Origin of the sequence: Paracoccus maritimus, assembly GCF_025195095.1 — a bacterium.
GTDB classification, from domain to species: Bacteria; Pseudomonadota; Alphaproteobacteria; order Rhodobacterales; family Rhodobacteraceae; genus Paracoccus; species Paracoccus maritimus.
On sequence record NZ_JANAVZ010000002.1, the window covers coordinates 113,112 to 226,468 of the forward strand.

Here is a 113,357-nt window from a genome sequence, read left to right on the forward strand (position 1 = left end):
CCATCGGATGACACCACTTCATGGCCGTCAAACAGCATGTGCCAATAGGTCACGCCATGATCGGGTCGCATGACCTCGATGCCGGGCAGGCCGACAAGATGCTTGGCAGCGACCAGGATTTCGTGCTCGCCGAACAAACGCCGCGCGATGGACGAGCGTACCAGGATCCGATGCTGCGGAGACACGATCAGGTTTCGCGCCGGAACCCCTTGCGCCAAGGCGCCCGCCCTGATCCGGATCGGACGCAGATTGGGCTGCTGGTCAAGCGTCCCAACGTCGACATAGGTGGATCCGATCCAGGACAACCATCGCATGCCGTTGTCGCGGGTGCGGATCATGTCACCTACGGAAAGGCTGTCGATGGCGCGCGGCCCGAACATCGTGTCGATCATCGTGCCCGAGGCGAAGCAGGGCACCGCGGCAGCAGGCGCATAGCTGGGCGCCCCCGCGTCACCGGATTGCAATGGCACGGTGCGGACATAGCCAAAATTCGCATTCGGATCGAAGCTGGGATAGCTGCTTTCTCCGCTCACCGGATCGATCCGTTCCACCGGAATGATCAGCACCGAGTATCTGCCGCCAAGTTCTGTCCCGATCGAACCGTTGAAGTCGCACGGGAACAGGGCGTGGAATTCATTCCCGTCCTGATCGCGGATCAGCGATGCGGTGAAGTTGCTGATCTTCGTGCCCGCCAAGACGGTTTGCGCCCCGGCGCCATAGCCGAAGGTCGTATCCTCGGCCAGGAATTGTTGGGTCTCGCCGGGGGAATAGTAGCGCGAATTCAGCACCGGGTCGTCATCGGTGATCGTGATGGTGCTAAGCGTCGGGTTTGAAAGACTGATCGAGGAATACTGATTGTACCAGGGCGCGTAGCGGGCGTTTCCAGAGCTTCCGGACGGGATGACCTGACTGACCGTCAGCATCGTGACCTGATAGTCCATCTTCGCCCGTCGCCTTGTGCTGACCCATGCCCCAAAGTTTCCGGTTCGGCCGGAAATCTCTTGTCGCGGACATGTTTCGCGGCCCGCGAAAAGCGGAGTATCAACAGAAGGTTAACGATGCGTTAACGGGGAAGGGAATGCGGCCCGTTTCCGCGGTTCGCGATCAGACTTGTCCGGCTTTCGACGCCGAACCGGTGCCGCGTTCGCGATAGGGCGTGCTGCCGTAAAGCGCCCGATAGCATTTCGAGAAATGCGAAGGACTTGAGAACCCCGAGGCCAGCGCCACCTCGATGATCGACATCTCGGTCTGCATCAGCAGGTTGCGGGCGCGGGCAAGCCTGGTTTCCATGTAGTACCGCTTGGGGCTGCGGTTCAGATATCGGCGGAACAGGCGTTCCAGCTGACGTGCCGACATTCCAGCATCAGATGCAAGCTGCGCAGGGCTGATCGGCTCTTCCAGATTGGCTTCCATCCGGGCGATCACGGTGGAAAGGCGCGGGTGGCGCACGCCGATGCGGGTTGGGATCGACAGGCGCTGGCGGTCTTGGTCGCTGCGGATCGTGGTATGCAGCAACTGATCGGCCACTTCTGCCGTCAAGGCGTCACCCAGCGTTTCCGAGATCAGGTGCAGCATCAGATCCACCGACGCGGTTCCACCCGCCGCCGTCATTCGGTTGCCGTCATGGACGAAGACCGAACGAAACAGATCGACCTCGGGAAATGCTTCGGCGAAGCCGTCATGGTTTTCCCAGTGGATCGTGGCCTTGCGCCCGTCCAGCAGACCGGCTTCGGCCAGAATCCACGCGCCCGTGCAGACCGCGCCCATCGCTGCGCCACCCCGTGCCTGCCGGCGCAGCCAGTTCAGCACCGGCTTGGTGGCTTCGCGGGCTATTTCGGTGCCGCCGCAGACGATCACCACATCCCCGCGCCCGACCGGGGCTTCGCTGTCCAGCCCCGCATCCAGTCTTACGCTTGTGCCGTTGGAACAGGTCGCCACATCGCCAGCCGGCCCTACCAGCCGCCACGAGAAATGCGCCACCCCGGAAGCTCGATTCGCAAGCCTCAGCGGTTCGATCGCCGCGGCAAACGGCATCAGCGTGAAGCGGTTGAGCAGCAGGAATGTAAAGCGGCGCGGTGTCTCGGATGGCATGGTGCTGTCTCGGCGCGGTTGGATTCCCACCTCTCATCAGGGAATGGGAAACGCTGCAAGGGGGTAAACGTGGCCTGCACCCGAAGTCGCATGACGGTTTCGCGAGCCGTCTGCCCTTTCCCCTGCGGCGCTGACCGATTATATCAACCCGAATGAATTCCCCAAGGAGTGCGTGCCATGACGCAGGAGACCCGCAAGACCGCCACCCAAAACTGGGACAAGGCCGGCTGGCGTGCCCGTCCGCGCGTTCAGATGCCGGACTATACCGATCCCGACGCGCTGAACGCGGTCGAGGCGCAGCTTCGCCGATATCCGCCGCTGGTTTTCGCAGGCGAGGCGCGGCGCCTCCGCGAACAACTGGCCGATGTTGCGGCCGGTCGCAGCTTTCTGCTGCAGGGCGGTGACTGCGCCGAGAGCTTTGGTGAATTCAGCGCCGACAATATCCGCGATACGTTCAAGCTGCTGCTGCAGATGGCGGTCGTTCTGACTTGGGGCGCGCAATTGCCGGTGGTCAAGGTCGGCAGGATGGCGGGTCAGTTCGCCAAGCCGCGCAGCGCGCCGACCGAAACCGTCGATGGCGTAGAACTGCCCAGCTATCGCGGTGACATCATCAACGGTTTCGACTTCACGCCGGAAGCGCGTATTCCCGATCCGAACCGCATGCTGGCGGCCTATACGCAGGCGGCGGCGTCGCTGAACCTTCTTCGCGCGTTCTCGACCGGCGGTTTCGCGGACATGCACCGCGTTCAAAGCTGGATCGCCGATTTCGTGGGCGGCCCCGAGGCGGCGAAGTATCGCGACATCGCCGACCGCATCCGCGATGCGATGGCCTTCATGCAGGCAGCCGGCGTCAACTCCGAGACGGCGCATCAGTTGGGCAAGGTCGATTTCTATACCAGTCACGAGGCGCTGCTGCTGGAATACGAAGAGGCGCTGGCCCGGATCGACACCACGACCGGCCTGCCGGTGGCAGGGTCCGGCCACATGATCTGGATCGGTGACCGGACGCGCCAACCGGACGGCGCTCATGTCGAGTTCTGCCGCGGCGTGCAGAACCCCATCGGGCTGAAATGCGGCCCGACCACGACGGCCGAGGATCTGAAGGTTCTGATGGAAAAGCTGAACCCGGCGAACGAGGCGGGTCGGCTGACACTGATCGCGCGGTTCGGTGCGGGCAAGGTGGGCGACCATCTGCCGCGGCTGATCAAGGCGGTGCAGGACGAGGGCGCGAATGCCGTTTGGTCCTGCGACCCGATGCACGGCAACGTCATCAAGTCCTCGACCGGTTACAAGACGCGGGCCTTCGATTCGATCCTGCGCGAGGTGCGCGAGTTCTTCGCGATCCACAACGCCGAAGGCACCATCCCCGGCGGCGTGCATTTCGAGATGACCGGCAAGGATGTGACCGAATGCACCGGCGGCGTTCGCGCCGTGACCGACGAGGATCTGTCAGACCGCTATCACACCGCCTGCGATCCGCGCCTGAACGCCAGCCAGTCGCTGGAACTGGCGTTCCTTGTGGCCGAGGAACTGCGCGCCCGCCGCGAAGCCTCGGCGCCGCTGCGCGGTGCGAAGGTCGGCTGATCTGAAGGCAATCTGCAAGATAGGAACGGCCGCCAAAGCACTGGCGGCCGTTTTTTGTTTGGACCTGCACGATGCGCGTCGATGCGGCGTGCCGGGCGCGTTTCAGCGCCAGCCCAGGGCAGGGGCGACATGTCTCAGGATGCTGTCGATGACATGCAGGTTGTAATCGACACCCAGCATGTTCGGGACCGTCAACAACAGCGTATCCGCCTCGGCGATCGCCTCGTCCGCATGCAGGTCTTCGATCAGCCGGTCTGGCTCGTCTGCGTAGCCACGACCGAAGACGGCCCGGAAATTGTCGATCTGGCCGATCTGGTCGCTGTCATTGCCGCGTCCGAAATACATCCGGTCCGTGTCGTTCATCAGCGGAAAGATCGAACGGCTGACCGAAACGCGCGGCGTGCGGTCATGCCCTGCCTCGGCCCAGGCCGCGCGATAGGCGCGGATCTGGCGGGCCTGCTGCAGATGGAAAGCCTCTCCGGTCTCATCGACCTTGAGGGTCGAGCTTTGCAGGTTCATCCCCATCCGTGCCGCCCAGATCGCTGTCTCGTTCGAGGCAGAGCCCCACCAGATCCGCTCGCGCAGCCCCTCGGAATGCGGCTCCAGACGCAGAAGTCCGGGCGGATTGGGAAACATCGGCCGCGGGTTGGGCCGGGCAAAACCCTTTCCTTCCAGCCGTTCCAGGAACAGTTCGGTATGGCGCCGTGCCATGTCTTGATCGGTTTCGCCCTCGGCAGGCTCATGGCCGAAATGACGCCAGCCCTCGATCACCTGTTCGGGGCTGCCGCGGCTGATGCCAAGCTGCAGCCGTCCGCCCGAAATCAGATCCGCCGAACCCGCATCCTCGATCATGTAGTGAGGGTTTTCATACCGCATGTCGATGACGCCGGTCCCGATCTCGATCCGGTCGGTGCGCGCACCGACGGCGGCAAGCAGAGGAAAGGGCGAGGCAAGTTGCCGGGCGAAGTGATGGACGCGGAAATAGGCGCCATCCAGGCCCAGGTCTTCAGCCCCAACCGCGAGGTCGATAGATTGCAGCAGGACATCGCTGGCCGAGCGGACCTTCGATCCGCGGTCAGGCGACCAGTGGCCGAATGACAGGAAACCGATCTTCTTCATGGGATATCCCCTTTCGTCACGTCATGGGCCGGAACGCCCTTGGACGGGATGTAGGGTCGCGGGTGGCGGCATGACAATGACAGGCAACGCACACTGGCTGTGCGGCAGCGCGCGCCGCGGCTGTCTATTTCCAGCGGCGATGCACCCAGAACCACTGGTCCATGTGCTGTCTGACCAGCGCCTCGAGATCGTCGTTCAGGTCCTGCATCATCTGTTGCGGATCGCCATGAGCCAGCGGTTTTCCGACATGGACACGGAAGCTTACGCCGTCGGGCTGGCGGATCGCGTGGATCGGCAGGATCAGCGCGTCGTACCTGATCGCCAACTCGGCCGGGGTCAGGACGGTTCTGGCAGGAAGGTCGAAGAACCGCAGTTCAGGCGCATGACGGTCGTGCTGATCGAATCCCAGGGCCAGCCAGCCGCCACCCTTCAGAAACCGCAGCATCGAGGCCAGCCCGGCGCGCCCGCGCGGGAACAGCGGCTCGGCGATGGCGGTGATTGCCGGAATGTAGTGGCGGTTGAATGCCTCGTTGTTCATCGGCCGATACAGTGCGCCGACCGGCCAGCCCCGGGCCGAAAGCGCCGCCCGCATTGCGTCATAATTGCCGAAATGCGCGCAGGCGATGATGACCGGGCGATGCGCATCAAACGCCTGTTCAAGCGCGGCCAAGCCTGGCCCCTCCAGCGGATCGGCGGCGCGGATCCGGGCGGTGAATTCGTCCCCCGAATAGATCTCGGCGACCGAACGGCCCGCGTTGGCCGGAACTGCGCGGGTCAGCCGCCGCACGTCCTGCGCGGATATGTCCGGCCGCGCCAGTGCCAGGTTTTCGCGGATCCGCCGACGCCAGCCGGCCACCGGGGCCAGCAGATGCGCGAAGATCCAGCCGACTGCCGGGATGCGACGTTCATAGGGCAGCAGCCGTGCCAGCGTCATCACAGCCAGAAACGCGCCGCTGGCCAATCGGTCGGTCGGCGATGTCCGGTCCTCGTCGCTCATCTGTCCTGCCGTGCGGTACGTGTCTCGCGATACCATACGTAAAGCCCTGCGCCGACGATAATCACCGCCCCGAGAATGGTCCAGTGATCGGGCAGTTCTCCAAAGAACAGCCACCCCCAAAGACCTGCCCACACCAGGCCAGTATAGGCGAACGGTGCCAGCACGCCCGCTTCGGCGATGGCGAATGCCCGGATCAGCAATGTCTGGCTGATCGTACCGAACAGGCCCAAGGCTGCGAAAGCCCAAAGGTCTGCTGCCGCAATGGGTTGCCAGAAGAACGGCACCGCGACCGAGGTCAGAGACGCCCCGACCAAGGCCGACCACAAGACCGATGTTGCGGTCGAATCACCGCGCACGACGCGTGTCAGCAACGCCCCTACAGCATAGGTGAAGGCACCGATCAACGGCAGCAGCGCCGCGGACTGGAAGACCCCCATTCCCGGTCGGATGATAATCATCGCCCCGACCAAAGCGGCGGCAATGCCCATCACGCGGCGAAGCCCGATACGCTCGCCCAGAAACAGTGCCGCGCCGAGTGTGATCAGCACAGGGTTGGTGTCCATGATCGCTGTCGCCTCGGCCAGTCCGATGAATTGCAGCGAGGTGAAGAACAAGCCCACGGATGCAAGCTGTGTCAGGGCCCGCGCGAATTGCAGCCCGGGCTGTCGGGTCCGCAACAATGCGGGGATGCGGGAACGGAACAGCAAGACCAGGATCGCGACATTTACGATGAACCGCGCCCAGACCACCTGCCCGGGGTGATAGCTTTGCGTCAGATGTTTCGCGGTTGCATCCATCATGGTGAAGCACAGGACCGCGCCACAGATCAGAAGGATGCCAAGACCTTGCTGATCGCCGGACGGATGACGAAGCCCCGCCCGTTCCAGTCCCATCAGCGCGAAGCCCCGCGGCAGAACCCGCATCAGCCAGTCGCGGTGATACCGGTCGGACAGATGCCCGACCGTTGCATCAAGGTGCGATCAACTCCGCCGATGGCAGAGATGTTCGTCACAGCAATGCCTTGGCGCGCGTGACGACAGCCTCGGCGGTGATCCCGAATTCCTGATACAGCGCCGGGGCCGGGGCAGAGGCGCCGAACCCGGTCATGCCGATGAAATCCGATTTTTCCTCGCGGCCGCGCTCACCCAGAAGCAGCCAGTCCCAGGGTTGCCGCACCGCGGCCTCGATGGCGATCCGGACGGTTCCGCCGGGAAGGATCTCTTCGCGATAGGTCGAGGGCTGTTCGCGGAACAGCTCCATCGATGGAACCGACACGACGCGCGTCGGCGTGCCATCGGCCTCCAGCGTCTCGCGTGCCGCAACGGCGATCTCGACCTCGGAGCCCGTGGCCATCAACACGACCTCGGGCTTGCCGCCGGTCGCCTCGCGCAGCACATAGGCGCCCTTGGCGGACAGGTTGTCGTCCTTATGCGTGGTCCGCAGCGTCGGCAGTCCCTGCCGCGACAGCGCCATAATTGTCGGGCGGTCGCTTTGCGACAGTGCCAGTTCCCACGCTTCGGCGGTCTCGACCTGGTCGCAGGGGCGCAGGGTCAGGATATTCGGCGTCGCGCGCGCAATCGCCAGATGTTCGACCGGCTGGTGGGTCGGGCCGTCCTCTCCCAGCCCGATACTGTCATGGGTCATGACATAGATCACCGGCAGCCCCATCAGCGCCGACAGGCGGATCGCTCCTCGGGCATAGTCGGTGAAGGTCAGGAACGTCCCGCCATAGGGCCGGAACCCGCCATGCAGCCAGATGCCGTTCATCGCGGCCGACATGCCGTGCTCCCGGATGCCATAATGGACATAGCGCCCCAGCCGGTTCTCGGCCGAGAAGATCTTCATGTCGGCGGTCCGGGTGTTGTTCGATCCGGTCAGGTCTGCCGAGCCGCCCAGGTTCTCGGGCATGTGCGGGTTCAGCACCTCAAGCACGTTCTCGCTTGCCTTGCGGGTCGCGACCTTCGGCTTGCCTTCCGAGGTCTGGGTCTTCAGAGCACGGATCGTGCCGGTCAACGCCGGGCTTGCGCCGTTGTCGATGCGGCGCCTGAATTCCTCGCGGCTGTCGGTGCTCAGCGCCTCGACGCGAGCCTCCCACGCGGTGCGGTCGTCGCTGCCGCGGGCGCCGATCTTGCGCCAGTCGGACAGGATCTGATCGGGGATCTCGAAGGCAGGAGCGTCCCAGCCAAAGGCGCGGCGCACCGCGTCGATTTCTTCGGCGCCCAAGGGCGAGCCATGCGCCTTGGCGCTGTCCGACTTGGTCGGCGCACCGAAGCCGATGATCGTCTTGCAATCGACCAGCACGGGACGGCCGTCATCCTGTGCCGCCTCTTTCAGCGCGCGTTCGATGTCGGCGGCGTCATGCCCGTCGCAGGACAGAACCCGCCAGCCGGATGCCTCGAACCGGGCGCGCTGGTCGGTCTTGTCCGACAGGCTGACCCGACCGTCGATGGTGATGTCGTTGTTGTCCCACAGCACCACCAGACGGCCCAGCCTCTGCGCGCCGGCAAGCGCGATCGCCTCGTGGCTGATACCCTCCATCAGGCAGCCGTCGCCGGCGATGACCCAGGTGCGGTGATCGCACAACTCGGAGCCGAACTCTGCCCGCATCGCCTCTTCGGCCATCGCCATGCCGACGGCGGTCGACAGGCCCTGACCCAGCGGCCCGGTCGTCGTCTCGATGCCGGTGGCGTGGCCGTATTCGGGGTGCCCCGCGGTGATCGAGCCAAGCTGACGGAAGTTGCGGATCTGATCCATCGTCATGTCGGCATAGCCGGTCAGATGCAGCAGCGCGTAGATCAGCATCGAACCATGACCTGCGGACAGCACGAACCGGTCACGATCGAACCAATGCGGTGCGCTGGCATCGAATTTGAGGTGATTGCGGAACAGCACCGTGGCGACGTCGGCCATGCCCATCGGCATGCCCGGATGACCGGAATTGGCGGTTTCGACGGCGTCCATCGCCAGGACGCGGATGGCGCTGGCCAGTTTCCAGTGCTCGGGGTCGGCTTTGCGGCGGGCGTCGATGTCCATTGCGGTCCCTTCTTCGGGCTGAGATACGTTGCGGTTTTTGTTAGGGGCGATGCGTGCCGGTTGCAAGCCGTTGCCCCGCGGTACCGCCCCGCGAGGCCGTTCAAGTCGCAGCAATTGCGAAACGACCCCCTGCCGTTGCCGAAAGCAACGCGGGCGGCTTTTCCCGATTACCGGATCGTGCGCGGTCGTGTTCGCCATGCGATACGAAGGCAGGACTTGGCGCAACGGCTTCGGGAAACGATCGGCGCCTAGCTGTCGTCCGCCACAGGGGCCAGGGATCTGATCCTGAGCCGGGTGATGCGGTTCTCGCGCCGTGCCGCCACCTCGAAGCGATAGCCGTGGAACGAAAAGACCTGACCCTGTTCCGGGATCGATTGTGCCATGTGAATCACCAGGCCCGCGACGGTATTCGCCTCGTCATCCGGCAGGTTCCAGTCCAGTTGCCGGTTCAGATCGCGGATCGTCATACCGCCATCCACGGTATAGTCGCCCTGCGCGTTGGGGGTCAGTGTCGGGTCGGCCTCGGTGTCGTGTTCGTCCGCGATCTCGCCGACGATCTCTTCGATGATGTCTTCCAGCGTGATCAGCCCGCGCAGCGTGCCGTATTCGTCGACGACCAGCGCAAAATGCGTGCGCCGTTTCAGGAACTCGCGCATCTGTTCGTCCAGCGCGGTGGTTTCGGGCACGAAATAGGGCTTCATCGCGACCGCCATCACATCGAAACGCGACAACGCGGTGGGATCACCACTGTCTCGGATGGCCTTGTTGACGGCGCGCAGCAGATCTTTGGCATGGATGACGCCGACGACATTCTCGCGTTCGTCGCGATAGACGGGCAGTCTTGTATGCGGGCTGGCCAGGACCGCGTCGAGGATTTCGGCTGGCGGGCGGGCGGCGTCGATCATCTGGATGCCCGAGCGGTGACGCATGATCTCATCGACGGTGCGGTTGCCCAGATCCAGCGCCCCCAGCAGTCTGTCGCGATCCTCTTTCTGGACAGCCCCCGCAGCATGGCCGATCGACAGCGCGCCCTCGATTTCCTCTTGCAGAGAGAACATGTGAGAGCCAGGGTCGGTCTTCAGCCCGAACAGGCTCAGAATGCCGCGCACGATCAGACGGACGACCATCACGACCGGCGAGAGGATCAGCGTCACCCAGCGGATCGGTCGGGCAACACGGCTGGCGACGGTTTCGGGTGCCGAGATGGCATAGGTCTTTGGCATCACCTCGGAAAAGATCAGCACCAGGACCGTCATCACCAGCGTGGCCATGGCGACGCCGCTTGAACCCAGAAGCCGCGTGAACAGCGCCGTGGCAAGGCTTGCGGACAGGATGTTGACGACGTTGTTGCCCAGAAGGATGGCGCCGATCAGGCGTTCGCTGTCCTCGGTCACGTCCAGCGCGGCGCGTGCGCCCTCATCGCCACGGTCCGCGCGCGAATGCAGTTTCGCACGGCTGGCTGCCGTAAGTGCCGTTTCCGAGCCTGAAAAGAAGCCCGACAGCATCAGCAGGATCATGATGGAAAAGCCGGTCAGCCAGAAGGCTGCGTCTAGGATGCTGGATGCGTCGTCCATGTGCCCTTATCGGTTCTAGAGTTAGGTCTGCCCGGTAACGCCGGCCAGAGGATGATGGTTCAGGACCAGATCGCGCATCCGCGCGTCCAGAACATGGGTGTAGATCTCGGTCGTGCCAAGATCGGCGTGACCCAGAAGCGTCTGGATGCTGCGCAGATCCGCGCCGCCTTCCAGAAGATGCGTGGCGAAGGCGTGCCGGATGACATGCGGTGTGACGCGCGCCGGATCAACCCCCGCGCGCACCGCGATATCGTTTAGAAGCCGTCCAAAACTTTGACGCGGCATGTGTCCCGCCGCGCCGGGGGCGGGAAACAGCCACCGCCCGGCCTTCCCCCCGACAAGACGGCCCAACGCACTGTCCGGGGGCGCGGTATCGCGCAGCTCAAGCCAACCGGCCATCGCCATGCGCGCGGGCGATGTCAGCGGCACCATCCTGTCCTTGCCGCCCTTTCCCCGGATCAGCAGCAGTTCGGGATTGCCGCGACAGGCGGCGACCGGCAGCGTCACCAATTCGCTGACGCGCATCCCGGTGGCGTAAAGCATCTCGATCAGGCACAGGTTGCGGGCGCGTTCGGGCGGGCCGCGACCGGTCTGCGGCGCGGCTGACAGCAGCGCGTCCACCTCGGCGCGATCAAGCGTCTTGGGCAGGCGCTTGGCACGACCCGGCCCGGTGATGCGAATGGCGGGATCATCCTCGCGCCAGCCTTCCTCAAGCGCGAAGCGGGTGAACTGGCGGATCGATGACAGCCGCCTTGCCCGGGTCGCGCGTGACAGGCCTTGGGCGTCGCAATGGGTCAGGTAATCCTCGACCGCTTCGCGTGACAGTTCCGCCAGCGACAGGCCGCGCCTATCCAGCCAGTCCGAGACATCGCGCAGGTCCCGTCCATAGGCCAGCAGCGTGTTCTGCGCAGCGCCCGCCTCGGCGGCCTGAGCGTCAAGAAAGGCGGAGATCGCGCGATGATCGCCGGGGGTCTGGGTCATGGGGCCGCTGCCATGTGCGGGCGCAGGGCAAGCTGGCTGGTTGCCAGCCCTGCGTCCTCGGTCAGGCCCAGTGCGCGCAGGGTCGCCAGACCGCGCGCCGCGCGCGGCAGATCGCCGTCGATGCCGGCATCGATATCGGCCATCGCGGACAGCAGCCCCTCGCCCTTGCGCTCGGGTGTCGGCTGTGTCGGCGGTGCCTGTAGTTCTTGCGGAATATCTTCGGGCTGGTCAACCGGCAGGCCCTGCCACTGACGCAACCAGCCGGAGATTTGCGCGGCGTCCGCGTTCGCGTCCGGGGCAGGGGTTTGCGGCAAATCCCCGGCGATCATGCCTGCTAGCACATCGGCCATGTCCGCGGCACGGAACTGGTCGAAGGCACGCGGCAGTGCGGTCAGCGGATCACCTGCCGCAATCGCTGCCTCCATCGTGCGCATCGCGCCTGCGCGTTCCCAGACACCGCCCGAGGCCGCCGGCTTCTGTTCGGCATAGATGTCGCGCAGGCGCTGCGGAGAGATGGCGCCGGCCCGTGCAAGACGTTCCGCCGCCTCCAGCCGGGCCTTCCAGCCGTTGTTCAGGCGCAGGTCCGACTGCGCGAAGGCAAGGGGCAGGGGGACCGTTGGCAGGGGCTGACCGATCGCCTCGTGGATACGGAATTCCAGTGGTGTCAGCCGGTCAGAGGGCGGCACCGTCTCGGCTGCGTCGACGAAACCATCGTCAAGGAAATGTGTCAGCAACAGCGCCTGCTGCGGTTGGATCAGGTCAAGCGCCTCGGCGCCGCGCAGGCTGATCGCCGCCGCCGCCCAGTCGCCGGTCTGGGCAAGGCAGAAGATGCGCGCCGAAAAGCTGGGCGCGACGCCGGGCGTGGTGTTCATGATCCGGCAGGCACGCGCCTCGTCGCCCTGCAACAAGGCGATATCGAACAGGCGGCGAAACACCTGCGCATCGCCTGGGCCCGCGGTCATCAGCAGCGCCTGGGCCTGATCCAGCGCGCCCATGTCCAGAAGCCGGTCTGCGCGTGCCAGGAACAACTGTCCTGATTGACGCGGCTGGTCCGGGCCGGTCTCGGGCGGGGTCAGTTGGGTCAGCAGCACCCGGCGCAGCAACGCGTTCATCGCGGGCAGTCTGGCGGGGGTCTGCTGGATCATGGGCGACAGGGTGGCAGCCGTGCTGCCGCGCCAGAGATCGTTGGGCAGGCCTGCCTTCCGTGCGGTGATGGTTCCGGCGGAATCGGGGTTTCCGCCATCCAGGCGGGTAACCTGAACCGCACCGACCGCGCCGGTTTCGGCGACCGGGCGCGACCTGTCGCGTGCGGGCGGCGGTCGCTGGCCGGGCCGCCAGGCGGAACTTTCCCTCGCCGGGCCGCGGACACTGCCTGACAGCCAGTCACTTGCCGATAACGGCCTTCCCTGTTGCGCGAAGACTGGACCTGCGCCGAAGACCCCGATCAAAGCCGAGATCGCGACGGCGCGGCATATGCGATGGGTTGTGTCACTCACCCGCGCCCCCGGCCGTCACCGGCGTCCGCATCTCTTGCCGCACCGGATCCATGTCACCCAGATAGGCATAACCGACCAATCCGACCATCGCCGCAAGAATCAGCACCACCAGAAGTTTCAGCAACCGCATCGAATTTCGCCTCGCTCGCCCTGCGTTTCATGGCTTTCCGACGCTTTGTGCGCCGGTTAGGCCCGAATATATATGGCAATTCCGGAAAGATCACGCCATTCAGTCACGCGATGGAAGGGGCAGGTATGAGACAGGTTCTCGGGCGGCATATCGTGTTGATCGGCATGATGGGGGCGGGCAAGACTGCCATCGGCAGCGAACTTGCCCGACGTCTGCAGGTGCCCTTCACCGATTCCGACACCGAGATCGAGGCCGCCGCCGCCATGTCGATCAGCGAAATCTTCGCCCGCGACGGCGAGGCGTTCTTTCGTGACCGTGAGACACAGGTTCTGGCACGCATCCTGGATGGCACGCCCGGAATCGTCTCGACCGGCGGCGGCGCCTGGATGCGGGAGAGGAATCGCGATCTGATTGCCTCGCGCGGATTGTCGATCTGGCTGAACTGCGATCTGGAAACGCTGTGGCACAGGGTCCGTCAGCGCAGCACGCGCCCGTTGCTGAAAACCGCCGACCCCAAGGGGACGCTGGCCGCGCTGATCGCCGAACGCTACCCGGTATATGCAAGCGCGGACCTGACGTTCGACGCCCGTCCGGGCGACACGGTCGAGGCGGCTACCCTGCGGCTGCTGGACCAGGTCGGCACCGCCCATCCCGAATTGCTGGAGACGAAATGACCGAGACCGTTACCGTCCATGTGCCGCTGGGTGCGCGCGCCTATGATGTTCGTATCGGCGCCGGGCTGATCGACAGGGCCGGTGCCGAGATCGCGCCTTTCCTGCGTCGTCCGCGCGTGGCGATCGTGACCGACGAATCCGTGGCAGCGCTGCATCTTGACCGGCTGCAATCCGCGCTGAACGCCCAGGGCATCGCCTCGGACGTGCTGCGCCTGCCGTCCGGCGAGGCCACGAAAAGCTGGACGTTTCTGACCCGCACGGTCGAATGGCTGCTGGAGCGGAAGATCGAGCGGCGCGATGTCGTGATTGCCTTCGGCGGCGGCGTGATCGGCGATCTGGTCGGCTTCGCAGCCGCGATCCTGCGGCGTGGCGTGCGCTTCGTTCAGATCCCGACGACGCTGCTGGCGCAGGTGGACAGCAGCGTGGGCGGCAAGACGGGCATCAACAGCCCGCATGGCAAGAATCTGATCGGCGCCTTCCACCAGCCGACCCTTGTGCTGGCAGACATCGCCATTCTTGAGACGCTGCCACGGCGCGATTTTCTGGCGGGCTATGGCGAGGTGGTGAAATACGGCCTGCTGGGGGACATGGATTTCTTTGCCTGGCTGGAAGAAAACGGTCCGCGTCTGCAGCGGGATACGACGCTGCGCCAGCGCGCCGTGGCGCATTCGGTCGCGATGAAGGCTGGCATCGTGACCCGCGACGAGACCGAGCAGGGCGAACGCGCGCTGCTGAATCTGGGCCATACTTTCGGCCACGCACTGGAGGCTGCAACGGGATATTCCGACCGGTTGCTACACGGCGAGGGCGTGGCAATCGGCTGTGCACTGGCGTTCGATCTGTCCGCACGGATGGGGTTGTGCAGCCAGGAGGCGCCAAGCCGTGTTCTGGCGCACTTGGCAACGATGGGAATGCCTGCTCGTCTGTCCGACATTCCCGGCGATCTGCCGGATGACGCCGCGCTGATAGATCTGATGGCACAGGACAAGAAGGTCGTGGATGGACGCCTGCGCTTTGTTCTGGCGCGCGGGATCGGCGAGGCCTTCGTCAGCGACGATGTGCAGGCCGAACAGCTTTCTTCGGTCCTGCGCGACGCACGCTAGTCACGGGTCAGACACGCCGCACATCGCGGCGTGTCGCAAGGTTTCCGGACATCAGCCGTCGAAATTGACTTCCTCGATCAGTGTCAGTGCCTCGGGACGCAGCTTCGAGACTTCCGTCAGGGGCAGGTCGTCCGGGGTGAATTCGCCCCAGCTTTGCACCAGTTCGGACCGCTCGACCCCCTCGACGACCGGGAATTCGTGATTCGTCTCGGCATAGATGCGCTGTGCCTCGTCGCTGACAAGGAAATCCATCAGCTGCATCGCGGCCTCCTTGTTCGGCGCGGATTTCGTCATCGCCACACCCGAGACGTTCACATGCGTGCCGCCATCCTCGAAGGTCGGGAACACGATGCGCACGGCATCCGCCCATTCCTTCTGTTCCTCATCGGCCAGCATCTGGCCCATGTAGTAGGTGTTGCCCAAGCTGATGTCGCATTCGCCGGCCCAGATCGACTTGACCTGACCGCGATCGTTCCCTTCGGGCTGCTTGGCAAGGTTGGCCTTGACGCCTTCCAGCCAGGCTTTCGTTTCCTCGGCGCCGTGATGGGCCAGGAATGCGGCGGTCAGTGCGACGTTGTAATCATTGGTGAAGGGGCGGGTGCAGATGCGGCCCTTCCACTTGGGATCGGCCAGATCCTCGTAGGTGGTCACCTCACCGTCGGCGACGCGATCCTTGTGCGCATAGACGATCCGCGCGCGCGTCGTCAGCCCGAACCATTGGTTGTCCGCGTCGTGCAGCGTGTCGGGAATCGCGTCCAGCGCCTCGTCCTCGACGGCTTGGGTCACGCCGGCATCCTTGACCTCGCCCAGGCGTGCGACGTCGACGGTCATGATCAGATCGGCGGGCGAGCGGTCACCTTCGGCCTGCAGACGCTCGACCATGCCCTTGTCCACAAATGCCGTGTTGACCGTGATCCCGGTCGATTCGGTAAAGGCGTCGGTCAAGGGTTTCAGCAATTCAGGCTGGCGATGTGAATAGATGTTCACCTCTTGGGCCAGCGCGGGCATGGCTGCGGTGCCGGTCAGCAAGGCCATCGTCATCAAGCGCATCATTGTCTCCTTCAGGACATTGGATGCCGGTGTTTATCGTTGTTAGGTGATCGGATCGCAATAGTTAACAAAAATAATCGGAAAATCGCCTCGATTGACCGCGGCAGCCGGTCGCGATACGGGCCGCAGCATGGCACGCGCACCCCTTCTGCAACTTACCGATATCTCGCTGACCTTCGGCGGCGATCCCGTTTTCGATACGCTTTCGCTGACCGTCCAGCAGGGCGACCGGGTCGCGCTGGTCGGCCGCAACGGGTCGGGAAAATCGACGCTGATGAAGGTCATGGCCGGGCTGGTCGAACCGGATCGGGGCGCTGTCGTTCTGAATGGCGGGGCCAAGGCCGGATATATGGAACAGGATCCCGACCTGTCCGGCTTCGCCACGCTTGGCGAATTCGCCAGCGATGGCCTTGAAGAGGCCGAGACTTACCGGGTCGAGATGGCCGCCGAAGGGCTGAAATTCGACGCCGCGCGCCCGGTTGCCACCGCCTCCGGCGGTGAGCGGCGGCGTGCCGCGCTGGCCCGGCTGCTGGCCCAGGCGCCGGAACTGATGCTGCTGGACGAGCCGACCAACCATCTGGACATCGAGGCGATCGGCTGGCTGGAAGATCAGTTGAACCAGACCCGCGCGGCCTATGTCATCATCAGCCACGACCGTGCCTTCCTGCGGCGATTGACGCGCGCGACACTGTGGATCGACCGGGGCGAGATGCGCCGGCAGGAACGCGGCTTCGAATATTTCGAGGATTGGCGCGAGGCGGTCTGGTCGGCCGAAGACGACGCCCGGCACAAGCTGGATCGCAAGATCAAGGCCGAGGCGCGTTGGGCGGTCGAAGGCATCAGCGCGCGCCGCAAGCGCAATCAGGGCCGGGTGCGCGCGCTGGCCGCGCTGCGCGCAGAGCGTGGCGCCCAGATCCGCCGTCAGGGCGCTGCCGCCATGGCGCTGGAGGCGGGGCCGCAATCGGGCAAGCGCGTGATCGAGGCGAAGGGCATCACCAAGACCTTCGCCGATCGCACGATTCTGAAGCCGTTTGATCTGCGTGTGCAGCGCGGTGACCGGGTCGCGTTTGTCGGCCCGAACGGTGCCGGCAAGACGACGCTGATCAAGATGCTGACGGGTGAGATCGCGCCCGATGACGGCACGGTCACTTTGGGCACCAATCTGGACATCGCGGTGTTCGATCAGGCACGCGCCGCGCTGAACCCCGACCAGACCTTGTGGGAATCGCTGACGGGCGACCCGGACATGCGGGTTTCGGGGCGCGCGGATCAGGTCATGGTCCGGGGCCAGCCGAAGCATGTCGTAGGGTATCTGAAGGATTTCCTGTTCGACGAGGCGCAGGCCCGGGCGCCCGTTCGCAGTCTTTCGGGGGGTGAAAAGGCCCGGCTTTTGCTGGCCCGGCTGATGGCGCGTCCCTCGAACCTGCTGGTGCTGGACGAACCGACCAACGATCTTGATGTCGAGACGCTGGATCTGTTGCAGGATCTGCTTGGCGACTACGACGGGACGGTGCTGCTGGTCAGCCATGATCGTGATTTCATCGATCGCGTCGCCGACACCACGATCGCCATGGAAGGCGATGGCCGCGCTGTCGTCTATGCCGGTGGGTGGAGCGACTATCGCGCCCAACGCGGCGCCGATGCACCTGACGCCGCGGTTCCGACTCCCGCCGGCGGCGCCCGTCCCGCCGTGCCGTCCGCACCAGCCGTCGCAAAGCCCGCGAGATCGGCCAAGCCCGCGCTCAGCTTCACCGAACGGCACCGGTTGGAGGAATTGCCGTCGATCATCGAACGGCTAGAGGCCGAGATCGCAAAGCTGTCCGAATTTCTGTCCGCGCAGCCAGATCTGTATCAGACCTCGCCAGTCCGGTTCAGGAAGGCGACCGAGGCGATGGCCGAGCGCCAGGCCGCGCTGGAGGCCGCCGAAGAAGAATGGCTGACGCTGGAAGAAAAAGCCGACTGAACCTCTGGTCGGGGCGGCGGTTCACGCCCCCCGCGCTGCATGATTCATCAGCCAGTCATGGGCGAATATCATCTTCTCACGGATCTTCGGCGTCAGGATGAAAGGATAGAGATCGCCTTTGTCCAAGGCGCGATTGATGTCGTTGATCGCGATGACGATGGCCGTCGCAAGTGTCAGCAGGCGGTTTGCGTCGGCGTCTTTATACGCTGAATATTCGGCGGGAATCCCCGGCATTGTCAGCCCGGCATGCACAAAGCTGTCGGTGATATCGACAAGGTGCAGAAGATGAGCCACTGTTTCCGCCCAGTCCTCATGCGGATGCGCGGTCGCATAAGCCGTGATGTGGCTCTGTCCCGGCGCCGACGGCGTGGCATAGTGACGTTCCAGGGCAGCGGCATAGTCGGCGCGTTCGTCACCGAACAGAGCGCGGAAGGCGGCCAAGAAGCCATTTGCCTGTGAAAGCCTGTCAAACAGGAAATGCGCCATTTCATGCCGGAAATGTCCGATCATCGCGCGATAGTCCTCGCCCAGGCTTTGCTGGCGTTGCAGGCGGGTCAGGGTGTCGGCTTCGGTCACGTTTATGGTGATGTCGCCATTGGCGTGACCCATCACGATCTGTTCGGTCCGCGCCCCCCCGGCGTCTTCGGACAGCATCAGAAAGCGCGGCCTTGGCCCGCGATCCGCGTCGGTGAACCAGTTCCAGTTCGACAGATTGGCCAGCATCCTTCGCTTCGCGCCTTCGGCCCGTGTCAGAAGGTCGCGGTTGTCACCTACGTTCAGCGCCGGCACCACATCGGACATCGCGCAGGACCGGCAAAGCGGTTCGTTCGGGATCGCCACCCAGTTGCAGCCGATCGTGTGGCGATTTGCGCAAGCCGCCGCGACGTTCCACATCGCGCGCGCCTCAGGCTCGTAGAACAACGCCTCACCGCAATTGCAGACAAGATTGTCGAAATAGACGGGTGCCTTGCAGGCTGGGCAGAAAAAGCTTCTCATGTTCCTCGTCTCCGGATCTTGCAGCAGGAAATGTTCTGATCTGTCGCAAGGTTCCCTGCGGTGCCGCACTGAGGTCGGTCCGATCGGTCCGGTCGCTTGACTTGCGGCGGCTGATCGGCCATATGCACGCGACCGGTCGGGCGACTGCCTGTGATCGGTCATTGTTTTTGAAATGACATCCCGATGCGCGGGATGCGCTGTCCGAAGGCGGGATCATCCCATGACGCCGGTCCGCACCGGGGCCGAAGGACGCGGAGAACGAAGGAAACGAAGCGATGTTCGCGGTTCTGAAGACGGGCGGCAAGCAATACAAGGTGCAGGCGGGCGACGTCCTGCGCGTTGAAAAGCTGAATGCTGCCGCTGGTGAAAAAGTCCAGTTCAATGAAATTCTGATGGTAGGTTCGTCCCTGGGCGCGCCGCTGGTCGAGGGTGCTTGCGTGCAGGCGGAAGTGATCGACCAGATCAAGGCTGACAAGGTCATCACCTACGTCAAGCGCCGCCGCAAGCACAGCTCGCAGCGTACGCGTGGTCATCGTCAGCAGCTGACCCTGCTGCGCGTCACGGACGTGCTGGACAAGGGGGCGGACAAGACCGGTGTGAAGACCGCCGTTGGCGCCCGCACCAAGGATGAGGCCGCGGCCAAGCCCGCCAAGGCCAAGAAACCGGCGAAAGACGCCGTCGAAGCGTAAGGAGACTGACCCATGGCACACAAGAAAGCAGGCGGTTCGTCCCGCAACGGTCGCGATTCGGCTGGTCGCCGTCTCGGCGTCAAACTGTATGGCGGTCAGGAAGCGACCGCCGGTAACATCATCGTGCGTCAGCGCGGCACCAAGTGGTGGCCGGGCGACAATGTCGGCATGGGCAAGGATCATACCCTGTTCGCGCTGACCGACGGTCATGTGACCTTCAAGAAGGGCCTGAAAGGGCGCACCTTCATTTCGGTGATTCCCGCGAGTCTCGAAGCCGCCGAGTAACCCGAATTTAACATTTCGATGTTAGGGGGATCGGCGAAAGCCGGTCCCCCGACCTGTTTTCAGGTCCTGTTTTCCGGGGGAGGGAAAATGGTTATGTCTGCACCGATGCGGGAGGGCACGCGATTGGATGATCTGAAGCCCGATGTCATCACCCTGAACCAGCCCGTCATCGAGACCGAGCGTTTCGTGTTGCGGCCCCTGCGGCCCTCGGATGCCGGGATGATCGCACATTATACCTCGGACCGCCGCGTGGCCGAGGGAACGCGGGCCATTCCGCATCCCCTGCCGCCGGGCGCGGCGGAAGGATTTGTCGCTCGTTCGCTGGCCGCGGATCGCAGCGAGGATGTGTGGGCGATCGACGGGTCGGCGCATCGTCTCGCCGAACTGCTGGGTGTCGTCTCGCTGACGCGGATGGAGGGCGACCAGTCCGAACTCGGCTTCTGGATCGGCGCGGGATTCTGGAACACCGGATTCGCGACCGAGGCGGTCGAGGCGCTGGTTGCGGCCAACCCGCACGGATCGCGCACCTTGTTCGCCGAGGCATTCCAGGACAATCCCGGCTCGGCGCGCGTGCTGACCAATTGTGGATTCGTCTATCTGGGCGATGCCGAAAGCTGGTCGGTCGCACGAGGCGCGCGGGTGGCGACCTGGACTTATCTGCGGAAAATGGACTGAAAAATCCGGGGCGTGCAGGCGCTGATCCGGCAAGATCTGGGCCGGATGCGTCGCGTGATGCAGAAACTGCAATTCCGGTGATTGCATTTCGTCGCGCGACACCTAACTCGGTTTCATGAGCATTCCGTATTCCCTTCTCGATCTGGCGCCGGTCCCCGAAGGATTTGACGCCGGTGACGCGATCAGCAACACCCTTGATCTGGCGCGCAAGGCCGAAGGCTGGGGCTATCACCGCTTCTGGATGGCCGAGCATCACAACATGCCGGGTATTGCCAGTTCGGCGACCGCTGTCCTGATCGGGCTTGTCGCGCAGGCGACGCGCACGATGCGGGTGGGTGCAGGCGGGATCATGCTGCCAAACCATGCGCCATTGACCGTGGCCGAGGCGTTCGGGACCTTGGCCACGGTGTTTCCGGATCGCATCGATCTTGGACTGGGCCGTGCCCCCGGCGGTGACGGCGCGGTGATCCGGGCGCTGCGCCGTGATCCGATGGCTGACAGTTTTCCCAATGATGTCGTCGAATTGCTGGACTACCTTGGACCCGAGCGTGACGGTGCCGCGGTGCGTGCGCTGCCGGGTGAGGGGACGCAGGTTCCCGTCTGGATCCTTGGCAGCAGCCTTTTCGGCGCGCAGCTAGCCGCCCATCTGGGCCTGCCCTATGCCTTCGCCAGCCATTTCGCGCCGGATGATCTGGAACAGGCGCTGGCAATCTATCGCGATCGGTTCCGTCCCTCGCCATGGGGCGAAAAGCCGCATGCGATGATCGCGATCAATGTTTTCGCGGCCGACGACGCAGACGAGGCGCATCATCTGCGCACCACGATGCAGCTTGCCTTCGCGCGGCTGCGCACCGGCTTGCCCGGCAAGCTGCCACGTCCGACGCGTGATCTGGACGGCGAGATCGGGCCGCAGATGCGCCGCGCCGTGGATCAGGCGCTGCGGATCAGCGCGGTGGGGGACAAGGCGCAGGTCAGGGATCAGCTAGCCGCCCTGATTGATGCGCATAATCCTGACGAGGTGATCCTGACGGGGCAGATCCACGATCACGCCGCGCGGTTGCGCAGCTTTCAGATCGCAGCCGAGGTGATGCAATCGCTGCCCGCCTAGGGCAGCATCAGCCGTGTCAGCCCGGGAAACGCCGCGATCAGGATCAGGCCGATGACACTGGTCACCAGGAAGGGCAAGGCCCCCCGCGCGACCTTTTCCAGAGGCAACCGGGTGATGTTCGCCGCGACGTAAAGATTGATCCCCACCGGAGGTGTGATCAGTCCGATCGCCAGATTGACCATGATCAGCACTCCGAACCAGACCGGATCCCAGGCCAGTTCGCGCATGACCGGCAGGAAAATCGGCAGGCAGATGAACATGATCGTGACCGCGTCCATGAACATGCCGGCGATCAGTACTACCAGCATGATCACCGCAAGGATCACCCACTGGTTCGACGACAGTCCCAGCAGCGCACCAGAGTAGCGGCCGATCAGGTCGTCCACGGTTACGACCCAGCCGAAAAGCCCGGCATAGGCGACGACCAGCATCACCACCGACGATCCTGCCGCGCTGTCTGCCAGGCATTCATACAGGCCACGGATCGTCAGCGTGCGATAGATCAGGCCACCCACTGCCAGCGCATAGACCGAGGCGACGATGGCGGCCTCGGTCGGCGTGAATATGCCCGAATAGATCCCGCCAAGGATGACGACAGGCGTCATCAGCCCCCAGAAACTATCGATGAAGGATCGCCCCAGTGCCTGCGCATAGGACATGCCCGGATAGGGATTGGGGCTAAGCGCGCGGGTCGCGGTCGCATCCTGCACGCGCCCGAAGGGCAGGGCGCACAGCATCAGTGCTCCGCACAGGATGCCGGGCAGAATCGCGGCGATGAACAGGTCCGCGATCGAGGTTTCGGCCAAAACCCCATAGATCACCAACCCGATCGAGGGCGGAATCACGATCGACATGGCCGCGCCGGTGCTGACCAGACCCGCGGCAAAGCCCCGTGAATACCCGTCCTCTTCCATCGAACGGACGATCATCGGACCGATGGCTGCGACCGACGCCGGACCCGATCCGCTGACCGCGCCCCAAAACAGGCAGACCACCGTTCCGACCAGTCCCATGCCGCCCGGCAGCCCGCCGACCAGCACCCGGAAGAAGCGGATCATCCGGTCGGCAATCCCCAGCCGTCCCATCAGGTTGCCGGCCAGAATGAAGAACGGGATCGCCAGCAGTGAGAATTTCCCGATCCCCGCCGTCAGCAGGTCGCCCACAAGATCAAGGCCGAAGCCCAGTTGCCACATCGCGGCAAGCGCCGAAAGGCCAAGCGCGAAGGCAACCGGCACGCGCAGCACCAGCAGCAGGAAGAACAGCCCGACCATCATGCTGCCGGCACCGATCTCAGGCATCCGGGCCCCGCAACGCAGCCTGAACGAAACGGATCAGCACCAGCGCAAAGCCAAGCGGCAGCGCGGCAGAATACCACCACAGCGGCAGCCCCAGCCCATAGCTGCGCATCCCCGTTCCCATCTGGTTCAGCACAAGTTGCCAGCAGAACCAGACGGACGCCGCCAACAGCGCGACTGACAGCAGCGTGGCCAGCACGATGACTGCCCGCCGCAGCGCGGCAGGCAGCAGATCGGTGATCAGTTCGACGGCAAGATGCTGACCGCGACGTGCCGCGATCGCCGCGCCGAACACGGTCAGCAACACGAACCCGCCGGTCAGCAGTTCCTCGGTCGCGGCCAGCGAATGGTTGGTGCCATAGCGTACAACGACATTGGCAAAGCCCAGCCCCGTCATCGCCAGCAGCAACACCGCGCAGACGGCCTTTTCGAACTGATCCAGCAGGCGCATCTACTGCGCGTTCGCTTCGTCTGTGAACAGTTTCACGATGTCAGCGCCGATCTGGTTCGACCATTTGTCGAAGCTGGGCTTGGTCGCCTCGCGGAACGCGGCCAGTTCGTCGGCGGTCGGCTCGTGCACTTCCATGCCCTGTTCCTTCAGGAACTCCAGCCCGCTTGCTGTGGCTTCGCGGCTGATCTGGATCTGATAGGCCATCGCCTCGTCCGCAGCCTTCTGGAACTTGGCCTTGGTCTCGTCGTCCAGCGAATCCCATTTTTCCTTGCTGATGCCTAGGAACAGCGGATCATAGCTGTAGTGCCACGGCGTGATGTATTTCTGGACCTCGTAGACCCGCTGCGGAATGATCACCGCGCCGATCGGATTTTCCTGTCCGTCCACGACGCCCTGCTGAAGCGCGGGGAACGTCTCGGACCACTGCATCTGCTGCGGATTGGCCCCCAGATCATTCATGACGTCGATATACATCGGCCCGGCGACGCGCATCTTCAGGCCCTTCATGTCATCGGGCGAGGTGATCGGATGCTTCGAATTGGTGACTTCGCGGAACCCGTTCTCGCCCCAGGCCAGGACGTGGATGCCATGGCCCGCCATGATTTCTTCCATCTTATCGCCAGCCGCACCCTGCGTGGTGCGATCCACCGCATCATAGTCCGGATACAGATAGGGCAGCGAAAACGCAGCCATTTCGGGCGCCAGCGGGGTGACGTTGATCGCCGATGTCAGCACCAGGTCGATGGCCCCGCGGCCAGTCATCTCGGCCTGCTTCATCTGGTCGCCACCGGAAAGCTGGGCGTTGGGAAAGACCCGAATATCATAATCGCCGCCGGTTTCCTGTTCCAGAAGTTCGCCGAACTTGTCGGCACCCTTCTGCCAGGTGGTCGTGTCACCCGTATTGTGCGACAGACGCAGGGTTTCAGCCGAGGCGGGCAGGCACAGCGCAAGCGCGGTAGTCAGCCCAAGGGCCAGCTTCATGAACATGGTTTCTCCTCCCGTTCCACAATGCGGCACGCTGGCCGCTTTTGTCGTTGGCATGTTTACGGATGAAGAATAGCCATGCAATAAGAATCGGCGGCTTTCTGAGGGCGGCGGGAGAATTCGATTCCACATGATGGAAAGCATCATCGAACAAGGCACGCAAAGCATCGGACGCGCGGTGGCGGTCTGGCGCCGGATCGGTCGCGCAACCGAAACCGGGTTGTCCCTGGCTGACCTGGCCGACGCGACCGGCCTTGCCAAGCCCACACTGCGACGGATCCTGGTCGCCCTGATCCGCGAGGGATTGGTGGAACAGGATCTTGCCACGCGCCGATACTTTCCCGGGCCCGAAACCTATGTGACCGGAATGCTGGCCGCGCCGCGCTTTGGCCTGTTGCGCATAGCGCAGCCCGCGTTGATCCGCCTTGCGCGGCTTAGTGGCGACACCTGCTTCCTGACCGTCCGACGAGGTCTGCACGCGGTCTGCCTGCTGCGCGAGGAGGGCAGCTACCCTGTTCGGACGCATGCGCTGCAACCCGGCGACGAACATCCGCTGGGGATCGGGGCGGGATCGCTGGCCATCCTTGCGGGATTGCCTGACGACGAAATCGGAGGACTTCTTGACGATCTGGCACCACTTCTGTCCGCGCCGCGCTATGATGCCTATGACCCGCAGGTGCTGCTGACGGCCATCACGAACGCCCGCACCCAAGGCTACGCGCTGAACCCCGGTCTGATCGTCGCGGGCAGTTGGGGGGTGGGGGTGCCGATCCGTCACCCGCTGGGGACAATCGCTGGCGCGCTGTCGCTGGCCGCGATCGACCAGCGCCTGACGCCGCCACGCCAAGCCGAGATGGCGGCCCTGTTACGGGCCGAGGCGTCCCGGATCGAAACCGAACTGACCCACCTGCTTGCGAGGAAGACATGACGGATCTGCCCCCCGCGCCGGAAGGCCGCATCATTGGCTGGGCGCATACGCGCTTTGGCAAATCGGACGCGCCCGACGTCGAATCCTTGATGGCCGAGGTGACCGGCACTGCGCTGGATCATGCGGGCATCCCTGCTGATCAGGTCGAGGGCATTTTCGTCGGCGTTTACAACGGCGGCTTCCAGAAGCAGGGCTTCGAGGGCGCATTGGTCGCACTGGGCCATGATGGCTTGCACCATGTGCCTGCGGTGCGTCTGGAAAACGCCTGCGCCACCGGATCGGCCGCGATCGCCGCCGCACTGGATTTCATCGGGTCGGGACGCGGGCGCATTGCACTGGTCGTCGGGGCCGAGAAGATGACCGCGACCCCCGGCGCCGAGATCGGCGACATTCTTCTGGGTGCAAGTTACCGCGCCGAGGAAGGCGATACGCCGGGCGGGTTCGCGGGCGTGTTCGGGGGAATCGCCAACAGCTATTTCCAGCGTCATGGCGACGCGTCGCGCGAACTGGCGATGATCGCGGCCAAGAACCACGCAAACGGCGCGTTGAATCCCTTCGCGCATATGCAGAAGGATGTGGGTTACGATTTCTGCAATACCGTCAGCGACAGGAACCCGATTGCGGCGGGACCGCTGCGGCGGACCGATTGCTCGCTGGTCTCGGACGGGGCGGCGGCACTGGTCATCGCGCATCCCGATATCGAAAGCCCGCGTGCCATCACGTTTCGGGCGCAGCGTCAGGCAAATGATTATCTGCCCCTGTCGCGACGCGACATTCTGGAGTTCGCCGGTGCGCGAAAGGCCTGGGCGCAGGGGTTGAAGCAGGCTGGTATCACGCTGGACGATCTGTCGCTGGTGGAAACTCATGACTGTTTCACCATCGCGGAACTGCTTGAATACGAGGCAATGGGGCTGGCCGAACAGGGGCAGGGGGGCAGGATCATCGCGGACGGGATCAGCGCGCGCGGCGGCCGGTTGCCGGTGAACCCGTCGGGCGGGCTGAAATCGCGCGGACATCCGATCGGCGCGACCGGTGTCTCGCAGCATGTCATGGCGGCGATGCAGTTGACAGGCGAGGCCGGCGGCATGCAGATCCCCGGTGCCGCTCTGGCCGGGGTCTTCAACATGGGCGGTGCCGCGGTCGCGAACTATGTCTCGATCCTTGAGAGGGTGAAATGACGCCCTGTTCGACCCGCACGATGAATCTGGGACATCTGCTGGATCAGACGGCCCGGCGGCTGCCGGACAATCCTGCGATGATCTGGGGCGACGCGCGCTGGACATGGGCGCGGATGCGGGCGCGGGTGGATGCGATGGCGCGTCTGCTGGCCCGGGACCATGGCATCGGCAAGGGCGACCGGGTTCTGGTGCAGTCGGCCAACAACAACCAGATGTGGGAAAGCCTGTGGGCCTGCCTGAAGCTGGGCGCGATCTGGGTGCCCGCGAATTTTCGCGGCTCGCCGGACGATCTGCGCTGGATGGCAGAATTGTCGCAGCCGAAGCTGCTGATCTGCGAGGCTGAATTCCCCGATCACGCCGCGATCTGCGGTCTGCCGACGCTGGCGATCGGCAAGACGGATTTCGGACCCGACATCGAGACGCTATTGTCAGTGCAGGACGACACGCCCCTGCGCGCGGTCGATGTGGACAGGGACGATCCGGCCTGGCTGTTCTTCACCTCTGGCTCGACAGGCAGGCCAAAGGCCGCGGTGCTGACCCATGGGCAGATGGGGTTCGTGATCGCCAATCATCTCGCCGACCTGATCCCCGGCACCACCGAGGATGACGCCTCGCTGGTCGTCGCGCCGCTCAGCCACGGTGCAGGGATCCATCAGATGCTGCAGGTGGCGCGGGGCGTGCCTACGATCCTGCCCAATGGCCCTTTTGATCCGGCGGAAATCTGGCGTCTGGTGGCACAATATCGGGTCAGCAACATGTTCACCGTGCCGACCATCGTGAAGCTGCTGACCGAACATCCCGCCGTCGATCATCACGATCATTCCAGCCTGCGCCACGTCATCTATGCGGGTGCGCCGATGTATCGCGTCGATCAGGTTCGCGCCCTGGAAAAGCTGGGCCCCGTGCTGGTCCAGTATTTCGGGCTGGGCGAAGTCACGGGCTGCATCACCGTGCTGCCGGCGCGTCTTCATGACGCCGCCGATGGCTGGGCGTTGCAGGGCAGCTGCGGATATCCCCGCACCGGCATACAGATCGAAATTCAGGATGAGACCGGCCAGCCCTTGCCTGCAGGCCAGACGGGCGAACTTTGCGTGACCGGGGGCGCGGTCTTCGCAGGCTACTGGAACGATCCTGGGGCGAACGCCAAGGCCTTCCGCGATGGCTGGTTCCGAACCGGCGATCTGGGTCACATGGATCAGCGCGGCTTCTTCTACCTGACCGGGCGCGAAAGCGACATGTTCATTTCGGGTGGCTCCAACATTCATCCGCGCGAGATCGAGGAAAAGCTGTTGCTGCATCCCGAGGTCGCCGAATGTGCCGTGATCGGCATGCCCGACCCGACATGGGGCGAGGTCGGTGTGGCGATCTGCGTCACCCGCGCCGGAACACGGCCCGATCTTGCGGCATGGCTTGGTCCCAGAATCGCGCGCTACAAGCTGCCCAGACGCATCCTGTTCTGGGATGGCCTGCCGAAGTCGGGTTACGGCAAGATCACCAAGAAGCTGGTGCGCGAGGAACTGATACGGCGCGAGGGATTGACCGAAAATGGCTGAAACGCTGTGCCATCCCGGTGCCGCCGACGGGCCGCGCCTGATGCTGGCACCCACTCGCGTCGAACGGCGTCGGATCGCGTTGGCGGCGGATATGCCGATCCATGACGCGATCCTTGGCGCGCTCGACGGCGCCGAAAGCGCGTGGATCACCCTTCATGGCGGGCGCGGCGATCTGCGCTTCGTGCTGCCCGACCGATCCCGCGACGGGGTGCACGGGGCGTGGTATTCCGCGCCGCATGATCTGAAGGATGCGATCATCCATCGCGCAGGGATTGCCTGGGGGGGCCGCGATGGTCGCGCCTTTGGCCATTGTCATGGGCTGTGGGACACGGCGATGGGTCATCTGCTGCTGGAAGACACCGTCCTGACCCATCCTGTTCAGGCCGAGGCATGGTTGTTCGATGATGCGGTTTTCGAGGCACGGCCCGACGCCGAGACCGCGTTCACCCTGTTCAAGCCGCGGGGCATGCCGGTGGAGCGGCCCGACGCGGCGTTGTTGCGCATCGCACCCCATGTCGAACTGGCCGAAGGGCTGCGCGACGCGATGGGTCGGCTTGGCTGGGAACATGCCCGGCTGGCCGGTTTGGGAAGCCTGAACACGGCGCGATTCGACAACGGCGAAGTTCTTGACAGCCACGCGACCGAATTTTTGGTCCGCGACGCCTGGATCGACCGGTGCGATGCACGGGCAGAGATCGATATCGTGGGCATCGGCGGCGCAAGGGCGGGCGGCAAGCTGTCGCTGACGCAAAACCCGGTCTGCGTGACCGCCGAACTGATCCTGCTGAAGTCCTGACAGGTCCGAAGACGGGAACGGCCGGCAGGGCTTTCGCGCTGCCGGCCGTTGCAGGAATTCGGGCGTCGGTCAGATCAGCTTGCCCATCGCCACCGCGGTATCCGCCATCCGGTTCGAGAAGCCCCATTCATTGTCATACCAGGTCAGGATGCGGCACAGCTTGCCCTCCATCACCTTGGTCTGGTCCATGTGGAAGATCGACGAATGCGGGTCGTGGTTGAAATCGGTCGAGACCAGCTGTTCCTCGGTATAGCCAAGGATGCCTTTCAGCGTGCCGTCAGCGGCGGTCTTGATCGCTGCGTTGATTTCCTCGACCGAGGTGTCGCGCTTGGCTTCGAAGGTCAGATCGACGACCGACACATTTGGCGTCGGGACGCGGATCGCGACGCCGTCCAGACGACCCTTCAGTTCGGGAAGCACCAGGCCGACCGCCTTCGCCGCACCGGTCGAGGTCGGAATCATCGACAGGGCTGCGGCGCGGGCGCGATACAGGTCCTTGTGCATCGTATCCAGCGTCGGCTGGTCGCCGGTATAGCTGTGGATGGTGGTCATGAAGCCGCGATCAATCCCGATGGCGTCGTTCAGAACCTTGGCCACTGGCGACAGGCAGTTCGTGGTGCAGCTTGCATTCGACACGACCAGGTCATCCGCGGTCAGCGTGTCGTCGTTGACGCCGAACACGATGGTCTTGTCGGCTCCGTCCCCGGGTGCCGAGATCAGCACGCGCTTGGCGCCGGTCTGCAGATGCGGCTGGCATTTCTCCTTCGAGGTGAAGATGCCGGTGCATTCCATGATGACATCGACATCGCCCCAGGGCAGGTCGGCGGGATTGCGGATCGCCGTGACCTTGATCGGACCGCGACCGACATCGATCGTGTCGCCATTCACTGTCACCGTTGCGGGAAAGCGTCCATGCACGCTGTCATAGCGCAGCAGATGGGCGTTGGTTTCGACCGGGCCCAGATCATTGATCGCGACCACCTCGATATCGGTGCGTCCCGATTCGATGATACCGCGCAGCACGTTGCGCCCGATGCGACCGAAACCGTTGATGGCGACTTTGACAGCCATGGTTCTCTCTCCCGACCTGATGACGTTGCGCCATGCTCTAGCGTGGCTGCCGGGCCGATGCAAATACCCGTTGACCGGCACGCCGCGAAAAGCGGGTCATGCCCCGCGGACATGCCTGGCGCTGCGATATGTGTCAGCCCCGGTCCTGACCACCACTAACGACTGGTGCGTGCAGAGTGGTGGAACCGATTTGGTTCAGCGCCAGAAGCTGAGATAATCGACCGACTCTACCAGCATCCTGCCCGCCAGAACCGGCAGGTCCAGATGCAGCCACAGCCGATCGGCCAGCAACAGCGCGACGATCAGAACCGCCAGGGCGATAGCGATGCGATTGGTCATGAACACCTCATGGCGACGCTTATCAGCCGGGTTGGGCGTGCTGACAAGGGATCAGGATCGCCGTCAGGCGTCGTCATCCTCGTCCAGCGGAAGGATCAGGGTCAGGTCGCCTTGTTCTTCAAGGCGGCGGATCGCCGCGATCACCTCGGTCTTGGCGTCCTCGATATCGCGGGCGCGGACCTTGCCCATCTCTTCCATTTCCTCGCGCAGGCCATCGGCCATCCGCTGGGACAGGTTCGACAGGATGAATTCGGCGGCCGCGGCATCGGCCGGATCGGGTGCGGACAGTGCCCGAAGAAGCACGGGCTGTTCAACCTCGCGCAGGATCCGCGCGACATCGCGGCCTTCGATACGTTCAGGAATATGGCTGAAGATGAAGATCGCCTTCCTTACCCCCACGGCAAAGCCCGAATCCTCGCGTTCCAGCGACTGCAACACATCGTCGCGCAGATCGGCCGTGGCAAAGTTCAGAATCGCGCCGACCCGGTCTGCTGCCGGTGTGTCGATGGCCGGGCGGGGCAGCGCGTCGGCGGTCCGCAGCAGGATCAGCCCGACACGTTGCAGCGCCTGTGGCGTGACCCCCGACGTCAGCGACATGGCACGCGCCACGGCGCGTGCACGATCGCGGGGCAGTGCCGTGAACACGTCCGAGGCCCGTCCGACCGGCAGTTTGGACAGCATCAGTGCCACGATCTCGATCGCTTCGGAATTCGCCAGCGCGAGGATGTCGTCCTTTGGCAGGCCCGCGACGCGAAGCCAAGGGTCGCCCTTGCCGGACATCGCGGCCATGCGGCGCAGCCTGTCCGTGCTGTCCTCGGACAGTCTGCTGCCCAGCATTGCCAGGGTGCCATCCAGATCGCCGGGAAAGGTCAGGCCGACGGATTCCAGCCGGTCGCAGAATTCGGTGATGACCGCATCGCGGGTCTGGCGGTCGACTAGCTCCATCCCCGACATTTCTTCCGCGAGTAGGGTCTGGGAACCGATGTCCAGCCGCGACAGGCTGACCGCGTCCTCGTCGTCCAGCAGAAGCCGCACGATCACCGCCGCTTTCTGCCGCTGGCTGAGCCCGGTCTGCGTGTTCATCGTGATCCCCCGATCCTGCGTTGCGTCGCGTGATATCGGGGCAATCTGGCAGAAGAACCCTAACGCGGGATTACCCTGTGCGGAAAATTACAGGGGATTTGAATCGAACACCCGCGAAAAGATCCGATCGACGTTCTTGGTGTGATAGCCAAGGTCGAATTTTTCTTCGATCTGGGCGGGCGACAATGCCGCCGTCACTTCGGCGTCGGCCAGCAATTCTTCTTTGAAATCCTTGCCTTGTTCCCACACCTTCATGGCGTTTCGTTGAACCAGCCGATAGGCGTCCTCGCGCGAGACGCCAACCTGCGTCAGCGCCAGCAGCACGCGCTGCGACATCACTAGGCCTTTGAACTTGTTCATGTTGGCCAGCATCGTGTCGGGATAGACGACCAGCTTGTCGATCACGCCGGCCAGCCGGTTCAGTGCGAAATCCAGCGTGATCGTCGCATCCGGCGCAATCCCGCGTTCGACCGAGGAATGGCTGATATCGCGTTCGTGCCACAGCGTCACGTTTTCCATCGCTGGCACCACCGCCATTCGCACAAGCCGCGCAAGCCCTGTCAGGTTCTCGGTCAGGACCGGGTTGCGCTTGTGCGGCATCGCCGACGAACCCTTCTGGCCCGGGCTGAAAAATTCCTCGGCCTCAAGCACTTCTGTCCGTTGCATGTGTCGGATTTCGGTGGCGATGTTTTCCATCGACGAGGCGATCACGCCAAGCGTGGCAAAGAACATCGCGTGCCGGTCGCGCGGAATGACCTGGGTGCTGATCGGTTCCGGGCGCAGTCCCATCCTGGCGCAGACATGTTCCTCGACCGCCGGGTCGATATTCGCGAAGGTTCCCACGGCGCCGCTGATCGCGCCGGTGGCGACCTCATCGCGCGCTCGTTCCAGGCGCGCCTTGCCGCGTGCCATTTCGGCGTAAAAGCGGGCGAATGTCAGGCCCATCGTCGTGGGTTCGGCATGGATGCCGTGACTGCGGCCGATCCGGACGGTGTCCTTGTGTTCGTAGGCGCGACGTTTCAGTGCGTCCAGAACCTTGTCCATGTCGGCCAGCAGGATGTCGGCGGCGCGGACAAGCTGGACATTCAGGGTCGTGTCCAGCACGTCGCTGCTGGTCATCCCCTGATGCACGAAACGTGCCTCGTCGCTGCCGATATGTTCGGCCAGATGGGTCAGGAAGGCGATGACGTCATGCTTGGTCACCGCTTCGATCTCGTCGATACGGGCGACGTCGAATTCGACATCCTTGGCACGCCAGACCGCATCCGCATTTTCGCGCGGGATCACGCCCAGATCGGCCTGAGCATCGCAGGCATGGGCCTCGATCTCGTACCAGATGCGAAACTTGGTCTCGGGTGACCAGATCGCGGTCATTTCCGGGCGGGCATAGCGAGGGATCATGGCTGGCTCCTTGGTCGTCGGCAGGGGCATAGCCCCGCCGCGCCGCAGGGGCAAGATTTCTTGCAGGGAAAGCGGGTTGATCAGGGAACATTCCGTGGCGCTGGCGGTTTTGTAAACAACCGAACGCCAATTTCCGGAGGCGATACGAATGCATTCCCGCGACGATGATGTCCATGGCCTGACAGAGGCAGACCGCACCAGCCAGACCCGTTTCGGTCCGCGCCCGGTGCCGAAGGGTCACAAGACCGCAAGTCCATATCCGCACCGGCCGATGCGCTCCAGCCGGGTAATTCCGTCTGCGCCGATGTCGCTTGACGGTCGCGCGGCCTATCCCGCGCCGTCGCTGGCCAGCCGCATGATCGTCTGGGGCGGTGTTGCAGTCGGCGTGGCCGGGCTGACGGCTGGTGCGGTCCTTGCCGCTCGGCGGATTGCGGGGACCGACAAACCCTCGAAAGCCGAATTGATGCATCAACAGCGCATGCAGCCTGCAGTCGCGCCGCGCTTTGCAGAAATGGACGAGGCCGAACAGGAGCGGATGCGGCAGCGTGTCCGAGCCCGTGCGCGGGACGACCAGAAGATCGCCGCAAGACAGCGTGCAAAGGCTGCGCGAAGCCGGGGCAACATCGCCCAAGACCTGACGGACACCGCAGACAACCTTTCGGGCAGTCTGGACGGGGTGGTCAGTTCCCTGATCGGTGCGTTCCACGGTTTCCGCAGCGTCGCGGGGCAGGCCAGCGGCATCGTCGGCGATTTCGCGGCGGCCGCCGATCAGATTTCGGGCCTTCTGCGTCGCGATCGGCCAAACGATCCGCGTGATGCCGCCGCGCCACGGACCTCTGCCCAGGATCGGACCCACCGCTTGTGAGCCAGGTTCCAGCCGCGCTAGATTAGCGCAACAACCGACGCGAAAGCCCAATGCATGACTGAATACGATCGGCCTGGTGTCTATGACGCGCTTTTCGGGCCGCTGGACGACAAGACCAGACGCCGCTTCGGACTTCCTCGCAGCGACGCGGAAGCCATTGGTCACGCCGATCCTCGCGTTGATCGTCCGCGCCAAGAGATGACCTTGTGGAAACTACGTTTCAGAGATGTCGTGGCCATCACCAAGGCGACATTTCGGCAGATCGGCGATGACAGGGTAACAGCGGTCGCCGGAGGCGTAACCTTCTTCGGCCTTCTTTCGCTGTTTCCCGCCATCACCGCCTTCGTTTCGATCTACGGCCTGATTGCGGATCCTGCGACAATCACGCGACATCTGGATGTGCTGGAAAGCTTCTTGCCCACAGGTGCGCTGGACATCATCCGCACTCAGGTCGAATCGATCGCGGCCTCGCCCTCTTCGGCGCTGTCGCTGGCAGGGATCATGGGGCTTCTGGTCGCGTTCTATTCGGCGAATGGCGGCATGAAGGCGTTGTTGTCGGCGTTGAACGTGGCGTTCTATCAGAAGGAAACGCGTGGATTTCTGCAACTGAACCTTGTCGCGATGGGATTCACGTTGTGCGGATTGCTGCTGCTGGCCCTGATGCTGGGCGTGGTCGCGGTCATCCCCATTCTGCTGCAGTGGATACCGTTGCCCGGAGACAGCGCCATGACGATATCGCTGCTGCGTTGGCCAGTGCTGTTCATGGTTCTGGTCTTGGCACTTGCCGCCATCTATCGCTGGGGACCTGCGGCGCCGGACGCACGCTGGCGCTGGATTTCCCCCGGCGCCGTGTTCGCATCGGTCGCCCTTGTCGGCGCGTCGATGCTGTTCAGTTGGTATGCCGCGAATTTCGCCAACTATAACGAAACATATGGTTCGCTGGGGGCCGCGATCGGCCTGATGATGTGGCTGTGGCTAAGCGCGACGATCGTGCTGGTCGGCGCCGAAATCAACTCCGAGGTTCAGCGCCGGATGCGGCAGATCGCGGGCGAGCCCCTGGCCGGGTCGGGCGACATCAGATGATCGCATCCCCCTATCTTGCGCTGGTTCTGGCCATCGGACTGGAAGTTGTCGGCACCTCCTTCCTGCAGCGTTCGGCGCAATTCACGCGGCTATGGCCCACCGTGGGGATGGCGCTGTGCTATCTTGTCAGCTTCTACCTGCTGTCTCTCAGCCTGCGCGTACTGCCGCTGGGGGTCGCCTATGCGATCTGGAGCGCGCTTGGGATCGTTCTTGTGGCGGTGATCGGGTTGCTGGTCTTCGGTCAAAGACTGGATCTGCCTGCGGTGATCGGTCTGGGCCTGATCGTGGCAGGCGTCATTGTGGTCAACCTGTTCTCGAACACGATCGGGCATTAGCGCTCGGTCAGTTTCAACTCGATCCTGCGGTTCTGGGCACGTCCCTCGGGCGTGTCGCCATTCGCGACCGGGCGGGTATCGGCAAAGCCGGCCGCAGCAAGACGATTGGCGGGAAAGCCAAGATCATCGATCAGGTAGCGCACCACGGCCAGCGCGCGCGCCTGGCTAAGTTCCCAGTTGTCGCGATAGCGACCCGTTCCCGACAGCGGCGTGCTGTCGGTGTGGCCGTCCACCCGGATGATCCAGTCGATTTCGGATGGGATGTCGTCCGAAATATCAGACAGCATCTGCGCCACCCCGGCGATCTGGTCGCGTCCCGGAGGTGACAGCGTCGCCTCGCCGGGCGCGAACAGCACTTCGGACTGGAATACAAAGCGGTCCCCGACGATCTGTACGCCTTCGCGCCCCGCAAGGATCTGTGACAACCGGCCGAAGAACTCGGATCGATAGCGAGCCAGATCGCGCGCTTCCTCCTCGGCCTTTTTGCGCGCTTCTTCCTCCAGTTCAAGGCGCCGATCCTTTTCTTCGGCGGCGCGCAGCAGGGCGGCATTCAGCTGTTGGCCCAGATTCTCGACCCGAAGCTCGGCCTCGCGCTGATCTTCGCCCGCAGTTTCCAGCAAAGCCTGCAGCGATCCAAGCTGCGCGGTCAGGGATGAGACCTGTTCGTTCAGCAATGCCACGCGACGCTGGCTTTCGGCGGACATGTCTTCCTGTTCGTCAAGCTGCTGCCGCGCCGTGGCCAGCAACGCCTGCTGGCGTTCCGCTTCGGATGCGTTTTCCGCCGCTTCCTGGGACATCTGGTCGCGCGCGCTTTCGGCGGCGGCCAGAAGGGTCAGTGTCTCTTCTGCCTTCTTGCGGCTTTCTTCCAGCGACAGGGTCATCGCGGTCAGTTCACTGTCGGCGCGCTCCAGGCGCGCGCGCAAGGTGGCGGCTGCCTCGGCCTCGGCCAGTCGTGCGGCCTCGGCCTCGCTCAGTTCCGACTGCGCCGCTGTCAGGTCCGATTGCAACGCGGCGCTACGTTCCTCGGCGCCGGCGTTGCGGCGGCGCAGATCCGCGATCAGGGCCTGCAACGCTTCGCGTCGTGCGGCTGCCAGACGCGCCTGTTCCTGCTGCGCGTCGATTTCCTCGCGCGCTGCCGCCACGGCCAGTTCGGCGGCCGACGCCCGGTCCTGTTGCGCATCCAGTTCCGACTGCAATGCCTGCGCCTGCGCGTCCGCACGCGCCTGGTCGTCGGCTCGCGCGGCCATCAGCGCGGCCACCTCGGCCTCGAAATCAGTCAGGCGCGACCGCGCCTGATCCAGTTCAGCACGGCTGGCTTCAAGCTGATTGCCAAGTCTGGTGATGCGGGCGGCGCGGTCGCGTGCTTCGGCCTGTGCCTGTGCCAATGCCTCCTCGGCGCTCAGGGCGCGGCTGGTCTGATCCTCGACCTGGCCCTGCAAGGTCTGCTCGCGCGTCTCGGACGCCGTCAGTGCATCACCCAGGGCCGATACCTGCCGCCCCAGATCGTTCAACCGCTGTTCCTGACGCGAGATGACCGCGCCCTGATCCGAAATCGTCTCGTCCTTCGTGGTGATCTGTTCGCGCAGCACGGACTGGACGATCATGAAGATCGTCAGCACGAACATCAGCACCATCAGCAGTGCCGTCATCGCATCCACGAAGCCGGGCCAGATGGTGGCCGAGAACCGGTTCCCCGAAGATGCGCGACGCAGGGACATTCGCCTAGGACCTGTCGCGCCGGATCAGGGGATCATCGCGCAGGTCGTCCGGAAAGGGATCGCCGAACCGCGCGGCGCGAACCGCCCGCGTCAGGACCAGCAGATCGGACCGCAATTCGGCGACCATCTCTTCGCGGCCCGCATTCAGATCCGCGACAAGCCGCGACAAGGCATCCTCGACGCCCGACAGATCGGGGGCGGCGGCGCCTGTCGGCTGATCGGTCCGCTGCCGCGCGATCTCCAGCATCCTGTCCTGGCCGTCAGCCACCCGGTTCATCGCCTCGCTGAGGCTTGCGGCACGTGCAAGCGTGGCTTCGCGTTCGGCCTCGGCGCGGTGGGCAAGCGCCTCGATCGCTTGGGCCATCACCACGACCCGCTCATCGGCCATGGCCGCCGCATCTTCGCGTGCCGCGTCGCGTTCGGCATGAAACTGATGCAGGCGGTCCATCTGTGCGCCGATCTGTTCCAGGAATCCGACCAGCGCGGTCTGGTCCACACCTTCGCCGTCCGATCCGGCCAGGCTGACGCGGGTAAAGCCCGACATCCATTCCTCGAGCTCGCGGTAAAAGCGGTTCTGGCCATGGGTCACGAACAGTTCCAGCAACCCCACGACCAGCGATCCCGCCAGTCCCAGCAGCGACGACGAGAACGCCGTGGCCATGCCGCCAAGCTGCGCCTCGAGCCCGTTCATCAGCTTGTCGAACACGTCGATGCCAGACTCGCCATTCTGCGGCGCCAGAGCGCGGATCGTCTCGACCACCGCTGGAACGGTCGTCGCAAGACCGTAGAACGTTCCCAGAAGGCCAAGGAAGATCAAGAGATTGGCAAGGTATTTCGTGATGTCGCGCAGTTCTTCGATGCGCGTGCCGACCGAATCCAGGATCGATCGCGCCGACCCGGTCGAGATCACGCCACCGACCGGGCCGCGCGTGCCCAGCAACGCGGCCAGCGGTGCAAGCAGTCGCGGCGGGATATCCCCGTCCGATGCGCCCCGTGCAGCCACGCCCTTGTCGACGGCATTGCGGCGGCGTTCGGCAAATCGTTCGATCCAGCTGACCGACCGGACAAGCTGGGCCACCTGCCAGAAACAGGCCAGGATCCCAAGCGCAAATACCGCAAGGATCAGGCCGTTCAGCCAGCGATTGGCCATGAAGATCGGCAGGATACGACCATAGGCTATGAAACCGCCGGCCATGACCAGCGCAAGCAGCGTCAGCATCATCAGGATCTGGCGCACCGGCTGCGAGAATTGCGGGGCGGCGGGCGTTATGGCATCGCCGCCACGGGTTGCGGTGATGCGGCGGTTCGGCAGATGCAGCCTGCTGCGATCCTGCGGGGGCACGCCGGGATCGTCCGGTCCGTCAAAATTGTCTGGATCGCTCAAAAGGTCCCGGTCCCGTCTATCGTTGCCGACATTGTGATTGGGCCAAGTGTAGGATGCGCCCCGCCACTTGCCAAGCGATCCGAAAGTCAGGTCGCAGCGTCGCGGTCGCGTCGTGCCATCAGCAAACGCCGGACATCGTCGGACAACTGATCCAGTGCCGCATCGGCCAGCCCGATTTCGGCCAGATGACGCGCAGTATTGAACAGATAATCCGCGTTCGGGCCTCGCCCGCCCTCAGCACCCGCAATGATCCGCGCCTGTTCGCGGACGCACAACCCGCCCGCATATTGCCAGTGGTCGCGCTTCATCACATAAGCCAGCGCCTGGACGCGACGCCCGTCCTGCAGTGTCAGCGGCAGCACCATCTCGTCATAGGCGCCGGTATCCAGCTCGCGCTCGCGCAGATAGGCCAGCGTTTCGGCGTGACGGTCCTCGGGGATGCGCAGGGCAAGCCCCGCGCAGCTCGCGCCAGGTTCGGCGTCCAGCCCCAGAACAAGGCCCGGCGCCTCTTCGGTGCCGCGATAGCGGGTGGAACGCAGGCAGAAGCTGCGGGAATATCCCTCAAGTCGGGCCTTGACGGTTTCGACCGGCCCGAAGCCCGGATCCCACATCAACGATCCGTAACCGAATACCCAGAAGACATCGTTCATCGTCGCACACCCTTTCCCGTGCCCGGAAACTAGGTCACGATGCAGCGCGATGAAAGCCCTGCGGCCCGGACCGCCACTATGCCGGGCTTAAAATGCTGTGGCATTGGGCAGGTAACGGATGCGCATTCTTTCAGGGTTGATTCTGCTTCTTCTTCTGGCGGTCGCGGGATTGTGGATCGGCGGTGAGACCTGGCTTGCCAACAGGATCATGCGCGAGGCAGAGGCGGATCCCGGGCTGCAGGTGGCCGCGACCGAGCCCATGCGCAGGATCGACCGAATCGGTGTACGGCTGGACGAGGCAAGCTATCAGGACCCCCGCTTCTCGCTGGCCCTTCCTTGGCTGGAACTGTGGATCGCGCCGTTGTCGCTGACGACGGCGCAGGCCGGGCTGCCGGATCAGGCGATGCTGCGGCATGCTGGGCGCGATCATGCGCTGGGGATCACGAACGGGGGGCTAAGCCTTCGTGTCGCGCCGCTGCATGGCGGCGCCGTGGCGCGCGCGAGCGTGGACAGCGGGCCGGTCACGCTGGACGCGCAGGGTCTGGCGGACCGGATCGTGCTGTCGGCCGCGATGACCGGGCTCGGCCCGTTTGCCCCCGCCAAAGCCCGATCGGCCTATGACATGCAGCTTGGGTTGCAAGGGATTGAGCCTGACGCGCTGGTTGCGCTGGGAATGCCGTCGCTGGCACTGCCTGGCAAGGTTACCATCGAGGGACCGGCGACGATCTGGCTGAACGGGATCGTCGGACCTCGCAGCCTTGGCGCGCCTGCGCAATCGGTCTGGCCAGTCGGAATACGCAGCACCGGCCTGGATCTGCGGATCGGAGCGCTTAGGGCACGCCTTGCCGGGTTCCTCTGGCGCGGCGATCATGGGCACATCGAGGGTCGGTTGGCGATCTATACCGAGGATGCATCCGAGTTGCTGCGCCAGGCCAGCGACGCTGGCTTGATCGCGTCCGATGCTGAGATGCTGGTCTCGGCGCTGCTGAACGGGATCGGACGGATGCCGTTTCCGGAGGGGGGCCGCGATGACGGGCTGAGCCTGCCCGAACCTGCCGCAGGTGAATTGCGGCTGCCGGTAACGATGAAGGACGGCAAGCTGTTTCTGGGCGATATCGAGATCGGCGCCGCGCCAGTCTTCCCGTTGCCGCAATAGGCGGCGGCGGGTCAGGCTTTGGGTGTTGTTGCCACGCGTCCGAAATCGGGCGCTTCGGTGTCCTGACCGGCCTCGATGATGCCGCGGCGGATCGCACGCGTACGCGAAAAATAGTCGAACAACTGCTGCCCGTCGCCCATGCGGATCGCGCGTTGCAGCACGAAAAGCTCCTCGGTGAAGCGGCCGAGAATATCCAGCGTCGCCTCGCGATTATGCAGGAACACGTCCCGCCACATGGTCGGGTCGCTGGCCGCGATGCGCGTGAAATCGCGGAACCCGGCGGCGGAATACTGAATCACTTCCTCATCGGTCACACGGCGCAGATGGTCGGCCACGCCGACCATCGTATAGGCGATCAGGTGCGGGGCGTGGCTTGTCACGGCAAGGACCAGATCGTGATGTCCGGCTTCCATGTTGTCGGTCTTGGCACCCATCGCCCGGACCAGATCCGACAAGCGGGCGACCGCGTCGGGGTCGCTGTCGGGCAGGGGGGTCAAAAGCCACCAGCGGTTGCGGAACAACGTGGCAAAACCAGACCGCGGGCCCGAATGTTCGGTTCCGGCCAGCGGATGGCCGGGAATGAAGTGCACGCCTGCGGGCAGATGCGGGTCCACCGCGTCGATGACGGATTGCTTGACCGATCCAACATCGGTGATCGTCGCGCCGGGCTTCAGGTGCGGCGCGATTTCGGCCGCGACATCGCCCATGGCGCCGACCGGCACAGCCAGAACGACCAGATCCGCATCCCTGACGGCGGCAGCGGCGCTGTCCTCGACCCGGTCGCACAGACCGATCTCGCGGGCGATGTCGCGAGTCTCGGCGCTGCGGGCGTAACCCACGATCTCGCCGGCCAGACCGCCATCGCGCATCGCGTGTGCCATCGATCCGGCGATCAGGCCCAGCCCGATCAGCGCCACCCGGTCATAGATCACACTCATGCGTCCCTCCGGTCCGCCATGAAACGGCCGAGACAGTCCAGAACCCGGTTGCAGCCCTGCTCATCCCCTACGGTGATGCGCAGGGCCGCAGGCAGGCCATAACCGCCGACCCGCCGCACCAGTATTCCGTCCGCGCGAAGCGCCGCGTCGGCGGCCTCGGCTTGATCCGGGTCCGAAAACCGCGCCAGCACGAAATTCGCGAAGCTGTGGTCGCAGCCGATTCCCATCTGGATCAGGGAATCCCGCATCCGCGCGCGCATCCGGTCGTTCAGATCGGCGCAATGTGCGGTGAATTCGGTGTCGCGGATTGCAGCCTCGGCCGCGGCCATCTGCGCGTTCGACAGATTGAACGGTTGGCGGATGCGGTTCAGCACGTCGATGATATCCCGCTGCGCGTAGCCCCAGCCGATCCGCAACCCGCCCAAACCGTGGATCTTCGAGAAGGTGCGCGTCATGATCACGTTCGGATGCCGGTCGACCAGCGACACGCCGCCATCGAATCCGCCTGCGAATTCGGTATAGGCACCGTCATGAACCAGGATGACATGGTTGGGCAGGCTATCCACCAGGCGCTGCAATTCGTCTTCACCCAGCATCGTTCCGGTCGGGTTGGCTGGATTGGCGATGAAGACGATGCGTGTCCGGTCGGTGACGGCGGCCAGAATTGCCTCGACGTCGATCCGGCGTTCGGTCTCGGGAACGGTCACGGGCTGCGCGCCGACCATGCGCGCAAGAATCGGATACATCGAAAAACCGTGCTGGGTCGTGATGATCTGATCGCCGACCCCGGCATAGGACTGGGTGATGAATTGCAGCACCTCGTCCGATCCCACCCCGCAGATGATCCGATCGGGGTCCAGCCCGTGCACCTCGCCGATGGCGCCGCGCAATCCGGCATGATCGGTCGAGGGGTAGCGGTGCAGATCTGCACCAGCAGCGGCAAATGCCACACGGGCTTTGTCGCTGCATCCCAGCGGATTTTCGTTCGATGAAAGTTTCAGCACCCGATCGTGCCCTGCCAGACTGCTTTCGCCGCTGACATAAAGCGCGATATCCATGATGCCGGGCTGCGGGGTGATCTGGGTCATGGGTCTATCCTTCGGTCCGCGCCGGTCTAATCGGCGTGGCCCTGCATTGGAAGTGGCGAAATTCTTTGCCCTCGGGCGTCTGCTGGTCGATAAAGGCCGCGTCACGAGTAACAGTGAAGTGCAATGCCTGATCCCGGACTTCCCAAGGTGCTGATCGTCGCACCCAATGCCTCGGCCCGTTTCGGCGGCGAGGCGTTTCTGCCATTGAACTATTTCCGCATCCTGTCACGGCGCGGCCACCCGGTGCAGTTGATCGCCCATAACCGAAACGCCCAGGAACTGCTGGCGCTGCCGGACTGCGATCCCGAAAACATGCATTTCGTGCCAGACACGCGCTGGCACCGGATGATCTGGCGCGCGTTCGGCCGCATGCCTGAACGGGTGCGCGACCTGATCGGCGGCGGGCTGATGACATGGCTGAACGAGTTGTATCAGGCCCGGCTCATCCGACAGCTGATCGCACGCGGCGAGGTGGACCTGATCCACCAGCCGATCCCTGTCTCGCCACTGATGCCGTCGAACCTGCACCGGTTCGGCGTGCCGCTGGTGATCGGTCCCATGAATGGCGGGATGGATTATCCCTCAGGATACGAAGACTACGAGGGTGGCGCGACGCGCGCTTCGATCGCGCTGGGGCGCCGCGTCGCGTTGTTGTTCAACCGGATCAATCCCGGCAAGCACAAGGCGGCGGCGCTGCTGGTCGCGAATGAACGCACGCGCCGCGCGCTGCCGAACCCCCGCCATCCGCATGTCGAGACCCTGATCGAGAACGGCATCGACTTCACCCGCTGGCGCGCGCCCCAGCAACAGCGCCCCGATCCGCGGCCCGATTGCCTTCGACTGGTCTATCTGGGCCGGTTCGTCGGCTGGAAGGCCATCGACATCACGCTGCGGGCCGTCGCCATCGCCCGCGAGTCCGGATCGGACGTGACGCTGGACCTGCTGGGGGACGGCGAGGGACGCGCGGAACTGGAAACGCTGGCCGACGAATTGGGCATCGCGGATCATGTCACCTTTCATGGCTTCCAGCCGCAGGAACGCTGTGCGCAGGTTCTGGCAATGTCGGATGCGCTGGTGCTGAACTCTTTGCGCGAATGTGGTGGTGCGGTGGTGCTGGAGGCGATGGCGATGGGCCTGCCGGTCGTGGCCAGCGCGTGGGGCGGCCCGTTGGACTATCTGAACGCCGAAAGCGGCATTCTGGTCCATCCGGTCCCCCGCCATGACTTCCCGCAGCGTTTGGCGGGCGCCTTCGCGACGCTGGCGCATGACCCTGACCTGCGTGCGCGTATGGGGCAGGCGGGCCAGAAGATCGTGCGGCGCGACTTTGACTGGGAAGCCAAGGTCGATCGAATGGTGCAGATCTATCGAGAGGCAATGCAGAACCGCTAGTGGCCCCGGTCACAGCGCCTTTCTGGCTTGTTGTCCGCCAGCCATGAAGATCACTTTGATCATGATCGCCTGAGCTTAAGATCTTTTGCCAGCCGCTCTGATCAGCACATTATTGGTTTCCGGTTGGACGCGTGACGTTCGGCCATCTTGCGGCCTTGGCGACCCTTGACCAGCGGGCGCGCCGGGCGACGTTTGAAGTCACGAGCAACGATCTCCGGAAACAACATCGCTATTTCGCGCCGCGCGGCCGGGCCAACGGCCTTCAAGGCCTCGGGGCCGGTGAAAAGGCTTTCGGTCCAGGCGCCATTGGACCTGACGATCTCGTGCCGCTCGAACAGGAAGTGGAAATACTCCACCTGCTCCCAATCCTCATCCTCGACCACCTCGACCCCTTCAAGCGCCAATAACTGCTTGGCTGCAACCAGGACCTCGGCAGTGCCGAACATGCGCTGCGCGATGCTCGAAGATACAAGGATCCGGTGCTGTGGCGAGACAACAAGATCGGTCTGCGGCATCGCGGGGCCGAGAGAATTGGCGCCAATGCGTATGGGTCGAAGGTTCGGGTTCTGCCGCAATTCCTCGGACCCCAGGCTGCGGGCTCCAATCCACCTGATCTGCTGAGCGCCGCTATCCCGTGTCACCACCTCGTCTCCACAACGTAGGCGCTCGACCGCAATGGGTCCTGCCGGTGTGTCAATCATGGTGCCGCGCGCAAAGCAGAACGTAATCGTGGCGTTGATCTGCGCATCATCGACATAGATCGTCCCACCGGCCGAACCGCTGCGGCCGCCGATTCCGAAATCCCAGCCGCTCTGATCCGCCGTCGCCCATTGGTTGCCCGGAATTGTGCCCGAGACTGTAAAGCTGCCGAATGACGCGGACACCGATCCGGTATCCGACACCGAAATGTTGAAATCGGACTCGGCCTGACGTACGGAAAGGCTGTCGCGGCTGCCAGAACCTGTGAAGTTGGTCGTGCCGATGACGTTGCCGTTCCAGGTGATCTGCATCGACCCGCGACCCGTCGCTGACCCCGAATAGGGGATGATCCGCACACTCAGCCCCTCGGACACGCCCTGTTCATAGTCCAGGCGTCCGCCTGTCGGAATGACGTTGGGGCGGTAGGTGCCGAGATCGCCATAGCTGAACGACATTCCGTCAGGTTGATAGTTGCCTGAGGGGCCAAGCACGGAGTCGCCAATCTCGGACATGTCGAGGCGCATCGACGCGGTAAAGCTCGACACATACTCGTTGCCGGTCAGGTTCGGGTCGGTGCTCAGCAATGCGCCTTCATATGTGGCAGAATTGGTAGGAGTGCCTTGGACCGACACGAACACCAGTTCGTTATCGGTGCCGGCCGACAGGGGAGAGTTGGTTATTCCAACGCCAGTGCCGATCGTTGTCAGGGTGGCGCCGTCAAGGTTGTCGCCATCGCCATCGGTATTGTCGAAATTATTGTCGTATGTATAAGTTCTCGGCATAGTGGGGGCGCCTTCGAAAAACGAGTTATATGGGCGGCAATCCTCGACTGGCCTGCTGCCGGAGATCAGGATTGACTGACGTCTCTATGCGATCAAGTCTTTTTCGTTTCAAACGGGATGTGACGTTGCGCCGCGAAAAAGGCCGCAGCGATAGCGAGCGGTAGAATATCCTCACCAATGCGCGCGCTAGGTTACTGTTTGGCTCAGATCCAAGGCAAGAAATGCCGAAGTGGCCCCGAACGATTGTGTTGACAGAACAGCTAATGGGTTTGGACAGATATCCCGCCTCCGCGTCTCTTCGGAGTGAAGCGCCACAGCAAAGCATCGGTTTATTGGTGACACATTTGTGTTCAGGGACTTGTCTGCTTGATGGCCCCGCCGTGGCAGGTGCGGCTGACTTAACGTCCCACACGCATGGCAGTGATACGACAGCCGCGTTACGGTGGGCTATGGGTCTGGTCTCCTGTGGAGATGATACAGGATGTGCGCTGTACTCTCGATGCGCTAGGATCCGTCGGGCATAGTATCGCCCCAAACAGCCTGCACCACAAATTCCTGGATCAATAGGCTGTTGCCTATCCTGATGCACGCGTTCACGCGGCGCCCGGTCTGACGACGCAAGTTGCACGAACGGAAATTCATGCGACACTTGACGACGAACCGGATCGCGCTTGGGCCGAAGTCCTGGATCGGGTGATCGTGCGAGGAAACCGGATCACGACCGTGGTGGTGTTCCTTCACCGTGCATCTGCAACAGGGCTGGTGACGGACCTTGTGCAGCAGATGGCTCATGGATGGTATGGCGGAAGGCACGCATGTGTCGCCCGGCTTGATCTTATGACAGCTGCAATCCCGTCCGTGTCGCGCAAGTTCCGCGTTTCGATGACGAATAGAGCGGCGGCCCGAGACAGGATGCGTCGTATTCCGGACTGGCCCGCGGACGGCCTTGTGACGGCGCATGAAGCCGCGAAGACCCTTAGTGTCGTTTCCTCGGAATCTGCGTTGCGGCGCGAAGCCGAAGGGGAATGGTGCGCTGACCGAATGATATCTGTGTAAGTGCCGCAAGGAAGGTTGTCCCAGCGCAAGATTGTGAAAATACAACTAAAGCAATGTATTGGAAGCTGAATGGTAGGCCCGGAGGGACTTGAACCCCCAACCAAGGCGTTATGAGCGCCCTGCTCTGACCAATTGAGCTACAGGCCCATGCAGCGAGGTCTGACTACTGCCGGGTCATTGGGCGGTCAAGCGCAACCTCTGCGTTGGCCGTTGCCGAACAGGGCGGCATCCGTTATCGGAGGCGCAGATTTCAGCCCGGGGGTGGTGATGACGAAAAACGGGATCAGCTATCGCGATGCGGGCGTCGATATCGACGCGGGCAATGCGCTGGTCGACAGGATAAAGCCTGCGGCTGCGGCCACCGCGCGGCCCGGCGTCATGGATGCGCTTGGCGGGTTTGGTGCGTTGTTCGATCCGCGTGCGGCAGGCTATGATGATCCCGTTCTGGTGGCAGCCACCGACGGGGTGGGTACGAAGTTGCGTATCGCAATCGACACCGGGCATCTGGACGGCATTGGTCAGGATCTTGTCGCGATGTGCGTCAACGATCTGGTCTGTCAGGGCGCAGAGCCCCTGTTTTTCCTTGATTACTTCGCGACCGGCAAGCTGTCCGTCGACGAGGGCGCGCGTGTCGTCGAAAGCATCGCGCGCGGCTGCGGAATTGCCGGCTGTGCTCTGATCGGCGGCGAAACCGCCGAGATGCCGGGCATGTATCACGACGGCGACTTCGACCTTGCGGGATTTGCGGTGGGGGCGATGCAGCGCGGCACTGCGCTGCCGCGTGATGTGAAGGCGGGCGATGTGCTGTTGGGGCTGGCCTCGGACGGGGTGCATTCCAACGGATATTCGCTGGTCCGCAAGGTCGCCGAACATGCGGGCTTGGGCTGGAACGACGCCGCGCCCTTCGCCGAGGCAAGCCTGGGCGAAGCATTGCTGGTTCCGACGCGGCTGTATGTCCGACCGGCGCTGGCCGCGATCCGTGCCGGTGGCGTGCATGCCTTGGCCCATATCACCGGCGGCGGTCTGACCGAGAACCTGCCGCGCGTTCTGCCCAACGATCTTGGGGCCGACATCGATCTGGGGGCCTGGCCTCTGCCTTCGGTCTTTGCGTGGCTGGCTGAGGCTGGCGGCATAGAACAGGCCGAGATGCTGAAGACCTTCAACAGCGGCATCGGCATGGTTCTGGTCGTTGAGGCTGACCGGGCCGATGCGCTGTCGGGGCTGCTGACCGACGAAGGTGAAACCGTTCACCGGATTGGTCAGGTCAGTGCCGATGCGGGCATCCGCTACAGCGGGACGCTTGCGTGAAACGCGTCGCGATCCTGATTTCCGGCGGCGGCTCGAACATGCTGCGGCTGGTCGAGGACATGACAGGCGATCATCCCGCGCGACCGGTTCTGGTTGCCTCGAACGACCCGAGCGCCGCGGGGCTGGCGCGCGCCGAACGGCTGGGAATTCCCACCGCTTCGGTCGATCATCGCGACTTTCCGCGCGACAGGGCCGGTTTCGAGGCCGCGCTGCTGAAACCGCTGCTGGATGCGCAACCGGACATCATCTGTCTTGCGGGTTTCATGCGGATCCTGACGCCTGAATTCGTGACGCGCTTCGCAGGGCGCATGCTGAATATCCACCCGTCGCTGCTGCCCAGCTATCCTGGGCTCAACACGCATGCCCGCGCCATCGCTGCGGGCGATCGGGAAGCCGGGGTGACCGTTCACGAGGTCACGCCGGAACTTGATGCCGGCCCGATCCTGGGTCAGGCACGCGTGCCTATCCTGCCCGACGACACGCCCGAGGTGCTGGCCAGCCGTGTGCTGGTGCACGAACATCTTCTGTATCCGGCCGTCCTGCGCCGGTTCGCGGCAGGCGATCGCAGCCCGGTCATGCTCTAGCAGCAGTCAGGTTGCCGAGGGGCGAACCTATCCCCACAACGCGGTCAGCGCCGACAGTGGGTCATCCTCGGACCAGATTTCGGGGCCGATGGCGATGAAGTCGCAGGCAGACGACATCTGGGTGATCAGTTCGCGGGTCACCGCGCCTTCTGCCACCACCGGCAGTTCGATCATTTCCGACCACCACTCGAACAGTTCCAACGGCGCCGGTCCGCCGCGCCCCAGCGCGCTGTCGCCGACAGGGCCAAAACTGACATAGTCAGCGCCAGCCTCGCCCGCGGTGATTCCCTCGTGGCGTGACGATCCGCAGAATGCGCCGACCACAGCATCGGCGCCCAGTTCCTTGCGGGCCAGACGAACCCCGCGCGCGCCATCGGTCAGATGAACGCCGTCAAGGCCGTGACGCTGCGCCAGCTTCACATGGTCGTCGATCACCACCGCCACGTCGCGGGCGTGGGCGATCTCGCGCGCCAGGTCTGCAAGCCGGGACAACTCATCCTCCTCGGCGCCGCCGCGAATCCTGAGACATGCGACCTGAAACCGGTCCATCACCTCGGTCAGCATGGGTCCCAGCGCGGATGCCTGGGCGCCTGCGGGGGTCATCAGATACAGCTGCGGGCCTTCGGACATCATGTTCTCCTTCGTATCGCACGCAGATAGCGCAGCTTGCCGCTGGCTTCCAGACGGACTATGCGAACCGCCATGCAAGACAGCCGCCAACCCGTCATGATCCTGGTCCGCCCGCAGATGGGCGAAAACATCGGTGCCGCTGCGCGTGCCATGCTGAATTTCGGCCTGACCGAAATGCGGCTGGTCGATCCGCGCGACGGCTGGCCGAATCCGAAGGCGGTCGCGATGGCCTCGGGCGCGGCGGGCAGGGTGCTGGACCACGCCCGGGTCTTCCCGACGCTGGCCGAGGCGATGCAGGGCATCGACTATGCCTTCGCCACGACCGCGCGCGGACGTGAACTGTCAAAGCCGGTCTTCACGCCCGCCACCGCGATGGAAAAGGCCCGCGCCCATGACGGCCGCTGCGCGATCATCTTCGGCCCCGAACGCGCGGGACTGGAAAATGATGATGTCGCGCGCGCGAATGCCATCGTGACAGTACCGGTCAATCCTGATTTTCCCTCTTTGAACCTTGCCCAGGCTGTCTTGCTGATGGGGTATGAATGGGGCCGCGACACTTTGCCGCCCGAACCCGCGCCGCATGCCCGCAAGGCGGATGCAGAGCTGCTGGCCGATCGGGTCGAGATCGAGCGTCTGGGCGATCACTATCAGGAAAAGCTGACCGAGGCGGGGTTTTTCTTCCCCGAAACCAAGGCCGAATCCATGCGCCTTAACCTGCGCAACATGTGGTCGCGCCTGACGCTGACACGCGGCGATGTCCGCATCCTGCATGGCGTCTTGCGGCAATTGACCCGCCGATAGACGCAACCTAACCTCCGCCCGACGTCAAAGGAGCCGAAAATGGCCAAGCGCCCCGTTTTCGAGGAAGTCTCGGACCAGACCGCCCCGCGCCAGACGGTGCAGACCGGCATGATCGACGCCGCGCCCAAGGGCGCGCGCCGCGCGATCCGGGTCTGGCTGGTGATCCTGTTTGCCATGGTTGCCGCGATGATCGCCTTGGGTGGGGCGACACGGCTGACGGGATCGGGCCTGTCGATCACCGAATGGGCGCCGGTCACGGGCGCGCTGCCGCCGATGTCTCAGGCGGATTGGCAAGCGGAATTCGACGCTTATCAGCAGATCCCACAATTCTCGGAGGTCAATCCCGACATGGATCTGGCGGGGTTCAAGTGGATCTATTGGTGGGAATGGTCGCATCGGTTGCTTGGGCGATTGGTCGGCCTTGTCTGGGCCGCGGGCTTTCTTGGCTTTCTTGCGACGCGCAGAATTCCGACCGGCTGGACACCGCGCCTGTTCGGGATCGGCGTGCTGGGCGGCGTTCAGGGGGCGATCGGCTGGTGGATGGTCAGTTCCGGGCTGGTCGACGGGATGACGCGGGTCGCGTCGTACCGGCTTGCCACACATCTGGGCATCGCCTTCCTGATCCTTGGCCTGATCGCTTGGTATGTGCTGCTTCTGGGCCGACCCGAGGCAGCATTGATGCGCGCCCGCCGCGCGGGCGAACAGAAACTGTTCTCGATGACCACGGGCCTGATGCATTTGGCCTTTCTTCAGATCCTGATCGGCGCGCTTGTCGCGGGCATCGATGCGGGGCGGACATATACCGGGTGGCCGACGATGGGCGGGGAATGGATCCCCGCAGCCATCTGGGACGATACGCTTGGTTGGCGGAACTTCTTTGAGAACCCGGCACTTGTTCAGTTCATTCACCGCATGGCGGGCTATCTGCTGGCGATCTTCGCGCTGGTGGTCTGGCTGCGGTCGCGCCGTTCGCCCCATCCCGTCACGCGCGGTGCGTTCACGGCGATGCTCGTGATGGTGGTGGTGCAGGTCGGTCTTGGCATCATGAACGTCATGCATGCCTCGCCGCTGCCGCTGGCATTGACCCATCAGCTTGGCGCGGTTGCGCTGTTCACGCTGATCCTACGCGCCCGCGCACATGCGCGATATCCGCGCGAAACCTCGGTGAGGGGGACCATCAAATGAGTGCTTTCGACGATCTGCTTGCCTTCCAGCGCCAAACCGAGGCGCTGTCCTCGATCGCGGAACGTCTTGGCTGGGACCAGGAAACCGTCATGCCGCGCGGCGCGACCGAACAGCGCGCCGAAGAAATGGCCGCCATCGAAGAGGTGCTGCACGACCGGCGAACCGACCCGCGCCTGGGCGAATGGCTGGCCGCCGCCGAGCCTCGGGACGAGGTCGAGACGCGGATCGTCGAACTGATCGGCCGCGATTTCACCCGCGCCAGCCGCGTTCCGGCGCGTCTGGCCAGCGAACTTGCCAAGACCACCTCGCTGGCGCAGGGCATCTGGGCCGAGGCCCGCGCGAATGAAGCGCCCGAGGATTTTCTGCCGACGCTGGATCAGGTGCTGATGCTGAAGCGCGAGGAAGCCGCGGCACTGGCCGATGGCGGCGATCCTTATGATGCGCTGCTGGAGGATTACGAACCCGACACCACCGCGACCGAGATCGCGCAGGTCTTCGACGCGATGCGCCCACGTCTGGTGGCCCTGCGCGAGGATGTGCTGGGGGCAGAATTCCAGCCGCAATCCCTGGCCGGTCACTTCCCGCAGGAAACCCAGCTGCGGCTGGCGCGCACCTGCGCGACCGCTTTCGGCTATGACTGGACGCGCGGGCGGATGGACATGGCGGTGCATCCCTTCAGTTCCGGGCGCTGGCAGGATAGCCGCATCACCACACGGGTGTTTGAGACAGACCCCTTCAACTGCATCTATTCGACCATCCACGAGGTCGGCCATTCCAGCTATGAGTTGGGCATCGACCCCGATTATGCCTTCACGCCGCTGGGGCGCGGCGTGTCGATGGGGGTTCATGAAAGCCAAAGCCGGATCTACGAAAATCAGATGGGCCGGGGCAGGGCGTTCACCGGCTGGCTTTTCAATCGCATGTCGGACGCGTTCGATGGCCTGAACATCACCGACGCAGATGCCTTCTATGCAACCGTGAACCGCGTGACGCCCGGTTACATCCGCACAGAATCGGACGAGGTGCAGTATAATCTGCACATCATGCTGCGCTTCGATCTGGAACGCGACCTCATCTCGGGCAAGCTGGACACCAGCGATCTGGTCGAGGCATGGAACGCCCGGTTCCTCAAGGATTTCGGCGTTGCCGTGGATCGCCCCGCCAATGGAGTGCTGCAGGATGTCCACTGGTCCGTCGGCCTGTTCGGTTATTTCCCGACCTATGCGCTGGGGAATGTCTATGCCGGCTGCCTGAACGCCGCGATGCGCGAGGCGGTGCCTGATCTGGACGACGCGCTTGGCCAAGGCGACGGCGGACCGGGCGTCGAATGGCTGCGCGAGAACATCCAGCGGCACGGCGGCCTGAAACGGCCGCGCCGGCTGATCGAAGAGGCGACCGGTTCGCCGATTTCGCCGGATCCGCTGCTGGACTATCTGGAAGAAAAATTCGCCCGGATCTATCGGCTCTGATCTCTTTTCGCGCCTGGTGCCGACGCGCCGTCCGTCCGTTGTTTGCACCGGGCGGCGTGATCTGTCACGATTTCGAGATCGAATGGCGCGAATAAGAAGGAAGAAATTATGGCAACCGGAGTCTGGATCAGTCTGATCCTCTATTTCCTGCTGATGCTTGCCATCGGCATTTATGCGTGGCGCAAGTCCACATCCAATTCAGAAGAATACATGCTTGGCGGCCGCAACCTGCCGCCGGCCGTCGCCGCATTGTCCGCCGGTGCCTCGGACATGAGCGGCTGGTTGCTGCTGGGTCTGCCGGGCGCGCTGTATGCGGCCGGGCTTGTCGAGGCGTGGATCGGGATCGGTCTGTTCGTGGGCGCGCTGGCCAACTGGATCATCGTCGCACCCAGACTGCGCGAGCAGACCGAGCGTTATGACAACTCTCTGACGATTCCGGGCTTTCTGGCCAATCGCTTTCCGACGCAGGCGTTGCCGCTGCGGGTCATTTCGGCGGTGGTGATCGTGGTGTTTTTCGCGGTCTATACCGCCTCGGGGCTGGTCGGCGGCGGCAAGCTGTTCGCCAGCGCCTTTGATGGCAGCTATCAGGTCGGTGTCTGGCTGACCCTTGGCGTCGTGCTGGCCTATACGGTGGTTGGTGGCTTTCTGGCCGTCAGCCTGACCGACTTCGTGCAGGGCTGCATCATGATGCTGGCGCTGGTCATCATGCCGCTGGTCGTGCTGATGGGGCCGGGCGGCGGCGGTTTCGCGCAGGCGCAGGAAACCCTGGCCGGCGTCGATCCGAACTTCATGTCTCTGACGCAGGGTCTGACCGTGGTGGGCTTCCTGTCGGCGGTGACCTGGGGACTTGGCTATTTCGGCCAGCCGCATATCATCGTCCGCTTCATGGCCGTGCGCAGCGTCAGCGAAGTCTCGACAGCGCGCAATATCGGCATGGGCTGGATGGCCGTGTCGCTGCTGGGTGCGATCGGTCTGGGGATCTTTGGCCGCGCCTATGTGGTGCGCAACGGGCTGACGATCGACGACCCCGAAACGATCTTCATCGTGCTGGCCGAATTGCTGTTCCACCCATTGGTCACGGGCTTCCTGTTCGCCGCCCTTCTTGCCGCGATCATGAGTACCGTCAGCAGCCAGCTTCTGGTGTCGTCGTCATCGCTGACCGAGGATTTCTATCGTTTGTTCCTCAATCGCGACGCGGATGAGAAGACCCTGGTCCTTGTGGGCCGAGTCGCCGTTCTGGCGGTCGGCATCGTGGCCGCGATCATCGCGCGCGATCCCGATTCCAACGTGCTGTCGCTGGTCGCGCATGCGTGGGCGGGCTTTGGTGCCGCGTTCGGGCCGCTGATCATCCTGTCGCTGACTTGGTCCCGGATGACCGGACGCGGGGCGGTTGCGGGCCTGATCGTCGGTGCGGTGACGGTGATGGTGTGGACCTGGCTGGGGCTGAACTCCAGCTTCATGGGCGGGCCCGGCGTCTATGAGATCATTCCCGGCTTCATCCTTGCGATGGCCGCGATCATCGTCGTCAGCCTGATGTCCGAGGCGAAGGGAGAGTTTCGTCCGCTGGCAAAAAGCTGAGGACAGGCTTCGCATTCGGTCCCGCGCAGGGCCGGGGACAGTCCCCGGCCATCACGGGACGCACAAGGCGGCCGAGGTTCCCTCGGCCGCTTTTTTGCATTGTGGACCTGCCTCCTCAAGACGTCCGGGCGCATCTACAGGCGGTGGTTCGAGACGTCGGGGCGCCAAGCTACATGATCGCGCGCCAGTGGCGCTGGAACGCGGACCGCGATCTTCCAAGAAACATATTGCGATTCTGTGTTATGTTCGAATGGCGAACAGGGCGGAGGGGGCATCGATGAATCGCAGCTTCAGGCGAGCACGACATATGCGGGTGGTCGCGACGGCCATCATGCTGGCGACGGCGGCGACGCAAGGCCGGTCGGACCACCAGCAAGGGGCGGTTCCGATCGGCGATGCCGAAGCCGGCGCCGCGGTCTTTGCCGAGGATTGCGCCGCCTGCCATCAGATCGGCAAGGGTGCCACGTATCAGGTCGGGCCACAGCTGACCGGCATCTTCGACCGCCCTGCGGGTGCAATCGAGGGGTTCGACTATTCGCCCGCGCTTCAGCGGATGGGGGCTGACGGTCTGATCTGGCAGCTTGAGACGCTGGACGCCTTTCTGGCAAATCCCGTCGCGATGGTCAGCGATACAGCGATGATCTTTGATGGTATCGCCGATGCCCCTCGCAGACAGGATCTGCTGGCCTTCCTGCGCGCCCACTCGGCGCAGCCCGGCGATATTCCCGAATCGGCCCCGACGGCCAAGGCGATCCTGTTCGAATTGCCACCCGAAACCGCAGCGCTGGTTGGCGACCCGGAATATGGGGAATACCTGGCCCAGGAATGCGCCACCTGCCATCAGGGCGATGGCAGCGCCGAGGGTATTCCGGCGATCACCGGCTGGCCCGCCCATGATTTCATGGCGGCGATGCACGCCTACAAGGTCAAGCTGCGCCCCCATCCGGTGATGCAGATGATGGCCGGGCGGCTGGATGATGAACAGATCGCCGCGCTTGCAGCCTATTACGAACAGATCGGTGAGTGAGTTTCCCGTCCCCGGCGGACGCTAAATTCGGGTGCGGGACAGATTGACGGCAGCAAGCCGTCCGCAAGGCCGCAAAAGCCGGCCGCTAAAACAGGGAGGAAGACGATGAGTTGGAACAGAAGGCATTTTCTGGCGATGACCGGAATGGTAACCGGAACGGCCCTGCTGCCGGCGCCGATGGTCATGGCGCAGGCGCGACCCCGTGTCGTGGTGATCGGCGGCGGCACCGGCGGCGCAACGGTCGCGCGCTATCTGGCCAAGGACAGCGAGGGCGCCCTTGATGTGCTGCTGATCGAGCCGACGCGGCGCTATTACACCTGCTATTTCTCGAATCTCTACCTTGGCGGGTTCTGGGATTATGACGCGCTTGGCCACGGCTATGCCAACCTGGCCTCGGACAACGGCGTAAACGTCGTCCATGACTGGGCGATCGGGGTGGATCGTGACGCGCGGACGGTTCGCCTGGGCGGCGGCGGCAGCGTCGGCTATGACCGACTGGTGGTCGCGCCGGGTATCGACTTCGTCGAGGGTTCGGTGCCGGGCTGGGATGTGTCCAGTCAGCACATCATGCCTCATGCTTACAAGGCTGGCAGCCAGACCCAACTGCTGAAGGCGCAGATCGAAGCCATGCCCGAGGGGGGCACCTTTGCCATGGTGGCACCGCCGAACCCCTATCGCTGCCCGCCGGGACCCTATGAACGGGTGTCGATGGTCGCCCACCTGCTGAAACAGTCGAACCCCACCGCCAAGATCCTGATTCTCGATCCGAAGGAGAGCTTTTCCAAACAGGCTCTGTTCGAGGAAGGCTGGCAAAAGCACTATTCAGGAATGATCACCCGGATCGGCCCCGATTTCGGAGGCAACAATGTCGAGGTGCGCCCCCAGACGATGGAGATCGTCATCGATGGCGAGGCCGAAAGGGCCGATGTCTGCAACGTCATTCCCGCACAGAAGGCGGGATTGATCGCGGCGGATGCGGGGCTGACCGATGACACGGGCTGGGCGCCGGTCACGCCCCAGGACATGCGGTCGCGGCTGGACCAGAATGTGTTCGTGCTGGGCGACAGTTCTGCGCAGGGCGACATGCCGAAATCGGGATTCTCGGCCAACAGCCAGGCCAAGGTCGCAGCCAATGTCATCCGCGCCGACCTGACCGGCAGCAGGGCGTTCCCGGCGCGCTACAGCAATACCTGCTGGTCGCTGATCGCCGATGGTGACGGGGTCAAGGTCGGCGCCTCTTACGAGCCGTCAGAGGACAAAATCTCGTCGGTCGAAAGTTTCGTTTCGAAGACCGGCGAGGACACGGATCTGCGCCGCCAGACCTATGAGGAAAGCATCGGCTGGTACAAGGGCATCACCGCGGATGTCTTTGGCGCGCCGACGGCCTGACCCGGCAGTTCACCCGGAAAGACAGACAGGGCCGGATGGCGGCAGGTCATCCGGCCCTGTCCGACAGCGGACGGGCAGGGCCTATTCCGCAGCCTTGGACATCGGGTTGTTCGGATGCGTCGTCCAGTTGGCATAGCCGCCGCGCGGGATGCCGGTGCGCAGATCCGTCTCGTCCGGGGCCAGTTCGCGCATCGTGATGCAGTCCTCGACCGGGCAGACATCGACGCACAGATTGCACGCGACGCATTCCTCTTCGATGACCTCGAAGACCCGTCCCGGCCGCATCGCGATGGCCTGGTGGCTGGTATCTTCGCATGCGGCATAGCAGCGGCCGCACTTGATGCAGGCATCCTGATCGATCACCGCTTTGGTGACATAGTTCAGGTTCAGCTGGTTCCAGTCGGTGACATTCGGCACCGCGCGACCGATCAGGTCCGACAGCGCCATGTCGTGCGTATCCAGATAGTCGCGCAGGCCCGAGATCATTTCCTGCACGATCTTGAACCCGTAAGTCATCGCGGCGGTGCAGACCTGCACGTTGCCGGCACCCAGAGCCATGAATTCGGCTGCATCGCGCCATGTGGTGATGCCGCCGATGCCACTGATCGGCAGGCCGCGCGTCTCTGGGTGTCTGGCGATCTCGGCCACCATGTTCAGTGCGATGGGCTTGACCGCGGGGCCGCAATAGCCGCCATGGGCGCCTTTTCCGTCGATGGTCGGCTGCGGAGCGAACAGGTCCAGATCGACCGAGGTGATCGAATTGATCGTGTTGATCAGGCTGACCGCGTCCGCGCCGCCGCGTTTCGCGGCCTCGGCGGGCTTGCGGACATCGGTGATGTTGGGCGTCAGCTTCACGATGCAGGGCATGCGGGAATACTGCTTCACCCAACGGGTCACCATTTCGATGTATTCCGGCACCTGACCGACTGCGCTGCCCATGCCGCGCTCGCTCATCCCGTGGGGGCAGCCGAAATTCAGTTCGACCCCATCAGCGCCGGTATCCTCGATCCTTTTCAGGATGTCGCGCCAACTGTCCTCGTCGCAAGGCACCATCAGGCTGATGATCAGCGCCCGGTCGGGATAGTCCCGCTTGACCGACTTTATCTCGCGCAGGTTCACCTCCAGCGGGCGGTCGGTGATCAGTTCGATATTGTTCAGCCCCAGCACCCGCCGGTCGGGGCCGTGTATCACCCCGTAGCGCGGACCGTTGACGTTGACGACCGGCGGACCTTCGGATCCCAGGGTCTTCCAGACCACGCCGCCCCAGCCGGCCTGAAAGGCGCGCCGGACATTGTATTCCTTGTCGGTCGGCGGCGCCGAGGCCAGCCAGAACGGGTTCGGGGACTTGATCCCCACGAAGTCGCTGCGCAGATCGGTCATGTTCCTGCCCTTTCTCAGCCGGGGATTTCCACGGGGCGGCCCATCAGCCGGGCGTCGATGTCCTCGGCCGCGTCACGGCCCTCTGCCACCGCCGTCACGGTCAGGTCATCGCCACCCGCCGCGCAGTCGCCGCCAGCCCAGACACGTTCGATGCTGGTTCTGCCGGGCCCCGTAACCGCGATCTTGCCGCTGCCCGTTAGCTTCAGCGCGTCCAGAGGTTTTTCCAGCCGCTGTCCGATCGCCTTGAAAACCTGATCCGCCTTCAGCCGGAACCGGTTCTCGGTCAGGTGGACCTGGCCTTCGACCACGGCGGTATAGGCGAACTCGACCGCTTCGGCATGATCATCGTCGCCGATCACTGCGACGGGCGCCGCGCCGGTGATGATGCGCACGCCCTTGCTGGCGGCATGATCCTGTTCGTGCTGCGAAGCCCCCATCTGGTCGCGCGTGCGGCGATAGACCATGGTGACGTTCTCGGCCCCCAGCAGCCGTGCCTGCACGGCGGCATCGACGGCGGTCATGCCGCCACCGATCACCACCACGTCACGTCCGATGGGCAGCGACAGAAGATCGCCGCATTGCCGCAGATCGCCGATGAAATCCACGGCATCCTGGACGTTCCGAAAACCCTCGCCTTCCGCCCGCAAGGCGTTCACCGCGCCCAAGCCGATGCCCAGAAAGACCGCATCGAAATCATTCTGCAGGCTTTCCAGCGTCAGATCGCGTCCCAGCGCCTTGCGTGTCTCGATCGTGATCCCGCCAATGCCCATCAACCATTCGACCTCTGCCTGCGCAAAGCCGTCGACCGTCTTGTAGCTGGCGATGCCGTATTCGTTCAGTCCGCCCGGCTTGCCGCGCGCATCGAAGATTGTCACATCGTGCCCTTTCGCCGCCAGACGATGTGCGCAGGACAGGCCGGCCGGTCCTGCGCCCACGACGGCGATGCGCTTGCCGGTCGGGTCGGCGCGACGGAAGGGATGACCCTGCTGCGCCATCAGCCCGTCTGTCGCATAGCGCTGCAGGGCACCGATCCGGACCGGTTCCGCCTCCGCATCCATCCGCACGCAGGCACCTTCGCAAAGGTTTTCGGTCGGGCACACACGGGCGCACATGCCGCCAAGAATATTGGCGTGAAAGATGGTCATCGCCGCCGCGTCGGGCGTGCCCGTGGCGATCTGGCGGATGAACAGAGGGATATCGATTCCGGTCGGACAAGCCGTGATGCAGGGGGCGTCGTGGCAGAAATAGCAGCGATCTGCCGCAACCCGTGCCTCGTGAGGGGCCAAGGGGGGCGCGACATCCGTGAAATTCGCGGCCAATTCATCGGGTGTCAGCCGACCGGAAACAATTCCGGGCGACAGTCTGGTTTGGGACATTTGCGTCTCCTGGCTCACCTGTTGGTACGAATCAGGCTGGCACAGGTCTGAAATTTTATCAAATGGTAAAATCGGGACCGGCGGGCTTTGCACAAATTTCAGGCTGGCAGGGTCAGGATTGCCGAAAGCCCGCCAAGCGCGCTACGTTCAAGGCGCAGATCTCCGCCATGCAACGCGGCAAGATCGGCCACGATGGCAAGCCCCAATCCCGACCCCGAGGCACCGTGTTCGTCCAGCCGTCCGCCACGGATCAACGCCCTTGGTGCGTCGGTCCGGGCCATGCCGGGGCCGTCATCCTCGATCCTCAGCGTCAGCGTTCTGGCGTCCGTCGTCACCGCGATGCGCAGACTGTGCCGACCCCATTTCACCGCGTTGTCGGCCAGATTGCCGATCATTTCCTCAAGATCCTGACGTTCTCCGGCGAAGGCCGCATCTTCGGGGCAGTCGGTCCGGGCAGTGATATGCTTGTCCTGCATCGGCCAGCGCAGCACCAGAAGGATGTCGTCGATCACCGCCTTCACCGGGGTTCGCTGTCCCAGCACCCTTGGTCCGGCCGATCTTGCCCGCCGCAGATGCCAGCCGATCAGCCGGTCCATCCGCGTGATCAGCGACTGTCCCTTGTGATCGGGTGGCAATTCATTGGCCAGCGCCGCCAGCGGGGTTTTCAGCGAATGGGCAAGGTTGCCCAAATGCTGCCGGGATCGGGCCAGCAGGGTGGCATTCTGATCCAGTGCCGCGTTGATCTCGGCGGTCAGGGGCCGTAATTCGCTGACATCGGGCATGGGCAGGCGATCCGCCTGACCGGCGCGAACGCGGCGCAGATCGGCCCCGACGCGGGTCAAGCTGCGCAGGCCGACCTGCACCTGAATGATGCTGGCCGCAGCCAGTCCCGCGCCCAGAACGATCAGCGCGATAGCCAGCGGGCGCCGGATCTGGCGCAGGCTGTCGCGGATCTGGGCCTGGGGCGCGGTGACGGTGACAGCGACCAGCGCGTCGCTTTCCGGCACGGTGACTTCGCGTCGCATCACCCGCAAGGCAGCGCCATCGGCGCCGCTGCCGCGACCTCCCACAAAATTTCCACCGGGTCCGTTCAGGCGCCCGTCCAGCAAGGAATTCGACCGTGCCACCACCCGATCCTCGGCAGCGACCTGCCAGTACCAGCCGCTAAGCGGCAGGCCGAAACGGGCGTCGGGTGGCAAACCCTCGACCGCGATCCGGCCATCCCGGCCCACCTCGACCGTGGCGATCAGCGTGTCGGCGACAGCCTCGGCCTCGGCGTCGAAACGCCCGGTCACGAAATCATCAAGTAGCCCCGAGATGAAGATGAACGCCGCCAGCAGAGCAGCAGTCAGCCAGACCGCCCCCAACACCAGAAGCCGCGCGCGGATCGAACGCATCAGCCCTGCGCCCGCAGCACATATCCCGCGCCGCGCCGGGTCTGGATCAACCCGTCGCCGATCTTGCGGCGCAGCCGTCCGATGACCACTTCGATCGACTTGAAATCGCGGTCGGTTTCAGCCTCGTACAGATGTTCGGACAGCTCCGTGCGGCTGACGACCCGATCCTGGTGATGGATCAGATAGGACAGGATGCGGGTCTCGAACGCGGTCAGCTTCAGAGCGATGCCGTCGCGGGTTATGACACCCAGCTGGCTGTCCAGTTGCAGCGGTCCAGCGGCAATCACCGGACGCGCATGGCCTGCGGCCCGACGGATCAGGGTCTGGGCCCGCAGCACGACCTCGTCCAGGCGGAACGGCTTGACGGCATAGTCATCTGCGCCCGCGCGGAACCCTGCGACCTTGTCGGTCCAGTCGCCCCGCGCGGTCAGGATTAGCACCGGAATGGCGATCCCCTGATCGCGCCAGCGGGTCAGAACCTCGATCCCCGGCATGCCTGGCAGGCCCAGATCAAGGATCGCCACGTCATAGGCTTCTGTCGCCCCCAGAAATTCGCCCTCGGCCCCGTCTGCTGCGCGGTCGGTCACGAAACCCGCATCCTGAAACGCTGTGACCAGCTGTTCGGACAGCAATGGATCATCTTCGACAATCAGGGCGCGCATTCAGTCCTCGTCGAAATCGTTGTCGTCATCGTCGTCATCGTCGTCCAGCGGTTCGCGGCGCAGGGCCGCGATCTGGCCCCGACCCGCGACCTCCAGAAAGCGACCGTTGCGGGCGTCCATGCGGATCAACAACAGGTGCCGCTGCGGCGTCATCAGCCGAAATTCATAGACCAGTGCCGCGCCCAGTTCGCGTTCCTTCGGGGTCGGTGGCGCGATGTCCGCACCGATCAGCCGACCCCGGTATCGCCGATCTACCCGTTCGGCAAGTTCGTGGAACGGCAGGGGGCGGAAATCCTGCGCGGCGACGCGAAGGGTCAGCGGATTGCCCTGCCAGAACCCACCATGGGAATGGGGGCCGTCGCCGCGGCCGGCGCCGACAAAAACGACAAGTGTCATCAGGGACAGGAACAGCAGGCCGCGATACATGGTGCCAGTTATGCCGATCAAATCCCAAATGGAAACCAAACCGGACATTGCCGTTTCATTCGGCATTGCCGCGCTAGAAGAGATTCGTGGGGCGGGGTCAACGGACCTTGTCCGGACGAAGAAAAAGGAAGTCGATATGAGCAGACATATTATGAAACTATCCGCCGCGACCTTTGCTCTGATCGCAGGGCTGGGTGGCGCAACACTGGCTCAAGAGGCTGCACCCGCCGCCGGAAACGACCTGCCAGAGGTGCTGCGGGCGCTGAACCTGACCGATCTCGAGGTGAAGGATGGTCCGCGCGGCGGCCGCAAGGTGGAAGGCGATCTGCCCGGAGGAGGCGAGATCGAGGCGTTCATCGACCGCGACGGAAATCTGGTGATGGTCGAGGCGGACGATGTGGCGATGCCATCATCGCTGATCGATACTCTGCTACCGCAAACCGTGCGGGACGGCGAAGTCCTGTCGCAGTTCGCCCGGATCGAGCGGATCGGCGGACGTGACGGGCGTGTCATGATCAGCGGCGAGGACAGCGAGGGCGAGGATGTTCGCGCAGGCTTCGACCGCGAAGGCCGTTTGCTGGGGTTCGGTCGTGGCGACGATGACGATGGCAAGGGGCGGCGCGGTCCGAAACACGGATGGGGCGATCATGACCACCGCAAGGGCAAGCACTGGATGCACGGTGACAAGGATCATGCCCGCCATGGCGGCAAGGAAGGGCGCGGTGCTCGTCCCATGCCGCAGGTCGATGATGCGGCCCTGAACCGGACCCTGGACGGGGCCGGCTACAGCGATATCGGCGCGGCGCGTCCCGCCGGACCCCGGCTGGTCCTGGATGCCGTGAATGCGGCGGGCGAACCGGTCACACTGGAAATCGCCCCGGATGGCGAGGTGATCCGCGAGACGGCACGAGCAGCCGCCGCCCAGTGATCGCCCGATGTGGTCGCGCCGGTCAGATGGCGGCGCGACCACGCCCGAAGCGGCAGTGCCGGTCGTAGCCTGTGTGCGGCGTTCATCGTTGCGATGTCGGAACAGCCCGGCAAGCGAAATTTCTCGATGGTCTTCTGGGCCATCGCACCAACCGCCAGACAGGTCACCGCTTTCAACTAACTCAGCGAACCGGCGTCGTGCCGAGAAACGTCCGCAATTCCGCGACCGGGCGCCCGTATTGCGCGCGCCCGGTCTTGCCAGTCTCAGTCGAAGGCCCGGTCGGTGATGACATGCGAGAATGCGCCCTCGGGCGCGGCCGAGATCACCGGATCCGAACCGCCGGCCATCAGGATATCGACCGTGCGCTGATAATCGGCCTCGTCCAGCGTGCCGTCAGAACCCTCGGTCAGCTTGGCGACCTCGCTCATCATCCGGGTCTGATGCTCGATGGTCTGGGCGCCGGTCTCGTCGTTTTCCAGCACGATCTCTGCGGCTTCCTCGGGATTCTCCTCAGCGTATTTCCAGCCCTTCATGCTGGCCCGTACAAAACGGACCAGTGCGGTGACCTTGTCGGGATCCTCCAGGGTCGAATCCAGCGTATAAAGCCCGTCTTCCAGCGTCGCGACATCCTGATCGGAATACTTGAACGTCACCAGCTCTTCGGCGGGGATGCCGGCGTCGATGATCTGCCAGTATTCGTTGTAGGTCATGGTCGAAATGCAGGCGGCCTGTTTCTGCAGCAGCGGGTCCACGTTGAAGCCCTGCTTCAGAACCGTCACGCCGTCCGGTCCGCCTTCGGTCGACAGGCCAAGCGTGCTCATCCAGCTGAGAAAGGGATATTCGTTGCCGGCGAACCAGACACCAAGTGTCTTGCCTGCGAAATCGGTCTGCGGATCGCTGATCCCGGATTCCTTGAGGCATGTCAGCATCATCCCCGAGGATTTGAACGGTTGCGCGATATTGACCAGCGGCAGCCCCTTTTCGCGCGCGGCCAGTGCGGCGGGCATCCACTCGACGACCACATCGGCGCCGCCCCCGGCCAGCACCTGCGTCGGTGCGATATCGGGGCCGCCGGGCTTGATGGTGACGTTCAGCCCTTCCTCCTCGTAGAAGCCCTTGTCCTTGGCGACGTAATAGCCCGCGAACTGGGCCTGCGTGACCCATTTCAGTTGCAGCGTCAGGTCATATTCGGCATCTGCCCAGGCCGTACCCGCGACCAGTGTCGCGGCGACCGCGCCCAGCAAGGTTCTTTTCATGGCTCACTCTCCTGTTGGTGGGGTCTAGCCCCGTTGATTGCGCTGCGACGGGTGCCAGAACGTCACCTTCTTCTCGATCAGCGCGACGATGCCATAAAACAGCGATCCGGCGATCGCCGCCACAAGGATTTCCGCCCAGACCAGCGGCAGGTCCAGGCGCCCGACGGCGGTCGAGATCCTAAACCCCATCCCCTTGGTGGGGCTGCCGAAAAACTCGGCCACGATCGCGCCGATCAGGGCAAGCGTCGTGGTGATCTTCAGGCCGTTGAACAGGAACGGCATCGCCGCCGGCAGCCGCATCCTCATCAGTGACGCACGATAGGGTGCCGCCCATGTCGCCATCAGGTCGCGCTGCATGGGATCGGTGGCCGCAAGGCCCGCGACCATGTTCACAAGGATTGGGAAGAACACCATCACCACCACCACGGCGGCCTTGGACTGCCAGTCGAACCCGAACCACATCACCAGGATCGGGGCGATACCCACGATCGGCAGCGCGGCGACGAAGTTCCCGATCGGCAGCAGGCCGCGTTGCAGAAACGGGCTGCGATCAATGGCGATGGCGGTCAGGATCGCGGCCGATCCGCCGATCAGCCAGCCGGTCAGCGCGCCCCTCAGAATCGTCTGGACAAAATCGGTCCACAGAATGCCGGTATTGGCCGCGAAGCTGGCAGCGATCTGGCTGGGCGCGGGCAGGATGACCGACGGGACCTGATAGATTCGCACAATCATTTCCCACAACAGGATCAATGTAGTGCCGAAGATGACCGCGACCAGAAACCGTGTCAGTCGTGTGTCGAAACGGGCCAGCCACGCATTCAACGCCCAGCCAGCGATCCAGACAGCAAGGATCGGGATCGCGTTCATCGGGCCAATCCCATGCGCTGCAAGGTCAGCTTCTCTATCAGCCCGATCACTGTGACCAGCAGCGCCGCCAGCGCGGCCGCGGTGAACAGCGCGGACCAGATCTGGACCGTCTGGCCGTAATAGCTGCCCGACAACAGGCGCGCGCCAAGCCCCGAGCTGGCACCGGCAGGCAATTCACCCACGATGGTGCCCACCAGCGCGGCGGCGACCGCCACCTTGAGGCTGGCGAAAAGATAGGGCATCGACGATGGCAGGCGCAGCCGCCAGAACTGCTGGCTCTGGCTGGCGCTCCAGGATCGCATCAGGTCAAGCTGCATCGCGTCGGGGGTCCGCAGGCCTTTCACCATGCCGACAAGCACCGGAAAGAACGACAGCCAAGCGGCGATGACGGCCTTTGGCAGCAGGCCGGTGACGCCGGCGCTGGCGAAGACCACGATCACCATGGGGGCGATGGCAAGGATCGGCACGGTCTGGCTGGCGACCGCCCAGGGCATCACCGACTGGTCCATGGCGCGGTTATGCACGATGCCGACGGCCAGCAGGATGCCCGCAAGACTGCCGATGGCAAACCCCGCCAGCGTGGCCGACAAGGTGACCCAGCCATGATAGATCAGGCTGCGTTTCGAGGTGACCTTCTGTCCCGCGATCCCGTCCCACAACCCAACCGCGACCTGATGTGGCGCAGGCAGCACGGGGCGGTCCAGCGTCAGGGTCTGGCCGACGAATTGCGTCGTTGTCAGCACCGTATCGCTGCGCGCCGCCTGATCGCGCACCCATTGCGCGTTCATGCCGATGGCCGCGAAATACCAGATCGCGACGATGGCCAGCAGCACGGTCAGGACCGGGAACGTGCGACCCTGCGCGCCACGCCGCATCAGCCCCCCGACGCCGCCTGGCGCGGCCGCCTCAGTCATAGCTGTGTCCTTCGCGCAGCCCTTCGCGGACCTCGTGGGCCAGCGCGATGAATTCGGGCGTGTCGCGGATGTCCAGCGGGCGTTCGCGGGGAAGGGGGCTTTCGATGATCCGCGTGATGCGGCCGGGCCGCGGGCTCATCACCACGATCCGGGTGGACAGATAGACCGCTTCGGGGATCGAGTGGGTGACGAAGCCGATGGTCTTGCCTGTCTTGGCCCACAGCGCCAGCAGCGCCTCGTTCAACCGGTCGCGGACGATCTCGTCCAGCGCGCCGAAGGGTTCGTCCATCAGCAGGATGTCGGCGTCGAAGGCCAGCGCGCGGGCGATGCTGGCGCGCTGCTGCATTCCCCCCGAAAGCTGCCACGGAAACTTGCCCCCGAAGCCCGCCAGATCGACCAGATCCAGAACTCGCTGGATCCGCTGTTTCCGGTCGGCGCGCTGAAATCCCATGATCTCCAGCGGCAGGCTGATATTGCCGGCAATCGTCCGCCACGGATACAGCCCCGGCGCTTGGAACACATAGCCATAGGCCCGAGCCTTGCGCGCCGCGTCCGGGGTCATCCCGTTCACGCTCAGGCGCCCGGCGGTCGGTGTCTCCAGCGCGGCGATGGCCCGCAGCAAGGTCGTCTTGCCGCATCCCGACGGTCCGATGAAGCTGACGAAATCGCCCTGTCCAATGGTCAGGTCCACATCCTTCAGCGCGTGGACCGGACCATCCGCCGTCTGGAATGTCAGGCCGACGCGGCTTGCCTCGATCACCGATGCGGCCAAGTTCAGACCCCCGTCGCCGGAATGCCCGACCGTTCCACCGGCCGTGGCGCGGTCAACTCCTTCCACTGCGACAGCGCCCGGTTCACCGTGCCGCGCGGTTCACGGGCGACGAACTCGCCGTGTCCATCGCGGCTGTCCACCTTGCCCTCGGTCACGGCGACGACGCCCCGCGTGATGGTAAAGCGCGGCAGGCCCTTGACCTTCTGACCTTCGAAGACATTGTAATCGATGGCCGATTGCTGGCTGCCGGCCGAGATGGTCTTTTCCGCCTCGGGATCCCAGACGACCAGATCGGCATCGCTGCCGACCAGCACCGCGCCTTTCTTTGGATACATGCCCAGGATCTTGGCGCTGTTGGTCGAGGTGGCTGCGACGAACTCGTTCGGTGTCAGGCGCCCGGTGCCGACGCCATGCGTCCACAGCATCGGCATTCGATCCTCAAGCCCGCCGGTGCCGTTCGGGATCTTGGTGAAATCACCGACGCCAGTCCGTTTTTGTTCGGTGGTGAAGGCGCAATGATCGGTGGCCACGACCGACAGGCTGCCCGATTGCAGACCGGCCCACAGGCTGTCCTGATGCTTCTTGTCGCGGAAGGGCGGAGACATGACGCGCCGCGCGGCGTGGTCCCAGTCCTTGTCGAAATATTCGCTTTCATCCAGCGTCAGGTGCTGGATCAGCGGTTCGCCCCAGACACGCTTGCCCTGCTGTCGGGCGCGGCGGATCGCCTCGTGGCTGTCCTCGCAACTGACATGCACCACGTACAAAGGCACGCCGGCCATGTCGGCCACCATGATGGCGCGGTTGGTGGCTTCGCCCTCGACCTGGGGCGGGCGGGAATAGGCGTGCGCCTCGGGGCCGGTATTGCCCTCCGCCAGCAGGCGCGCAGACAATTCGGCCACCACGTCGCCGTTTTCTGCATGGCACATCGCGATGCCACCCAGATCGCCGACGCGGCGGAAGGACGCGAACAATTCGTCGTCATTCACCATCAAGGCACCCTTGTAGGCCATGAAATGCTTGAAGCTGGTGATGCCGCGATCGACGACTGCCTGCATTTCGTCAAAGACCTGTTCGCCCCACCAGGTGACCGCCATGTGATAGCTGAAGTCGCAATGCGCGCGCCCAGATTTGTTGTCCCACATCTGCAACGCGTCCAGCAGTCCCTGTCCGGGCGAGGGCAGGGCGAAGTCGACCACCATGGTCGTGCCCCCCGCCAGCGCCGCGCGGGTGCCGCTTTCGAAATCATCGGCGGAGTAGGTTCCCATGAAGGGCATCTCCAGATGCGTATGCGGGTCGATCCCGCCCGGCATGACATAGCAGCCGGTCGCATCAAGGGTCTGATCGCCCACCAGCCCATCGCCGATCGCCGCGATCTTGCCGCCCTCGATCAGCACATCCGCCTTGTAGGTCAGATCCGCCGTCACGATGGTTCCGTTCCTGATGATCGTGCTCATCGCCAACCTCTTCTTCTTTGTTCAATTACCCCAGGGTTCCGGGGCGGTGCCCCCGGCACACATCCGCGTCAGCGGACAGTCTCGGCGGCGTCCAGAACGGCATGCAGCAGCACATCGGCGCCCGCCTTGGCCCATTCAGGACTGATCTCCTCGGCCTCATTGTGGCTCAGGCCGTCCACGCAGGGGCACATGATCATCACCGTCGGTGCGATGCGGTTGATCCAGCAGGCGTCGTGACCGGCGCCGCTGACGATATCCATATGGCTGTATCCCAGCCGGTCGGCGGCGCTGCGCAGCTTTTGCGCAAGTTCCGGATCGAAGGTCACCGGGTCGAAATGACCGACCGGCTCGATCTCGATGCCAAGGCCAAGATCGCGCGCGATTTCAAAGGCGTCGGCCTCCAATCTCGACCGCATCGAGGTCAGCTTGTCCAGATCCGGGCTGCGGAAGTCGATCGTGAACACCGCGCGGCCCGGGATCACGTTGCGGCTGTTGGGATAGACATTGGCCTGGCCGACCGCACCGACGGCATTTGGCTGATGATCCATCGCGATCCGGTGGACGGCCTCGGTGATGCGCGCCATGCCCAGCCCCGCGTTGACCCGCATGGTCATGGGCGTGCTTCCCGTATGCGCGTCCTTACCGGTCAGCGTGACCTGCAGCCACCACAAGCCCTGGCCATGGGTGACGACACCGATCTCCTTTCCCTCAGCCTCGAGAATCGGACCCTGTTCAATGTGATATTCGAACATCGCGTGGATGGGGCGCTTGCCGGGTTCCTCGTCCCCGCGCCAGCCGATCCGGTCAAGTTCGGCGCCGAACGTCTTGCCGTCGGCGTCCTCGCGGCCGTTGGCATAGTCTTCGCTGTGCATCCCGGCAAACACGCCCGAGGCCAGCATCGCGGGCGCGAAACGGGTGCCTTCCTCATTGGTCCAGTTCACCACGACGATCGGCCGGCGCGTGCGGATGCCCATGTCGCGGATCGAACGGATCACCTCCAGCCCGGCCAGCACACCCAGCACCCCGTCGTATTTTCCCCCGGTGGGCTGGGTGTCCAGATGGCTGCCGATATAGACGGGATCCAGATCCGGTTCAGTCCCCTCGTGGCGCATGAACATGTTGCCCATCCGGTCAAGGCCCATCGTCATCCCGGCATCTTCCGACCACATGCGGAACAGCGCACGCCCCTCGGCGTCGGCATCTGTCAGGGTCTGGCGATTATTGCCGCCCGCAATGCCGGGTCCGATCTTCGCCATCTCCATCAGGCTGTCCCACAACCTGTCGCCATCGACTTTCATGTTCGCGGCGGGGCCCGCCGCAGCGGTGTCTGTCATGTCGTGTCCTTCCTGTCTGGCCGTCCCGTCTTTGTGCGGGATCGGCGTGATCGGTGGGGGCGGGGCGACGCGGAACGCCGCGTGCTCCGGATTGGCGATCTCAGCCCGCCTGTCTCAGAACCTCCGCCAGCGTGCCGACCAGTTCGTCGATCTGTTCCTTGCTGATGATCAGCGGGGGCGACATCGCGATGATATCGCCGGTGATGCGGATCATGATTCCGGCCTCGAACGCCTTCACGAACACGTCGAAGGCGCGCTTGCCCGGCTGGCCCTCCATCGGGGCCAGCTCGACCGCGCCGATCAGGCCCATGTTGCGGATGTCAACGACATGCGGCAGCCCCTTCAGGCCGTGCAGCGCCTCTTGCCAGTAGGTTTCCAGATCGGCGGCGCGGGTCAGCAGGCCGTCTTCGGCATAGGTATCCAGCGTCGCAAGACCGGCGGCGCAGGCGACCGGATTTCCGGAATAGGTATAGCCGTGGAACAGCTCGATCACATGTTCGGGGCCCTGCATGAAGGCGTCGTGGATCTGGGCCGTGGTCAGGACCGCGCCCATCGGGATGACGCCGTTGGTCAGTCCCTTGGCGCAGGTGATCATGTCGGGTATGACATCGAAATGCTGGGCGGCGAAGGGGCTGCCCAGACGGCCAAAGCCGGTGATGACCTCATCGAAGATCAGCAGAATGCCGTGCTTTTGCGTGATCTCGCGAAGACGTTTCAGATATCCCTTGGGCGGCAACAGCACGCCGGTCGAGCCCGCCATGGGTTCGACGATCACGGCGGCAATCGTTTCCGCCCCATGCAGCGCGATGATCCGCTCCAGCTCGTCGGCTAGATTGGCGCCGTGTTCGGGCTGGCCCTTGGTGAAGGCGTTTTCGGGCAGGTGCGTATGGGGCAGGTGGTCCACGCCGGTCAGCAGGCTGCCGAAGAAGCGACGGTTGTTGACGATCCCGCCGACCGAGATGCCGCCGAATCCGACGCCGTGATAGCCGCGTTCGCGCCCGATCAGGCGTGTGCGCGCCGAATCACCGCGCGCGCGGTGATAGGCCAGCGCGATCTTCAACGCGGTATCCACGGCCTCGCTGCCGGAGTTGCAGTAGAAGACATGCTCGATCCCGTCAGGCGCGATATCGACAATCCGATTGGCCAGTTCGAAGGCCAGCGGATGACCCATCTGAAACGCAGGCGCATAGTCCATTTCGGCCACCTGCGCCTGAACGGCCTCGGTGATCTTCGGGCGGCAATGGCCGGCGTTGCAGCACCAAAGCCCGGCCGTGCCATCCAGGATCTGCCGCCCGTCCGATGTCGTGTAGTGCATGTCCTTGGCCGCCACCAGCATCCGCGGTGCGGATTTGAACTGACGATTCGCGGTGAAGGGCATCCAGAAGGCGCGCAGGTCATTGGGCGCGGATTTGCGGTCAAGCGGCATCTGATGAACCTCGAGAATTATTGACCATACGGTCAGGATCAGGCTAGCACGGGGCCTTGGCCAGTCAAGCACACAGAACGAGTGCGTGACAAATCGCATTCCCCTGCCCAAAAAAGGATCATGCCAGAGCGGGATGGACGATGACAGATCAGAATGAACCCCAACTGACCCGGATCCAGCAGATCAACCGCGAACGAATCCTGGAGGGCGCGTTGACCGCGTTTTCAGCCAACGGGTTCAGGGGGGCGACCATCGACCAGATCGCCGAGGCCGCCGGGTTGTCGAAACCGAACGTGCTGTATTACTTCGGCTCGAAGGACGAGATCCACAAGACGCTGCTGACCGCGCTGCTGGACATGTGGCTTGCCCCGATGCTGAACCTGAACCCCGACGGCGATCCGCTGGACGAGGTGCTGCGCTATGTCCGAACCAAACTGCATATGTCACGTGATTTTCCGCGCGAAAGCAGGCTTTTCGCCTATGAGATCCTGCAAGGCGCCCCCCATCTCAGCGAGATCCTGGGAGGCAGGCTTCGGCTGCTGGTCGAGGACGCCGTCGGCATACTTGCTGGCTGGATCGGATCGGGGCGGCTGGCGTCTGTAGATCCGCACCACCTGATCTTCTCGATCTGGGCACTGACCCAGCATTATGCGGACTTCGAGGTGCAGGTGCGCGCTGTTCTGGGGCCTGGCCACGACCCCTTTGCCGAGGCAGAGATCTATCTTGAGAACATGTTCCGGCGCATGCTGGAGGTCTAGCTGCGCCCGGCGTCCGCCGACCCTCGGTCCAGCATACGCGCGGCGGGCAGGATCAGGGCAAGATTGTCACGGGCCGTGGCGATGAAATCGTCCCTTTCACCCGACAGCCATTGCTTGGTCGCCGCATTTGTCGCCGCCACGATCGCGGCCGCGAGAATCTCGATCATCTGCGGGTCAGCGCCGCGAATTCGGCGGCTCAGCAATTCGCGCATCTGCGCACGGCGCGCCAGAATCGCGCTGTTGCGCAGCGCTCCAAGCTTTGGGTCGGTATCGGCCAGACGAAACAGATGGGCCAGCATCTCGCGCTCATCCAGAAAGCGCAGCAGATGCGCCTCGATCAGCCGGTCCAGGTCGTCGATCAAACGGCCCGTCCCAGCCACGAATCGTTCCACGGCGTCTGCGGGATAGTCCGGCGGCGGTCCGACCAGCGCGGCTTCCTTGTAGGGATAGTAGTTGAAGAATGTCCGCGTGCTGATACCCGAATGTCGGGCAATCGCCTCGGTCGTGACATTCGCAAGGCCGTCGCGAACCGCCAGATCGATGGCGGCGGCCTGAATTTTCTTGGCAGTGCGATAGCGGCGGGTTGTCTGTGGGCTCATCTGAGGGGGGTGCATCCGTCTGTGCGCTGGCGAGGTTGGACCAGCGTTCAGGAAGAAAACAGACCCGTCAAGCGATTAGCTCATCAACTTGCAAGAAGGCGTTGCGCGCACCGTATCTAACGCGCTGCGCCGCCCGCGCATGACATGGCGGACGGCGGTGCAGAAAGGCGATCCGGGGTCCCGTAAGGTCAGGAACCCCAGCTGCGGATCGGGCCGCAATCCATATGCACGAAGTTCGAACGCGAATACTTGCCGACGCCGCCAGCCTTGCAGGCCATCGCGGCTTGGTACATCTGGTTGACGGAGCGCGATTTCAGACGCAGATCCGCGGCCTTGCCGGACATGTGCAACGAATTCTTCGCCACGCCACCCGATCTGCGGCGCAGCATCGCGTTGGTCTGCGGAGAGCGATAGCCCGATAGCATCATGTAGGGTTCATTTGTCTGCAGCAGCCGGTGCGACGCCGCCGCCACATCGATCGTGCGCGGGTCGATGCCGATCGCCGTCCCCGTCCGCCAGTCGCGCATGAAGATATTGATTTCATTCAGGGCTTCGCGAACATACTTGCCGTTCACCCAGTACACGGTATCAAGGCTTTCGCCGGTCCTGCCATTATACATCCGAACGCGCCGCATGTCGCCTGCACCGCGAAGAAATCCGAACGCGTTGGCCATCACCGGGGCTGCCGCCACGCTGGTTGCTGCGAACACCCCAAGAATGCCGCGGCGCGAGATAAGGTCCATTGTCATGTCAGATCGCCTGTCCTGCTTCGTATTTCGCCGCGTTGGATCGCGGCTTCGCCGAGGTTTATCCCCAACTTCCTAACAATATGTCAAAAGAACGTGCGTTCAGGAACTGTTTCCTCGCAGCACGCCAAGATTTTTCACGCGATAGGCGAAAAATTGCCAATCGATGCTGAGTGCCAAAACCGCCGCAGGTATGTGCCTTTTTGGCAACTATCGACTTGCCGAAGTCGTAATCGCGTGAACAGGCACTGGTTCGAATCCGGTCCGAATGGCAGGATAGATTGGGTGTTTTCCGGGTGCTGTGATGCGATCGCGTAGATTTCTGCCCGTCATCGGCCTTCTGATGGCGACCGTGGCTGTGCAACCGGCGATTGCACAGTCCGGACTGGTTCCGGGGCGTGCGGCGGGCGTTGCTCTGGCGCCACAGCTGCATTTCACCTCTGACGAAATGGCGCTGGCAAACGCTGTTGCCGACCGTCCTCAGTTGGCCGCGTTCTATGGCAGTCATGGATTGCGACCGATTTTCCAAGGCGAAGACGGCGACAGATTGCGCAAGGCGCTGCATCAGGCGATCCGGTCGGCGCCCCGCCATGGCCTACCGGTCGAGCGCTATCGTCCCGAAATGCTTGCCGGCGTAGGGCAGGGTCTGCAGTCCGAGGTGATCCATGCCAGCGTATTGCTGCGGTATCTGCGCGACATGACGGGAGGGGTCATCCGACCGTCCGATGCGGATCCTCAGATCAGGCGGCAGGTGCGGCGTGCGGACATTTCCGGACTGATCCGCGCATTTGTCGATGCCGCTGATCCGGCATCCTATCTTGCGTCTGTCGCGCCGGACCATCCGGCATATCTTGCCCTGCAGGACGCGCTTGCAGGCGCGCCCGATCTGACCGTTCCCGACCATCTTCCGTCTGTGCCGCCCGCGATCTGGCGCGTCGGCATGCGCGGCGACGGGGTCCTGCCGCTGAGGGTGCGACTGGAAAGCATCGGATTCTCGGCGCAGTCGCAAGACCCGCGGCTATATGACGCCGCATTGTCGGATGCGGTCGCGCGATATCAGGGCGCGGCGGGACTGCCCGCGGACGGGGTTGCCGGTCCGCAGACCATCGCTGCGCTGAATGGCGATCCCGCAGCCCGAAGCGACCGGCGCAGCCGCAGGCTGATGGTCGCGTTGGAGCGGATGCGCTGGATGGCGGGCGAGGATCTGGATGCGCGTCATGTGTGGGTCAATATTCCTGAATACACCGCCCGGATCATGGATGGCGGGCACGAGGTCTTCCGGACCCGCGTGGTGGTCGGCAAGACCGAGCATGATATGCGCACGCCGGAATTTTCTGACCAAATGGAGTATGTCGTCGTCAATCCGCGCTGGAACGTGCCACGCTCGATCACCGTCAAGGAATATCTGCCCCGGCTGAAGGCGAATCGCTATGCCGTGTCGCATCTGGACGTGATTGACGGGCGCGGCAATGTCGTGGCCCGCGACCGGGTCGATTTTGCCCGCTACACGGCGTCGAACTTTCCCTACCGGATGCGCCAGAAACCCAGCGATGATAATGCGCTGGGGTTGGTGAAGTTCATCTTCCCCAACCCTTGGAACATCTATCTTCACGACACGCCGACCAAGCATCTTTTCAGCCAAAGCAGGCGCGCCTATTCGCATGGCTGCGTCCGCGTGGGCGATCCGTTCGATCTGGCGACGCAGCTGCTGTCACAGCAAAGCCAGGATCCGCGCGGGATGTTCGACCGCGCCCTGGCGCGTGACCGCGAGGTGTGGTTGCAACTGACGCCGAACGTCCCTGTGCATCTGGTCTATTTCACGGCATTCCCGGATGAGACCGGCCAGATTCGCTTCTTCGACGATATTTACGGGCGCGATGCCGCCATTTGGGATCGCCTGCAAGCTGCCGGACTGGATTTGAACAGCGAAAGCGATTAAATCGCCCTCTGAAAGAAGGGTGCGATGACAAGATCGGTGACAATCGGAGAATTGGCCCGCGCATTGGATGCGCGAAGCTGGGGTGACGCGGCGCTGCCTGTGATCGGCGCGGCCGAGCCCGCGGCGACATCGCCGGTGGGGCCAGATGGCGGTGTGATCGCGCTGGCCATGGCTCCGAAATACGCCGAGGCGTTGAAGCCCGGCAGCATGGCGATCCTTGCCGAAGGGATGGACCCCGAGGCTTATGGGCTGAAGGCGGCGATCTTCGCGCCACGGCCTCGATTGCTGATGGCCGGGCTGACGCGCGCCTTCGATGCCGGGCCGGACATCGCGCCCGGTATTCATCCGACCGCGGTCGTCGATGCGTCGGCCGTGATCGGGGCGGACACGGCGATCGGGCCTTTTGTGGTCATCGGCCCGGGGGTTCGGATCGGTGCGGGCGCCCGGATCGGGCCCCATGTGTCGGTCGGACGCAATGCAAGGATCGGCGATCAGGCATTGATCCATGCCGGTGCGCGGATCGCGCATGGCGTGCACGCGGGCGACCGGCTGATCGTCCAGTCGGGGGCGGTCATCGGCGGGGACGGATTTTCATTCGTTACGCCCGAGGAATCCGGGATCGAGGAAATCCGGCGAACCCTTGGTGCGCGCGAAGATATTCGGCAGCAGCACTGGACGCGCATCCATTCCCTGGGCGGGGTCGAGCTGGGACACGATGTCGAGATCGGGGCGAACGCGACGATCGACCGTGGAACGATCCGGGCGACCCGCGTCGGCGACGGCACGAAGATCGACAATCTTGTCATGCTTGGACATAATGTCGTTGTCGGTCGCGATTGCCTGCTGTGTTCGCAGGTGGGTGTCGCGGGATCGTCGCGCATCGGCGATAGGGTGGTGCTTGCCGGTCAGGTTGGCGTGAACGACAATATCGAGATAGGCGACGATGTGATCGCTGGTGGCGCGACGAAGATTTTCACCCGTGTTCCGTCCGGCCGCGTCATCCTGGGCAATCCGGCGGTGAAAATGGAGACCCAGATGGAAATCCAGAAAGCCATGCGCCGTCTGCCACGTTTCGCACAACAGCTAGCAAAGCTTCAGGAAACTGTTACACGACTGTTGGAAAAGGCCTGAGCAGGAGGCTCCATGACCGGCACGATCAAATCCCGTATCAAATCCATCATCGCGGAACAGGCGATGCTTGAACCTGATCAGATCAGCGACGATTCGACGCCCGAGGATCTGGGCATAGACAGCCTGGGCCTGGTCGAATCGATCTTTGCGCTGGAAGAGGAATTCGACATCTCGATTCCGTTCAACGCGAACGAACCGGACAAGTCTGATTTCGACATCTCGAACATGGGCACGATCATCGCGGCGGTTCAGCGCCTCGTGGCGCAAAAAGCTGCATGAGTCCGAAGAAAACCGGCAAGAAGACCGCCCGAGAACAATCTGTCGGCGCTGGCGACAGGTCCGCATCTCCCCATGGGGACGGGCTGCGGCGTGTGGTCATCACCGGTGCCGGCACGATCAATGCGCTTGGCCATGATGTCGAGACAACTCTGGCCGCGTTCCGCGAGGGGCGCAGCGGCATCACCGCGCTGAACTTCCGTGATGTGGACCGGCTGTCCATCCAGATCGGCGCGCAGATCCACGACTGGCGCCCGGAAGACTATTTCAACCGCCAGCAGATCCTGCTGTATGACAAGTTCACCCAATTCACGCTGTTGGCGGCCAAGCAGGCGGTCGCGCAGTCCGGCCTGGCCTTTCACGGGGCGTTGGGGCTGCGATCCGGTGTCATCCTGGGCACCGCCGGCGGCGGGCTGAACACCTGGGACGACAATTACCGGGCGGTCTATGAAGAGGGCAAGAACCGGGTTCATCCCTTTGTCGTTCCGAAATTGATGAACAACGCCGCCGCCAGCCATACCTCGATGGAATTCGGGTTGCGCGGGCCTTCGTTCACGGTCGCCACGGCCTGCGCCAGTTCCAACCATGCGATGGGACTTGCGTTCCAGATGGTGCGCTCGGGGGCGGCGCAGGTCATGCTGACCGGCGGCTCCGAGGCGATGTTGTGCTTTGGCGGCGTGAAAGCCTGGGAAGGGCTGCGGGTCATGTCGAAAGATGCCTGTCGCCCGTTCAGTGCAAACCGAAACGGCATGGTGCAGGGCGAAGGCGCGGGCGTCTTCGTGTTCGAGGACTATGACCACGCGCGCGCGCGCGGCGCCGAGATCCTGGCCGAGGTGGTGGGCTTTGCCATGTCGTCGGATGCGCAGGATATCGTGATGCCATCGGCGCAGGGCGCCGAACGTGCGATCACCGGCGCGCTGCGCGACGCCGGCCTGAATCCCGATCAGATCGGCTATATCAATGCGCATGGCACGGGCACGGCCGCCAATGACAAGACCGAATGCGCCGCCGTTGCGCATGCTTTCGGTCATCATGCGGACCGGCTGATGATATCGTCCACCAAGTCGATGCACGGGCATCTGATCGGCGGCACCGGTGCGGTCGAACTGCTGGCCTGCATCATGGCACTGCGTGACGGGATCATCGCACCCACCATCGGCTATCAGGAACCTGATCCGGAATGCGCCCTCGATGTCGTTCCGAACGAGGCCCGCGAGGCGAAGGTCGATGCAGTCCTGTCGAACGCTTTCGCGTTCGGTGGCCTGAACGCGGTCATTGCGCTGCGCAGTATCTGACCCGTTCCTACACCCGATTGTCCAACAGAAAACCGCGCCCGATCAGGGCGCGGTTTGCGATGTGATGGCCGGGGGCGATCAGCAGTCTTATTCGGCCGCAGCTGCGTCTTTCGCGGCATAGGCGCTGAGTTCGTCGAATGCGGCGGTAAAGCCTGCAAGCGACAGGCCCAGTTCGACCGGCTGCTTCGGGTCGCCGCCGAACGGCATCAGCGTCACGGTCGCATTCCTGCCGCGTTTCATCTGGCTCAGCTCTTCCGCCGACAATCCAATCCGCGACACGCAGCCCACCGGCGCGCAGAAGCTGAATGGGTAGCCGCGCGGCTTGCCGTTATCGACCGCAAAGCCAAGGCCCTGGATCAGGTCGGTCTCCAGCGGCGCGACCAGCGTCGCGCCTGCGGCGACGTCGCCATTGGTCAGCGGGATCAGCGTCAGTTCGGCGACCGAGTTCCCATCCGCGTCCTGCATCAGTTGATACAGTTCGCAGGGATCCTTGCCCTGTTCTGCCTTGATGCAGCGGACGGTCCAGTCGCTGTGCGAAGACTTGGCATAATAGCTGCCGATCTTGGGCTCGCCCGAGGCGGCATCGTCCGTCGCCGCATCGGCGCCGGTGGTGGGGGCCGCAGCGGCGGGCTGTTCGTCGGCAGCCGCAGCGCCAGCAGCCGGTGCGTCGGCTGCGGGGGCGTCGGCGGTCGCATCCTCGCCGGACGACGTGTCAGCGGCGGGCGCTTCGGTCGCTGGTGCTTCCGCTGCGGGCGCGTCGGTCGCTGGTGCTTCCGCTGCGGGCGCGTCGGCGGTGCTGGACTGGGCGGCGCTGTCGGGTTCGGCCGGTGTGGCGCTGTCCTGTGCGAAAGCCGGGGCAGCAATCAGGGCCAGCGCGGCCAACAGTGCCTGCGAGGGTTTGATCGGCATATTCGTGTCTTCCCTTTGCTCGATGCTTTTCAGTCGCCTAGCATGTCTCTGGATCTTTGTCAGGATCAAGATCCCCACGCTTCTTCACCTTGGCTTGACCCACGATCCATCTTGTCGCGTGACAAGCGGATCCTTGCCGCTGGCGGGAAACCCCTGCGCTTCGTCTTGCCGTGTCAGGCGCGGCGACCCATGTTTCCAGAAATAGCGTAGCCTTTGCGCTTCAGCATAGGGGATGCAGATCTGAAAAGGGTCGCAGATTTCCCTGCGACCCCTACGCCTAAGGCGTTCTCTCCCTGCCGGACTGGCCGGTCATCATTGGCTGCACGCTAGTCGCGCAGCCGTGATCCGTCAACAGGACATTGCGTCATCATCGATCACAAAAAAAGCCGCGCCCGAGGGCGCGGCAGTCCAACAGGGAGGAAGGTCCGGGTCACGGCAATGATCCCCGGACAAATCCAATATGGCACGAATCTGTTAAGATTGTATTGTCGCATCGCGCGCACTTCGAGCGCGGCTATTGGCAAGCGACAGGGACGACGCAGATATGACAGCGGTACTGGACGAACGGGCTGGAACGGTTTTCGTGGGCGGGGCCGGCAGAGACCATGCATCACCGCAATCGCTGCTGCTGAAATATGCAAATCGTCATGGCATGATCGCCGGCGCCACCGGTACCGGGAAGACGGTCACCCTGCAGACCCTGGCTGAAAGCCTGTCCCTTGCGGGCGTGCCCGTGTTCATGTCCGACGTGAAGGGTGATCTTGCGGGCCTGTCGCAACCCGGCAGTCAGGATGCGCCATTGCACGAGGCGTTCCGGAAACGGGCCGACCAGATCGGGCTGACGCTGGAGTATCAGTCCTTTCCGGTGACGTTCTGGGATGTCTGGGGCGAAAAGGGACATCCGGTCCGCACCACACCTGCCGAGATGGGGCCGCTTCTGTTGTCGCGGCTGCTCGATCTGACAGACGTCCAGGAAGGCGTGATGAACATTGCCTTCCGCGTCGCGGATGAGCAGGGGCTGGCCTTGCTGGATCTGGGCGATCTTCAGGCGATGCTGGTCTGGGTCGGCCAGAATGCTGCCGATCTGTCGCTGCAATACGGCAATGTCAGCACCGCCAGTGTCGGCGCGATCCAGCGCGCGTTGCTGGTTCTGGAAAATCAGGGCGGCAACAAGCTGTTCGGTGAACCGGCGCTGGAACTGGCCGATCTGTTGCGCGTGGATCAGGCCGGGCGCGGGGTCGTTAATATCCTGGCTGCCGACCGGTTGATGAATTCACCGCGGCTTTATGCAACATTCCTTCTGTGGCTGCTGTCCGAGCTGTTCGAACAGCTTCCCGAGGTCGGCGATCCCGATCGACCACGCGTCGCGTTCTTCTTCGACGAATCGCATCTGCTGTTCGACGACGCCCCGAAGGCGTTGATCGACAAGGTCGAACAGGTGGCCCGGTTGATCCGATCCAAAGGGGTCAGTGTCTGGTTCATCAGCCAGAACCCTGCCGATATCCCCGAGGATGTTCTGGGTCAGCTGGGAAATCGCGTGCAGCACGGTCTGAGGGCGTTCACCGCCAAGGATCAGAAGGCGCTGCGTCTGGCTGCCCAGAACTATCGCACGAATCCGGATTTCGACATCGCCGAGGCGATCCAGTCGGTCGGCACCGGCGAGGCGGTCACATCGCTGCTTGAAGCCAAGGGCGTGCCCGGCATCGCGCAGCGGACCCTGATCCGTCCGCCTTTCAGTCGCCTCGGCCCAGTGGACGAGGCCGAACGCAAGGCGGTACTTGCCGCCTCGCCGATGGGCGCGAAATATGACCTTGGTCTGGACCGTGAATCCGCGAAAGAGATTCTGGCCAAGCGCGCCGATCAGGTTGCACAGGAAAGTCTGGCGGCAAAGCAGAATGTCGGCTCAGATGACGACCTGTTCGACATGAGCCGCGACGAGTATCAGAACGCCCGTCGATACGAACCGCGCCAAGAGGCCGCATCGGGCACCAGGCGGCGCAGCTCGCGCAGCGACAGCATTGCCGAAACATTCGGCAAGAGCCTTGCCCGGCAACTTGGCACGAAATCCGGGCAGGCGCTGGTCAGGGGTGTGCTGGGGTCGCTGTTCCGAGGGCGCTGAGCGCCACGGCACCGACCTTTGCCAAGCGGTCGATCGTCGTTCCCGTACCGACCGGGTGAGGGACGCTGCTGACGGCGGCACGCATTTCGGCCAGGATCGCGATCATCAGCATGACATGGCGCTGCATGTCGTAATCCGCATCGTGGTTGCGGCGCGCATCGTTCAGCAATGCTTCCTCGGCGCGCAGCCTTGGCAGTGCCGCGCCTGGCGCCGGGCACCGCTCGGCACGCAGAAGGCGTGGCAGGTCGCGGCTGCGCCGCCACCCCTGCTGACCCTCGCGCGCGGCACGGATCAGCGATGCAGGGCGTCGCAGGCCTGAATGCAGCGGGCGTGGGCGGAAGGCGATCACATTCTGCATCGCGGTCATGGCAAGATCCTCCTGGCTGTCGATGTGATGGACCATTGCACAACCAATGCGTGTGTTGCCGAAAGCCTTGATGCAGCGCGCGCAGGGGCAAGAAATCTTTAGGATTTGTTAGGGAATGTTGCGGCTATGTGCAGAAAGCAGCCTGTCATCCACAGGAACTAACGCAACCCAGGGTGGTCTTCTGCCGGGCTGCCCGAGGACGACAAGGGACTAGACATGACCATATTGACCGGCGACTTCGCAATCGACACGGGAGGCGCAGACCACCGATCGCAGATCGGTGTCGGCGCGGCCGGACGTGACGATTTGCCGGAAGATGCCAAACTGTATCTGCGCCATGTCGAGCACGGAGAAACGATCCGCGCGCTGGCCCGAGAGGCAGGCTGCCATGCCTCGACGATCCTGCGGCGCATTCGCCGGTTCGAGGCACGTCGCGACGATCCGCTGGTCGATGGGGCATTGTCGGACCGTCCTGTGGACCCGGCAAGCATGGACGACCGCGCGGCGCTGCGCCTGTTGCGCCGGCTGGCCGAACCGGGCGCGGTTCTGGCTTGCGCCGAGGGGATGGAAAAGGCGATCGTCACCCGGGACGACATTCGCACTGCCGTTCTGGACCGCCACATGGCCGAGGATCTGGCGCTGCGGGGATGGGTCGTTCAAAGCGGGCAGGGCGGGCGCATCCGCAGATATGTTCTGGCCCCTGCCGGACGCGAGGCGCTGCGCCGGATGCTGCGTTCACCACGGCAGCGCGAAGCGGTGCCCGGACCCGCAGATTTCCGTCAGGCCAGTCCGGTGCAGGCTCAGCCAGTACAAGGCATGGCCGAGGATCAGGCCGGATTCGAACACGCCGAACGTCACCGCATCCTCGAAGACCGCATGATTCAGGATCCCGATGACGGGCATCGCAGATCCGCGCGCGTCAATGTCGCGGAAAGCCCGCTGCTGCTGCTTGCCCGCCGGCGCGACCAGAACGGTCAGCCTTTCCTGTCCTCGGGAATGGTCGGGGCAGGCGAGCGGCTGCGCGAGGATTTCGAACTGGCGCAGATGGGACCGCGTGTCACCCAGAACTGGGATGGCTTCATGACCGCCGGGATCGACGTCTCACGCAACGGTGCGGGCTATCGCGGCGGCTCGGAATCCGCGCGCAATCGCGTTGCGTGTGCATTGCGAGAGTTGGGCCCAGGGATGGGCGACATCGTGCTGCGGGTCTGCTGCTTTCTGGAAGGGATCGAACTGACTGAAAGGCGTCTGGGCTGGTCGGCCCGATCGGGCAAGGTTGTTCTGCGTCTTGCCCTGATGCGCCTTGAGCGCCATTATCAAGAAACCTACGGCACGGGTTTGCCCATGATCGGCTAGGTATCACCGGGGATCGCGGTGAAAGGGATGCTGCAAACGGCATCCCTTTTCGATTCAGGTGCCGATTGCCAGGTACATGGGCGGCGCGATAAGTGATGCAAGCGCAGACTGCAGCATATGATCAGGTGGGTTTATGAACATTACACTTCGCCAGCTGCGTTATTTCCTGGCCCTGGCTGATCATGGGCATTTCACGCGCGCCGCCGAGGTGACCCATGTCAGTCAGCCAGCCCTGTCCATGCAGATCCGCGCGCTGGAGGAAATCGCCGGCGGCCCGTTGGTCGAACGCATAACGGGTGGCGTGGTTCTGACGCCGCGCGGTCGTGAACTGGCGGCCCATGCGCGCCGGGTGATGGCCGCGATGGCGGGCCTGGAACAGGGGCTGCGGCAACCGGGCGAAGGCGGTCGGCTGATGCTGGGTATGATCCCGACGGTCGCGCCCTATCTGCTGCCCGAGGCATTGCCGGTGCTGCGTGCAAGGGATGTCGGCCGCGATCTGCATCTGCGCGAGGCGCAGACAGACCGTCTGATGGACGAACTGGATTGCGGCCGTCTGGATGCCGTTGTGGTGGCAACCCCGCCCGAGGGCAGGGGTATGGTCGCGGCGCCGCTGTTCACTGATCGTTTTCTGCTGGCCGGCAGTGCCGCGCGGATCGCGCAGATTCAGGGGCGCGCGGTTGCACCCAAGGAACTGGATCCCGGTCAGCTTCTGCTGCTGGATGAAGGGCATTGTCTGGGCGATCAGGCGCTGGAGGTGTGCGGACTGAACCGCCGGTCGAGCCATCTTGATCTGGGCGCCGCCTCGCTTTCGACGTTGTGCAGGTTGGCCGCGCAGGGCATGGGCCTGACATTCCTGCCGCAGATCGCGCTTCGTCAGGAAATTGCGGCAGCGCCTGGTCTGAGGGCTATCGCGTTTCCAGATCCACAACCCCTGCGCGAGGTTGTGTTGATCCGAAGGGCATCGACGCCTGCCGAGGGGTGGTTTGATGAACTTGCCGACACGCTGCGCGCCGCCGCGCGAAACCTGATGTAGCCAAACGAAGGGCCGCGCCGGTCGCGGCCCCCCAATCTCTGCGTCCTCAGGCGGGCTCGGAGACGCGCGCGGTTTGCAGATAGCCCAGCACAGTCTCGGGCGAGGTCTCGCCGTAGGGGTCGTCCGCGCAATCGTCGCAACGCCCCGGTTCTTCGAACCATTTTTCTACGATGCCGTCGTTGATCACGGCGGCATAACGCCAGCTGCGCGCGCCGAAACCCAGATTGTCCTTGCGCACCAGCATGCCGACCTTTTCGGTGAACGATCCCGACCCGTCGGGAATGACCGTCACGTTCTGCAGTCCCTGTGCCTTCGCCCACTGGTTCATCACGAAGCTGTCGTTGACGGACATGCAGTAGATCGCGTCGACCCCCAGTTCGCGCATCTGGTCGAACGCGAGATCGAAGCCCGGCAGCTGGTAGGTCGAGCAGGTCGGCGTGAAAGCACCCGGCAGCGAGAAAAGGACAACGCGCTTGCCGGCAAAATAATCCGCCGTCGTCATGTCCTGCCAGCGGAATGGGTTCGGCCCGCCCACCGATTCGTCGCGGACCCGAGTCCTGAACGTCACCTGGGGAAGTGTGCTGCCAATCTTCATCCTGATATTCCTATACATCTGCATTGTCTCCTCCCCTCGTCCCATGCCGCGATGCAGCGTAGGGAATGCACATGCAGCATGCCGCGTGGCGTTGATCAAGCCCCGGTTTGGGATTAGATAGAACGAAACTCAGCGAAAGGTCGGACATGACCGAGATCACCGCGCCGCAACTGCCCCGTCTTCGCCATCCCGAAAAGGCACATCGGCCCGATCAGGCGCAGCCGAAAAAGCCAGACTGGATCCGCGTGAAGGCGCCGGTCAGCGAAGGCTACAAGCGCACGCGCGATATCATGCAGGAACATCGCCTTTTGACGGTCTGCGAAGAGGCGGGCTGCCCGAATGTCGGCGAATGCTGGAGCCAGGGTCACGCGACCATGATGATCATGGGCGAGATCTGCACGCGCGGCTGCACGTTTTGCAACGTCTCGACGGGGCGCCCGAATGAGCTGGACGTGTTCGAACCCGGCCGCGTTGCGCATGCGGTCCAGAAGCTGGGCTTGAACCATGTCGTCATCACCAGTGTGGACCGTGACGATCTGGACGATGGCGGGGCCGAGCATTTCGCCCAGACGATCCGCGCGATCCGCCATCGCAGCCCCGATTCGACGATCGAGGTGCTGACCCCCGACTTCCTGAAATCCAGGCCGGGCTCTCTGGAAATGGTGGTCGAAGCACGCCCGGATGTCTTCAACCACAATCTTGAAACGGTGCCGGGGCTTTATCCCACAGTTCGGCCGGGTGCGCGGTATTTCCATTCCCTGCGGCTGCTGCAGCGGGTCAAGGAACTGGATCCGTCGATGTTCACCAAGTCGGGCATCATGGTCGGACTGGGCGAGGATCGTCAGGGTGTCCTGCAGGTCATGGACGACATGCGCGCCGCCGATGTGGATTTCATGACCATCGGGCAGTATTTGCAGCCAAGCCCCAAACATCACCGCGTGGATCGCTTCGTGGCGCCCGACGAGTTCGCGAACTATGAAAAATCCGCCTACGGCAAGGGGTTCCTGATGGTTTCCGCGACCCCGCTGACGCGCTCGTCCTATCATGCCGGCGACGATTTCGCGCAGTTGCGCGCCGCGCGGCTGGCCAAGCTGGGCTTGGCCTGAAGCAGGCTGTCGCATGCCTGCCGCGCGCTTGGGTCGGTTGATGTGAAACGCGCATCTGACCTCTTGCAAAACGGCGCGCTGCGGCTTAGGCGAAGGTCATACATCGACGACCGGTTCGGTGGGTTCGTGGGGCACAAGCCTTTTGCTTTCCCTGATCACGGCGTTGATATGATTGCCACGTTTGCGCGGCGATCCACCCGGTGCGGGTGTGGCGGAATGGTAGACGCGAGGGTCTCAAACACCCTTTCCGCAAGGAGTGTCGGTTCGAGTCCGACCACCCGCACCAATTTCAAGTCCTTTAACTGAAGCTGTCCTGCGCCAACGGATTGCGCCACAAGACCGCGGCTGCGGATTTGCAGCCGCCTGCCGAGATCGCGCGGGCATTCATGCAGGATCATGGGCCGATCCGACAGATCGGCGACCCATCTGAACCAAAGCGCCTTGTGGTTATCCGCGATGCGCCCCGGCAGCCAGATCGCGGACGAAATCCAGGATCTCGGGGACCGGACGACATTCGCCGATCAGTTTAACGATGGCGCTGCCGACGACGCAGCCATCGGCGACCGAGGCGACCTGTTCGGCGGCTTCCGGGGTCGAGATGCCGAACCCGACCACCACCGGCAGCTTCGCGGCCTTCTGGATGCGCGCGACCTCGGGGGCGACCTCTGCTGCATCTGCGGCGGGGCCGCCGGTGATGCCCGTGACGCTGACGTAATAGACAAAGCCGCTGGTGTTCTTGACCACGGCGGGCAGACGCCGGTCGTCGGTGGTGGGCGTTGCCAGACGGATGAAGTTCAACCCGGCGCGGCCTGCGGGAATGCAGAGTTCGTCGTCTTCCTCGGGCGGCAGATCGACCACGATCAACCCGTCCACGCCGGCCTCGACAGCGTCTTTCAGGAACTGATCGACACCGCCGTCGCGCGCATAGATGGGATTGTAATATCCCATCAACACGACCGGCGTCTCGTTGTCCTGCTTGCGGAACGCGCGCAGCATGTCCAGCGTGCGGGATACGCTGCCGCCCTGCGCCAGGGCCCGCTGACCGGCCGCCTGAATGGTCGGACCGTCCGCCATCGGATCGGTGAACGGCATCCCCAGCTCGATGATATCGACGCCTGCGGCCGGCAGTCCGGACATGATCTCAAGCGCAGTCGCGTCGTCGGGATCAGATGCCATCATGTAGGCCACGAAGGCTTTCTTTCCCTCGGCCTGCAACGCCGCGAAACGCTTGTCGATTCTGGTCATGTCCGTCCCCGTCTTCCGTTGCCTCAGCACTAGCCTTGATGACCGCCATGCGCAATCCGGGCAGGCTGGACTTGGCGCCGCATGGGGCCTAAGTAGCGGCGAAATTCAGGAAAGGGTGCGATCATGGGCTTTCGGATGGGAATTGTCGGGCTGCCGAATGTGGGCAAGTCCACGCTGTTCAATGCGCTGACCAGAACCGCCGCCGCACAGGCCGCCAATTTTCCCTTCTGTACGATCGAGCCGAATGTGGGCGAGGTGGCCGTGCCCGACCCGCGCCTTGACAGGCTGGCCGGGATCGCGGGCAGCAAGCAGATCATCCCGACGCGGATCACCTTTGTCGATATCGCGGGTCTGGTGAAGGGCGCCAGCAAGGGCGAAGGGCTGGGCAACCAGTTCCTGGCCAATATCCGCGAAGTCGATGCCATCGCCCATGTGCTGCGCTGCTTCGAGGATGGCGACGTCACCCATGTCGAGGGGCGCGTCGACCCCATCGCGGATGCCGAGGTGATTGAAACCGAGCTGATGATCGCCGACATGGAATCGGTCGAACGTCGTCTGGCCAATCTGGCGCGCAAGCTGAAGGGCGGCGACAAGGAGGCCGCTGAGCAACAGGACCTGCTGAAGCGCGCCCTTGCCGCGCTGGAAAACGGTCAACCTGCCCGAACGGTGGACATCGCCGAGGATGAGCGCAAGACGTGGAATATGCTGCAACTGCTGACGTCCAAGCCGGTGCTGTATGTCTGCAATGTGGCCGAGGACGAGGCCGCCAAGGGCAATGCCCTGTCCGACAAGGTTGCAGAGATGGCCAAGGCGCAGGGCGCGGGCCATGTCGTGATATCGGCCAGGATCGAGGAAGAGATTAGCCAGCTTGAGGCCGAAGAGGCCCAGATGTTCCTGGGAGAGATGGGGCTGGACGAAGCCGGGCTGGATCGGCTGATCCGCGCTGGCTATGATCTGCTGGGTTTGCAGACCTATTTCACCGTCGGCCCGAAAGAGGCCCGCGCCTGGACGATCACCAAGGGCACGCTTGCTCCGCAGGCTGCGGGCGTGATTCACGGCGATTTCGAAAAGGGCTTCATCCGCGCGGAAACCGTGGCCTATGACGATTACATCTCGGGCAATGGCGAGGCGGGCGCGCGCGAGGCAGGCAAGCTGCGGGTCGAGGGCAAGTCCTACGAGGTCAAGGACGGCGATGTCCTGCACTTCCTGTTCAACGCCTGAACCGCAGCGGCAAGGCGCGAACTGAAAAGGCCGGGCAATCGCCCGGCCTTTCGCATCCTGCCACGGGCTCAGACGATCACTCGCGGTTACCCATGAATTGCAGAAGGAACATGAACAGGTTCAGGAAGTCCAGATACAGGCGCAGTGCGCCCATGATCGCGGTCTTGCCGATGAAGTCCTTGTCCGAACCGGCCATCTGCAGATAGGTGTTCTTGATGTTCTGCGTGTCATAGGCGGTCAGGCCCGCAAAGATCAGCACGCCCAGGATCGAGATCGCGAACTGCATCGCCGAGCTTTGCAGGAAGATGTTCACGATCGAGGCGACGATCAGGCCGATCACCCCCATGATCAGGAAGCTGCCCCATCCCGAGATGTCCTTCTTGGTGGTATAGCCCCACAGCGACAGACCCGCGAAGGCGATCGCCGTCACAAGGAAGGTCTGCACGATCGAGAACGGCGTATAGACCAGAAAGATCGAGCTGATCGACAGGCCCATCAGCGCCGCGAAGGCGTAGAACATGAACGTCGCGCCCTGCACCGACAGGCGGTTCATCGCCGCGCCGAACGCGAACACCATCAGCAGCGGGGCAAACATGATCACCCATTTCAGCGGCGAGGCATAGATCGCCATGCCAAGCTGGGTCAGCTGCCCGCTTGCATCGACGGCAGCCGTGCTGATGCCGTAGGCTGCGACGGCGGTCACACCCATGCCGACCGCCATCAGCCCATAAACCTTGTTCATGTAGGCCCGCAGGCCTTCGTCAACGGCCGCGCTGCGGCTGCCAACGCCCTGCGCGGTTCGGTATGTGTTGTAATCTGCCATCAATGTCTCCCTCTCAGGCGTTGCGGGCAATGCCCCTGCATATGCGAACCATATTGGCAGGCTGACGCCCCGTTTCAATGCCGAAACGATGCCCGGACCGCGCATTTCACATGGTTATCACGATCTTTCCAACCGATTTCCGGCTGCGCAGCAGCTGATAGGCTTCGGACAGCCGCTCCAGCGGCAGAACCTGACCGGCGACAGGCGCCAGACGGCCGTTTTCGAACATCCGCAGCAGGTCGTCCACGCTTGTCCTGATGGCTTGCGGATCCAGTTGACGATAGCCACCCCAATAAAATCCGTGAATCGCGATGTTCTTGACCAGTGCGTGGTTCAAGGGCAGTGCGGATGGCTTGCCCCCGGCAAATCCGATCACCAGAAACCTGCCGCCGCGCCGCAGGGCGCCGAACGCCTGCAGTCCTGCCGTGTCGCCGACCGGGTCATAGACGACATCTACGCCTCCCAGCTCCCTCAGCGCCGACTTCAGATCCGGGCAGTTCGTGCTGTCGATCACATCAGCGGCACCGGCGGCACGCACCGTTTCCAGGCGTTCGGGGCCGCGGGCGATCCCGATGACGCGGGCGCCAAGCGCGTGACCGATTTCGACCGCCGTCAGGCCGACGCCGCCCGCGGCCCCCAGCACGGCCAGCGTCTCGCCTTCGCGCAGTCCTGCGCGCATTGTCAACGCCAGGTGGCTGGTGCCGTAGGCGACCAGAAAGCCCGCCGCCTGCTCGAAACTCATTCGGTCCGGAATGACATGGCAGGCCACGGAAGGCACGGCGATCACCTCGGCCAGTGTCCCGGGAAACGACACCGCCACGCGGTCCCCGACAGACAGGCCGCTGGATGAGGGTGCGTCGATCACCTCGCCCGCGCCTTCCAGCCCGGCGACGAACGGGGCGTCTTGCGGTTCCTGATACTGTCCTTTCGCCTTCAGCAGATCGGCAAAGTTCAACGCGCCCGCCCGCATGCGCACAAGAACCTTTCCATCTGCAGACCGCGGTGCGGGATGGCGCAGGACGACAGGGTCCTGACCCAGCGCCTCGACGCGGGCGATTCGTATCTGCTCAGTCATCACGATCTCCGGAAAAATAAGACAATGAGTTCACCTGCTTGGCCTGTTCATCCCAAAGCTGCACAAAGCGCAATACGACACCTGTCTTTTTGGTCAGAAACGATCCAGTTAACCATGTTGACACTCGATAATTGCGGCGGCTTGGGCTACTGCCTCTTTAGATTGAATGGGGTTAACGATGAAACACGGTGTAGATGTTCATGTTGGTAAGCGTATCCGTCATCGTCGCTGGATGATCGGAATGACGCAACAGCAACTGGCCGACAAGGTCGGTATCAAATTTCAGCAGATTCAGAAATACGAAACCGGAATGAACCGTGTTTCCGCGTCCCGCCTTTGGGATATCGCGCGGGCGGTGGATGTTCCGGTCAGCTTCTTTTTCGAAGGTTTGCACGAAGGCGAGATTGAGGCCGCGGTCGAGGGTGACATCCTGGCCGATAAAGAAGCACTGCAGTTGGTTCGCGCCTATTACGCGATGCCCGCGGCGCAGCGCCGCCAGATCTTCGAACTGGCGCGGGTTCTTTCGGACGCCGCCTAAACACACGCTGATCCGGCCGACCACGACAGTGGCTCGGCGGGATTGTCTTTGGCGCATTGGCGTCAGCTTTCCCTGAACAGAGTGGTTTTCTGTGCCTGCGGCCACTGGCAGGCGCGATAACTTGCCGCTAGACCTGCCGGTAACGGATCACCACGGGCGGCGGGGGACAGCGATGCAGGACGCACAGCAGATCATCGACACCGCGCACGAAATGGCCGACGCGGCACGCAAGGCCATCCTGCCCCTGTTCCGATCGTCCAGCATCATTACGGACAACAAGCGGCCAGAGGATTTCGACCCCGTCACGCAAGCCGATCGCGCCGCCGAAGCCGCAATGCGTGACGTGTTGTCGCGAAGGCGGCCGCAGGACGGGATCTTCGGCGAGGAGTTCGGTCGGACCGACGGCGACAGCGGACTGACCTGGATACTCGACCCGATCGATGGCACGCGCGCCTTCCTGTGCGGCGCGCCAAGCTGGGGCGTGCTGATCGGGCTGGGCGACGACGCAGGGGGGATCCGTTACGGCCTGATCGATCAGCCCTACCTGCGCGAGCGTTTCGAAGGTGGCCTTGGGCGCGCCCGGCTGGTCGGACCGGATGGTGAAAGGGCGCTGGCCACGCGGCAAGGCGTCACGCTGAGCGGTGCCACGCTGATGACCACCTTTCCCGAAATCGGCTCATCCGCCGAGGCGCAGGCGTTCCGTCGTGTCGCGGATCGTGTGCGGCTGACCCGCTATGGTCTGGATTGCTATGCCTACGCGCTGCTGGCGCTTGGCCAGGTCGATCTGGTGATCGAGGCCGGGTTGCAGCAGTACGATATTGCCGGCCCGCTGGCGGTGGTCGAGGCGGCAGGCGGCATCGTGACCGACTGGCAGGGGGGATCCGCCGCACAGGGCGGGCAGGTGATCGCCGCTGCCTCGCGCGACCTGCATGCGCAGGCGCTGGAGATGTTGCGCGGCTGACCCCGCCATCGTTTCCGACCCACGAGAAAGAAAACGAGAACCGACAGGAGGCGCGCATGGCAGAAGAGGAACGTCCGGATCAGCAGGATCAGGCTGCCGAAAGTCAGGTTGCAGATCCGGATGAGGACGAATTTCTGCCGCGACGCGAACTTCTGGACCAGATCGACGAGGCCATCGAGGCCGAAGATCGCGACAGGCTGAATGCCCTGCTGGAACCGATGCATGCGGCAGATATCGCCGACATCATCGAACGTCTGCACGGTGCCGACCGGCGCAACTTCCTGCAATTGTACTCGGGCGAGATCGACGGCGAGATCCTGTCCGAGATCGACGAAGGCGTTCGCGAGGAGGTTCTGGAATTTCTGCCGCCCGAGGTGCTGGCAGAGGCTGTCCGCGAGATGGACAGCGACGATGTCGTTGACCTGATCGAGGACATGGACGAGGCGGAACGTGCCGGCATTCTTGCGGCGCTGGACGATTCCGATCGCGCTGCGGTCCAGCAGTCGCTGGCCTATCCCGAATACTCGGCCGGTCGCCTGATGCAGTCCGAGGTCGTGACCGCGCCCGAACACTGGACGGTGGGCGAAACCATCGACTTCCTGCGCGCCGAGGAATGGCTGCCCGAACAGTTTTATCACATCATTTTGGTCGATCCGCGCCGTCACCCGATCGGATATGTGGCGCTGGGACGGTTGCTGTCCTCGCCCCGTGCAACCGCCCTGCGCGAGATCACCGAAGACAGTTTTCGCCCGATCAGCGCCTATGCCGAGGAAGGCGACGTGGCGTACGCGTTCAACCAGTACCATCTGATCTCGGCACCCGTGGTGGATGGGGACGACCGGTTGGTGGGCGTCATCACGATGGACGACGCGATGGCCGTGATGGACGAGGAACACGAAGAAGACATCCTGCGACTTGCCGGTGTCGGCGAGGAATCGGCGATCACCGACAGCGTGACCGAGACGCTGCGACAGCGGCTGCCGTGGCTGATGGTGAATCTTCTGACGGCGGTGCTGGCGTCGCTGGTGATCGCGGTCTTCGAGGCCACCATCCAGAAGATCGTGGCACTGGCAGTGCTGATGCCCATCGTCGCCTCGATGGGCGGCAATGCGGGCACCCAGACGCTGACCGTGGCGGTGCGGGCCTTGGCGACGAAAAGCCTGACCGGCGGCAATGTCTGGCGGGTTGTTCGGCGCGAAGCCATCGTCGGGGTGCTTAACGGGCTGGCCTTTGCCGTGGTGATGGGGATCGTCGCCTATATCTGGTTCGACGGCGTGTCGCTGGCCGCGGTGATCGGCATCGCGATGATCGTCAACCTTGCCATCGCGGCGCTGGCAGGAATCCTGATTCCGCTGGCCCTTGAAAAGGCGGGTGCGGATCCTGCGCTGGCTTCGGGCACGTTCGTCACCACCGTGACCGACGTCGTGGGCTTCTTCGCGTTTCTTGGGCTGGCGTCGGCGGTCCTGCTGTGAGGGCGGCGGAAAAGGCACAGCTGCGCGCCCGCGCGCTTGCGGCACGTCTGCAATCTGGCGGCGATCAGCACGGGATTACCCGCAATCTGGCCGACGCGCTGCGCCCTTATGCCGGGCAGGTCTTGTCGGGATACTGGCCGATGCGCGGCGAGGCCGATCCTCTGCCGGCCATGGCGGCGCATTCCGGGCCATTGTGCCTGCCGGTCGTCACCGGCAAGGCCGTCCCGCTGATCTTTCGGGCATGGGACGGCAAGACCCTTGAGCCCGGTCCGTTCGGCACATCGCACCCTCCGGCACCCGCGCCGGAATTGTCGCCCCAGGTTCTGATCGTTCCGCTGGCCGCGTTCGACCGCGCCGGGAACCGGATCGGCTATGGCGGCGGCTATTACGACCGAACGCTTGAGGTATTGCGCCGCGACGGAGCCTGCGTCGCGATCGGTCTGGCATTCGCGTCGCAGGAAGTGCCATCGATCCCGGTCGAGGCTTTCGACCAGCGACTGGACATGATCGTGACCGATCAGGACGTCATCGTGCCGGCGGGCGACTGAGAGATCTGTTCAGGTCCGGCCTTGCGTATGCATCATCCGGCTTCGCCCAAGGCCCGGATGATAGCGCCGAAATCATCAGCTTTCAGGCTTGCGCCGCCCACCAGCGCGCCATCCACATCGGCGATTGCAAAGATCTCGGCGGCGTTCGACGGCTTGACGCTGCCACCATACAACAAGCGCAGATCGGCGGCGTCTCGGATCCTTTGGGCAAGAACGGCGCGTATGCGGCCGTGGACCTCGGCGATCTGATCTTTCGTCGGGGTGCGCCCCGAGCCGATCGCCCAGACGGGCTCGTAGGCGATGACGGTGTTCAGGGCAGTTGCGCCCGGAGGGACCGAACCTGCAAGCTGGGTTTCGATCACCTCCAAGGTCTGGCCAGAATCGCGCTGCGCCTCGGTCTCGCCCACGCAGATAATCGCAATCAGGTCGGCCTCGTGCGCGGCTGCCGCCTTGGCGGCAATGTCATCATCGGTTTCACCATGATCTGCGCGGCGTTCAGAATGGCCGACGATGACGTAATCCGCGCCGACATCCTTCAACTGCACGGCCGAGATGTCGCCGGTATGCGCCCCGGAGGATCGGGTGTGGCAATCCTGACCGCCCAAGGCAATCGGGTGCGCGCCGATGCGTCCCTTCACTGGATGGATCAACAGGGCAGGCGGGCAGATCAGGATATCGCAGCCGGGATCCGGGAACGCGTCGCACAAGGCATCAATCTGGGTCAAGGCCGCAAGATCGCCGTTCATCTTCCAGTTTCCCGCCGCAAGCCGCCGTGGTGACATGGTTTCCTCCGTTTTCTGCCCCTCTGGCTTAAGCGGGGAAGGCCGGGGGCGCAATCATGATAGCGCCGCAACCATGGCAGTAATCAGGCATGCCGCTGTCTCAGATATCTTGGGCGCGACTTCCCTCAAGCGGCTCGAACCGCACGGATTCCCCGCAGCCGCAGGCATCGGTGACGTTGGGATTGCGGAACCTGAACCCGGATTCCAGAAGATCGGTCTGGTAGTCGATCTCGGTTCCGAACAGGAACATCTGCGCCATGGGCGCAATCATGACCCGTGCGGCACCCTGTTCGACGACTTCTTCATTCGCGTCCGGCGCCTCGGCCAGTTCCATGGTGTATTCCATGCCGGCGCAACCGCCCTTTTTCAGCCCGATGCGCAGGCCGAAGGCGTTCTTGCCAGACATCAGCCGTGCGATCTGGCGTTCGGCTGCGGGTGTGATGGTCACGGGTGAGGTGCCGGGCATGGCAAACATCGCAGGAACCTTCTCTTTGTCCTCACACCAAGATAGGTGCCGCGGCAGCACGTCTCAACCCCCGCCGCCGGGCTTCATTCTGACGAAAACATCTGGCGACGCCTGTACCAAGCCCTGCAACGCGGACTTGGCTGCAGCTTCATCGTCCTACATGAAGCCCAGTTCCAGCCTGGCCTCGTCGGACATCATGTCCATTCCCCATTGCGGCTGAAAGGTCATCTCGACATCGACCTGCTTCACGCCGGCAAGCGGTTCGATCGCGTCCGCGACCCATCCCGGCATCTCGCCTGCGACGGGGCAACCGGGCGCGGTCAGCGTCATGATCACCCGAACCTCGTTCGCGTCATTGATCTCGACCGTGTAGATCAGGCCCAGGTCGTAGATATTGACCGGGATCTCGGGGTCGTAGACGGTCTTGCACGCTTCGACGATCTGTTCGTAAAGCGGGTGATCGGTGCTTGAAGGCGCGATCAGCGGGGCGCCTTCCATCATCGGTTGGGTCATCGCGTCATCCTGACAATTCCAACCATTTATATAGGGCAACACCCGCCTTGGGTCCAGAGCGTGCCCGTCGTTGCGCCCCGCCGGCAAAGCGGGTAAGCACCCACGGTTTTCCGCCAGAGGCAGTCACCCGCGATGTCCGACCGATTTTCCTTCACGTTGCAGGCCACAGACGGGCGTGCGCGCAGCGGCGTCATCGACACGCCGCGCGGCCAGATCCGAACGCCGGCCTTCATGCCCGTGGGCACCGCCGCGACGGTCAAGGCGATGCTGCCAGATTCCGTCCGTCAGACCGGGGCGGACATTCTTCTGGGCAATACCTATCACCTGATGTTGCGGCCCGGCGCCGAGCGAATCGACCGTCTGGGCGGACTGCATAAATTCATGAACTGGGATCGGCCGATCCTGACCGATTCGGGCGGTTTTCAGGTGATGAGCCTGGGTCCGCTGCGCAAGCTGACCGAGGAAGGGGTGACCTTCGCCAGCCATATCGACGGCAGCAAGCATCATCTGACCCCCGAACGCAGCATGGAGATCCAGCGTCTTCTGGGCAGCGATATCGTGATGGCCTTCGATGAATGCCCCGCGCTGCCCGCGACCGAGGATGATGTGGCCAAATCCATGCGCCTGTCGATGCGGTGGGCGCAACGGTCGCGCGACGCGTTCGGCGACCGACCCGGTCATGCCCTGTTCGGCATCATGCAGGGCGGCGTCACCCGCGACCTGCGCGCGGAATCCGCCGAAGCCCTGACAGGGATCGGCTTCGACGGCTACGCCATTGGCGGACTGGCCGTGGGCGAGCGGCAGGAGGCGATGTTCGGCGTTCTGGATTATGCGCCGGATTTCCTTCCAGCTGACAAGCCGCGTTACCTGATGGGTGTCGGCAAGCCGGATGATATTGTGGGCGCGGTGCAGCGGGGCGTGGACATGATGGATTGCGTGCTGCCTTCGCGGTCCGGTCGGACCGGACAGGCCTGGACCCGGCGCGGGCAGATCAACATCAAGAATGCCCGCCATCAGGACGACCCGCGGCCGCTGGACGAGAATTGCGGCTGCCCTGCCTGCCGCAGCTATTCCCGCGCCTATCTGCATCATGTGTTCCGCGCCGGCGAGATGATCAGCGGCATGCTGCTGACATGGCACAACCTGCATTACTATCAGGATCTGATGTCGGGACTGCGTGCGGCCATCGCCGGGCAGCGCCTCGATGACTTCGTCGCCGCGTTTCACGCCACGCGCGCCGAAGGCGACATTCCACCGATCTAGTCTTTTCGGGCAGGAAACCGGCTTCTCAAGCTCTGTCTCTTTCCATCTGCCGCGCTTGCGCTTATGCCTCTTCGGATCGGCGGACGACCCGCCCAAAGCCTGAAAGAGCCGAATGAGCCAAGACATCATCACCATCACGCGGACCGCTGACCTCGCCCGTTTCTGCGAGACCGCGAAATCGGCGCCCTATGTCACCGTCGATACCGAATTCCTGCGCGAGCGGACCTATTGGTCCAAGCTGTGCCTGATCCAGCTTGCGATCCCGCCCGCTTCGACGGCGAAAGAGTCGGGCGGAGAGGCGGTGCTGGTCGATCCGCTGTCCGACGGGCTGTCGCTGGAACCGCTTTACGACCTGTTCCGCCACCGGCAGACCGTAAAGGTGTTCCACGCCGCGCGCCAGGATCTGGAGATTTTCTTTCACGACGCCAAGCTGTTTCCCGAACCGCTGTTCGACACGCAGGTCGCCGCGATGGTCTGCGGCTTTGGTGAGCAGGTCGGCTATGAGACGCTGGTCCGCAAGATTGCCAAGGCCAGCTTGGACAAGTCATCGCGCTTTACCGACTGGTCGCGCCGGCCCTTGTCGGACGCGCAAAAAGCCTATGCACTGGCGGACGTCACCCATCTGCGCGCGATCTACGAATTCCTTGCCGCCGAGTTGAAGAAGAACGATCGCGAAAGCTGGCTGGCCGAAGAGATCGCGGTGCTTGAAGACCCCGAGACCTATATCAACCGGCCCGAAGATGCCTGGTTGAAAGTCCGCACCCGCACGAATTCTCCGCGCTTCCTTGCGATCCTGCGAGAGCTTGCGCAGTTCCGCGAAACCTATGCGCAGGAACGCGACATCCCGCGAAGCCGCGTCTTCAAGGACGATGCGATGATCGAGATCGCATCGACCAAGCCCGCGTCCGAGGCGGATCTGGGCCGGTCGCGCCTGCTGCTGCGCGAGGCGCGCCGGGGCGATATCGCGGCGGGCATCATCGCGTCCGTAAAGGCCGGGCTCGAGGCGAAGGATCTGCCGCAGCCCAAGAAGGAAGAGCCCGGCAAGCCCGGCAACGCAGCCCTGTCCGATCTGCTGCGCGTGCTTCTGAAAGCCAAGGCCGATGCCGCGGGCGTCGCGCCCAAGCTGATCGCGTCTTCGGCGGATCTGGATGCCATCGCCACCGGCCAGCGCGATCTTCCGGCATTGAACGGCTGGCGCGCGGAAGTGTTCGGACAGGACGCGTTGCGCCTTGCGGCGGGTGAAATCGCGCTGTCGGCACGGGACGGGGCCGTGCGCGTCGTGCCGGCAGACTAGGACGATGCGGGTCACGCTAGGCCGGCTGCGACCCGAGGACGCGCCCCAGATCGCGGGCGTTCTGAACGACTGGGACATGGCGCGCTGGCTGACCGCGCTGCCGTGGCCCTATGGCCTGCCCGAGGCCGAGGCGTTCATTGATTCCACCGGACCGGACGAAATGGCGATCCGCGCGGGTAACAGGCTTGCGGGCGTCATCCGGCTTACGGAAAATCTGGGCTATTGGGTAGCACCGGGTTTTCAGGGGCGCGGCATCGCGCTGCGGGCGGCGGTTCTGGGCCTGACGCGGTGGTTTGCCGCAGGTCACGACGGCATCGACGCGCGTCATCTGGTCGGCAATCACCGATCCGCGCGGCTTCTGGCGCGGCTGGGATTTCGCGAAACGGGTGAAGGCGAAAGCTGGTCAGTGCCCGTGGGACGAATGATGCCGACGGTCACGCTGCACCTAAGCCGCGCAGATTTCGCCGCGCGGCACGGTATTTCGCTGACGACGGCGAGGTTGGTCATCGACGCTTTCCGTCCAGCCGATCTTGAACCCCTGCACCGCATCACCACGCAGCCTGACGTGGCCCGAATGCTGCTGAGGTTTCGCCCCGGCATGAGCCTGGATGAGATGGCGACGATCTTTGACGATCAGTCATTGCTGCCGCCGATGCGTCTGACCGTGCGGCATCGGGACCGCGTTGCCGGATCGATCGGGATCAGTGCGGGCGATCCGCCACGGATATTCTACTGGCTGGATCCGACGCTGGCCGGGCAGGGGCTTGGACAGGAAATGGTCGGGGCGTTCCTGGACGAGATCCAGGACCGGTTCGATCCGCCGCAACTGCTGGCCGATGTGTTCATGGACAACATGGCATCGCGGCGGCTGCTGAAGAATCTGGGCTTCCAGCGGGTCGAGGACGGGATGCTGAAATCCTGCGGTCGTGACGAAGCGGCACCTGCCGCGTTGTATCGCTGGGATTGGCGTTCGCGGCTTTAGCTGCCGCTGCCCGGGATCACCTTGAACATCGCCCGCCGCTCTTCAGGGGTTCGGGGTGCCGGAGGCCGCAGTCCATCGGCCTTGGGCAGGCCGTTCTGCGCCCGTTCGGGATCGTCCTCGATCGTGCCCGAGCGATCAGGTCGTGCAGGCTTGGCCCGCTTTGCACGACGGGCGAACGGTGCGCCATCCTCGCCAAAACCGGCAACTGAAGGTGTTGGTGCGAGGACCTTTCCACCCTCGATGATCGGACTGATCTCTTCCGAAATCAGATCGAACCGGCGCGGTGCGACGCCGGTCTGACCCTCGGCGATCAAGCAACCCAAAGCGCGCGTGACATCGCCCAGATCCGATCTCAGCGGCAGCAGCAGCATCCGCCCCTGCAGTTCGGGGCGGGCATAATCCGCCTTGCCATGCAGGCGCAGCTCGGCGATCTGGGGGGCCCTGAAGACGCTTTCCAGCACGTCCGACAGCCGTCCGCGGGATCCGGGGTTAAGGAACGCGCACAGCGGCATGCCGCGCACCTCCATGCCCATCAGGTCGATCAGATGCCGCCCGGCAAGCCGGAAACGCGCCGCCCCGGGCGCGATGCGTTCCAGGATGAAGGCATGATCCAGTGCACGATGAATGCCCCGCGGCTCTATCTCGGATCGCGCGGGGATGGCCCGGCCACGCCTCAGCCCGTGCCAGTAATCGCGCATCTCGGCCAGAAGGCGCGCGGGCTGGGTCCGGTCAAAGTCCGACAGCCGTACAAGCTGCGCCGACGGCGGCAGGTCGTCCGTGCCTTGCTGTTCGTCCTTGCCTTTGCCGTCGGACACGTCCGGAACCTCGTTAAACCTGAACACCGACCCGCTGCCATTCGCGCACGGGTATATGACTGTGCGCAGGATACGCCGAAGCCCGCATCCATGCCGAGTCGTTTCCTAACGAATGGTTAAGACAACCACACGAAGGTCGAAATAGGCGCGATTGCCGATCGCCTCCCGCGTCCCGCCCATGGCGCGCTGGCCGGGGTCTTGACCCTTCCCCATCGCTGGTCCATCCCGTTCGGCGATAGCCGTGCGAAAGGGAATACGCAGATGGACCGCACCGGGTTGCTGATCATCCTGTCATCGCCTTCGGGTGCGGGAAAATCGACGCTTGCACGCCGGCTGATGGATTGGGACGGCGATCTGCGCTTTTCCGTGTCTGCCACGACCCGGCCTCCGCGTCCCGGCGAGATCGACGGACAGCATTATTATTTCACCACGCCCGACATGTTTCGCGACATGGTTGCCGACGGACAGATGCTGGAACATGCCGAGGTGTTCGGCAATCTTTACGGCAGCCCGCGCAGCCCGGTCGAGGCGGCAATGCGTCAGGGCCGCGACACGTTGTTCGATGTCGACTGGCAGGGCGGCCAGCAGATCCGCGCCTCGGCGCTTGGCGGGCATGTGGTGTCGATCTTCGTGCTGCCACCGTCCCTGCCAGAGCTGGAGCGGCGCCTGCGCGCGCGCGGGCAGGACAGCGATCAGGTCATCGCGGGCCGCATGCAGAAAAGCCGGTCCGAGATCAGCCATTGGGCGGAATACGATTATGTTCTGGTCAATGAAGATCTGGACGGGACCGAGGATCGGCTGCGTGCGATCCTGACCGCCGAACGGCTGCGGCGTGACCGGCAGGCCGGGCTTGGCCGGTTCGTCAAACGCCTGATGGAGGAGGAAAGCGCGTGATCTGGGAACTGGATGGCATCTCGCCGCAGATCGCGGACAGCGCCTGGGCCGCGCCCGACGCGCAATTGATCGGGCGCGTCGTGCTGGAAGACGAGGCGTCGGTCTGGTGGGGCGCGGTGCTGCGTGGCGACAACGAGGAAATCCGCCTCGGCCGCGGCAGCAACCTGCAGGATCTATGCGTCTGCCACACGGATATGGGTTATCCCCTGACCATTGGCGCGGACTGCACCATCGGGCATCGCGCGATGCTGCATGGCTGCACCATTGGCGACGGCGCGCTGATCGGCATGGGAGCGACGATCCTGAACGGCGCCGTGATCGGCGCGGGTGCGCTGATCGGGGCGGGCGCGCTGGTCGCCGAGGGCAAAGAGATCCCGCCCGGCGCCTTGGTGATGGGCACGCCCGGCAAGATCGTGCGGATGCTGGACGACGCGGCGCGCGCGACGCTGTCGCAGTCGGCGTCACGGTATCGCGCCAATGCTGCGCGGTTCCGCGCCGGGCTGCGGCGCGTGGAATGAGCCGCGCGACACAGCGCAATGCGGACGCCTTTCTCAGCGGCGTTCCGGTGCCGATGCTGGCCGTCGATGGGCGCGCCCGAACGATTGCGGCCAACGCCGCCGCCACATCGTTGTTCGGCCCCGATCTGCTGGATCGCCCCTTCGTCACGGTCCTTCGCCATCCCGCCGTGGTCGAGGCCGTGGACTGGGTGTTGCAGCCTGACAGTCACCCCGCGCCGCCGCCCGATCCAGCCTTGCCGACCCCGCCTGAAGGCGTCGTCAGCCTGCGTGCCCAAGTCATCGCGGATGGCCGCGACATCGCCGCCGAGATCACGGTTGCCCCGCTGCCCGCTGCGCTGGGTCGCGGTGCGACGGTTGCGATCATCGACCAGTCTGTGGCCGACGAAGCGGAACAGATGCGCCGGGATTTCGTCGCGAATGTCAGCCACGAGCTGAAAACGCCGTTGACCGCGATGATCGGTTTCATCGAAACATTGCGCGGTCCGGCGCGCGGCGATCCGAAGGCACGCGACCGGTTCCTGGACATCATGGAGCGCGAGGCCAACCGCATGAACCGGCTGGTCGCGGATCTGCTGTCACTCAGCCGCGTGCAGGCCGAGGAGCGCCGCCGGCCGTCCTCTGAAGTTGATCTGCCGATGATGCTGCGCGGGGTTTTGGCCACGATGGCGCAGGCGACCGAAGCTGCGGGGGTCGAGGTCGAAACCGAAGGGCTGGAAGGCAGCCGTCTGCTGCCCGGCGACCCCGATCAGCTTGTGCAGGTGTTCCAGAACCTGATCGAGAATGCCTTGAAATACGCTTCAAGCGGCGGTCATCTGGGCGTCCGGCTGCGCCGGATCGAGTATGAGCCGCTGATGCGCGGCCCGGCGCTGGCCGTGGATATTTCCGACCGGGGAGAGGGCATTGACGAACGCCATCTGCCGCGGCTTACCGAACGTTTCTATCGCGTCGATACACATCGCTCGCGTGCCCAAGGCGGAACCGGTCTTGGATTGGCGATCGTCAAGCATATCGTCAATCGCCATCGCGGCCGCCTGAAGATCGAAAGCCGCAAGGCTGAGGGCAGCCGCTTCACCGTGATCCTGCCCGAGAAGCTGACCCGAGCCTAGAACGGAAACGGTGGGCAAGGGCCGGGCGGGCGACCCCTCGCCCTTGCGGACGCCATCGCCTATAACCGGTGCAAACCGACAAGAAGGGAAGTCCGATGTCGCTATCTTCGCAACCCGATCCCGCCAAGCTTGCGGCTGCGCGCGCCGCCGTGGCGTTGGTCGAGGATGGCATGAAGCTGGGTCTTGGCACCGGCTCGACCGCCAGCGTGATGGTGCGCGAACTGGCCGCCCGCGCCGCGGCTGACGGGCTGAAGCTGCGCTGCGCCGCCACGTCCCAGGCGACGGCCGAGTTGGCCGAAAGCCTTGGGCTGAATGTCGAGCCGCTGGACCAGATCGGCTGGTTGGACCTGACCATTGACGGCGCGGATGAGGTCGATCCCGACCTGCATCTGATCAAGGGCGGCGGTGGCGCGCATCTGCGCGAAAAGATCGTCGCAGCCGCCAGCGACCGGATGGTGGTGATCGCCGATCCGGGTAAGGTCGTCGACCGACTTGGCGCCTTCCCGCTGCCGGTCGAGGTGCTGCAATTCGGGTTCGAAACCACCCGAACCCTGATCCGGCGGGCGTTGCAGGCGCAGGATCTGGGCGGGCATGACGTGATGCAGCGGCTGAAGGGCAGCGATCCGTGGGTGACGGATGAAGGGAACGTGATCCTGGATCTGCATCTGGAGGCGATCCCCGACGCGGTGGCGCTGGCCCGCGCGTTATCGGCGATCCCGGGCGTCGTGGAACACGGGCTGTTTCTGGGCATGTGCGATCTGGCGATCATCGGCAAGTCGGACGGAACGGTCGTCGAACTGGATCGCGACGAGGGAATAGACGCCGATCTTCTAGCCGGTGAAGGGGATTGAACTTCATGACATTCGACTATGATCTGTTCGTCATCGGCGGCGGCTCGGGCGGGGTACGTGCCGCGCGCATTGCAGCAGGCGAACACGGCGCGCGGGTCGGTCTGGCCGAGGAAAGCCGGATGGGCGGCACCTGCGTCATTCGCGGCTGCGTGCCCAAAAAGCTGATGATTTTTGCCAGCCAGGCAACGCAGATGGCCGAGGAAATGCGAGGCTATGGCTGGTCGGCGGCCGAAAGCGGGCATTTTGATTGGCATCTGTTTCGCGAAAAACTGGACGAGGAACTGAACCGGCTTGAACGCGCATACGGGGCGAATGCCGAAAAGGCCGGGGTCGAGATATTTCATCAACGTGCAAGGCTGGTCGATCATCACACCGTCGAACTGGCCGACGGAACCCGCAAGACGGCAAAGCACATTCTGATCGCTGTTGGCGGCCGACCCTCGAAGATCGGCATTCCCGGAGAAGAGCTGGGCCTGATCTCGGACGACCTGTTTCTTCTGGATGAACTGCCGCGTCGTGCATTGCTGATCGGCGGCGGCTTCATCGCCTGCGAATTCGCGACCATCCTGAACGGGCTGGGCGTCGGTACCGTGCAGGCCTATCGTGGCGATGCGGTGCTGCGCGGATTTGACCGCGAGGCGCGGGAAATGGCGACGCTGCAGTTGCAATCGATCGGTGTCGATCTGCGCCTCGGGGTGTCGCCGACCCGACTGGAACGCGACGCAGGCCGTATCGTTGCGCATTTCGACGATGGCAACGCGGACCATTTCGATGCGGTGTTCTTCGCGACCGGTCGTGATCCCTATACCAGCGATCTGGGGCTTGAGAATACCGGGGTCCGGCTGCGCGACAACGGCGCGATCGAGGTGGACGAATGGTCACAAAGCTCTGTCCCGTCGATCTTTGCGGTGGGCGACGTGACCGACCGGGTGAATCTGACGCCTGTCGCGATCCGCGAAGGCCACGCCTTCGCCGACACAGTGTTCGGGGCCAAGGCGCGCAAGGTCAGCCACGAACCGGTGGCCAGTGCGGTCTATCTGCGCCCGTGCGAACTGGGCACCATCGGCCTGACCGAAGAACAGGCCCGAAAGCGCGGACCAGTGGATGTGTATTCGGCCGTCTTCAGACCGATGCGGTCGATGTTCGCGGGATCGGATGCGCGGACCATGATGAAGCTGCTGGTCGATCCTGAAAGCGACAAGGTGCTGGGCTGCCATATCTTTGGCCCCGAGGCGGGCGAGATGATCCAGTTGGTCGGGATTCCGATCACGATGGGCTGCACCAAGGCCGATTTCGATGCGACCATGGCCGTTCATCCGACCGCAGCGGAAGAATTGGTGACGATGCGCCATCCCGCGCGTCGCTACCCAGCGGACGACAACTAGGCGCGGCCGTCTGCCGCACGGAATCCGGTTGGAAACGAGGGCGATCAGGGTTGCACATTCGTGCGCTGGACCCCAGTTTCCTTGGCACGAAATATCAGGGAAGGAAGGTCGAGCATATGGCAAATCAGGGCCCTTGGGGCGGTGGCGGCAATGGTGGTGGGGACGATGACGACGATCGCGGCAAGCGTCCGTCGAACCGCCCCTGGGGCGACCAGCAGCCCCCGCGCGGCGGCCCGCGCCGGCCCGGTCAGGGTGGTGAGCAGATGCCCGAGATCGAGGAATTGATGAAGAAGGGCCAAGAACGCCTGCGCGTTCTGATGGGTGGCCGGGGCGGCGGCAATAACGGTGGCGGCGGGGGCGGAAAACGCCCCTCGGGTCCCAGCTTCGGGTTGAACCGTTCCACGCTTGCCATCGCCGGGCTTGTCGCCGTAGCGGTGTGGGGCTTTTCCAGCTTCTATCGCGTCCAGACCAACGAAAAGAGCGTCGAGTTCCTGTTCGGTCGTGCGGTTGCCGTCGGAACCGAAGGTCTGAACTTTGCCCCATGGCCTTTCGTGACCGCCGAGGTCGTTCCGGTGACGAACGAACGCGTGACCGAGATCGGGACGGGCCGGTCCGGCCCGATGGACAGCGGCCTGATGCTGACCCGCGATCAGAATATCGTGGACATGGAGTATCAGCTTGTCTGGAACATCTCGGACCCCGAGAAATACCTGTTCAACCTTGCCGACCCGTCGGACACGATCCGGGCGGTCGCCGAATCCGCGATGCGCGACATCATCGCGCGGTCCGAACTGGCGCCGATCCTGAACCGCGATCGGGGTGCCATCGCAAGCGATCTTCGCGACGCCGCGCAACGAACGCTGGACGCCTATCAGTCCGGCATCAACGTGGTTCGTGTGAACCTCGACCGCGCGGATCCGCCAAGCGAGGTGATTGACGCCTTCCGCGAGGTGCAGGCCGCGCAGCAGGAACGCGACCGGCTGGAGAAAGAGGCCGATGCCTATGCCAACCGCGTCCTTGCACAGGCACGCGGCGACGCCGCCGCAACGCTGGAGCAGGCCGAGGGGTATCGTGCCGAGGCCGTCAACAACGCCCAGGGTGAGGCATCGCGCTTCAACTCGATCTACGAGGAATATGTGAAGGCCCCCGAGGTGACGCGCAGACGGATGTATCTTGAGACGATGGAAAAGGTTCTGGGCGACGTGGACAAGGTCATTCTTGACGATGGCACGACCGAGGGTGGTTCCGGGGTGGTGCCCTATCTGCCGCTTGATCAGTTGCGCCGGTCGCAAGGCTCTGGCGGTGACAGCAGCAACGCGGACAACACCAATCGCAGCTCGATGACGACCGGAGGAACGAACTGATGGCACGCGCTTGGAAGTTTTCAGCCCTCGCAATCCCCGCGCTGGTCGTGGTGGGCGTCGTCGGAATGGCGTCGATCTTCATCGTGGACGAACGCGAAAAGGCGCTGGTCCTGCGTCTGGGCCGGGTCGTGGATGTTCAGGAACAGCCGGGTCTGGGCGTGAAGGTGCCGTTTCTGGACAATGTCGTGAAGTATGACGACCGCATCCTGGGCCTGCCCACATCGCCCCTGGAAGTCACGCCGCTGGATGACCGCCGCCTTGTCGTCGATGCCTTTGCGCGCTGGCGGATCACCGATCCGGTGCGTTTCCGTCAGGCCGTCGGCACCGGTGGCATCCAGGCCGCCCAGGGCCGGTTGGAACCGATCGTGAACGCCGCCATCCGCGAGGTGCTGGGCTCGGTTCCATCCACGAATGTGCTGTCCGATGACCGGACCACGCTGATGAACCAGATCCGCGATGAGGCACGCAACAATTCGTCCGGGCTGGGGGTCGAGATCATCGACGTGCGCCTGACCCGGACGGACCTGCCCGAGCAGAACCTGAACGCGACCTATGCAAGGATGCGCGCCGAACGTCAGCGCGAGGCCGCAGACGAGATCGCCCGCGGTGGCGAGGCCGCGCAGCGCGTTCGCGCCGCTGCCGACCGGACCGTGGTGGAACTGACATCCGAAGCCCAGAAACGGGCCGAGATCGTCCGTGGTGAGGCCGACGCCGAACGCAACGCGATCTATGCCGACGCATTCGGTCGCGACCCCGAGTTCTTTGCCTTTACCCGGTCGATGACCTCGTATGAACGCGCGCTGAAAGGCCAGAACAGCAGCATGGTGATGCAGCCCAATGGCGAATTCTTCACCTATCTGCGCGACGCGGGTTCTGAACGTGCCGAACCGGCACCGGCCCCGGTTCCGCCGGGATCGTCGGCCAGAAGCAATGCCGGGTCGTCCGCTGCCGCAGGCGAGACCGATGAGGAACTTGTGACGCCGAAGGTGACCGACCGTGAGGGCAACCCGCTGGGGGAATCAGCGGGGGTCAAGCTGACACCCGTGCCTGAAAGCCTTGCCACACCGCCGGAACAACCCTCCAGCGTCGTGCCGCCCGCCAGCGAGAGCGGCGCGCAGCCGGAACCGGCCGATGAAGGTCAGAACGATGCAGCCGGGGATGCAGCGGGGCAGGACGCCCCCGCGGCCGACGCGGCAGATCCAGAGAGTTCGGTTGATCCCGCAACCGAGGATCCCGCGACCGTAGACGCCGCGACCGAAGAGGAAGCGCCGGCGCCTGCCACGAACTGAGATGCGGGGGCGGCTGCATGGCCGCCCCTTTTCTTTTCGGCCAAGCCGCTGCAGCCTGATGCCTGCTGTGAGCGGATGGTGGGTTTCAAGGACCGTCCCTTGTGAGATGCGACAACCAGCACATGTCGCTGGCATTTGACGCGCGAAACGGATGCTGCAACAAAAGTCACGATCAGTTCACTGTCCGAGAGCGTGGTTTATTTGCAACGCGCCACCAAATCCCTTTCATATCAAACCCGTTCGCAGGGCAGCCCATGCGCTGCGACGAAATTCGAAAGATGAGGACATCCAGCATGAAGACGCTTTCTCCTCGGCACCTCCTGACCGCGTCGGTTCTTGCCGTAACGGTCGGTCTTGGCATTGCAGGCGCGCAGCAGGCGACAACCGATGTCTCGCCCGAAGCCAGCCAGCAGGCTCAGGAGGCGGCGAACAACAACCAGCCCTTGGGGGCCAATGTCACTGACGGGGCCAATCCGCAGGCCGCGCAGGCCAGCTTTGCCGATCTGGTCGAGAAGGTTTCGCCCGCCGTGGTGAACATCACGACCACGTCGGTGGTCACCCAACCCGCGGGCGGTCAGGGGCCGATGTTCCCCGAGGGCAGCCCGTTTTCCGACCTGTTTCGCGATTTCGGCTTTCCGGGCATGCCTGGTCCCGACGGGCAGCAGCGCAGGATGCCGCAGCGGTCCAATGCGCTAGGGTCCGGGTTCGTCATTTCGGCCGACGGATATATCGTGACGAACAATCACGTCATTGATGGCGCCGATGAGATCGAGGTCGAATTCTATTCCGGCAACACGCTTCCGGCCGAGGTCGTGGGCACCGATCCGAATACCGATGTTGCCGTTCTGAAGGTCGAAAGTGACGACCCGATTCCGTTCGTGAAATTCGGCGATTCCGACGTTGCACGCGTCGGCGACTGGGTGCTTGCGCTGGGGAACCCGCTGGGACAGGGCTTCTCGGCCTCCACCGGCATCGTGTCGGCACGCAATCGGGAATTGTCGGGCACCTACGACGATTACCTGCAGACCGACGCGGCGATCAACCGCGGCAATTCCGGCGGGCCTTTGTTCGACATGAACGGCGACGTGATCGGGGTGAACACGGCGATCCTGTCTCCCAATGGCGGGTCGATCGGGATCGGCTTCTCGATGGCATCGAACGTGGTCAGCAAGGTCGTCAACCAGCTGCGCGAATACGGCGAAACACGGCGCGGATGGCTGGGTGTCAAGATCCAGGACGTGACGCCCGACATGGCCGAGGCGCTGGGACTGTCCGAAGAACAGGGCGCGATGGTCACTGACGTGCCGGACGGTCCGGCAAAGGATGCCGGAATGAAATCGGGCGATGTGATCACCAGCTTTGACGGTGCCGAAGTCGAGGATACGCGCGGCCTTGTCCGTCGCGTCGCCGAGGCACCGGCCGGCGAGGCGGTGGACGTGATCGTTCAGCGCGACGGCGAACCCGTGACCCTCAGCGTGACGCTGGGACGGCGCGAGGTGGCCGAGGGCAACGAAGCCCCCAGTGCGGACCCGCAGGCGCCGAGCGAATCCGAGCTTCTGGGAATGACGCTTTCCACTCTGACGCCAGAAATTGCCGCGGAATTGGGCATCGACGGTGATGTGCAGGGGCTGGCAGTAAAGTCGGTCGATCCCGAAGGGGTGGCCGCCGACAAAGGGCTTGCCGCCGGTGACATCATCACCGAGGCCGGTCAGCAGCCGGTGGCCAGCGTTTCCGATCTGAACGACCGGATCGACGAGGCGCGCGAAGCCGGGCGCAAGTCGCTTCTGGTGCTGATCCGACGCGCGGGCGAGCCGCGCTTTGTCGCGCTGCCGATTCCGCAGGCGGACTGACCGCGACGGCGCCGAGCCCGAGACACAGACGAGGCGGGCCGTCCGGTCCGCCTCTTTTCATTGCGGCCGGGATTGAATATCTGATCCGCAGCAAGGAAAGACGAGCCATGGCGAAGATCACCTATATCGAACACAACGGCACCCGGCATGAGGTCGAGGTCAAGCCCGGCATGACCGTGATGGAAGGGGCGCGCGACAACGGCATTCCCGGCATCGACGCCGATTGCGGCGGGGCCTGCGCCTGCTCTACCTGCCACGTCTATGTGGATCCCGCGTGGCTGGAAAAGCTGCCGGCGAAGGACCCGATGGAAGAAGACATGCTGGACTTTGCCTATGAACCCGACCCCCAGCGGTCGCGCCTTACGTGCCAGATCAAGGTGTCCGAAGATCTGGACGGGCTGGTGGTTCAGATGCCCGAACGTCAGATCTGATTCGACGAGAGTTACTGGCATTCAACCGGTTGCAGGCGGGAATGTGGGTGTTCCTCGCCTTCCTATTGACGTGCGGAAACTCGACGAAGGTTCATCGCCGGTCCCGGCCGCAGTCGTGAAGATCACCCCGGTTCCGGCGAAGGGGACCGCGCGGGGACCGGGGTGACTGGCTGGGTGCGGATCTGGTCGTCCTGCCATCTCCGCACAGCCTTCTTGGCGCAATATGATTAATTTGTCGTTAATCGCCGTGGAAAGTTCCGCGGCGCCGCTTCTCATGATGATGTGGTGCCCTGCGCAGGCCGCAGCGCGGACAGGATACGCGCCCAGGACCGCGCGCCCTTCTGAAAGCTGCTGACATCGTATTTCTCGTTCGGAGAATGGATGCGGTCGTCATCGCTTCCAAAACCGATCAGCATCGAATCCATACCCAGGATCTGCTTGAAGTCTCCGGCGATGGGGATCGAGCCGCCCGCCCCGATGAAGGCTGCCTCACGCCCCCATTCTTCGCTCAGCGCGGCTTTCGCGGCATTGAACGCCGGATCGGACACGTCCATGACACTGGCGGGGCTGGCGCCGTGCGGATGAAACTCGACCTCGCAGTCATCAGGCACGAAGCGGCGGACATGGTCGCGAAACGCCGCGCGAACCGCAGCGGGTTCCTGGGATCCGGTCAGCCGGAAGCTGACCTTGGCGCGGGCTTCGGCGGGCAGCACGGTCTTGAAGCCGTCGCCGGCATATCCGCCGGCGATGCCGTTGATCTCGCAGGTGGGGCGGTTCCAGACCATCTCCAGCGGGGTGCGGCCGTCCTCACCGATCGGGATGCGCAACCCGACGCGTTTCAGGAACGCCTCGGCGTCGAAACCCAGGGCCTGCCAGTCGTCGCGCAACGCGTCGTCAAGGTCGTGGACGCCATCGTAGAAACCGGGCAGGGTGACCCGACCTTGCCCATCCTTCAGCGACCCCAGTGCCTGCGCCAGCACCATGATCGGGTTCGCGGCCAGTCCGCCGAAACTGCCCGAATGCAGATCGCGATCGGCGCCGCGAAGGACGACTTCCTCGCCGACCAGCCCGCGCAGTTGGGTGGTGATCGCGGGGCGTCCGTCCGAATACATCGATGTGTCACAGATCATTGCCAGCGACGCGCGCAGATCGTCGGCGTGGTCCTGCAGGAAAGGCCGCAGCGAAGGCGAGCCGGATTCCTCTTCCCCCTCGAACAGCAGGATCAGGTCGGATGGAAGCTGACCGTGCACATCGCGCCAAGCGCGGAATGCCTCGACGAACGTCATTAACTGACCCTTGTCATCCGCCGCACCGCGGCCACGGATGACCTCTCCGTCGTCGGTCGTCTCGACCGCCGGGTCGAACGGCGGGCGGTGCCACAGGTCCAGCGGATCGACCGGCTGGACATCGTAATGTCCGTAGAAAAGCAGGGGTCTTTCCGTACCTGTGTGAGAGCGTGCGACGACCATCGGGTGCCCGGTCGTGTCGTGGATCGTCGCATCGAAACCCAGTTCCGTCAGTTCTTTCTGCAGCCATTCCGCGGCCGAGCGCACATCCTGGCTGTGCGCCGGATCGGTCGAGATCGAGGGAATGCGCAGGAACTCCAGCAGTCTGTCGATGGCGGCCCCGCGCCCCGCATCCAGTCGCGCCAGCACGGCGTCAAGATCCGTTCCTTGCCCCATTTTTCGCATCCTATTTTGACTGATTTCCTTGGTTTTCTATAGGGACTTTGGTCCCGCTGCGACAATTTTGACCTGTCATTTTCAAGAATTGACATGTATCAACGACGTGCCGCGCGTGATCGGAACATGATCGCACCCAGCAAGCTACGCAAGGGAACGCCTGCAATGAATTACGATGCTGCCTTGGATCAGGCGATAGGACGTCTTCATGAAGAAGGCCGCTATCGCACGTTCATCGATATCGAACGTGACAAGGGTCGGTTTCCGCAGGCAGTCTGGACGCGCCCCGATGGCGAGCAGCAGGAAATCACCGTCTGGTGCGGCAACGACTATCTGGGCATGGGCCAGCATCAGGCCGTTCTGTCGGCCATGCACGAGGCCCTCGACGCGGTCGGCGCAGGGTCCGGCGGCACCCGCAATATCAGCGGCACCACCGTCTATCACAAGCGACTGGAAGCCGAACTGGCCGATCTGCATGACAAGGAAGCCGCGCTTGTCTTCTCATCCGCCTACATCGCCAATGACGCCACGCTGTCGACCCTGCCGAAACTGTTTCCGGGCCTAATCATCTATTCCGATGCGCTGAACCATGCCTCGATGATCGAGGGGATCAAGCGCAATGGTGGCGCCAAGCGGATCTTCCGTCACAACGATCTGGACCATCTGCGCGAGTTGCTGCAGTCTGACGATCCTGCCGCGCCAAAGCTGATCGCGTTTGAATCGATCTATTCGATGGACGGCGATTTCGGCCCGGTCGAGGCGATCTGCGATCTGGCCGAGGAATTCGGCGCGCTGACCTATCTGGACGAGGTGCACGCAGTCGGCATGTATGGCCCCCGCGGTGGCGGCGTCGCCGAGCGTGATGGTCTGTCCGGCCGGATCGACCTGATCAACGGAACGCTTGGCAAGGCATTCGGGGTCTTTGGCGGCTATATCGCCGGCTCGGCCAAGCTGTGCGATGCGATCCGGTCCTACGCACCAGGCTTCATCTTCACCACGTCGCTTCCGCCTGCCGTGGCGGCGGGGGCGGCGGCGTCGATCCGTTTCCTGAAAGGCGAAGGCGGACAACATCTGCGTGATGCCCAGCAACTTCATGCTCGGATCCTGAAGATGCGACTGAAATCGCTTGGCATGCCGATCATCGATCACGGCAGCCACATCGTTCCGGTCCATGTCGGCCATCCTGTTCACTGCAAGCAGCTGTCCGACATGCTGCTGCGGGACTATGGAATCTATGTCCAGCCGATCAATTTCCCCACCGTCCCGCGCGGAACGGAACGTCTGCGCTTTACGCCCTCGCCGGTGCATGATCCGAAACAGATCGATCACCTGGTGCGCGCGATGGATGCGCTATGGTCGCACTGTGCGCTGAATCGCAATGAATTGAGCGCGTGACCAAATCGACGGGTGAACTGCTCTCGCCAGCGTGATAACCTTGGCTTAATCAAACCAAGGTAGCGTCCGATTCGGGCGTTCCTGTTACCGGGCAGATGAGGCAAACGGAATGAGCAGGCTGCGGGCTGACGTCCCGGCAGAGGAGAGCGATCGGGTGGAGGAGGTGCATCATTTCCTCGACGATGACACACGCCTTGGCGACATCATGCGAGGCGAGCGCGCCACCTTGGGTAAGTCGCTGCTGGATGTGCAGCGCGAGTTGCGAATCCGCGCCTCCTATGTCGCGGCGATAGAAAATTGCGATGTAACGGCCTTTGATACGCCCAGCTTCGTCTCGGGCTATGTCAGGTCCTATGCGCGCTATCTTGGAATGGACACCGACTGGACGTTCCGGCGGTTCTGTGCCGAATCGGGTTTCCAGCCGACCCACGGAATGGCCGCGTCCGCATCCGGTCCGAAACCGGGCAGGCGTCCTTCCGACCCGGCCGAGGCCTTGGCCAATCCGCACGCGCTGTTTCTGCCCAAGCAGGAAAGCTTCTGGTCGGATGTGGAGCCGCGCGCAATGGGCTCGCTGCTGGTGTTGGTGGCGTTGCTGTGTGGTCTTGCCTATGGCGGGTGGTCTGTCCTGCAAGAGGTTCAGCGTGTGACGTTGACGCCCGGCGACGACAGGCCCGGCGTCGTGACCGCATTGGACCCGGTCGAAGGCGCGTCCATGCCTGATCCTGCGCTTGATATGACGGATGTCGCGGTCCTGGCCCAGAACCTGCCCCAGCCCGAGGCGCTGGACCGGCTTTATCGTCCGCGCACGCTGGAAGCGCCGGTGCTGACCGCGCGCGACGGTCCGATCGCGGCCATCGACCCTGGCCTGAGCCTGCCCGGAGAGCTGTCGCTTGCGTCCTCCGATGTGACCACGCAGGGCGATGCCCCATCACAATCCGCCCCGGCGTCGCGCGCGATGGCCTATGGCCCGCAAATGGCTGATGACGGCGATGAACAATCCGCACCCGTCCGCACCCTGGCCGAGGATGCGCCGCAACTGGAGCTGCTGGCCGCCCGTCCCGCGTGGGTCCGGGTGACGACTGCAGATGGCACCGTGCTGCTGGAAAAGATCATGGATGCAGGCGAGCGCTTTGCACTGCCCAAGCTGGAAGAGGCGCCGCGGCTGCGGACCGGCAATTCCGGGGCCGTGTATTTCGCAGTCAACGGTCAGACCTATGGTCCAGCCGCCCCCGGGCCGCAGGTGGTAAAGAACATCGAACTTGCACCCGACACGCTCAGCGAGAAATTCGCGCTTGCCGATCTGGATGCCGATCCCGAACTTGCGCAGATGGTTTCGATCGCGCAGGCCAGCCCGGCCACGACCGGGCTGGAGGCTCAGGCGACCGAGTAATGTGGTCTGAACCTGTACCGGCCTGATACCCGTCGTCTCGCGTTCGGAATGAAGGGGCAGTGGGCACTTTCACCTTCCATGCGGATGCGCTGTTGCTTCGCGTCCGCGACTGGCTGTCAGCGCAGTATGTGATTGTCCGCAGTCAGCCGTCCCAGCTGCGCTGCAGGACGCCGATCCAGTTTTCGCTGGCGATCTTGCGGATCAGGGCCTCGCCGTATCCATGCGCTGCCATCGCCTGAAGCAACACGGGCAGGGCAGATGCATCGGGCAGATCGCGGGGCATCAATGCCCCATCGAAATCCGATCCAAGCGCCACGCCATCCTCACCCAGGATCGCTAGCAGATGATCCAGATGCCGCAGCATCGTATCCAGATCTTCCAGCGGCAGGCGCTTGCCGTCCTCACGCAGAAAGCTTGACGCATAGTTCAGCCCGACCAGCCCGCCGCTATCGGCGATGACCTGCAATTGCCGGTCGGTCAGGTTGCGGGCGCTGGGGCAGATCTCATGCACGCAACTGTGGCTGGCGACCAGCGGGGCGTCCGACAGTTGCGCGATGTCGTTGAAACCGGCCTCGTTCAGATGCGACAGGTCCAGCATGATCTTCAGCGCGTTGCATTCGCGGACCAGATCCTTGCCAGCCTGCGTCAGGCCGCCGCCGGTATCGGGTCCGGCCGGAAATGCGAAGGGCACTCCCTCGGCGTAGGCAGTCGGCCGCGACCAGACCGGCCCCAATGACCGCAGACCCGCAGCGTGCCACAAATGCAGTGCGTCCATGTCACCGATCGCTTCGGCGCCCTCCATATGCATGATGGCCGCGATCCTGCCGGCATCGATGCTGCGCCGCAGATGGGCGGCATCGGTCACGATTTCCAGCGTCCCGGTCCGCTCCAACGCTTTCAGCGCAGCGGCCTGTCGGAAAGCATGGGGCAGGGCGATGTCATGATCGATCTGGTCGGGCAACGGCAGCGCGAAGGGCGGATTCTGCATCAGGGTGACGGTTTCGGCGTCGTTCGGTCCCGAGGGCGAGGGGATCCAGATCGC

105 protein-coding genes, 2 tRNA genes and 1 pseudogene (2 of these 108 cut by a window edge) are annotated in these 113,357 nt (G+C 63.9%); 55 read left to right on the top strand and 53 right to left on the bottom strand.

Going from position 1 to position 113,357, the window contains the following annotated elements:
- Together MU516_RS03605 and MU516_RS03610 are read right to left on the bottom strand one after the other, a co-directional pair.
- Positions 1–941, bottom strand: the 5' portion of a protein-coding gene (locus MU516_RS03605) for a Hint domain-containing protein (RefSeq protein WP_260275833.1). Its footprint begins 208 nt before the window's first position; the window shows 941 of its 1,149 coding nt (coding positions 1–941); it begins with the start codon at positions 939–941; its stop codon lies beyond the left edge, outside the window.
- 163 nt (positions 942–1,104) lie between these two features.
- A complete protein-coding gene (locus MU516_RS03610) occupies positions 1,105–2,091 on the bottom strand; it encodes a GlxA family transcriptional regulator (protein ID WP_260275834.1) in 987 nt (328 codons plus the stop codon).
- Between the two features lie 177 nt (positions 2,092–2,268).
- On the opposite strand from MU516_RS03610, the gene MU516_RS03615 reads away from it, so the two are divergent.
- Positions 2,269–3,675 (top strand): class II 3-deoxy-7-phosphoheptulonate synthase, encoded by a 1,407-nt coding sequence (locus tag MU516_RS03615; RefSeq protein WP_260275835.1) that lies wholly within the window; start codon positions 2,269–2,271, stop codon positions 3,673–3,675.
- 102 nt (positions 3,676–3,777) lie between these two features.
- On the opposite strand, the gene MU516_RS03620 is transcribed toward MU516_RS03615, so the two are convergent.
- From MU516_RS03620 to MU516_RS03655, 8 genes are all read right to left on the bottom strand, one after another.
- Complete coding sequence (locus MU516_RS03620; protein WP_260275836.1) at positions 3,778–4,794, bottom strand: LLM class flavin-dependent oxidoreductase; 1,017 nt, start codon at positions 4,792–4,794, stop codon at positions 3,778–3,780.
- Positions 4,795–4,918: 124 nt separating this feature from the next.
- Complete coding sequence (locus MU516_RS03625; RefSeq protein ID WP_260275837.1) at positions 4,919–5,791, bottom strand: lysophospholipid acyltransferase family protein; 873 nt, start codon at positions 5,789–5,791, stop codon at positions 4,919–4,921.
- Positions 5,788–6,714 carry a DMT family transporter gene (locus MU516_RS03630; RefSeq protein ID WP_260275838.1) on the bottom strand — a complete coding sequence of 309 codons (927 nt, stop codon included), beginning with the start codon at positions 6,712–6,714 and terminating at the stop codon, positions 5,788–5,790. The genes MU516_RS03625 and MU516_RS03630 overlap by 4 nt, the downstream gene beginning before the upstream one ends.
- An 85-nt stretch (positions 6,715–6,799) precedes the next feature.
- Entirely contained in the window at positions 6,800–8,824 is a 2,025-nt protein-coding gene (gene tkt / locus MU516_RS03635; protein WP_260275839.1) for a transketolase, read from the bottom strand.
- A gap of 248 nt (positions 8,825–9,072) precedes the next feature.
- A complete protein-coding gene (locus tag MU516_RS03640; RefSeq protein WP_260275840.1) occupies positions 9,073–10,398 on the bottom strand; it encodes an HlyC/CorC family transporter in 1,326 nt (441 codons plus the stop codon).
- A gap of 21 nt (positions 10,399–10,419) precedes the next feature.
- Positions 10,420–11,379: a site-specific tyrosine recombinase XerD gene (locus tag MU516_RS03645; protein ID WP_260275841.1), complete on the bottom strand. Its 960-nt coding sequence runs from the start codon at positions 11,377–11,379 to the stop codon at positions 10,420–10,422.
- On the bottom strand, positions 11,376–12,875 hold the full coding sequence (locus MU516_RS03650; protein WP_260275842.1) for a hypothetical protein: 1,500 nt from the start codon (positions 12,873–12,875) through the stop codon (positions 11,376–11,378). The genes MU516_RS03645 and MU516_RS03650 overlap by 4 nt, the downstream gene beginning before the upstream one ends.
- Positions 12,868–13,005: a hypothetical protein gene (locus MU516_RS03655; protein WP_209056424.1), complete on the bottom strand. Its 138-nt coding sequence runs from the start codon at positions 13,003–13,005 to the stop codon at positions 12,868–12,870. Before MU516_RS03655 ends, MU516_RS03650 begins: the two co-directional genes overlap by 8 nt.
- 125 nt (positions 13,006–13,130) lie before the next feature.
- Here MU516_RS03655 and MU516_RS03660 point away from each other — a divergent pair, with 125 nt between their 5' ends.
- Positions 13,131–13,679: a shikimate kinase gene (locus tag MU516_RS03660; protein ID WP_425606803.1), complete on the top strand. Its 549-nt coding sequence runs from the start codon at positions 13,131–13,133 to the stop codon at positions 13,677–13,679.
- Positions 13,676–14,782 (top strand): 3-dehydroquinate synthase, encoded by a 1,107-nt coding sequence (gene aroB / locus MU516_RS03665; RefSeq protein WP_260275844.1) that lies wholly within the window; start codon positions 13,676–13,678, stop codon positions 14,780–14,782. Before MU516_RS03660 ends, aroB begins: the two co-directional genes overlap by 4 nt.
- 51 nt (positions 14,783–14,833) lie before the next feature.
- Here aroB and MU516_RS03670 read toward each other — a convergent pair whose 3' ends face one another.
- The gene (locus tag MU516_RS03670; RefSeq protein WP_260275845.1) at positions 14,834–15,832 is read right to left on the bottom strand and encodes a Fe(3+) ABC transporter substrate-binding protein; all 999 of its coding nucleotides are present in this window, start codon (positions 15,830–15,832) and stop codon (positions 14,834–14,836) included.
- Between the two features lie 130 nt (positions 15,833–15,962).
- Here MU516_RS03670 and MU516_RS03675 point away from each other — a divergent pair, with 130 nt between their 5' ends.
- Positions 15,963–17,795: an ABC-F family ATP-binding cassette domain-containing protein gene (locus MU516_RS03675; RefSeq protein WP_260275846.1), complete on the top strand. Its 1,833-nt coding sequence runs from the start codon at positions 15,963–15,965 to the stop codon at positions 17,793–17,795.
- Between the two features lie 21 nt (positions 17,796–17,816).
- Here the strand turns inward: MU516_RS03675 and MU516_RS03680 are convergent, their stop codons facing one another.
- Positions 17,817–18,791, bottom strand: a complete 975-nt coding sequence (locus MU516_RS03680) for a zinc-binding metallopeptidase family protein (protein ID WP_260275847.1) — start codon at positions 18,789–18,791, stop codon at positions 17,817–17,819.
- Between the two features lie 275 nt (positions 18,792–19,066).
- Between MU516_RS03680 and rplU the strand changes: the two genes are divergently transcribed.
- The 4 genes from rplU (at position 19,067) to MU516_RS03700 (ending at position 21,548) form a co-directional block, all read left to right on the top strand.
- Positions 19,067–19,480: a 50S ribosomal protein L21 gene (gene rplU / locus MU516_RS03685; RefSeq protein ID WP_209056430.1), complete on the top strand. Its 414-nt coding sequence runs from the start codon at positions 19,067–19,069 to the stop codon at positions 19,478–19,480.
- A 12-nt stretch (positions 19,481–19,492) separates the two neighbouring features.
- A complete protein-coding gene (rpmA, locus tag MU516_RS03690) occupies positions 19,493–19,765 on the top strand; it encodes a 50S ribosomal protein L27 (RefSeq protein WP_209056431.1) in 273 nt (90 codons plus the stop codon).
- A gap of 132 nt (positions 19,766–19,897) precedes the next feature.
- Positions 19,898–20,440 (top strand): GNAT family N-acetyltransferase, encoded by a 543-nt coding sequence (locus tag MU516_RS03695; protein ID WP_260276247.1) that lies wholly within the window; start codon positions 19,898–19,900, stop codon positions 20,438–20,440.
- A gap of 115 nt (positions 20,441–20,555) precedes the next feature.
- The gene (locus tag MU516_RS03700; protein WP_425606804.1) at positions 20,556–21,548 is read left to right on the top strand and encodes an LLM class flavin-dependent oxidoreductase; all 993 of its coding nucleotides are present in this window, start codon (positions 20,556–20,558) and stop codon (positions 21,546–21,548) included.
- On the opposite strand, the gene MU516_RS03705 is transcribed toward MU516_RS03700, so the two are convergent.
- From MU516_RS03705 to MU516_RS03715, 3 genes are read right to left on the bottom strand one after another with little or no spacing between them, the layout of a single operon-like run.
- On the bottom strand, positions 21,545–22,846 hold the full coding sequence (locus MU516_RS03705) for a TRAP transporter large permease (protein ID WP_260275848.1): 1,302 nt from the start codon (positions 22,844–22,846) through the stop codon (positions 21,545–21,547). The genes MU516_RS03700 and MU516_RS03705 overlap by 4 nt on opposite strands.
- On the bottom strand, positions 22,839–23,294 hold the full coding sequence (locus tag MU516_RS03710) for a TRAP transporter small permease (protein WP_260275849.1): 456 nt from the start codon (positions 23,292–23,294) through the stop codon (positions 22,839–22,841). Before MU516_RS03710 ends, MU516_RS03705 begins: the two co-directional genes overlap by 8 nt.
- Entirely contained in the window at positions 23,295–24,281 is a 987-nt protein-coding gene (locus tag MU516_RS03715; RefSeq protein ID WP_260275850.1) for a DctP family TRAP transporter solute-binding subunit, read from the bottom strand.
- A 127-nt stretch (positions 24,282–24,408) separates the two neighbouring features.
- Here MU516_RS03715 and MU516_RS03720 point away from each other — a divergent pair, with 127 nt between their 5' ends.
- From MU516_RS03720 to MU516_RS03735, 4 genes are read left to right on the top strand one after another with little or no spacing between them, the layout of a single operon-like run.
- A complete protein-coding gene (locus MU516_RS03720; protein WP_260275851.1) occupies positions 24,409–25,206 on the top strand; it encodes an IclR family transcriptional regulator in 798 nt (265 codons plus the stop codon).
- Positions 25,203–26,384: an acetyl-CoA acetyltransferase gene (locus MU516_RS03725; protein ID WP_260275852.1), complete on the top strand. Its 1,182-nt coding sequence runs from the start codon at positions 25,203–25,205 to the stop codon at positions 26,382–26,384. The genes MU516_RS03720 and MU516_RS03725 overlap by 4 nt, the downstream gene beginning before the upstream one ends.
- A complete protein-coding gene (locus tag MU516_RS03730; protein WP_260275853.1) occupies positions 26,381–27,937 on the top strand; it encodes an acyl-CoA synthetase in 1,557 nt (518 codons plus the stop codon). Before MU516_RS03725 ends, MU516_RS03730 begins: the two co-directional genes overlap by 4 nt.
- On the top strand, positions 27,930–28,733 hold the full coding sequence (locus MU516_RS03735) for a hypothetical protein (RefSeq protein ID WP_260275855.1): 804 nt from the start codon (positions 27,930–27,932) through the stop codon (positions 28,731–28,733). Before MU516_RS03730 ends, MU516_RS03735 begins: the two co-directional genes overlap by 8 nt.
- A 69-nt stretch (positions 28,734–28,802) precedes the next feature.
- Here the strand turns inward: MU516_RS03735 and gap are convergent, their stop codons facing one another.
- The 4 genes from gap to purB form a co-directional block, all read right to left on the bottom strand.
- Complete coding sequence (gene gap, locus MU516_RS03740; RefSeq protein WP_209056438.1) at positions 28,803–29,804, bottom strand: type I glyceraldehyde-3-phosphate dehydrogenase; 1,002 nt, start codon at positions 29,802–29,804, stop codon at positions 28,803–28,805.
- Positions 29,805–29,999: 195 nt separating this feature from the next.
- On the bottom strand, positions 30,000–30,143 hold the full coding sequence (locus tag MU516_RS03745; RefSeq protein WP_260275856.1) for a hypothetical protein: 144 nt from the start codon (positions 30,141–30,143) through the stop codon (positions 30,000–30,002).
- 63 nt (positions 30,144–30,206) lie between these two features.
- Positions 30,207–31,226, bottom strand: coding sequence for a FliG C-terminal domain-containing protein (locus tag MU516_RS03750; RefSeq protein WP_260275857.1), 1,020 nt, complete (start codon positions 31,224–31,226; stop codon positions 30,207–30,209).
- Positions 31,227–31,313: 87 nt separating this feature from the next.
- Entirely contained in the window at positions 31,314–32,627 is a 1,314-nt protein-coding gene (purB, locus tag MU516_RS03755) for an adenylosuccinate lyase (protein WP_260275858.1), read from the bottom strand.
- A gap of 148 nt (positions 32,628–32,775) precedes the next feature.
- On the opposite strand from purB, the gene MU516_RS03760 reads away from it, so the two are divergent.
- From MU516_RS03760 to MU516_RS03770, 3 genes are read left to right on the top strand one after another with little or no spacing between them, the layout of a single operon-like run.
- Positions 32,776–33,492 (top strand): hypothetical protein, encoded by a 717-nt coding sequence (locus tag MU516_RS03760; RefSeq protein ID WP_260275859.1) that lies wholly within the window; start codon positions 32,776–32,778, stop codon positions 33,490–33,492.
- A gap of 54 nt (positions 33,493–33,546) precedes the next feature.
- Entirely contained in the window at positions 33,547–34,575 is a 1,029-nt protein-coding gene (locus MU516_RS03765; RefSeq protein ID WP_260275860.1) for a YihY/virulence factor BrkB family protein, read from the top strand.
- The gene (locus tag MU516_RS03770) at positions 34,572–34,910 is read left to right on the top strand and encodes an SMR family transporter (RefSeq protein ID WP_260275861.1); all 339 of its coding nucleotides are present in this window, start codon (positions 34,572–34,574) and stop codon (positions 34,908–34,910) included. Before MU516_RS03765 ends, MU516_RS03770 begins: the two co-directional genes overlap by 4 nt.
- Here MU516_RS03770 and MU516_RS03775 read toward each other — a convergent pair.
- The 3 genes from MU516_RS03775 to MU516_RS03785 form a co-directional block, all read right to left on the bottom strand.
- Positions 34,907–36,628: a peptidoglycan -binding protein gene (locus tag MU516_RS03775; protein ID WP_260275862.1), complete on the bottom strand. Its 1,722-nt coding sequence runs from the start codon at positions 36,626–36,628 to the stop codon at positions 34,907–34,909. The two genes, MU516_RS03770 and MU516_RS03775, sit on opposite strands and share 4 nt — an antisense overlap.
- A gap of 4 nt (positions 36,629–36,632) precedes the next feature.
- Positions 36,633–37,850: a biopolymer transporter ExbB gene (locus MU516_RS03780; RefSeq protein WP_260276249.1), complete on the bottom strand. Its 1,218-nt coding sequence runs from the start codon at positions 37,848–37,850 to the stop codon at positions 36,633–36,635.
- A 248-nt stretch (positions 37,851–38,098) separates the two neighbouring features.
- Positions 38,099–38,662, bottom strand: coding sequence for a gamma-glutamylcyclotransferase (locus tag MU516_RS03785; protein WP_260275863.1), 564 nt, complete (start codon positions 38,660–38,662; stop codon positions 38,099–38,101).
- 118 nt (positions 38,663–38,780) lie between these two features.
- Between MU516_RS03785 and MU516_RS03790 the strand changes: the two genes are divergently transcribed.
- Positions 38,781–39,818 carry a DUF2125 domain-containing protein gene (locus MU516_RS03790; protein WP_260275864.1) on the top strand — a complete coding sequence of 346 codons (1,038 nt, stop codon included), beginning with the start codon at positions 38,781–38,783 and terminating at the stop codon, positions 39,816–39,818.
- A gap of 11 nt (positions 39,819–39,829) precedes the next feature.
- Here MU516_RS03790 and MU516_RS03795 read toward each other — a convergent pair whose 3' ends face one another.
- The gene (locus MU516_RS03795) at positions 39,830–40,756 is read right to left on the bottom strand and encodes a prephenate/arogenate dehydrogenase family protein (protein WP_260275865.1); all 927 of its coding nucleotides are present in this window, start codon (positions 40,754–40,756) and stop codon (positions 39,830–39,832) included.
- Positions 40,753–41,844 (bottom strand): histidinol-phosphate transaminase, encoded by a 1,092-nt coding sequence (hisC, locus tag MU516_RS03800; RefSeq protein ID WP_260275866.1) that lies wholly within the window; start codon positions 41,842–41,844, stop codon positions 40,753–40,755. The genes MU516_RS03795 and hisC overlap by 4 nt, the downstream gene beginning before the upstream one ends.
- 123 nt (positions 41,845–41,967) lie before the next feature.
- On the opposite strand from hisC, the gene MU516_RS03805 reads away from it, so the two are divergent.
- Entirely contained in the window at positions 41,968–43,233 is a 1,266-nt protein-coding gene (locus MU516_RS03805) for a glycosyltransferase family 4 protein (protein ID WP_260275867.1), read from the top strand.
- Between the two features lie 101 nt (positions 43,234–43,334).
- Here MU516_RS03805 and MU516_RS03810 read toward each other — a convergent pair whose 3' ends face one another.
- On the bottom strand, positions 43,335–44,714 hold the full coding sequence (locus tag MU516_RS03810; RefSeq protein WP_260275868.1) for a Hint domain-containing protein: 1,380 nt from the start codon (positions 44,712–44,714) through the stop codon (positions 43,335–43,337).
- A gap of 1,126 nt (positions 44,715–45,840) precedes the next feature.
- Positions 45,841–45,917 (bottom strand) — tRNA-Ile (locus MU516_RS03815).
- A gap of 120 nt (positions 45,918–46,037) precedes the next feature.
- On the opposite strand from MU516_RS03815, the gene purM reads away from it, so the two are divergent.
- Together purM and purN are read left to right on the top strand one after the other, a co-directional pair.
- On the top strand, positions 46,038–47,078 hold the full coding sequence (purM, locus tag MU516_RS03820; RefSeq protein ID WP_425606805.1) for a phosphoribosylformylglycinamidine cyclo-ligase: 1,041 nt from the start codon (positions 46,038–46,040) through the stop codon (positions 47,076–47,078).
- On the top strand, positions 47,075–47,662 hold the full coding sequence (purN, locus tag MU516_RS03825) for a phosphoribosylglycinamide formyltransferase (protein WP_260275870.1): 588 nt from the start codon (positions 47,075–47,077) through the stop codon (positions 47,660–47,662). Before purM ends, purN begins: the two co-directional genes overlap by 4 nt.
- 27 nt (positions 47,663–47,689) lie before the next feature.
- Here purN and MU516_RS03830 read toward each other — a convergent pair whose 3' ends face one another.
- Positions 47,690–48,292 (bottom strand): thiamine phosphate synthase, encoded by a 603-nt coding sequence (locus tag MU516_RS03830; RefSeq protein WP_260275871.1) that lies wholly within the window; start codon positions 48,290–48,292, stop codon positions 47,690–47,692.
- Positions 48,293–48,364: 72 nt separating this feature from the next.
- On the opposite strand from MU516_RS03830, the gene MU516_RS03835 reads away from it, so the two are divergent.
- The 6 genes from MU516_RS03835 to MU516_RS03860 all read left to right on the top strand — a co-directional run bounded on the left by MU516_RS03835 (position 48,365) and on the right by MU516_RS03860 (position 55,741).
- The gene (locus MU516_RS03835; protein WP_209056454.1) at positions 48,365–49,093 is read left to right on the top strand and encodes an RNA methyltransferase; all 729 of its coding nucleotides are present in this window, start codon (positions 48,365–48,367) and stop codon (positions 49,091–49,093) included.
- Positions 49,094–49,132: 39 nt separating this feature from the next.
- Positions 49,133–50,278, top strand: a complete 1,146-nt coding sequence (gene ctaA / locus MU516_RS03840; RefSeq protein ID WP_260275872.1) for a heme A synthase — start codon at positions 49,133–49,135, stop codon at positions 50,276–50,278.
- On the top strand, positions 50,275–51,747 hold the full coding sequence (locus tag MU516_RS03845) for a carboxypeptidase M32 (RefSeq protein ID WP_260275873.1): 1,473 nt from the start codon (positions 50,275–50,277) through the stop codon (positions 51,745–51,747). The genes ctaA and MU516_RS03845 overlap by 4 nt, the downstream gene beginning before the upstream one ends.
- A gap of 108 nt (positions 51,748–51,855) precedes the next feature.
- On the top strand, positions 51,856–53,325 hold the full coding sequence (gene putP, locus MU516_RS03850) for a sodium/proline symporter PutP (RefSeq protein WP_260275874.1): 1,470 nt from the start codon (positions 51,856–51,858) through the stop codon (positions 53,323–53,325).
- Positions 53,326–53,602: 277 nt separating this feature from the next.
- Positions 53,603–54,352 carry a c-type cytochrome gene (locus MU516_RS03855; protein ID WP_260275875.1) on the top strand — a complete coding sequence of 250 codons (750 nt, stop codon included), beginning with the start codon at positions 53,603–53,605 and terminating at the stop codon, positions 54,350–54,352.
- Between the two features lie 105 nt (positions 54,353–54,457).
- A complete protein-coding gene (locus MU516_RS03860) occupies positions 54,458–55,741 on the top strand; it encodes an NAD(P)/FAD-dependent oxidoreductase (protein ID WP_260275876.1) in 1,284 nt (427 codons plus the stop codon).
- 81 nt (positions 55,742–55,822) lie between these two features.
- Here MU516_RS03860 and preA read toward each other — a convergent pair whose 3' ends face one another.
- The 5 genes from preA to MU516_RS03885 all read right to left on the bottom strand — a co-directional run bounded on the left by preA (position 55,823) and on the right by MU516_RS03885 (position 61,030).
- Positions 55,823–57,121: an NAD-dependent dihydropyrimidine dehydrogenase subunit PreA gene (preA, locus tag MU516_RS03865; RefSeq protein ID WP_260275878.1), complete on the bottom strand. Its 1,299-nt coding sequence runs from the start codon at positions 57,119–57,121 to the stop codon at positions 55,823–55,825.
- 14 nt (positions 57,122–57,135) lie between these two features.
- A complete protein-coding gene (locus tag MU516_RS03870; RefSeq protein ID WP_260275880.1) occupies positions 57,136–58,497 on the bottom strand; it encodes an NAD(P)-dependent oxidoreductase in 1,362 nt (453 codons plus the stop codon).
- 98 nt (positions 58,498–58,595) lie between these two features.
- Complete coding sequence (locus MU516_RS03875) at positions 58,596–59,894, bottom strand: sensor histidine kinase (protein ID WP_260275881.1); 1,299 nt, start codon at positions 59,892–59,894, stop codon at positions 58,596–58,598.
- Positions 59,894–60,556 carry a response regulator transcription factor gene (locus MU516_RS03880; RefSeq protein ID WP_260275882.1) on the bottom strand — a complete coding sequence of 221 codons (663 nt, stop codon included), beginning with the start codon at positions 60,554–60,556 and terminating at the stop codon, positions 59,894–59,896. Before MU516_RS03880 ends, MU516_RS03875 begins: the two co-directional genes overlap by 1 nt.
- Positions 60,557–61,030 carry a PepSY domain-containing protein gene (locus MU516_RS03885; RefSeq protein ID WP_260275883.1) on the bottom strand — a complete coding sequence of 158 codons (474 nt, stop codon included), beginning with the start codon at positions 61,028–61,030 and terminating at the stop codon, positions 60,557–60,559.
- Between the two features lie 88 nt (positions 61,031–61,118).
- Here MU516_RS03885 and MU516_RS03890 point away from each other — a divergent pair, with 88 nt between their 5' ends.
- On the top strand, positions 61,119–61,910 hold the full coding sequence (locus MU516_RS03890; protein ID WP_260275884.1) for a hypothetical protein: 792 nt from the start codon (positions 61,119–61,121) through the stop codon (positions 61,908–61,910).
- A gap of 263 nt (positions 61,911–62,173) precedes the next feature.
- Here the strand turns inward: MU516_RS03890 and MU516_RS03895 are convergent, their stop codons facing one another.
- The 7 genes from MU516_RS03895 to aptA all read right to left on the bottom strand — a co-directional run bounded on the left by MU516_RS03895 (position 62,174) and on the right by aptA (position 69,933).
- A complete protein-coding gene (locus MU516_RS03895; RefSeq protein ID WP_260275885.1) occupies positions 62,174–63,166 on the bottom strand; it encodes an ABC transporter substrate-binding protein in 993 nt (330 codons plus the stop codon).
- 24 nt (positions 63,167–63,190) lie between these two features.
- The gene (locus MU516_RS03900; RefSeq protein WP_260275886.1) at positions 63,191–64,033 is read right to left on the bottom strand and encodes an ABC transporter permease; all 843 of its coding nucleotides are present in this window, start codon (positions 64,031–64,033) and stop codon (positions 63,191–63,193) included.
- Entirely contained in the window at positions 64,030–64,908 is an 879-nt protein-coding gene (locus tag MU516_RS03905) for an ABC transporter permease (RefSeq protein ID WP_260276250.1), read from the bottom strand. The genes MU516_RS03900 and MU516_RS03905 overlap by 4 nt, the downstream gene beginning before the upstream one ends.
- A gap of 31 nt (positions 64,909–64,939) precedes the next feature.
- Positions 64,940–65,719: an ABC transporter ATP-binding protein gene (locus MU516_RS03910; protein ID WP_425606806.1), complete on the bottom strand. Its 780-nt coding sequence runs from the start codon at positions 65,717–65,719 to the stop codon at positions 64,940–64,942.
- Between the two features lie 2 nt (positions 65,720–65,721).
- Positions 65,722–67,173 carry a dihydropyrimidinase gene (gene hydA / locus MU516_RS03915; protein ID WP_260275887.1) on the bottom strand — a complete coding sequence of 484 codons (1,452 nt, stop codon included), beginning with the start codon at positions 67,171–67,173 and terminating at the stop codon, positions 65,722–65,724.
- A gap of 68 nt (positions 67,174–67,241) precedes the next feature.
- On the bottom strand, positions 67,242–68,507 hold the full coding sequence (locus tag MU516_RS03920; protein ID WP_260275888.1) for a Zn-dependent hydrolase: 1,266 nt from the start codon (positions 68,505–68,507) through the stop codon (positions 67,242–67,244).
- Positions 68,508–68,607: 100 nt separating this feature from the next.
- Positions 68,608–69,933: an omega-aminotransferase AptA gene (aptA, locus tag MU516_RS03925; RefSeq protein ID WP_260275889.1), complete on the bottom strand. Its 1,326-nt coding sequence runs from the start codon at positions 69,931–69,933 to the stop codon at positions 68,608–68,610.
- Between the two features lie 140 nt (positions 69,934–70,073).
- Here aptA and MU516_RS03930 point away from each other — a divergent pair, with 140 nt between their 5' ends.
- The gene (locus tag MU516_RS03930; protein ID WP_260275890.1) at positions 70,074–70,691 is read left to right on the top strand and encodes a TetR family transcriptional regulator C-terminal domain-containing protein; all 618 of its coding nucleotides are present in this window, start codon (positions 70,074–70,076) and stop codon (positions 70,689–70,691) included.
- On the opposite strand, the gene MU516_RS03935 is transcribed toward MU516_RS03930, so the two are convergent.
- Together MU516_RS03935 and mepK are read right to left on the bottom strand one after the other, a co-directional pair.
- Positions 70,688–71,290, bottom strand: coding sequence for a TetR/AcrR family transcriptional regulator (locus tag MU516_RS03935; RefSeq protein ID WP_260275891.1), 603 nt, complete (start codon positions 71,288–71,290; stop codon positions 70,688–70,690). The two genes, MU516_RS03930 and MU516_RS03935, sit on opposite strands and share 4 nt — an antisense overlap.
- 188 nt (positions 71,291–71,478) lie before the next feature.
- Positions 71,479–72,039: a peptidoglycan L,D-endopeptidase MepK gene (gene mepK / locus MU516_RS03940; protein WP_209055014.1), complete on the bottom strand. Its 561-nt coding sequence runs from the start codon at positions 72,037–72,039 to the stop codon at positions 71,479–71,481.
- A gap of 301 nt (positions 72,040–72,340) precedes the next feature.
- Here mepK and MU516_RS03945 point away from each other — a divergent pair, with 301 nt between their 5' ends.
- The 4 genes from MU516_RS03945 (at position 72,341) to MU516_RS03960 (ending at position 76,677) form a co-directional block, all read left to right on the top strand.
- Positions 72,341–73,975 (top strand): L,D-transpeptidase family protein, encoded by a 1,635-nt coding sequence (locus MU516_RS03945; protein ID WP_260275892.1) that lies wholly within the window; start codon positions 72,341–72,343, stop codon positions 73,973–73,975.
- Positions 73,976–73,999: 24 nt separating this feature from the next.
- Positions 74,000–75,106, top strand: a complete 1,107-nt coding sequence (locus MU516_RS03950) for a UDP-3-O-(3-hydroxymyristoyl)glucosamine N-acyltransferase (RefSeq protein ID WP_260275893.1) — start codon at positions 74,000–74,002, stop codon at positions 75,104–75,106.
- A gap of 12 nt (positions 75,107–75,118) precedes the next feature.
- Positions 75,119–75,385 (top strand): acyl carrier protein, encoded by a 267-nt coding sequence (locus tag MU516_RS03955; protein ID WP_260275894.1) that lies wholly within the window; start codon positions 75,119–75,121, stop codon positions 75,383–75,385.
- 83 nt (positions 75,386–75,468) lie between these two features.
- Positions 75,469–76,677 carry a beta-ketoacyl-[acyl-carrier-protein] synthase family protein gene (locus tag MU516_RS03960; RefSeq protein ID WP_260276252.1) on the top strand — a complete coding sequence of 403 codons (1,209 nt, stop codon included), beginning with the start codon at positions 75,469–75,471 and terminating at the stop codon, positions 76,675–76,677.
- A gap of 87 nt (positions 76,678–76,764) precedes the next feature.
- Here MU516_RS03960 and MU516_RS03965 read toward each other — a convergent pair whose 3' ends face one another.
- Positions 76,765–77,586, bottom strand: coding sequence for an invasion associated locus B family protein (locus tag MU516_RS03965; protein ID WP_260275895.1), 822 nt, complete (start codon positions 77,584–77,586; stop codon positions 76,765–76,767).
- 544 nt (positions 77,587–78,130) lie between these two features.
- Between MU516_RS03965 and MU516_RS03970 the strand changes: the two genes are divergently transcribed.
- A complete protein-coding gene (locus MU516_RS03970) occupies positions 78,131–79,705 on the top strand; it encodes a DUF853 domain-containing protein (protein WP_260275896.1) in 1,575 nt (524 codons plus the stop codon).
- Here the strand turns inward: MU516_RS03970 and MU516_RS03975 are convergent.
- Complete coding sequence (locus tag MU516_RS03975; RefSeq protein ID WP_260275898.1) at positions 79,668–80,072, bottom strand: DUF6477 family protein; 405 nt, start codon at positions 80,070–80,072, stop codon at positions 79,668–79,670. The genes MU516_RS03970 and MU516_RS03975 overlap by 38 nt on opposite strands.
- A 216-nt stretch (positions 80,073–80,288) precedes the next feature.
- On the opposite strand from MU516_RS03975, the gene MU516_RS03980 reads away from it, so the two are divergent.
- Both MU516_RS03980 and MU516_RS03985 read left to right on the top strand, forming a co-directional pair.
- Complete coding sequence (locus tag MU516_RS03980) at positions 80,289–81,428, top strand: DUF6456 domain-containing protein (RefSeq protein ID WP_260275899.1); 1,140 nt, start codon at positions 80,289–80,291, stop codon at positions 81,426–81,428.
- Positions 81,429–81,561: 133 nt separating this feature from the next.
- Positions 81,562–82,461, top strand: coding sequence for a hydrogen peroxide-inducible genes activator (locus MU516_RS03985; RefSeq protein ID WP_260275900.1), 900 nt, complete (start codon positions 81,562–81,564; stop codon positions 82,459–82,461).
- A gap of 46 nt (positions 82,462–82,507) precedes the next feature.
- Here MU516_RS03985 and MU516_RS03990 read toward each other — a convergent pair whose 3' ends face one another.
- Positions 82,508–83,056 carry a peroxiredoxin gene (locus tag MU516_RS03990; RefSeq protein ID WP_260275901.1) on the bottom strand — a complete coding sequence of 183 codons (549 nt, stop codon included), beginning with the start codon at positions 83,054–83,056 and terminating at the stop codon, positions 82,508–82,510.
- 146 nt (positions 83,057–83,202) lie between these two features.
- On the opposite strand from MU516_RS03990, the gene lipA reads away from it, so the two are divergent.
- On the top strand, positions 83,203–84,162 hold the full coding sequence (lipA, locus tag MU516_RS03995) for a lipoyl synthase (RefSeq protein ID WP_425606807.1): 960 nt from the start codon (positions 83,203–83,205) through the stop codon (positions 84,160–84,162).
- A 202-nt stretch (positions 84,163–84,364) separates the two neighbouring features.
- Positions 84,365–84,448: transfer RNA gene (locus MU516_RS04000), tRNA-Leu, on the top strand.
- 161 nt (positions 84,449–84,609) lie between these two features.
- On the opposite strand, the gene trpA is transcribed toward MU516_RS04000, so the two are convergent.
- On the bottom strand, positions 84,610–85,407 hold the full coding sequence (trpA, locus tag MU516_RS04005) for a tryptophan synthase subunit alpha (RefSeq protein WP_260275902.1): 798 nt from the start codon (positions 85,405–85,407) through the stop codon (positions 84,610–84,612).
- A 123-nt stretch (positions 85,408–85,530) separates the two neighbouring features.
- Here trpA and ychF point away from each other — a divergent pair, with 123 nt between their 5' ends.
- Entirely contained in the window at positions 85,531–86,628 is a 1,098-nt protein-coding gene (gene ychF, locus MU516_RS04010) for a redox-regulated ATPase YchF (RefSeq protein ID WP_260275903.1), read from the top strand.
- Between the two features lie 76 nt (positions 86,629–86,704).
- Here ychF and MU516_RS04015 read toward each other — a convergent pair whose 3' ends face one another.
- Both MU516_RS04015 and MU516_RS04020 read right to left on the bottom strand, forming a co-directional pair.
- Positions 86,705–87,451, bottom strand: coding sequence for a Bax inhibitor-1/YccA family protein (locus MU516_RS04015; protein ID WP_209055023.1), 747 nt, complete (start codon positions 87,449–87,451; stop codon positions 86,705–86,707).
- 106 nt (positions 87,452–87,557) lie between these two features.
- A complete protein-coding gene (locus MU516_RS04020) occupies positions 87,558–88,526 on the bottom strand; it encodes an NADPH:quinone oxidoreductase family protein (RefSeq protein WP_260275904.1) in 969 nt (322 codons plus the stop codon).
- Between the two features lie 178 nt (positions 88,527–88,704).
- Here MU516_RS04020 and MU516_RS04025 point away from each other — a divergent pair, with 178 nt between their 5' ends.
- The 4 genes from MU516_RS04025 to MU516_RS04040 all read left to right on the top strand — a co-directional run bounded on the left by MU516_RS04025 (position 88,705) and on the right by MU516_RS04040 (position 92,045).
- Positions 88,705–89,064 (top strand): helix-turn-helix domain-containing protein, encoded by a 360-nt coding sequence (locus MU516_RS04025; RefSeq protein ID WP_260276254.1) that lies wholly within the window; start codon positions 88,705–88,707, stop codon positions 89,062–89,064.
- A gap of 172 nt (positions 89,065–89,236) precedes the next feature.
- A complete protein-coding gene (gene hisN / locus MU516_RS04030; protein ID WP_260275905.1) occupies positions 89,237–90,025 on the top strand; it encodes a histidinol-phosphatase in 789 nt (262 codons plus the stop codon).
- Between the two features lie 56 nt (positions 90,026–90,081).
- Positions 90,082–91,497 carry a magnesium transporter gene (gene mgtE, locus MU516_RS04035; protein ID WP_260275906.1) on the top strand — a complete coding sequence of 472 codons (1,416 nt, stop codon included), beginning with the start codon at positions 90,082–90,084 and terminating at the stop codon, positions 91,495–91,497.
- Positions 91,494–92,045, top strand: a complete 552-nt coding sequence (locus MU516_RS04040) for a 5-formyltetrahydrofolate cyclo-ligase (protein WP_260275907.1) — start codon at positions 91,494–91,496, stop codon at positions 92,043–92,045. The genes mgtE and MU516_RS04040 overlap by 4 nt, the downstream gene beginning before the upstream one ends.
- A 32-nt stretch (positions 92,046–92,077) precedes the next feature.
- Here MU516_RS04040 and tpiA read toward each other — a convergent pair whose 3' ends face one another.
- From tpiA to MU516_RS04055, 3 genes are all read right to left on the bottom strand, one after another.
- The gene (gene tpiA, locus MU516_RS04045) at positions 92,078–92,827 is read right to left on the bottom strand and encodes a triose-phosphate isomerase (protein WP_260275908.1); all 750 of its coding nucleotides are present in this window, start codon (positions 92,825–92,827) and stop codon (positions 92,078–92,080) included.
- Positions 92,828–92,927: 100 nt separating this feature from the next.
- Positions 92,928–93,302, bottom strand: a complete 375-nt coding sequence (locus tag MU516_RS04050) for a HesB/IscA family protein (RefSeq protein ID WP_260275909.1) — start codon at positions 93,300–93,302, stop codon at positions 92,928–92,930.
- A 147-nt stretch (positions 93,303–93,449) separates the two neighbouring features.
- Positions 93,450–93,806 (bottom strand): SUF system Fe-S cluster assembly protein, encoded by a 357-nt coding sequence (locus MU516_RS04055; RefSeq protein WP_209055031.1) that lies wholly within the window; start codon positions 93,804–93,806, stop codon positions 93,450–93,452.
- Positions 93,807–93,938: 132 nt separating this feature from the next.
- On the opposite strand from MU516_RS04055, the gene tgt reads away from it, so the two are divergent.
- The 3 genes from tgt (at position 93,939) to MU516_RS04070 (ending at position 97,345) form a co-directional block, all read left to right on the top strand.
- Complete coding sequence (tgt, locus tag MU516_RS04060) at positions 93,939–95,069, top strand: tRNA guanosine(34) transglycosylase Tgt (RefSeq protein ID WP_260275910.1); 1,131 nt, start codon at positions 93,939–93,941, stop codon at positions 95,067–95,069.
- Positions 95,070–95,181: 112 nt separating this feature from the next.
- The gene (gene rnd / locus MU516_RS04065; RefSeq protein ID WP_425606808.1) at positions 95,182–96,363 is read left to right on the top strand and encodes a ribonuclease D; all 1,182 of its coding nucleotides are present in this window, start codon (positions 95,182–95,184) and stop codon (positions 96,361–96,363) included.
- Positions 96,364–96,367: 4 nt separating this feature from the next.
- Positions 96,368–97,345 (top strand): GNAT family N-acetyltransferase, encoded by a 978-nt coding sequence (locus MU516_RS04070; protein ID WP_260275912.1) that lies wholly within the window; start codon positions 96,368–96,370, stop codon positions 97,343–97,345.
- Here MU516_RS04070 and MU516_RS04075 read toward each other — a convergent pair.
- Entirely contained in the window at positions 97,342–98,160 is an 819-nt protein-coding gene (locus MU516_RS04075) for a PAS domain-containing protein (RefSeq protein WP_260275913.1), read from the bottom strand. The two genes, MU516_RS04070 and MU516_RS04075, sit on opposite strands and share 4 nt — an antisense overlap.
- 261 nt (positions 98,161–98,421) lie before the next feature.
- Here MU516_RS04075 and gmk point away from each other — a divergent pair, with 261 nt between their 5' ends.
- From gmk to MU516_RS04120, 9 genes and pseudogenes are all read left to right on the top strand, one after another.
- Positions 98,422–99,054 carry a guanylate kinase gene (gene gmk / locus MU516_RS04080; protein ID WP_260275914.1) on the top strand — a complete coding sequence of 211 codons (633 nt, stop codon included), beginning with the start codon at positions 98,422–98,424 and terminating at the stop codon, positions 99,052–99,054.
- A complete protein-coding gene (locus MU516_RS04085) occupies positions 99,051–99,572 on the top strand; it encodes a gamma carbonic anhydrase family protein (RefSeq protein ID WP_260275915.1) in 522 nt (173 codons plus the stop codon). Before gmk ends, MU516_RS04085 begins: the two co-directional genes overlap by 4 nt.
- The gene (locus MU516_RS04090) at positions 99,569–100,678 is read left to right on the top strand and encodes a sensor histidine kinase (RefSeq protein ID WP_260275916.1); all 1,110 of its coding nucleotides are present in this window, start codon (positions 99,569–99,571) and stop codon (positions 100,676–100,678) included. Before MU516_RS04085 ends, MU516_RS04090 begins: the two co-directional genes overlap by 4 nt.
- Positions 100,679–100,773: 95 nt before the next feature.
- Positions 100,774–101,529 (top strand): ribose-5-phosphate isomerase RpiA, encoded by a 756-nt coding sequence (gene rpiA / locus MU516_RS04095; protein ID WP_260275917.1) that lies wholly within the window; start codon positions 100,774–100,776, stop codon positions 101,527–101,529.
- 5 nt (positions 101,530–101,534) lie between these two features.
- Positions 101,535–102,914 (top strand): glutathione-disulfide reductase, encoded by a 1,380-nt coding sequence (gorA, locus tag MU516_RS04100; protein WP_260275918.1) that lies wholly within the window; start codon positions 101,535–101,537, stop codon positions 102,912–102,914.
- A 116-nt stretch (positions 102,915–103,030) separates the two neighbouring features.
- Positions 103,031–104,278 carry an FtsH protease activity modulator HflK gene (hflK, locus tag MU516_RS04105; RefSeq protein WP_260275919.1) on the top strand — a complete coding sequence of 416 codons (1,248 nt, stop codon included), beginning with the start codon at positions 103,031–103,033 and terminating at the stop codon, positions 104,276–104,278.
- A pseudogene (hflC, locus tag MU516_RS04110) lies at positions 104,278–105,237 on the top strand (protease modulator HflC); the annotation flags it as partial. The gene hflK and the pseudogene hflC, both read left to right, overlap by 1 nt.
- Before the next feature lie 623 nt (positions 105,238–105,860).
- Positions 105,861–107,417, top strand: coding sequence for a DegQ family serine endoprotease (locus MU516_RS04115; protein WP_260275921.1), 1,557 nt, complete (start codon positions 105,861–105,863; stop codon positions 107,415–107,417).
- Between the two features lie 107 nt (positions 107,418–107,524).
- Positions 107,525–107,848, top strand: coding sequence for a 2Fe-2S iron-sulfur cluster-binding protein (locus MU516_RS04120; protein WP_260275923.1), 324 nt, complete (start codon positions 107,525–107,527; stop codon positions 107,846–107,848).
- 272 nt (positions 107,849–108,120) lie between these two features.
- On the opposite strand, the gene MU516_RS04125 is transcribed toward MU516_RS04120, so the two are convergent.
- Entirely contained in the window at positions 108,121–109,530 is a 1,410-nt protein-coding gene (locus MU516_RS04125; protein WP_260275924.1) for a M20/M25/M40 family metallo-hydrolase, read from the bottom strand.
- Between the two features lie 165 nt (positions 109,531–109,695).
- Here MU516_RS04125 and hemA point away from each other — a divergent pair, with 165 nt between their 5' ends.
- Positions 109,696–110,925 (top strand): 5-aminolevulinate synthase, encoded by a 1,230-nt coding sequence (gene hemA / locus MU516_RS04130; RefSeq protein WP_260275926.1) that lies wholly within the window; start codon positions 109,696–109,698, stop codon positions 110,923–110,925.
- A gap of 109 nt (positions 110,926–111,034) precedes the next feature.
- Positions 111,035–112,315: a helix-turn-helix domain-containing protein gene (locus tag MU516_RS04135; protein WP_260275927.1), complete on the top strand. Its 1,281-nt coding sequence runs from the start codon at positions 111,035–111,037 to the stop codon at positions 112,313–112,315.
- A 142-nt stretch (positions 112,316–112,457) separates the two neighbouring features.
- Here the strand turns inward: MU516_RS04135 and MU516_RS04140 are convergent, their stop codons facing one another.
- Positions 112,458–113,357 carry the 3' portion of a dipeptidase gene (locus tag MU516_RS04140; protein ID WP_260275928.1) on the bottom strand. 150 nt of this gene lie beyond the right edge of the window, so only the last 900 of its 1,050 coding nucleotides appear in the window; the start codon falls outside the window, past its right edge; it ends in the stop codon at positions 112,458–112,460.

What these genes read in the sequence shown, in the direction of transcription:
- trpA (WP_260275902.1), bottom strand. Translation starts at nt 85,407, where the DNA reads ATGACCAGAATCGACAAGCGTTTCGCGGCGTTGCAGGCCGAGGGAAAG.
- MU516_RS03935 (WP_260275891.1), bottom strand. Translation starts at nt 71,290, where the DNA reads ATGAGCCCACAGACAACCCGCCGCTATCGCACTGCCAAGAAAATTCAG.
- MU516_RS03770 (WP_260275861.1), top strand. Translation starts at nt 34,572, where the DNA reads ATGATCGCATCCCCCTATCTTGCGCTGGTTCTGGCCATCGGACTGGAA.
- MU516_RS03875 (WP_260275881.1), bottom strand. Translation starts at nt 59,894, where the DNA reads ATGCGTTCGATCCGCGCGCGGCTTCTGGTGTTGGGGGCGGTCTGGCTG.
- hydA (WP_260275887.1), bottom strand. Translation starts at nt 67,173, where the DNA reads ATGAGCACGATCATCAGGAACGGAACCATCGTGACGGCGGATCTGACC.
- MU516_RS03795 (WP_260275865.1), bottom strand. Translation starts at nt 40,756, where the DNA reads ATGAGTGTGATCTATGACCGGGTGGCGCTGATCGGGCTGGGCCTGATC.
- MU516_RS03745 (WP_260275856.1), bottom strand. Translation starts at nt 30,143, where the DNA reads ATGACCAATCGCATCGCTATCGCCCTGGCGGTTCTGATCGTCGCGCTG.
- mgtE (WP_260275906.1), top strand. Translation starts at nt 90,082, where the DNA reads ATGGCAGAAGAGGAACGTCCGGATCAGCAGGATCAGGCTGCCGAAAGT.
- MU516_RS03985 (WP_260275900.1), top strand. Translation starts at nt 81,562, where the DNA reads ATGAACATTACACTTCGCCAGCTGCGTTATTTCCTGGCCCTGGCTGAT.
- MU516_RS03760 (WP_260275859.1), top strand. Translation starts at nt 32,776, where the DNA reads ATGCATTCCCGCGACGATGATGTCCATGGCCTGACAGAGGCAGACCGC.
- MU516_RS03810 (WP_260275868.1), bottom strand. Translation starts at nt 44,714, where the DNA reads ATGCCGAGAACTTATACATACGACAATAATTTCGACAATACCGATGGC.
- MU516_RS03830 (WP_260275871.1), bottom strand. Translation starts at nt 48,292, where the DNA reads ATGTCCGAAGGCCCGCAGCTGTATCTGATGACCCCCGCAGGCGCCCAG.
- rpiA (WP_260275917.1), top strand. Translation starts at nt 100,774, where the DNA reads ATGTCGCTATCTTCGCAACCCGATCCCGCCAAGCTTGCGGCTGCGCGC.
- MU516_RS03705 (WP_260275848.1), bottom strand. Translation starts at nt 22,846, where the DNA reads ATGCCTGAGATCGGTGCCGGCAGCATGATGGTCGGGCTGTTCTTCCTG.
- gorA (WP_260275918.1), top strand. Translation starts at nt 101,535, where the DNA reads ATGACATTCGACTATGATCTGTTCGTCATCGGCGGCGGCTCGGGCGGG.
- putP (WP_260275874.1), top strand. Translation starts at nt 51,856, where the DNA reads ATGGCAACCGGAGTCTGGATCAGTCTGATCCTCTATTTCCTGCTGATG.
- ychF (WP_260275903.1), top strand. Translation starts at nt 85,531, where the DNA reads ATGGGCTTTCGGATGGGAATTGTCGGGCTGCCGAATGTGGGCAAGTCC.
- MU516_RS04120 (WP_260275923.1), top strand. Translation starts at nt 107,525, where the DNA reads ATGGCGAAGATCACCTATATCGAACACAACGGCACCCGGCATGAGGTC.
- MU516_RS04025 (WP_260276254.1), top strand. Translation starts at nt 88,705, where the DNA reads ATGAAACACGGTGTAGATGTTCATGTTGGTAAGCGTATCCGTCATCGT.
- MU516_RS03885 (WP_260275883.1), bottom strand. Translation starts at nt 61,030, where the DNA reads ATGTCCGGTTTGGTTTCCATTTGGGATTTGATCGGCATAACTGGCACC.
- MU516_RS03965 (WP_260275895.1), bottom strand. Translation starts at nt 77,586, where the DNA reads ATGCCGATCAAACCCTCGCAGGCACTGTTGGCCGCGCTGGCCCTGATT.
- MU516_RS03675 (WP_260275846.1), top strand. Translation starts at nt 15,963, where the DNA reads ATGGCACGCGCACCCCTTCTGCAACTTACCGATATCTCGCTGACCTTC.
- gap (WP_209056438.1), bottom strand. Translation starts at nt 29,804, where the DNA reads ATGGCTGTCAAAGTCGCCATCAACGGTTTCGGTCGCATCGGGCGCAAC.
- mepK (WP_209055014.1), bottom strand. Translation starts at nt 72,039, where the DNA reads ATGACAATGGACCTTATCTCGCGCCGCGGCATTCTTGGGGTGTTCGCA.
- MU516_RS03680 (WP_260275847.1), bottom strand. Translation starts at nt 18,791, where the DNA reads ATGAGAAGCTTTTTCTGCCCAGCCTGCAAGGCACCCGTCTATTTCGAC.
- aroB (WP_260275844.1), top strand. Translation starts at nt 13,676, where the DNA reads ATGACCGAGACCGTTACCGTCCATGTGCCGCTGGGTGCGCGCGCCTAT.
- MU516_RS03950 (WP_260275893.1), top strand. Translation starts at nt 74,000, where the DNA reads ATGACAAGATCGGTGACAATCGGAGAATTGGCCCGCGCATTGGATGCG.
- MU516_RS03610 (WP_260275834.1), bottom strand. Translation starts at nt 2,091, where the DNA reads ATGCCATCCGAGACACCGCGCCGCTTTACATTCCTGCTGCTCAACCGC.
- MU516_RS04135 (WP_260275927.1), top strand. Translation starts at nt 111,035, where the DNA reads ATGAGCAGGCTGCGGGCTGACGTCCCGGCAGAGGAGAGCGATCGGGTG.
- MU516_RS03775 (WP_260275862.1), bottom strand. Translation starts at nt 36,628, where the DNA reads ATGTCCCTGCGTCGCGCATCTTCGGGGAACCGGTTCTCGGCCACCATC.
- MU516_RS04115 (WP_260275921.1), top strand. Translation starts at nt 105,861, where the DNA reads ATGAAGACGCTTTCTCCTCGGCACCTCCTGACCGCGTCGGTTCTTGCC.
- MU516_RS03725 (WP_260275852.1), top strand. Translation starts at nt 25,203, where the DNA reads ATGACGGATCTGCCCCCCGCGCCGGAAGGCCGCATCATTGGCTGGGCG.
- MU516_RS03855 (WP_260275875.1), top strand. Translation starts at nt 53,603, where the DNA reads ATGAATCGCAGCTTCAGGCGAGCACGACATATGCGGGTGGTCGCGACG.
- aptA (WP_260275889.1), bottom strand. Translation starts at nt 69,933, where the DNA reads ATGCCGCTTGACCGCAAATCCGCGCCCAATGACCTGCGCGCCTTCTGG.
- MU516_RS03630 (WP_260275838.1), bottom strand. Translation starts at nt 6,714, where the DNA reads ATGCGGGTTCTGCCGCGGGGCTTCGCGCTGATGGGACTGGAACGGGCG.
- MU516_RS03710 (WP_260275849.1), bottom strand. Translation starts at nt 23,294, where the DNA reads ATGCGCCTGCTGGATCAGTTCGAAAAGGCCGTCTGCGCGGTGTTGCTG.
- MU516_RS03900 (WP_260275886.1), bottom strand. Translation starts at nt 64,033, where the DNA reads ATGAACGCGATCCCGATCCTTGCTGTCTGGATCGCTGGCTGGGCGTTG.
- MU516_RS03975 (WP_260275898.1), bottom strand. Translation starts at nt 80,072, where the DNA reads ATGACCGCGATGCAGAATGTGATCGCCTTCCGCCCACGCCCGCTGCAT.
- MU516_RS03700 (WP_425606804.1), top strand. Translation starts at nt 20,556, where the DNA reads ATGAGCATTCCGTATTCCCTTCTCGATCTGGCGCCGGTCCCCGAAGGA.
- MU516_RS04070 (WP_260275912.1), top strand. Translation starts at nt 96,368, where the DNA reads ATGCGGGTCACGCTAGGCCGGCTGCGACCCGAGGACGCGCCCCAGATC.
- preA (WP_260275878.1), bottom strand. Translation starts at nt 57,121, where the DNA reads ATGACCGATCTGCGCAGCGACTTCGTGGGGATCAAGTCCCCGAACCCG.
- ctaA (WP_260275872.1), top strand. Translation starts at nt 49,133, where the DNA reads ATGGCCAAGCGCCCCGTTTTCGAGGAAGTCTCGGACCAGACCGCCCCG.
- rpmA (WP_209056431.1), top strand. Translation starts at nt 19,493, where the DNA reads ATGGCACACAAGAAAGCAGGCGGTTCGTCCCGCAACGGTCGCGATTCG.
- MU516_RS03715 (WP_260275850.1), bottom strand. Translation starts at nt 24,281, where the DNA reads ATGTTCATGAAGCTGGCCCTTGGGCTGACTACCGCGCTTGCGCTGTGC.
- gmk (WP_260275914.1), top strand. Translation starts at nt 98,422, where the DNA reads ATGGACCGCACCGGGTTGCTGATCATCCTGTCATCGCCTTCGGGTGCG.
- MU516_RS04055 (WP_209055031.1), bottom strand. Translation starts at nt 93,806, where the DNA reads ATGACCCAACCGATGATGGAAGGCGCCCCGCTGATCGCGCCTTCAAGC.
- MU516_RS03640 (WP_260275840.1), bottom strand. Translation starts at nt 10,398, where the DNA reads ATGGACGACGCATCCAGCATCCTAGACGCAGCCTTCTGGCTGACCGGC.
- MU516_RS04125 (WP_260275924.1), bottom strand. Translation starts at nt 109,530, where the DNA reads ATGGGGCAAGGAACGGATCTTGACGCCGTGCTGGCGCGACTGGATGCG.
- MU516_RS03645 (WP_260275841.1), bottom strand. Translation starts at nt 11,379, where the DNA reads ATGACCCAGACCCCCGGCGATCATCGCGCGATCTCCGCCTTTCTTGAC.
- lipA (WP_425606807.1), top strand. Translation starts at nt 83,203, where the DNA reads ATGACCGAGATCACCGCGCCGCAACTGCCCCGTCTTCGCCATCCCGAA.
- MU516_RS03955 (WP_260275894.1), top strand. Translation starts at nt 75,119, where the DNA reads ATGACCGGCACGATCAAATCCCGTATCAAATCCATCATCGCGGAACAG.
- MU516_RS03750 (WP_260275857.1), bottom strand. Translation starts at nt 31,226, where the DNA reads ATGAACACGCAGACCGGGCTCAGCCAGCGGCAGAAAGCGGCGGTGATC.
- MU516_RS03980 (WP_260275899.1), top strand. Translation starts at nt 80,289, where the DNA reads ATGACCATATTGACCGGCGACTTCGCAATCGACACGGGAGGCGCAGAC.
- tpiA (WP_260275908.1), bottom strand. Translation starts at nt 92,827, where the DNA reads ATGTCACCACGGCGGCTTGCGGCGGGAAACTGGAAGATGAACGGCGAT.
- hflK (WP_260275919.1), top strand. Translation starts at nt 103,031, where the DNA reads ATGGCAAATCAGGGCCCTTGGGGCGGTGGCGGCAATGGTGGTGGGGAC.
- MU516_RS03905 (WP_260276250.1), bottom strand. Translation starts at nt 64,908, where the DNA reads ATGCGGCGTGGCGCGCAGGGTCGCACGTTCCCGGTCCTGACCGTGCTG.
- MU516_RS04015 (WP_209055023.1), bottom strand. Translation starts at nt 87,451, where the DNA reads ATGGCAGATTACAACACATACCGAACCGCGCAGGGCGTTGGCAGCCGC.
- MU516_RS03895 (WP_260275885.1), bottom strand. Translation starts at nt 63,166, where the DNA reads ATGAAAAGAACCTTGCTGGGCGCGGTCGCCGCGACACTGGTCGCGGGT.
- hisC (WP_260275866.1), bottom strand. Translation starts at nt 41,844, where the DNA reads ATGACCCAGATCACCCCGCAGCCCGGCATCATGGATATCGCGCTTTAT.
- MU516_RS03730 (WP_260275853.1), top strand. Translation starts at nt 26,381, where the DNA reads ATGACGCCCTGTTCGACCCGCACGATGAATCTGGGACATCTGCTGGAT.
- MU516_RS03970 (WP_260275896.1), top strand. Translation starts at nt 78,131, where the DNA reads ATGACAGCGGTACTGGACGAACGGGCTGGAACGGTTTTCGTGGGCGGG.
- MU516_RS04090 (WP_260275916.1), top strand. Translation starts at nt 99,569, where the DNA reads ATGAGCCGCGCGACACAGCGCAATGCGGACGCCTTTCTCAGCGGCGTT.
- MU516_RS03780 (WP_260276249.1), bottom strand. Translation starts at nt 37,850, where the DNA reads ATGATGCTGACGCTGCTTGCGCTGGTCATGGCCGGCGGTTTCATAGCC.
- MU516_RS03620 (WP_260275836.1), bottom strand. Translation starts at nt 4,794, where the DNA reads ATGAAGAAGATCGGTTTCCTGTCATTCGGCCACTGGTCGCCTGACCGC.
- MU516_RS04020 (WP_260275904.1), bottom strand. Translation starts at nt 88,526, where the DNA reads ATGACTGAGCAGATACGAATCGCCCGCGTCGAGGCGCTGGGTCAGGAC.
- rplU (WP_209056430.1), top strand. Translation starts at nt 19,067, where the DNA reads ATGTTCGCGGTTCTGAAGACGGGCGGCAAGCAATACAAGGTGCAGGCG.
- MU516_RS03845 (WP_260275873.1), top strand. Translation starts at nt 50,275, where the DNA reads ATGAGTGCTTTCGACGATCTGCTTGCCTTCCAGCGCCAAACCGAGGCG.
- MU516_RS03655 (WP_209056424.1), bottom strand. Translation starts at nt 13,005, where the DNA reads ATGCGGTTGCTGAAACTTCTGGTGGTGCTGATTCTTGCGGCGATGGTC.
- MU516_RS03945 (WP_260275892.1), top strand. Translation starts at nt 72,341, where the DNA reads ATGCGATCGCGTAGATTTCTGCCCGTCATCGGCCTTCTGATGGCGACC.
- purM (WP_425606805.1), top strand. Translation starts at nt 46,038, where the DNA reads ATGACGAAAAACGGGATCAGCTATCGCGATGCGGGCGTCGATATCGAC.
- MU516_RS03720 (WP_260275851.1), top strand. Translation starts at nt 24,409, where the DNA reads ATGATGGAAAGCATCATCGAACAAGGCACGCAAAGCATCGGACGCGCG.
- rnd (WP_425606808.1), top strand. Translation starts at nt 95,182, where the DNA reads ATGAGCCAAGACATCATCACCATCACGCGGACCGCTGACCTCGCCCGT.
- MU516_RS03990 (WP_260275901.1), bottom strand. Translation starts at nt 83,056, where the DNA reads ATGAAGATTGGCAGCACACTTCCCCAGGTGACGTTCAGGACTCGGGTC.
- MU516_RS03660 (WP_425606803.1), top strand. Translation starts at nt 13,131, where the DNA reads ATGAGACAGGTTCTCGGGCGGCATATCGTGTTGATCGGCATGATGGGG.
- MU516_RS03835 (WP_209056454.1), top strand. Translation starts at nt 48,365, where the DNA reads ATGCAAGACAGCCGCCAACCCGTCATGATCCTGGTCCGCCCGCAGATG.
- hisN (WP_260275905.1), top strand. Translation starts at nt 89,237, where the DNA reads ATGCAGGACGCACAGCAGATCATCGACACCGCGCACGAAATGGCCGAC.
- MU516_RS04050 (WP_260275909.1), bottom strand. Translation starts at nt 93,302, where the DNA reads ATGTTTGCCATGCCCGGCACCTCACCCGTGACCATCACACCCGCAGCC.
- MU516_RS03785 (WP_260275863.1), bottom strand. Translation starts at nt 38,662, where the DNA reads ATGAACGATGTCTTCTGGGTATTCGGTTACGGATCGTTGATGTGGGAT.
- MU516_RS03890 (WP_260275884.1), top strand. Translation starts at nt 61,119, where the DNA reads ATGAGCAGACATATTATGAAACTATCCGCCGCGACCTTTGCTCTGATC.
- tgt (WP_260275910.1), top strand. Translation starts at nt 93,939, where the DNA reads ATGTCCGACCGATTTTCCTTCACGTTGCAGGCCACAGACGGGCGTGCG.
- purB (WP_260275858.1), bottom strand. Translation starts at nt 32,627, where the DNA reads ATGATCCCTCGCTATGCCCGCCCGGAAATGACCGCGATCTGGTCACCC.
- tkt (WP_260275839.1), bottom strand. Translation starts at nt 8,824, where the DNA reads ATGGACATCGACGCCCGCCGCAAAGCCGACCCCGAGCACTGGAAACTG.
- MU516_RS03880 (WP_260275882.1), bottom strand. Translation starts at nt 60,556, where the DNA reads ATGCGCGCCCTGATTGTCGAAGATGATCCATTGCTGTCCGAACAGCTG.
- MU516_RS03625 (WP_260275837.1), bottom strand. Translation starts at nt 5,791, where the DNA reads ATGAGCGACGAGGACCGGACATCGCCGACCGACCGATTGGCCAGCGGC.
- MU516_RS03670 (WP_260275845.1), bottom strand. Translation starts at nt 15,832, where the DNA reads ATGCGCTTGATGACGATGGCCTTGCTGACCGGCACCGCAGCCATGCCC.
- MU516_RS03860 (WP_260275876.1), top strand. Translation starts at nt 54,458, where the DNA reads ATGAGTTGGAACAGAAGGCATTTTCTGGCGATGACCGGAATGGTAACC.
- MU516_RS03765 (WP_260275860.1), top strand. Translation starts at nt 33,547, where the DNA reads ATGACTGAATACGATCGGCCTGGTGTCTATGACGCGCTTTTCGGGCCG.
- MU516_RS03920 (WP_260275888.1), bottom strand. Translation starts at nt 68,507, where the DNA reads ATGACAGACACCGCTGCGGCGGGCCCCGCCGCGAACATGAAAGTCGAT.
- MU516_RS03615 (WP_260275835.1), top strand. Translation starts at nt 2,269, where the DNA reads ATGACGCAGGAGACCCGCAAGACCGCCACCCAAAACTGGGACAAGGCC.
- MU516_RS03930 (WP_260275890.1), top strand. Translation starts at nt 70,074, where the DNA reads ATGACAGATCAGAATGAACCCCAACTGACCCGGATCCAGCAGATCAAC.
- MU516_RS03870 (WP_260275880.1), bottom strand. Translation starts at nt 58,497, where the DNA reads ATGTCCCAAACCAGACTGTCGCCCGGAATTGTTTCCGGTCGGCTGACA.
- MU516_RS03790 (WP_260275864.1), top strand. Translation starts at nt 38,781, where the DNA reads ATGCGCATTCTTTCAGGGTTGATTCTGCTTCTTCTTCTGGCGGTCGCG.
- MU516_RS03805 (WP_260275867.1), top strand. Translation starts at nt 41,968, where the DNA reads ATGCCTGATCCCGGACTTCCCAAGGTGCTGATCGTCGCACCCAATGCC.
- hemA (WP_260275926.1), top strand. Translation starts at nt 109,696, where the DNA reads ATGAATTACGATGCTGCCTTGGATCAGGCGATAGGACGTCTTCATGAA.
- MU516_RS03735 (WP_260275855.1), top strand. Translation starts at nt 27,930, where the DNA reads ATGGCTGAAACGCTGTGCCATCCCGGTGCCGCCGACGGGCCGCGCCTG.